At 53.7% G+C, this 115,059-nt stretch carries 108 protein-coding genes and 1 riboswitch (2 of these 109 cut by a window edge); of the genes, 58 read left to right on the forward strand and 50 right to left on the reverse strand.

Annotated elements, in window-relative coordinates:
* Together JQ822_RS02160 and chbG are read left to right on the forward strand one after the other, a co-directional pair.
* Nucleotides 1-1,127: the 3' portion of a 6-phospho-beta-glucosidase gene (locus tag JQ822_RS02160; RefSeq protein ID WP_213132081.1), read on the forward strand. It extends 232 nt beyond the left edge of the window; only the last 1,127 of its 1,359 coding nucleotides appear in the window; its start codon lies beyond the left edge, outside the window; the stop codon is at nt 1,125-1,127.
* A 9-nt stretch (nt 1,128-1,136) separates the two neighbouring features.
* Nucleotides 1,137-1,895 (forward strand): chitin disaccharide deacetylase, encoded by a 759-nt coding sequence (chbG, locus tag JQ822_RS02165; protein ID WP_213132082.1) that lies wholly within the window; start codon nt 1,137-1,139, stop codon nt 1,893-1,895.
* 43 nt (nt 1,896-1,938) lie between these two features.
* Here chbG and galM read toward each other — a convergent pair whose 3' ends face one another.
* From galM to modE, 6 genes are all read right to left on the reverse strand, one after another.
* On the reverse strand, nt 1,939-2,979 hold the full coding sequence (galM, locus tag JQ822_RS02170; RefSeq protein WP_213132083.1) for a galactose-1-epimerase: 1,041 nt from the start codon (nt 2,977-2,979) through the stop codon (nt 1,939-1,941).
* Nucleotides 2,973-4,121 carry a galactokinase gene (galK, locus tag JQ822_RS02175; RefSeq protein ID WP_213132084.1) on the reverse strand — a complete coding sequence of 383 codons (1,149 nt, stop codon included), beginning with the start codon at nt 4,119-4,121 and terminating at the stop codon, nt 2,973-2,975. The genes galM and galK overlap by 7 nt, the downstream gene beginning before the upstream one ends.
* 3 nt (nt 4,122-4,124) lie before the next feature.
* Nucleotides 4,125-5,171 (reverse strand): galactose-1-phosphate uridylyltransferase, encoded by a 1,047-nt coding sequence (gene galT / locus JQ822_RS02180; RefSeq protein ID WP_213132085.1) that lies wholly within the window; start codon nt 5,169-5,171, stop codon nt 4,125-4,127.
* A 9-nt stretch (nt 5,172-5,180) separates the two neighbouring features.
* Entirely contained in the window at nt 5,181-6,197 is a 1,017-nt protein-coding gene (gene galE, locus JQ822_RS02185; protein WP_213132086.1) for a UDP-glucose 4-epimerase GalE, read from the reverse strand.
* A 219-nt stretch (nt 6,198-6,416) separates the two neighbouring features.
* A complete protein-coding gene (gene modF, locus JQ822_RS02190) occupies nt 6,417-7,889 on the reverse strand; it encodes a molybdate ABC transporter ATP-binding protein ModF (protein ID WP_213132087.1) in 1,473 nt (490 codons plus the stop codon).
* 67 nt (nt 7,890-7,956) lie between these two features.
* Nucleotides 7,957-8,745 carry a molybdenum-dependent transcriptional regulator gene (gene modE / locus JQ822_RS02195; protein ID WP_213132088.1) on the reverse strand — a complete coding sequence of 263 codons (789 nt, stop codon included), beginning with the start codon at nt 8,743-8,745 and terminating at the stop codon, nt 7,957-7,959.
* Between the two features lie 128 nt (nt 8,746-8,873).
* On the opposite strand from modE, the gene JQ822_RS02200 reads away from it, so the two are divergent.
* From JQ822_RS02200 to modC, 4 genes are all read left to right on the forward strand, one after another.
* Nucleotides 8,874-9,023, forward strand: coding sequence for an AcrZ family multidrug efflux pump-associated protein (locus tag JQ822_RS02200; protein ID WP_085047482.1), 150 nt, complete (start codon nt 8,874-8,876; stop codon nt 9,021-9,023).
* Between the two features lie 214 nt (nt 9,024-9,237).
* The gene (modA, locus tag JQ822_RS02205) at nt 9,238-10,011 is read left to right on the forward strand and encodes a molybdate ABC transporter substrate-binding protein (RefSeq protein ID WP_213132089.1); all 774 of its coding nucleotides are present in this window, start codon (nt 9,238-9,240) and stop codon (nt 10,009-10,011) included.
* Complete coding sequence (modB, locus tag JQ822_RS02210) at nt 10,011-10,700, forward strand: molybdate ABC transporter permease subunit (protein ID WP_213132090.1); 690 nt, start codon at nt 10,011-10,013, stop codon at nt 10,698-10,700. Before modA ends, modB begins: the two co-directional genes overlap by 1 nt.
* Nucleotides 10,701-10,702: 2 nt before the next feature.
* A complete protein-coding gene (gene modC, locus JQ822_RS02215) occupies nt 10,703-11,761 on the forward strand; it encodes a molybdenum ABC transporter ATP-binding protein ModC (protein WP_213132091.1) in 1,059 nt (352 codons plus the stop codon).
* Here modC and JQ822_RS02220 read toward each other — a convergent pair whose 3' ends face one another.
* Nucleotides 11,762-12,580 (reverse strand): pyridoxal phosphatase, encoded by an 819-nt coding sequence (locus JQ822_RS02220; protein WP_213132092.1) that lies wholly within the window; start codon nt 12,578-12,580, stop codon nt 11,762-11,764. It lies immediately after the preceding gene.
* Nucleotides 12,581-12,745: 165 nt separating this feature from the next.
* Between JQ822_RS02220 and pgl the strand changes: the two genes are divergently transcribed.
* Nucleotides 12,746-13,741, forward strand: a complete 996-nt coding sequence (gene pgl, locus JQ822_RS02225; protein ID WP_213132093.1) for a 6-phosphogluconolactonase — start codon at nt 12,746-12,748, stop codon at nt 13,739-13,741.
* Nucleotides 13,742-13,797: 56 nt separating this feature from the next.
* On the opposite strand, the gene JQ822_RS02230 is transcribed toward pgl, so the two are convergent.
* A complete protein-coding gene (locus JQ822_RS02230) occupies nt 13,798-14,751 on the reverse strand; it encodes a LysR family transcriptional regulator (RefSeq protein WP_213132094.1) in 954 nt (317 codons plus the stop codon).
* 179 nt (nt 14,752-14,930) lie between these two features.
* Here JQ822_RS02230 and JQ822_RS02235 point away from each other — a divergent pair, with 179 nt between their 5' ends.
* The 3 genes from JQ822_RS02235 to JQ822_RS02245 all read left to right on the forward strand — a co-directional run bounded on the left by JQ822_RS02235 (nt 14,931) and on the right by JQ822_RS02245 (nt 19,832).
* Nucleotides 14,931-15,992, forward strand: coding sequence for a 4-oxalomesaconate tautomerase (locus JQ822_RS02235; protein WP_213132095.1), 1,062 nt, complete (start codon nt 14,931-14,933; stop codon nt 15,990-15,992).
* A gap of 73 nt (nt 15,993-16,065) precedes the next feature.
* Nucleotides 16,066-17,499: an anion permease gene (locus JQ822_RS02240; protein WP_213132096.1), complete on the forward strand. Its 1,434-nt coding sequence runs from the start codon at nt 16,066-16,068 to the stop codon at nt 17,497-17,499.
* Nucleotides 17,500-17,567: 68 nt separating this feature from the next.
* Nucleotides 17,568-19,832 carry a hydratase gene (locus JQ822_RS02245; RefSeq protein WP_213132097.1) on the forward strand — a complete coding sequence of 755 codons (2,265 nt, stop codon included), beginning with the start codon at nt 17,568-17,570 and terminating at the stop codon, nt 19,830-19,832.
* 53 nt (nt 19,833-19,885) lie between these two features.
* Here JQ822_RS02245 and JQ822_RS02250 read toward each other — a convergent pair whose 3' ends face one another.
* The gene (locus tag JQ822_RS02250) at nt 19,886-21,169 is read right to left on the reverse strand and encodes a putative acyl-CoA thioester hydrolase (protein WP_213132098.1); all 1,284 of its coding nucleotides are present in this window, start codon (nt 21,167-21,169) and stop codon (nt 19,886-19,888) included.
* Nucleotides 21,170-21,392: 223 nt separating this feature from the next.
* Between JQ822_RS02250 and hutI the strand changes: the two genes are divergently transcribed.
* The 5 genes from hutI to hutH all read left to right on the forward strand — a co-directional run bounded on the left by hutI (nt 21,393) and on the right by hutH (nt 27,689).
* Nucleotides 21,393-22,616 (forward strand): imidazolonepropionase, encoded by a 1,224-nt coding sequence (gene hutI, locus JQ822_RS02255; protein ID WP_213132099.1) that lies wholly within the window; start codon nt 21,393-21,395, stop codon nt 22,614-22,616.
* Entirely contained in the window at nt 22,613-23,554 is a 942-nt protein-coding gene (hutG, locus tag JQ822_RS02260) for a formimidoylglutamase (RefSeq protein ID WP_213132100.1), read from the forward strand. Before hutI ends, hutG begins: the two co-directional genes overlap by 4 nt.
* Nucleotides 23,555-23,618: 64 nt before the next feature.
* On the forward strand, nt 23,619-24,344 hold the full coding sequence (locus JQ822_RS02265; protein WP_213132101.1) for a histidine utilization repressor: 726 nt from the start codon (nt 23,619-23,621) through the stop codon (nt 24,342-24,344).
* A 137-nt stretch (nt 24,345-24,481) separates the two neighbouring features.
* Nucleotides 24,482-26,167: a urocanate hydratase gene (gene hutU / locus JQ822_RS02270; RefSeq protein ID WP_213132102.1), complete on the forward strand. Its 1,686-nt coding sequence runs from the start codon at nt 24,482-24,484 to the stop codon at nt 26,165-26,167.
* 1 nt (nt 26,168) lies between these two features.
* Entirely contained in the window at nt 26,169-27,689 is a 1,521-nt protein-coding gene (gene hutH, locus JQ822_RS02275) for a histidine ammonia-lyase (protein ID WP_213132103.1), read from the forward strand.
* A gap of 41 nt (nt 27,690-27,730) precedes the next feature.
* On the opposite strand, the gene JQ822_RS02280 is transcribed toward hutH, so the two are convergent.
* Together JQ822_RS02280 and bioA are read right to left on the reverse strand one after the other, a co-directional pair.
* Nucleotides 27,731-28,207 carry a kinase inhibitor gene (locus JQ822_RS02280; RefSeq protein ID WP_213132104.1) on the reverse strand — a complete coding sequence of 159 codons (477 nt, stop codon included), beginning with the start codon at nt 28,205-28,207 and terminating at the stop codon, nt 27,731-27,733.
* 57 nt (nt 28,208-28,264) lie between these two features.
* Nucleotides 28,265-29,554 carry an adenosylmethionine--8-amino-7-oxononanoate transaminase gene (bioA, locus tag JQ822_RS02285; protein WP_213132105.1) on the reverse strand — a complete coding sequence of 430 codons (1,290 nt, stop codon included), beginning with the start codon at nt 29,552-29,554 and terminating at the stop codon, nt 28,265-28,267.
* A 76-nt stretch (nt 29,555-29,630) separates the two neighbouring features.
* On the opposite strand from bioA, the gene bioB reads away from it, so the two are divergent.
* From bioB to uvrB, 5 genes are all read left to right on the forward strand, one after another.
* Nucleotides 29,631-30,671 carry a biotin synthase BioB gene (gene bioB / locus JQ822_RS02290; RefSeq protein WP_096757785.1) on the forward strand — a complete coding sequence of 347 codons (1,041 nt, stop codon included), beginning with the start codon at nt 29,631-29,633 and terminating at the stop codon, nt 30,669-30,671.
* Nucleotides 30,668-31,822 (forward strand): 8-amino-7-oxononanoate synthase, encoded by a 1,155-nt coding sequence (gene bioF, locus JQ822_RS02295; protein WP_213132106.1) that lies wholly within the window; start codon nt 30,668-30,670, stop codon nt 31,820-31,822. The genes bioB and bioF overlap by 4 nt, the downstream gene beginning before the upstream one ends.
* Nucleotides 31,809-32,564, forward strand: coding sequence for a malonyl-ACP O-methyltransferase BioC (gene bioC, locus JQ822_RS02300; protein WP_213132107.1), 756 nt, complete (start codon nt 31,809-31,811; stop codon nt 32,562-32,564). The genes bioF and bioC overlap by 14 nt, the downstream gene beginning before the upstream one ends.
* Nucleotides 32,557-33,255: a dethiobiotin synthase gene (bioD, locus tag JQ822_RS02305; protein ID WP_213132108.1), complete on the forward strand. Its 699-nt coding sequence runs from the start codon at nt 32,557-32,559 to the stop codon at nt 33,253-33,255. Before bioC ends, bioD begins: the two co-directional genes overlap by 8 nt.
* Before the next feature lie 615 nt (nt 33,256-33,870).
* Nucleotides 33,871-35,892 (forward strand): excinuclease ABC subunit UvrB, encoded by a 2,022-nt coding sequence (uvrB, locus tag JQ822_RS02310; RefSeq protein ID WP_213132109.1) that lies wholly within the window; start codon nt 33,871-33,873, stop codon nt 35,890-35,892.
* A gap of 96 nt (nt 35,893-35,988) precedes the next feature.
* Here uvrB and yvcK read toward each other — a convergent pair whose 3' ends face one another.
* Nucleotides 35,989-36,897, reverse strand: coding sequence for a uridine diphosphate-N-acetylglucosamine-binding protein YvcK (gene yvcK / locus JQ822_RS02315; RefSeq protein ID WP_213132110.1), 909 nt, complete (start codon nt 36,895-36,897; stop codon nt 35,989-35,991).
* Nucleotides 36,898-37,185: 288 nt separating this feature from the next.
* A riboswitch (molybdenum cofactor riboswitch) is annotated at nt 37,186-37,330 on the forward strand.
* Between yvcK and moaA the strand changes: the two genes are divergently transcribed.
* The 6 genes from moaA (at nt 37,318) to JQ822_RS02345 (ending at nt 40,768) form a co-directional block, all read left to right on the forward strand.
* A complete protein-coding gene (gene moaA, locus JQ822_RS02320) occupies nt 37,318-38,307 on the forward strand; it encodes a GTP 3',8-cyclase MoaA (RefSeq protein WP_213132111.1) in 990 nt (329 codons plus the stop codon). Its footprint overlaps the riboswitch before it by 13 nt.
* A gap of 19 nt (nt 38,308-38,326) precedes the next feature.
* Nucleotides 38,327-38,839, forward strand: a complete 513-nt coding sequence (moaB, locus tag JQ822_RS02325; RefSeq protein WP_043015676.1) for a molybdenum cofactor biosynthesis protein B — start codon at nt 38,327-38,329, stop codon at nt 38,837-38,839.
* Between the two features lie 2 nt (nt 38,840-38,841).
* The gene (moaC, locus tag JQ822_RS02330) at nt 38,842-39,327 is read left to right on the forward strand and encodes a cyclic pyranopterin monophosphate synthase MoaC (protein WP_213132112.1); all 486 of its coding nucleotides are present in this window, start codon (nt 38,842-38,844) and stop codon (nt 39,325-39,327) included.
* Complete coding sequence (gene moaD / locus JQ822_RS02335) at nt 39,320-39,565, forward strand: molybdopterin synthase sulfur carrier subunit (protein WP_213132113.1); 246 nt, start codon at nt 39,320-39,322, stop codon at nt 39,563-39,565. Before moaC ends, moaD begins: the two co-directional genes overlap by 8 nt.
* Nucleotide 39,566: 1 nt before the next feature.
* Nucleotides 39,567-40,019, forward strand: coding sequence for a molybdopterin synthase catalytic subunit MoaE (moaE, locus tag JQ822_RS02340; protein ID WP_213132114.1), 453 nt, complete (start codon nt 39,567-39,569; stop codon nt 40,017-40,019).
* Nucleotides 40,020-40,063: 44 nt separating this feature from the next.
* Nucleotides 40,064-40,768, forward strand: a complete 705-nt coding sequence (locus JQ822_RS02345; protein WP_213132115.1) for a Bax inhibitor-1/YccA family protein — start codon at nt 40,064-40,066, stop codon at nt 40,766-40,768.
* Between the two features lie 39 nt (nt 40,769-40,807).
* Here the strand turns inward: JQ822_RS02345 and JQ822_RS02350 are convergent, their stop codons facing one another.
* Genes JQ822_RS02350 through JQ822_RS02360 form a run of 3 tightly spaced genes read right to left on the reverse strand, consistent with a single transcriptional unit; the run spans nt 40,808 to nt 43,769 of the window.
* Nucleotides 40,808-41,770: a lysylphosphatidylglycerol synthase domain-containing protein gene (locus tag JQ822_RS02350; protein ID WP_213132116.1), complete on the reverse strand. Its 963-nt coding sequence runs from the start codon at nt 41,768-41,770 to the stop codon at nt 40,808-40,810.
* Nucleotides 41,770-43,011: a cardiolipin synthase ClsB gene (gene clsB, locus JQ822_RS02355; protein WP_213132117.1), complete on the reverse strand. Its 1,242-nt coding sequence runs from the start codon at nt 43,009-43,011 to the stop codon at nt 41,770-41,772. The genes JQ822_RS02350 and clsB overlap by 1 nt, the downstream gene beginning before the upstream one ends.
* Nucleotides 43,008-43,769, reverse strand: a complete 762-nt coding sequence (locus JQ822_RS02360; protein ID WP_213132118.1) for an endonuclease/exonuclease/phosphatase family protein — start codon at nt 43,767-43,769, stop codon at nt 43,008-43,010. The genes clsB and JQ822_RS02360 overlap by 4 nt, the downstream gene beginning before the upstream one ends.
* Nucleotides 43,770-43,899: 130 nt before the next feature.
* Here JQ822_RS02360 and JQ822_RS02365 point away from each other — a divergent pair, with 130 nt between their 5' ends.
* The gene (locus JQ822_RS02365) at nt 43,900-44,310 is read left to right on the forward strand and encodes a YbhQ family protein (protein WP_213132119.1); all 411 of its coding nucleotides are present in this window, start codon (nt 43,900-43,902) and stop codon (nt 44,308-44,310) included.
* Here the strand turns inward: JQ822_RS02365 and JQ822_RS02370 are convergent.
* Genes JQ822_RS02370 through cecR form a run of 5 tightly spaced genes read right to left on the reverse strand, consistent with a single transcriptional unit; the run spans nt 44,272 to nt 49,913 of the window.
* Nucleotides 44,272-45,378 (reverse strand): ABC transporter permease, encoded by a 1,107-nt coding sequence (locus JQ822_RS02370; RefSeq protein WP_096757769.1) that lies wholly within the window; start codon nt 45,376-45,378, stop codon nt 44,272-44,274. The two genes, JQ822_RS02365 and JQ822_RS02370, sit on opposite strands and share 39 nt — an antisense overlap.
* Before the next feature lie 10 nt (nt 45,379-45,388).
* Complete coding sequence (locus JQ822_RS02375) at nt 45,389-46,522, reverse strand: ABC transporter permease (RefSeq protein ID WP_213132120.1); 1,134 nt, start codon at nt 46,520-46,522, stop codon at nt 45,389-45,391.
* On the reverse strand, nt 46,515-48,251 hold the full coding sequence (locus tag JQ822_RS02380) for an ATP-binding cassette domain-containing protein (protein WP_213132121.1): 1,737 nt from the start codon (nt 48,249-48,251) through the stop codon (nt 46,515-46,517). Before JQ822_RS02380 ends, JQ822_RS02375 begins: the two co-directional genes overlap by 8 nt.
* Nucleotides 48,244-49,239: a secretion protein HlyD gene (hlyD, locus tag JQ822_RS02385; protein ID WP_213132122.1), complete on the reverse strand. Its 996-nt coding sequence runs from the start codon at nt 49,237-49,239 to the stop codon at nt 48,244-48,246. The genes JQ822_RS02380 and hlyD overlap by 8 nt, the downstream gene beginning before the upstream one ends.
* On the reverse strand, nt 49,236-49,913 hold the full coding sequence (cecR, locus tag JQ822_RS02390) for a transcriptional regulator CecR (protein ID WP_213132123.1): 678 nt from the start codon (nt 49,911-49,913) through the stop codon (nt 49,236-49,238). Before cecR ends, hlyD begins: the two co-directional genes overlap by 4 nt.
* Nucleotides 49,914-50,141: 228 nt before the next feature.
* Between cecR and rhlE the strand changes: the two genes are divergently transcribed.
* From rhlE to JQ822_RS02410, 4 genes are all read left to right on the forward strand, one after another.
* Entirely contained in the window at nt 50,142-51,485 is a 1,344-nt protein-coding gene (rhlE, locus tag JQ822_RS02395) for an ATP-dependent RNA helicase RhlE (protein WP_213132124.1), read from the forward strand.
* Between the two features lie 96 nt (nt 51,486-51,581).
* On the forward strand, nt 51,582-53,732 hold the full coding sequence (gene dinG, locus JQ822_RS02400) for an ATP-dependent DNA helicase DinG (protein WP_213132125.1): 2,151 nt from the start codon (nt 51,582-51,584) through the stop codon (nt 53,730-53,732).
* 29 nt (nt 53,733-53,761) lie between these two features.
* The gene (gene ybiB, locus JQ822_RS02405; protein WP_213132126.1) at nt 53,762-54,730 is read left to right on the forward strand and encodes a DNA-binding protein YbiB; all 969 of its coding nucleotides are present in this window, start codon (nt 53,762-53,764) and stop codon (nt 54,728-54,730) included.
* A 162-nt stretch (nt 54,731-54,892) separates the two neighbouring features.
* The gene (locus JQ822_RS02410) at nt 54,893-55,978 is read left to right on the forward strand and encodes a malate/lactate/ureidoglycolate dehydrogenase (RefSeq protein ID WP_213132127.1); all 1,086 of its coding nucleotides are present in this window, start codon (nt 54,893-54,895) and stop codon (nt 55,976-55,978) included.
* Between the two features lie 95 nt (nt 55,979-56,073).
* Here the strand turns inward: JQ822_RS02410 and ybiJ are convergent, their stop codons facing one another.
* The 5 genes from ybiJ to mcbA all read right to left on the reverse strand — a co-directional run bounded on the left by ybiJ (nt 56,074) and on the right by mcbA (nt 60,537).
* The gene (gene ybiJ / locus JQ822_RS02415) at nt 56,074-56,334 is read right to left on the reverse strand and encodes a DUF1471 family protein YbiJ (protein WP_079936844.1); all 261 of its coding nucleotides are present in this window, start codon (nt 56,332-56,334) and stop codon (nt 56,074-56,076) included.
* A 301-nt stretch (nt 56,335-56,635) separates the two neighbouring features.
* The gene (locus JQ822_RS02420; protein ID WP_213132128.1) at nt 56,636-56,902 is read right to left on the reverse strand and encodes a DksA/TraR family C4-type zinc finger protein; all 267 of its coding nucleotides are present in this window, start codon (nt 56,900-56,902) and stop codon (nt 56,636-56,638) included.
* Between the two features lie 77 nt (nt 56,903-56,979).
* Nucleotides 56,980-57,657: a PKHD-type hydroxylase YbiX gene (gene ybiX / locus JQ822_RS02425; RefSeq protein WP_213132129.1), complete on the reverse strand. Its 678-nt coding sequence runs from the start codon at nt 57,655-57,657 to the stop codon at nt 56,980-56,982.
* A gap of 43 nt (nt 57,658-57,700) precedes the next feature.
* Nucleotides 57,701-59,986: a catecholate siderophore receptor Fiu gene (locus JQ822_RS02430; protein ID WP_213132130.1), complete on the reverse strand. Its 2,286-nt coding sequence runs from the start codon at nt 59,984-59,986 to the stop codon at nt 57,701-57,703.
* Nucleotides 59,987-60,276: 290 nt separating this feature from the next.
* Nucleotides 60,277-60,537, reverse strand: a complete 261-nt coding sequence (gene mcbA / locus JQ822_RS02435; RefSeq protein WP_213132131.1) for a DUF1471 family periplasmic protein McbA — start codon at nt 60,535-60,537, stop codon at nt 60,277-60,279.
* Nucleotides 60,538-60,747: 210 nt separating this feature from the next.
* Between mcbA and rlmF the strand changes: the two genes are divergently transcribed.
* On the forward strand, nt 60,748-61,674 hold the full coding sequence (gene rlmF, locus JQ822_RS02440; protein ID WP_213132132.1) for a 23S rRNA (adenine(1618)-N(6))-methyltransferase RlmF: 927 nt from the start codon (nt 60,748-60,750) through the stop codon (nt 61,672-61,674).
* Here the strand turns inward: rlmF and ybiO are convergent.
* The 6 genes from ybiO to rhtA form a co-directional block, all read right to left on the reverse strand.
* Entirely contained in the window at nt 61,671-63,905 is a 2,235-nt protein-coding gene (ybiO, locus tag JQ822_RS02445) for a mechanosensitive channel protein (protein ID WP_213132133.1), read from the reverse strand. The genes rlmF and ybiO overlap by 4 nt on opposite strands.
* 117 nt (nt 63,906-64,022) lie before the next feature.
* Nucleotides 64,023-64,745, reverse strand: coding sequence for a glutamine ABC transporter ATP-binding protein GlnQ (gene glnQ, locus JQ822_RS02450; protein WP_115258988.1), 723 nt, complete (start codon nt 64,743-64,745; stop codon nt 64,023-64,025).
* Nucleotides 64,742-65,401 (reverse strand): glutamine ABC transporter permease GlnP, encoded by a 660-nt coding sequence (gene glnP / locus JQ822_RS02455; protein ID WP_096757753.1) that lies wholly within the window; start codon nt 65,399-65,401, stop codon nt 64,742-64,744. The genes glnQ and glnP overlap by 4 nt, the downstream gene beginning before the upstream one ends.
* Nucleotides 65,402-65,509: 108 nt before the next feature.
* Nucleotides 65,510-66,256, reverse strand: a complete 747-nt coding sequence (gene glnH / locus JQ822_RS02460) for a glutamine ABC transporter substrate-binding protein GlnH (RefSeq protein ID WP_213132134.1) — start codon at nt 66,254-66,256, stop codon at nt 65,510-65,512.
* 365 nt (nt 66,257-66,621) lie between these two features.
* Nucleotides 66,622-67,125 carry a DNA starvation/stationary phase protection protein Dps gene (dps, locus tag JQ822_RS02465; protein WP_096757751.1) on the reverse strand — a complete coding sequence of 168 codons (504 nt, stop codon included), beginning with the start codon at nt 67,123-67,125 and terminating at the stop codon, nt 66,622-66,624.
* Nucleotides 67,126-67,429: 304 nt separating this feature from the next.
* Nucleotides 67,430-68,317, reverse strand: a complete 888-nt coding sequence (rhtA, locus tag JQ822_RS02470; protein ID WP_213132135.1) for a threonine/homoserine exporter RhtA — start codon at nt 68,315-68,317, stop codon at nt 67,430-67,432.
* A 353-nt stretch (nt 68,318-68,670) separates the two neighbouring features.
* Here rhtA and ompX point away from each other — a divergent pair, with 353 nt between their 5' ends.
* Nucleotides 68,671-69,186: an outer membrane protein OmpX gene (ompX, locus tag JQ822_RS02475; protein ID WP_135321138.1), complete on the forward strand. Its 516-nt coding sequence runs from the start codon at nt 68,671-68,673 to the stop codon at nt 69,184-69,186.
* Between the two features lie 64 nt (nt 69,187-69,250).
* Here the strand turns inward: ompX and JQ822_RS02480 are convergent, their stop codons facing one another.
* Nucleotides 69,251-70,837, reverse strand: coding sequence for a phosphoethanolamine transferase (locus JQ822_RS02480; RefSeq protein ID WP_213132953.1), 1,587 nt, complete (start codon nt 70,835-70,837; stop codon nt 69,251-69,253).
* Nucleotides 70,838-71,112: 275 nt separating this feature from the next.
* Entirely contained in the window at nt 71,113-71,241 is a 129-nt protein-coding gene (mntS, locus tag JQ822_RS02485; protein WP_213132136.1) for a manganase accumulation protein MntS, read from the reverse strand.
* 187 nt (nt 71,242-71,428) lie between these two features.
* On the opposite strand from mntS, the gene mntR reads away from it, so the two are divergent.
* Nucleotides 71,429-71,902, forward strand: a complete 474-nt coding sequence (gene mntR, locus JQ822_RS02490; protein ID WP_213132137.1) for a manganese-binding transcriptional regulator MntR — start codon at nt 71,429-71,431, stop codon at nt 71,900-71,902.
* Nucleotides 71,899-73,008, forward strand: coding sequence for an anion transporter (locus tag JQ822_RS02495; protein ID WP_213132138.1), 1,110 nt, complete (start codon nt 71,899-71,901; stop codon nt 73,006-73,008). The genes mntR and JQ822_RS02495 overlap by 4 nt, the downstream gene beginning before the upstream one ends.
* A gap of 62 nt (nt 73,009-73,070) precedes the next feature.
* Here the strand turns inward: JQ822_RS02495 and ldtB are convergent, their stop codons facing one another.
* Nucleotides 73,071-73,991, reverse strand: a complete 921-nt coding sequence (gene ldtB / locus JQ822_RS02500; RefSeq protein WP_213132139.1) for a L,D-transpeptidase — start codon at nt 73,989-73,991, stop codon at nt 73,071-73,073.
* 225 nt (nt 73,992-74,216) lie between these two features.
* On the opposite strand from ldtB, the gene JQ822_RS02505 reads away from it, so the two are divergent.
* Complete coding sequence (locus tag JQ822_RS02505; RefSeq protein WP_135321144.1) at nt 74,217-75,809, forward strand: ABC-F family ATPase; 1,593 nt, start codon at nt 74,217-74,219, stop codon at nt 75,807-75,809.
* Between the two features lie 144 nt (nt 75,810-75,953).
* Here the strand turns inward: JQ822_RS02505 and JQ822_RS02510 are convergent, their stop codons facing one another.
* From JQ822_RS02510 to JQ822_RS02525, 4 genes are all read right to left on the reverse strand, one after another.
* Nucleotides 75,954-77,216 (reverse strand): DUF1479 domain-containing protein, encoded by a 1,263-nt coding sequence (locus JQ822_RS02510; RefSeq protein ID WP_213132140.1) that lies wholly within the window; start codon nt 77,214-77,216, stop codon nt 75,954-75,956.
* 156 nt (nt 77,217-77,372) lie between these two features.
* A complete protein-coding gene (locus JQ822_RS02515) occupies nt 77,373-78,182 on the reverse strand; it encodes a Cof-type HAD-IIB family hydrolase (protein WP_213132141.1) in 810 nt (269 codons plus the stop codon).
* 121 nt (nt 78,183-78,303) lie between these two features.
* On the reverse strand, nt 78,304-80,736 hold the full coding sequence (locus JQ822_RS02520; protein WP_213132142.1) for a glycyl radical protein: 2,433 nt from the start codon (nt 80,734-80,736) through the stop codon (nt 78,304-78,306).
* 5 nt (nt 80,737-80,741) lie between these two features.
* Complete coding sequence (locus JQ822_RS02525; protein WP_213132143.1) at nt 80,742-81,641, reverse strand: glycyl-radical enzyme activating protein; 900 nt, start codon at nt 81,639-81,641, stop codon at nt 80,742-80,744.
* Between the two features lie 132 nt (nt 81,642-81,773).
* On the opposite strand from JQ822_RS02525, the gene fsa reads away from it, so the two are divergent.
* The gene (fsa, locus tag JQ822_RS02530; protein ID WP_213132144.1) at nt 81,774-82,436 is read left to right on the forward strand and encodes a fructose-6-phosphate aldolase; all 663 of its coding nucleotides are present in this window, start codon (nt 81,774-81,776) and stop codon (nt 82,434-82,436) included.
* Nucleotides 82,437-82,521: 85 nt separating this feature from the next.
* Here fsa and moeB read toward each other — a convergent pair whose 3' ends face one another.
* Nucleotides 82,522-83,271, reverse strand: coding sequence for a molybdopterin-synthase adenylyltransferase MoeB (moeB, locus tag JQ822_RS02535; RefSeq protein WP_213132145.1), 750 nt, complete (start codon nt 83,269-83,271; stop codon nt 82,522-82,524).
* A complete protein-coding gene (moeA, locus tag JQ822_RS02540; protein WP_213132146.1) occupies nt 83,271-84,506 on the reverse strand; it encodes a molybdopterin molybdotransferase MoeA in 1,236 nt (411 codons plus the stop codon). The genes moeB and moeA overlap by 1 nt, the downstream gene beginning before the upstream one ends.
* A gap of 199 nt (nt 84,507-84,705) precedes the next feature.
* Here moeA and iaaA point away from each other — a divergent pair, with 199 nt between their 5' ends.
* From iaaA to gsiD, 5 genes are read left to right on the forward strand one after another with little or no spacing between them, the layout of a single operon-like run.
* On the forward strand, nt 84,706-85,671 hold the full coding sequence (iaaA, locus tag JQ822_RS02545; protein WP_213132147.1) for a beta-aspartyl-peptidase: 966 nt from the start codon (nt 84,706-84,708) through the stop codon (nt 85,669-85,671).
* Complete coding sequence (gene gsiA / locus JQ822_RS02550; protein ID WP_213132148.1) at nt 85,658-87,529, forward strand: glutathione ABC transporter ATP-binding protein GsiA; 1,872 nt, start codon at nt 85,658-85,660, stop codon at nt 87,527-87,529. The genes iaaA and gsiA overlap by 14 nt, the downstream gene beginning before the upstream one ends.
* Before the next feature lie 23 nt (nt 87,530-87,552).
* Nucleotides 87,553-89,091 carry a glutathione ABC transporter substrate-binding protein GsiB gene (gsiB, locus tag JQ822_RS02555; protein ID WP_213132149.1) on the forward strand — a complete coding sequence of 513 codons (1,539 nt, stop codon included), beginning with the start codon at nt 87,553-87,555 and terminating at the stop codon, nt 89,089-89,091.
* 47 nt (nt 89,092-89,138) lie between these two features.
* A complete protein-coding gene (gsiC, locus tag JQ822_RS02560) occupies nt 89,139-90,059 on the forward strand; it encodes a glutathione ABC transporter permease GsiC (RefSeq protein WP_135321156.1) in 921 nt (306 codons plus the stop codon).
* A gap of 2 nt (nt 90,060-90,061) precedes the next feature.
* Nucleotides 90,062-90,973, forward strand: coding sequence for a glutathione ABC transporter permease GsiD (gene gsiD / locus JQ822_RS02565; RefSeq protein WP_213132150.1), 912 nt, complete (start codon nt 90,062-90,064; stop codon nt 90,971-90,973).
* Nucleotides 90,974-91,034: 61 nt separating this feature from the next.
* On the opposite strand, the gene rimO is transcribed toward gsiD, so the two are convergent.
* Nucleotides 91,035-92,360 carry a 30S ribosomal protein S12 methylthiotransferase RimO gene (gene rimO, locus JQ822_RS02570; protein ID WP_213132151.1) on the reverse strand — a complete coding sequence of 442 codons (1,326 nt, stop codon included), beginning with the start codon at nt 92,358-92,360 and terminating at the stop codon, nt 91,035-91,037.
* A 230-nt stretch (nt 92,361-92,590) separates the two neighbouring features.
* On the opposite strand from rimO, the gene bssR reads away from it, so the two are divergent.
* Together bssR and JQ822_RS02580 are read left to right on the forward strand one after the other, a co-directional pair.
* Nucleotides 92,591-92,974, forward strand: coding sequence for a biofilm formation regulator BssR (gene bssR, locus JQ822_RS02575; protein WP_213132152.1), 384 nt, complete (start codon nt 92,591-92,593; stop codon nt 92,972-92,974).
* Between the two features lie 102 nt (nt 92,975-93,076).
* Entirely contained in the window at nt 93,077-94,189 is a 1,113-nt protein-coding gene (locus JQ822_RS02580) for a PQQ-dependent sugar dehydrogenase (RefSeq protein WP_213132153.1), read from the forward strand.
* A 17-nt stretch (nt 94,190-94,206) separates the two neighbouring features.
* On the opposite strand, the gene JQ822_RS02585 is transcribed toward JQ822_RS02580, so the two are convergent.
* Nucleotides 94,207-94,833: a glutathione S-transferase family protein gene (locus JQ822_RS02585; protein WP_213132154.1), complete on the reverse strand. Its 627-nt coding sequence runs from the start codon at nt 94,831-94,833 to the stop codon at nt 94,207-94,209.
* A gap of 319 nt (nt 94,834-95,152) precedes the next feature.
* Here JQ822_RS02585 and dacC point away from each other — a divergent pair, with 319 nt between their 5' ends.
* Nucleotides 95,153-96,355 carry a serine-type D-Ala-D-Ala carboxypeptidase gene (gene dacC / locus JQ822_RS02590; protein WP_135321164.1) on the forward strand — a complete coding sequence of 401 codons (1,203 nt, stop codon included), beginning with the start codon at nt 95,153-95,155 and terminating at the stop codon, nt 96,353-96,355.
* Nucleotides 96,356-96,400: 45 nt separating this feature from the next.
* On the opposite strand, the gene deoR is transcribed toward dacC, so the two are convergent.
* Together deoR and ybjG are read right to left on the reverse strand one after the other, a co-directional pair.
* A complete protein-coding gene (deoR, locus tag JQ822_RS02595; protein WP_213132155.1) occupies nt 96,401-97,159 on the reverse strand; it encodes a DNA-binding transcriptional repressor DeoR in 759 nt (252 codons plus the stop codon).
* Between the two features lie 66 nt (nt 97,160-97,225).
* The gene (gene ybjG / locus JQ822_RS02600) at nt 97,226-97,834 is read right to left on the reverse strand and encodes an undecaprenyl-diphosphate phosphatase (RefSeq protein ID WP_213132156.1); all 609 of its coding nucleotides are present in this window, start codon (nt 97,832-97,834) and stop codon (nt 97,226-97,228) included.
* A 298-nt stretch (nt 97,835-98,132) separates the two neighbouring features.
* On the opposite strand from ybjG, the gene JQ822_RS02605 reads away from it, so the two are divergent.
* Nucleotides 98,133-99,365 (forward strand): MFS transporter, encoded by a 1,233-nt coding sequence (locus tag JQ822_RS02605; RefSeq protein ID WP_213132157.1) that lies wholly within the window; start codon nt 98,133-98,135, stop codon nt 99,363-99,365.
* Nucleotides 99,366-99,392: 27 nt separating this feature from the next.
* Here the strand turns inward: JQ822_RS02605 and JQ822_RS02610 are convergent, their stop codons facing one another.
* The 3 genes from JQ822_RS02610 to JQ822_RS02620 form a co-directional block, all read right to left on the reverse strand.
* On the reverse strand, nt 99,393-99,674 hold the full coding sequence (locus JQ822_RS02610) for a hypothetical protein (protein WP_446714996.1): 282 nt from the start codon (nt 99,672-99,674) through the stop codon (nt 99,393-99,395).
* A 108-nt stretch (nt 99,675-99,782) separates the two neighbouring features.
* The gene (locus tag JQ822_RS02615) at nt 99,783-100,598 is read right to left on the reverse strand and encodes a Cof-type HAD-IIB family hydrolase (protein ID WP_213132158.1); all 816 of its coding nucleotides are present in this window, start codon (nt 100,596-100,598) and stop codon (nt 99,783-99,785) included.
* On the reverse strand, nt 100,598-101,806 hold the full coding sequence (locus JQ822_RS02620; protein ID WP_213132159.1) for an MFS transporter: 1,209 nt from the start codon (nt 101,804-101,806) through the stop codon (nt 100,598-100,600). The genes JQ822_RS02615 and JQ822_RS02620 overlap by 1 nt, the downstream gene beginning before the upstream one ends.
* Before the next feature lie 85 nt (nt 101,807-101,891).
* Between JQ822_RS02620 and JQ822_RS02625 the strand changes: the two genes are divergently transcribed.
* The gene (locus tag JQ822_RS02625; RefSeq protein ID WP_213132160.1) at nt 101,892-102,434 is read left to right on the forward strand and encodes a TetR/AcrR family transcriptional regulator; all 543 of its coding nucleotides are present in this window, start codon (nt 101,892-101,894) and stop codon (nt 102,432-102,434) included.
* A 13-nt stretch (nt 102,435-102,447) separates the two neighbouring features.
* Here the strand turns inward: JQ822_RS02625 and JQ822_RS02630 are convergent, their stop codons facing one another.
* Entirely contained in the window at nt 102,448-103,245 is a 798-nt protein-coding gene (locus JQ822_RS02630) for an SDR family NAD(P)-dependent oxidoreductase (RefSeq protein ID WP_213132161.1), read from the reverse strand.
* Between the two features lie 250 nt (nt 103,246-103,495).
* The gene (locus JQ822_RS02635; RefSeq protein WP_135322544.1) at nt 103,496-105,181 is read right to left on the reverse strand and encodes an aspartate:alanine antiporter; all 1,686 of its coding nucleotides are present in this window, start codon (nt 105,179-105,181) and stop codon (nt 103,496-103,498) included.
* Nucleotides 105,182-105,449: 268 nt separating this feature from the next.
* Between JQ822_RS02635 and JQ822_RS02640 the strand changes: the two genes are divergently transcribed.
* Complete coding sequence (locus JQ822_RS02640; RefSeq protein WP_213132162.1) at nt 105,450-105,830, forward strand: inner membrane protein YbjM; 381 nt, start codon at nt 105,450-105,452, stop codon at nt 105,828-105,830.
* Between the two features lie 34 nt (nt 105,831-105,864).
* Here the strand turns inward: JQ822_RS02640 and JQ822_RS02645 are convergent, their stop codons facing one another.
* Nucleotides 105,865-106,128 (reverse strand): GrxA family glutaredoxin, encoded by a 264-nt coding sequence (locus tag JQ822_RS02645; RefSeq protein ID WP_135322543.1) that lies wholly within the window; start codon nt 106,126-106,128, stop codon nt 105,865-105,867.
* A gap of 172 nt (nt 106,129-106,300) precedes the next feature.
* Here JQ822_RS02645 and JQ822_RS02650 point away from each other — a divergent pair, with 172 nt between their 5' ends.
* The 10 genes from JQ822_RS02650 to rlmC all read left to right on the forward strand — a co-directional run.
* Nucleotides 106,301-106,591, forward strand: a complete 291-nt coding sequence (locus JQ822_RS02650) for a YbjC family protein (RefSeq protein WP_213132163.1) — start codon at nt 106,301-106,303, stop codon at nt 106,589-106,591.
* Nucleotides 106,575-107,297: a nitroreductase NfsA gene (gene nfsA, locus JQ822_RS02655; RefSeq protein WP_213132164.1), complete on the forward strand. Its 723-nt coding sequence runs from the start codon at nt 106,575-106,577 to the stop codon at nt 107,295-107,297. Before JQ822_RS02650 ends, nfsA begins: the two co-directional genes overlap by 17 nt.
* Nucleotides 107,298-107,356: 59 nt before the next feature.
* Entirely contained in the window at nt 107,357-108,259 is a 903-nt protein-coding gene (gene rimK / locus JQ822_RS02660; RefSeq protein ID WP_213132165.1) for a 30S ribosomal protein S6--L-glutamate ligase, read from the forward strand.
* A 90-nt stretch (nt 108,260-108,349) separates the two neighbouring features.
* On the forward strand, nt 108,350-108,826 hold the full coding sequence (locus JQ822_RS02665; RefSeq protein WP_213132166.1) for a YbjN domain-containing protein: 477 nt from the start codon (nt 108,350-108,352) through the stop codon (nt 108,824-108,826).
* Nucleotides 108,827-109,256: 430 nt separating this feature from the next.
* Nucleotides 109,257-110,369, forward strand: a complete 1,113-nt coding sequence (gene potF / locus JQ822_RS02670; RefSeq protein WP_213132167.1) for a spermidine/putrescine ABC transporter substrate-binding protein PotF — start codon at nt 109,257-109,259, stop codon at nt 110,367-110,369.
* A 137-nt stretch (nt 110,370-110,506) separates the two neighbouring features.
* Nucleotides 110,507-111,640 carry a putrescine ABC transporter ATP-binding subunit PotG gene (gene potG, locus JQ822_RS02675; protein ID WP_213132168.1) on the forward strand — a complete coding sequence of 378 codons (1,134 nt, stop codon included), beginning with the start codon at nt 110,507-110,509 and terminating at the stop codon, nt 111,638-111,640.
* Nucleotides 111,641-111,649: 9 nt separating this feature from the next.
* Nucleotides 111,650-112,603, forward strand: a complete 954-nt coding sequence (gene potH / locus JQ822_RS02680) for a putrescine ABC transporter permease PotH (RefSeq protein ID WP_213132169.1) — start codon at nt 111,650-111,652, stop codon at nt 112,601-112,603.
* Complete coding sequence (gene potI / locus JQ822_RS02685) at nt 112,600-113,445, forward strand: putrescine ABC transporter permease PotI (RefSeq protein WP_213132170.1); 846 nt, start codon at nt 112,600-112,602, stop codon at nt 113,443-113,445. Before potH ends, potI begins: the two co-directional genes overlap by 4 nt.
* 12 nt (nt 113,446-113,457) lie before the next feature.
* Nucleotides 113,458-113,991: a YbjO family protein gene (locus JQ822_RS02690; protein WP_213132955.1), complete on the forward strand. Its 534-nt coding sequence runs from the start codon at nt 113,458-113,460 to the stop codon at nt 113,989-113,991.
* A 40-nt stretch (nt 113,992-114,031) separates the two neighbouring features.
* On the forward strand, nt 114,032-115,059 hold the 5' portion of the coding sequence (gene rlmC, locus JQ822_RS02695) for a 23S rRNA (uracil(747)-C(5))-methyltransferase RlmC (RefSeq protein ID WP_213132171.1). Its footprint extends 100 nt past the window's final position; the window shows 1,028 of its 1,128 coding nt (coding positions 1-1,028); the start codon lies at nt 114,032-114,034; its stop codon lies off the right edge, out of view.

Consider the following 115,059-nt stretch of genomic DNA (forward strand, 5'->3'; position numbering starts at 1 on the left):
AGGACGCCGACTTTGTTACGACTCAATTTCGTGTCGGTCAGCTAAAGGCGCGCGAACAGGATGAGAGAATTCCGCTATCACAGGGGTATCTGGGGCAAGAAACTAACGGAGCGGGTGGATTATTTAAAGGTCTGCGCACCATTCCGGTCATTTTCGATATTGTGCAGGATGTTCAGAACATTTGCCCACAAGCATGGATCATTAATTTTACAAATCCAGCAGGGATGGTGACTGAAGCGGTATATCGGCATACCGATTTTAAACGTTTCATTGGCGTCTGTAATGTCCCGGTAGGTATGCGGATGCTGATAGAAGATCTGCTGTCGTTAACCAAAGAGGATCAGCTTTCTATTGATCTGTTTGGTCTGAATCATCTGGTTTTCATTCGGGACGTACAGGTTAATGGACAATCGCGCTTTGCTGAGGTGCTCGATCGCGTCGCATCAGGGACAATAAACGGTAGCACAGTAAAGAATATTTTCAGCCTGCCGTTTAGTCGTGGACTGCTACGTTCGCTGAATTTGCTGCCCTGTTCTTATCTTCTTTATTATTTCAAACATAAAGAGATGCTGGCAATAGAAATGGCTGAGTACTATAAAGGCAGCGTTCGCGCCCAGGTGGTACAGGAATTAGAACATAAACTATTCGATATTTATAAAAATCCGCAACTGGATACTAAACCTGCAGAACTGGATGCCCGTGGCGGTGCTTATTACTCCGATGCAGCCTGTGAAGTTATTAATGCAATTTACAATGATAAACAGACCGAACATTATCTTAATATTCCTCATTATGGGCACATAGATAATATTCCTGCTGAATGGGCAGTAGAAATGACCTGTCTGTTAGGGCGCAATGGTGTCACGCTGCATCCACGCGTCACTCATTTTGACGAGAAGGTTTTAGGGCTGATTTACACCATCAAAGGCTTCGAAATTGCCGCCTCTCACGCCGCATTGAGCGGGCGTATGGACGATGTTTTGTTGGCGCTGAATCTCAACCCTTTGGTTGATTCGGACCGGAGCGCTGAAATTTTAGCCTGCGAAATGCTGGTGGCTAATAAAAACTATCTGCCGCAGTTTGCCGATGCCATTGCCAGCCTTCAATCAGGCGCAAATCAACAATGAGGTCAGTTTATGACGAAAATATTGATTGTGAATGCTGATGATTTTGGCTTAAGCCCAGGTACTAACTACGGCATTATTGAAGCCCATCGCCATGGGATAGTGACGTCAACGACGGCTATGATGAACGCCACGGGTATTGAACATGCGGCAGCACTTAGCGCCGATTTTCCCGCACTTGGCGTAGGCCTACATTTTGTTCTTAGCTACGGTAAGCCATTGTCACACATGCCTTCACTGGTGAGAGAGGGAGTGCTAGGTAAGTGGCTGTGGGAAACCGCTGAAAGGGGGTTACTCCAAAATGATGAAATTGTGGCTGAATTACACCAGCAATATGACCGTTTCGTCTCTCTTTTTGATCGGGTACCAACGCATATTGATAGCCATCATCATGCCCACTTTATTCCTCAAGTTTGGGAGCATGTTGCGAGTTTTGCACGTGAGAAGGGGCTTCCATTGCGTATCGACTGGCAGGCAACACGCCAGCAGAATATTACGGTGCAGGATGTTCGCGGTGTCGATTATTTCATCAATGATTTTTATGCTGAAAACGTTTCATCCCGCTTCATTCTTGATGCGCTGGAGCGTGCAACCGACGAAAATGAACACATTATTGAACTGATGTGCCATCCAGGTTTCGTCGATAAGATTGTTATGCAAAGCCGCTATTGCTATCCGCGACTGGATGAACTGGAGGTGCTAACGTCACCTGCACTTAAGCAGTACATAATTGAGCAGGGGTTCCGACTGGGAAATTATACCGATCTGTGACGTTATGCCCGGTATGCTCATACTACCGGGCAAATGATGTTGATCAGGCTGCAATAAACCGGTATTCCGTCACGCTGGCGTATTCTTCGCCAGGGCGCAGGAAGCAGTCTGGCTGCGGCCATTCCGGATGGTTCGGGCTGTCCGGCAGGAACTCGCTTTCCAGTGCCAGGCCTTGCCAGTCGGCGTAAGCTTCTGGGCCACGGGATGGCGTACCGCCGAGGAAATTCCCGGAATAGAACTGCAATGCCGGGGCAGAGGTATAGACTTCCATCTGCAGTTTTTCATCCTGCGACCACAGATGCGCGATCGGTTTGCGGACATCGCCTTGTGCCTGTAGCAGGAAGGCATGATCGTAACCTTTTACTTTCCGCTGATCGTCATCGGCCAAAAATTCGCTGTCGATAACTTTCGCTACGCGGAAATCGAACGAGGTACCCGCCACCGGCTTCAGGCCGTTGTGTGGGATACCCATCTCATCAACCGGTAAGTACTCATCCGCCAGAATTTGCAGCTTATGCTGGCGTACATCCGTTTTGTCGCCGTCGAGATTAAAATAGACGTGATTGGTCAGATTCACCGGGCAGGGCTTATCCACCGTGGCGCGGTAGGTTATCGAAATACGATTATCGTCAGTCAGGCGATACTGCGCGGTGGCGCAAAGATGACCAGGAAAACCCTGGTCGCCATCGTCAGACGTTAAGGCAAACAGCACCTGGCGGTCATTCTGATTGACTATCTGCCAGCGGCGTTTGTCGAAACCGTCCGGCCCGCCGTGCAGCTGGTTTTCGCCCTGGCTTGGCAGTAGTTCAACGGTTTCACCGGCGAAGGTGTAGCGGCTGTTAGCGATACGGTTCGCGTAGCGGCCAATTGAAGCCCCCAGAAATGCAGCCTGTGCCGGGTATTGTTCCGGGCTGGCGCAGCCGAGCAATGCTTCGCGCACGCTACCATCGCTGAGCGGAATGCGGGCCGACAGCAGGGTCGCGCCCCAGTCCATCAGCGTGACCACCATTCCTGCGTCATTGCGCAGGGTGAGCAGGCGAAACGGCTGACCGTCCGGAGCCTGCACGGGGATTTCGTTTAACATTGTCCGGCTCCTTGTGAGGGTTTGCAGACGTAGAATGTTTCTTTGATACCGGTTTTTGCTTCGTACTGCTCGGCGACAGCCTGTTGAACGGCAGGCACCAAATCTTGCGGGATCAGCGCCACGATGCAGCCGCCGAAGCCGCCGCCGGTCATGCGCACGCCGCCTTTGTCGCCAATGGTCGCTTTAACGATTTCCACCAGGGTATCAATTTGCGGCACGGTAATTTCGAAATCATCGCGCATGGATGCGTGAGATTCCGCCATCAGCTGACCCATGCGCAGCAGATCGCCTTTTGCCAGGGCTTCTGCGGCATCCACGGTGCGGGCATTTTCTGTGATCACGTGGCGTACGCGTTTGGCAACGACCGGATCCAGCTCATGCGCGACGGCGTTGAATGCGTCAAGGCTGACATCACGTAGCGCAGGCTGTTGGAAGAAACGCGCACCGGTTTCACACTGCTCGCGGCGGGTGTTGTACTCACTACCGACCAGCGTACGTTTGAAGTTACTGTTGATGATCACCACCGCGACGCCTTCAGGCATAGAAACCGCTTTAGTGCCCAGCGTACGGCAGTCAATCAGCAGCGCATGATCCTTCTTGCCAAGCGCGGAGATCAGCTGATCCATAATGCCGCAGTTGCAGCCAACGAACTGGTTTTCGGCTTCCTGACCGTTCAGGGCAATCTGTGCGCCGTCGAGCGGAAGATGATAAAGCTGCTGGAACACGGTGCCCACGGCAACTTCCAGTGACGCAGAAGAGCTTAAGCCCGCGCCCTGCGGCACGTTGCCGCTGATCACCAGATCCGCACCGCCAAAGGTGTTATTACGCTTTTGCAGGTGTTTTACCACGCCGCGTACATAGTTTGACCACTGCTGGCTATCGTGCGCGATAATCGGCGCATCAAGTGAGAACTCATCAATCTGATTGTCGTAGTCAGCGGCGATCACACGGACTTTGCGATCGTCACGCGGTGCGCAACTAATGACGGTTTGATAGTCGATGGCGCAGGGCAGGACGAAGCCGTCGTTATAATCGGTATGCTCGCCAATCAGGTTGACGCGCCCCGGAGCCTGGATCGTATGGGTGGCAGGGTAGCCAAAAGTTTCAGCAAACAGAGATTGTGTTTTTTCTTTCAGACTCATTTTTTAAACTCCGGATTCGCGAAAATGGATGTCACTGACCGCGCGCAGACGTTCAGCTGCTTGTTCTGCCGTCAGGTCGCGCTGGGTTTCTGCCAGCATTTCGTAACCGACCATAAATTTACGCACGGTCGCAGAACGCAGCAGCGGCGGATAGAAATGTGCGTGCAACTGCCAGTGTTGATTCTCTTCGCCATTAAACGGCGCGCCGTGCCAGCCCATAGAGTAGGGGAATGAGCACTGGAACAGGTTGTCGTAACGGCTGGTCAGCTTTTTCAGCGCCAGCGCCAGGTCGGCACGCTGCTCGTCGGTCAAATCGGTAATACGCAACACATGTGCTTTCGGCAGCAGCAGCGTTTCGAACGGCCACGCCGCCCAGTAAGGCACAACCGCCAGCCAGTGCTCGGTTTCCACCACCGTGCGGCTGCCGTCTGCCAGCTCACGCTGGACGTAATCGACCAGCATCGGTTTGCCCTGTTCGGCGAAATAAGTTCTTTGCAGGCGGTCTTCACGTTCGGCTTCGTTGGGCAGGAAGCTGTTGGCCCAAATTTGTCCGTGCGGATGCGGGTTTGAACATCCCATCGCCGCGCCTTTATTCTCAAAGACCTGCACCCAGGGATAGGTTTTTCCTAAGTCTTCGGTCTGTTCCTGCCACGTTTTCACAATTTCTGTCAGTGCAGGTACGCTGAGTTCCGGCAGCGTTTTGCTGTGATCGGGCGAGAAGCAAATCACGCGGCTGGTACCGCGCGCGCTCTGACAGCGCATCAACGGATCGTGACTGTCCGGCGCGTCCGGGGTATCTGACATCAGCGCCGCAAAGTCATTGGTGAAGACATAGGTCCCGGTGTAATCCGGGTTTTTGTCGCCGGTAACGCGGGTATTGCCGGCACACAGGAAGCAGTCCGGGTCATGCGCAGGCAGTACCTGCTTAGACGGCGTTTCCTGTGCCCCTTGCCACGGGCGTTTTGCGCGATGCGGCGACACGAGGATCCACTGCCCGGTTAGCGGGTTAAAGCGGCGGTGTGGATGATCGACAGGATTGAATTGCGTCATGATGGGTCCTTAATCCGAATATCCCTGCGGATGGCGTGACTGCCAGTGCCAGGTGTCTTGCGCCATTTCGTCCAGTGTGCGGGTTACGCGCCAGTTCAGTTCACGGTCAGCTTTGCTGGCATCTGCCCAGTAGGCCGGGAGATCGCCGTCACGACGCGGGGCAAAATGGTAGTTAATAGGTTTACCGCAGGCTTTGCTGAAGGCGTTGACCACGTCCAGCACGCTGCTGCCGACACCCGCGCCGAGGTTATAAATATGCACACCTTGCTTACCCGCCAGTTTTTCCATGGCGACAACGTGTCCATCGGCGAGATCCATCACGTGGATGTAATCGCGAACGCCGGTGCCATCTTCGGTAGGGTAGTCGTTGCCAAATACGGCAAGCGACTCGCGGCGGCCAACGGCAACCTGAGCAATGTAAGGCATCAGATTGTTGGGAATGCCTTGCGGATCTTCACCCATATCACCTGACGGATGTGCGCCAACCGGGTTAAAGTAGCGCAGCAGGGCGATGCTCCACTCCGGCTGGGCTTTTTGCAGATCGGTCAGGATCTGCTCGACCATCAGTTTGCTTTTGCCGTACGGGCTTTGCGGTGTTCCGGTGGGGAAGCTTTCAACGTAAGGAATTTGCGGCTGATCGCCATAGACGGTTGCGGAGGAGCTGAAAATGAAGTTTTTCACGTTGGCGGCGCGCATTGCATTCACCAGACGCAGAGTGCCGTTGACGTTGTTGTCATAGTACTCCAGCGGTTTGGCAACCGATTCGCCCACGGCTTTTAACCCGGCAAAATGGATGACCGTATCAATGGCGTGATCGTGCAGAATTTCGGTGATCAGCGCTTCGTTGCGGATATCCCCTTCAACGAAGGTCGGGTGTTTTCCGCCCAAACGCTCAATAACGGGCAGCACGCTGCGCTTGCTGTTGCAGAGATTATCAAGGATCACCACCTCGTGACCGTTTTTCAGCAATTGCACACAAGTGTGGCTTCCTATGTAACCGCTACCACCTGTAACCAATACTCTCATAATTCGCTCCGTTAAGCCTATGGTATGCAATAACCATAGCATAACAAAGATGCGAAAAGTGTGACATGGAATAAATTAGTGGAATCGTTTACACTCCGGTATTTTCATTACGGCGAGATAATTATTCGATTATAAATCATAATGTTGTGCAATGAATGCCGCTTTTATCCGAAAAAAACAGTAGAAAAATGGGCGCGATTACACGCCCTGGAATGAAAATTAGCGCAGAGATGTTTGTCGATAGGCATAGATTTCGCCGTCAGGCACAAACTCCAGTCGATGAGTTATACAGGCTGGCGCATCTTCGGCGTGATGAGAAACGAACAACAACTGAGTGTCACCTTCGCCAATCAGCACATCCACAAAACGGCGGATCAGCTGGCGATTGAGCGGATCCAGCCCCTGCAAGGGCTCATCGAGGATCAACAACGTAGGGTGTTTAACCAGCGCGCGAACAATCAGCGCCAGCCGCTGCTGGCCCCAGGAAAGGCTGTGGAACGGCGCGTCGGCGGTGCGTTTATCGATGCCCAGAATGTCTAACCACTGTTGTACCAGCTTGCGCTGTCGGTCGGAAACGGCCTGATAAATACCGATTGAATCAAAGTAGCCAGAGAGGATCACGTTGCGTACCGTGGTGCTGACGCGGTAATCCAGATGCAGGCTGCTGCTGACATAGCCAATGTGTTTCTTAATATCCCAGATGGTTTCACCGCTGCCGCGACGACGACCGAACAGCGTCAGATCGTTACTGTATCCTTGTGGATGATCGCCAGTGATTAAACTGAGTAGGGTGGATTTCCCCGCGCCATTTGGACCGATAATTTGCCAGTGTTCGCCCGGGCTAACTTGCCAGCTCAGGCGATGCAGAATGGGGCGGTCGTTATACGAGACGACGCCATCGTTGAGCACAATACGCGGTTCATTTTCAGGCAGCGTGTGACGCACTGAAGGCTCATCCGGCTCGGGTAACTGAATACCTTCCAGTCGTTCGCTATGGGCAAGTTGAGCGATTAATGCCTGTTGCAGAAGGTCGGCTTTCGCGCCGGTTTCAGTCAGGGTGCAATCGGCAAGTACACCGGCAAACTGCACAAATTCAGGAATTTCATCAAAGCGGTTGAGAACCAGAACCAGCGTAAAACCCGAGCGATTCAACGTGGCGAGCAAATCCGCTAACTGACGACGTGATGCAACGTCCAGTCCATCAAACGGCTCATCAAGGATCAGCAATTCCGGTTCGGACATCAGCGCCTGACAGAGCAGGGTTTTACGCGTTTCACCGGTAGATAGATATTTGAAACGTCTGTTGAGCAGATGCGCAATGCCAAACTGTTGCGCCAGTGCAGCGCAGCGGGCGGGATCGTTGACCTCATCCTTAATAATTTCTGCTGTAGTGCGCCCGGTGTCGTCTTCACCGGGGCTAAGGAGATCGGTGTTGTTACGCTGCCATTCGTCGCTGACCAGCTGTTGCAGCTGCTCAAAAGAGAGCCGGGTGATACGCGTGAACTGACAGTGGCGCTCACCTTTTAACTGCGGCAACTCACCCGCCAGCGCACGGGCCAGCGCGGATTTCCCGCTACCGTTAGAGCCAACAAACGCCCAGCTATCACCCACGTTTAACGTCAACGCATCTAACTGGAGCGTTTTTGTGTCGCTAAGACGAAACGTGCCTTGCGAAATTTGCAATGATGACATTTTGTATCCCATTTTTTGCAGCGTTGAATAACAGGGATACGTGTTCTGCAAGCCGATGTCAATCGACTCAACACAACGTGGCGATAATCACTCTGTCAGCGTTGAAAAAAGCGGTGACGTTAGCGCCTTCCTGTAACGTCGCAGCGTCGTCAGACGGAACCGTGGCGCACAGCGTCTGGCCATCTGGCAGCGCCATTAACACTTCGCACTGTTCCGCACCGCGTTCGATGTGGCTGATTGTTCCTTGCAACTGGTTATCGGCGGCCTGAGCGATAGCATCGTCCTGGGTAATTCCCACCCACGGCGCTTTCAACAGAATCAATACTTCTTTGCCTTCATCAAGACCCAGACGCTCACCGCTCTGTGCGGTAATCGCCACTTTCAACCGCGTTTCGCCATCGGCCAGCAGGACGTCGACATGTTGTTGGACCTGATCGTGGTCGCGTGCGGTAATCGTGCCAAACCACTGGTTACGGGCGCTGGTTTGCAGTGAAAAACGGGAGATGGCCGCCAGCAAACTATTCAGCGGCAGCGCATCGTCGTCGCTCAGGACATCAAAGGCTTTTTGTTGAATTTGTGCGAGTAAATCATACAGTTGGATCAGGCGTTGACCGTAGCGGGTTAATACCGCACCGCCACCGCCTTTACCGCCGGTGGCACGTTCTACCAGCGTCTGCTCACTGAGCTGGTTCATCTCGTTAATGGCGTCCCAGGCGCTTTTATAACTGATACCTGCATCCTTCGCGCCCTGACTGATAGAGCCGGAAAGCGCAATGTGCTTAAGTAGCGAAATGCGGCGGGGATCGGCAAATAGCTTTTGCTGAAGTTTCAGGGTAAGAAGGATTTCGGCCTGCATATCAAGCTCCTGGTAAAAAGGATATTGTGACGGAAAACCGCGCGCGCGCAAAGCCGACCGCACAAAAGGGGAGTGCAATTCTGCGTTATGGGGTTAAAATACACCAAGGACTATATCTGGAGTTGATCATGTTAGAGTTATTGAAAAGTCTGGTATTCGCCGTAATCATGGTTCCTGTGGTCATGGCCATCATTCTGGGGCTGATTTACGGACTGGGTGAAGTGTTCAACATTTTTTCCGGTATCGGTCAGAAAGACCAGTCCAAGCAGAATCATTGATTCCCCAAAACGGATTCTCCAAACGCCCGCTCAAGCGGGCGTTTATATTTTTAGCCTTCCTGTCCGTGTATCTCTGGCGATAGTTTCTCAAGATCCTGCTTTCCCTGCCGATATTTTCTCTGTGTAACCTCTAATTGGTATCAATAACCACTGGGAAAATCCTGATTAACTCGTTATATTTGCGCCTACATAACGAAACTCAAAGGAGTTACAGATGGCACGTACATGGTTACGCTTGTTTGCAGGGGCAACACTCTCTCTTTCTGTTGCCGGACATGCATTGGCGGATGAAGGCAAAATCACGGTGTTTGCCGCGGCTTCGCTGACTAACGCGATGCAGGACATTGCCGCACAGTATAAAAAAGAGAAGAACGTGGATGTCGTCTCCTCTTTTGCCTCTTCTTCTACGCTGGCTCGCCAGATTGAAGCGGGCGCACCGGCCGATCTGTTTATTTCTGCCGATCAGAAATGGATGGATTATGCGGTAGACAAAAAATCTATCGATACTGCATCGCGTAAAACGTTGCTCGGTAACAGCCTGGTGGTTGTAGCGCCGAAAGCGAGCGAGCAGAAAGAGTTTGCCATCGACAGTAAAACCAACTGGACCAGTCTGTTGAACGGCGGGCGTCTGGCGGTCGGCGACCCGGAACATGTTCCGGCGGGCATTTATGCTAAGGAAGCACTGCAAAAATTGGGTGCATGGGATACCCTGGCGCCGAAACTGGCTCCTGCTGAAGACGTACGCGGTGCTCTGGCATTGGTAGAGCGTAATGAAGCGCCGCTGGGGATCGTCTATGGTTCCGATGCTGTAGCCAGCAAAGGTGTTAAAGTTGTCGCGACTTTCCCGGAAGATTCACACAAAAAAGTGGAATACCCCATCGCAATTGTTGATGGGCACTCTAACGCAACGGTCAGCGCGTTCTATGATTACCTGAAAGGACCGCAGGCTGCTGAAATCTTTAAACGTTATGGATTTACGACCAAGTAATGATACTCAGCGATCCTGAATGGCAGGCCGTTATACTGAGCCTGAAAGTTTCTTCCCTGGCCGTGTTGTTTAGCCTGCCGTTTGGGATCTTCTTTGCCTGGCTACTTGTGCGTTGCAAGTTTCCAGGTAAAGCACTGCTCGACAGCGTGCTGCATTTGCCGCTGGTTCTGCCTCCGGTGGTGGTCGGCTATCTGCTGTTAGTTGCCATGGGGCGGCGCGGATTCATCGGCGAATGGCTGTACGACTGGTTTGGAATTACGTTTGCTTTTAGCTGGCGCGGCGCGGTTCTGGCTGCGGCGGTGATGTCTTTCCCGCTCATGGTGCGGGCCATCCGTCTGGCGCTCGAAGGCGTAGACGTCAAGCTGGAGCAGGCCGCCCGCACGCTGGGGGCCGGTCGCTGGCGCGTATTCCTGACCATCACCTTACCGCTAATGCTGCCGGGCATTATCGTCGGCACGGTGCTGGCGTTCGCCCGCTCGCTTGGCGAGTTCGGCGCGACGATTACCTTCGTTTCCAATATTCCTGGCGAAACCCGCACCATCCCTTCGGCGATGTACACCCTGATCCAGACCCCGGGCGGCGAAAGCGCGGCGGCAAGGCTTTGTATTATCTCTATTGTGCTGGCGTTAATTTCTCTGCTGATTTCTGAGTGGCTGGCGCGCATCAGCCGCGAGCGGACGGGGCGATAATCATGCTGGAACTTAATTTCTCCCAGACGTTAGGCGCGCACTGTCTGACGCTCAACGAAACGCTGCCTGCCAGTGGGATCACCGCGATTTTTGGCGTTTCCGGCGCGGGTAAAACCTCGCTAATTAACGCCATCAGCGGCCTGACCAGGCCACAGTCCGGGCGCATTGTGCTCAATGGTCGGGTATTAAACGACGTTGAAAACGGTATTTGCTTAACGCCTGAAAAACGTCGTGTAGGTTATGTTTTTCAGGATGCGCGGCTGTTCCCGCATTATAAAGTACGCGGTAATCTGCGCTACGGTATGGCGAAAAGCATGGCCGGACAATTTGATAAGCTGGTGGCGTTGCTGGGTATTGAGCCGCTGCTTGACCGTCTGCCCGGTAGTCTTTCCGGAGGTGAAAAGCAGCGCGTAGCCATTGGTAGGGCGCTGCTTACCGCACCAGAGCTGATGCTACTCGATGAGCCGCTGGCGTCGCTGGATATACCGCGTAAGCGTGAACTGCTGCCTTATCTGCAACGCCTGGCGCGCGAGATCAACATCCCTATGCTGTACGTCAGCCACTCGCTCGATGAAATTTTGCACCTGGCAGACAAAGTGATGGTGCTGGAAAATGGACAGGTGAAAGCGTTTGGTTCGCTGGAGGATGTCTGGGGCAGCAGCGTGATGCATCCCTGGCTGCCGAAAGAGCAGCAAAGCAGCATTCTGAAAGTCAGCGTGCTGGAACATCACCCACACTATGCGATGACCGCGCTGGCGCTCGGCGATCAGCATTTGTGGGTCAATAAGCTGGAACAGCCGCTGCAAACCGCGCTGCGTATTCGTATTCAGGCATCCGATGTTTCGCTGGTATTGCAGCCGCCGCAGCAGACCAGTATTCGCAACGTGTTGCGGGCAAAGGTCGCGCAGTGCTATGACGACAATGGACAGGTGGAAGTGCAGCTTGAGGTTGGTGGGAAAACGCTGTGGGCGAGGATCAGCCCGTGGGCCAGGGATGAGTTGGGTATCAAACCTGGCCTGTGGCTGTACGCACAAATTAAGAGCGTGTCGATTACTGCCTGATTACAGCAGGTGAGAGTAGATAAATTTCGCGATGCTGTCGGTGGTGTTGTCACCAATCACGATGTTGGCGCGGGCTTTTACCGCGTCGTCCGCATTCCCCATCGCGACGCCGATACCTGCGGCTTCCAGCATGCTGATATCGTTAAAGTTGTCGCCAAAGGCGATAACATTCTCCATTGACCCGCCTTGCGTTTCAATCCACTGGGTCAGGCGACGCCCTTTGCTGTTGCCTTTGCGGGCCACGTCGACCTGATCGTGCCAGGACCACTCGCACTCCAGCCCCAGCTGTTGCTCAACATGTTTTCCAAACTGCTGCAGTTTCGGGATGTCTTCGTCGGTCAGGGCAAATTTCCACACGGCATCAACATCATGTGCGGCCTGCGCCAGCGACGGTACCTGAGTAAAGGTCGGGCGCTGTTCCGGCGGCAGGGTTTGCGCCCAGTTCGCGGTGCGTACCACATGCCCGGTTGGGCGCTCATACAGCATCGCGTCATCCACATACATCAGACCGTGGATCTGATGCGCCTCCAGCAGATCGATCAGCTGTAATGCTTGGTCCACAGGAAGGGGATCGGATTCCAGTACCTTTTTTGCCTGATAATCATACAAGTAGGTGCCATTGCAGCAAATTGCAGGTGTATCCAGCGCCAGTGCCTGATAAAAAGGATGAATAGCAACGTGATGGCGACCCGTGACAATGATAAGTTGATAACCGGCTTCTCTGGCGCGTGAGAGCGCTTCGAGAGAAGAGGGCAGCAAGGTTTTTTTCGGGGTTAACAGGGTACCGTCTAAATCCAGGGCAATCACGCGAGTGGTCATCAGTTATTCCAGATTAAGGTTGAGAATTTTGTCTGCTGGAATGGTACACCGAGTCGGCAGTCGGACAAAATTCTGAGTCTTAATTAAGCATTCACCGTTAAAAGCGTCTACCTTAGGCGTGTGTCAGGCAATTGCAGCCACCTGCCAAAAAGCAAAGGAGTATTCATGAAGCAAACCGTTTATACCGCCAGCCCTGAAAGTCAGCAAATCCACGTCTGGAGCCTGAATCACGACGGTTCACTGACGCTGACGCAGGTGGTTGATGTGCCGGGTCAGGTACAACCGATGGTCGTCAGCCCGGATAAGCGCTATCTCTATGTTGGCGTGCGCCCGGAGTTTCGCTTGCTGGCCTACCGTATCGCGCCAGATGACGGTGCGCTGACCTTTGCGGCGGAATCTGCGCTACCGGGTAGCCCGACGCATATATCGACCGATCATCAGGGGCGTTTTGTGTTTGTTGGATCGTACAACGCAGGCAGCGTGAGCGTGACGCGTCTGGAGGATGGCCTGCCGGTTGAGTTAGTGGACGTGGTAGAAGGTCTGGACGGGTGTCACTCGGCCAATATCTCGCCGGATAACCGCACGCTGTGGGTTCCCGCATTGAAGCAGGATCGTATCTGCCTGTTTGACTTAAGCGACGATGGCCATCTGGTTGCGCAGGATCCGGCGGAGGTGACTACCGTTGAAGGCGCGGGACCGCGTCATATGGCGTTCCATCCTAATCATCAGTATGCCTACTGCGTGAATGAGTTGAACAGTTCTGTTGATGTCTGGGAACTGAAAGATCCGTACGGCAAAATTGAGTGTGTGCAGACGCTGGATATGATGCCTGCTGATTTCTCCGATACCCGTTGGGCGGCGGATATTCACATCACGCCGAACGGTCGCCACCTGTACGCCTGCGACCGCACCGCCAGCCTGATTACGGTGTTCAGCGTGTCAGAAGACGGTAGCGTGCTAACTAAAGAGGGTTTCCAGCCTACCGAAACTCAGCCGCGTGGTTTTAATATTGACGGCAGCGGTAAATACCTGATTGCCGCCGGGCAAAAATCGCACCATATCGCGGTGTATGAGATTGCGGGCGAGCAGGGACTGCTAACGGAGAAAGGTCGTTACGCGGTCGGACAAGGCCCGATGTGGGTAGTGGTTAACGCGTACTAAAGATCGGTACTCATCAGGTCTACGATGGCAGCGGAGCTCGTAGACCTGATAAGACATCAGTTGGCATCAGGCAATACGCCTTTCTGGAGTCCAGAAATAGGTCTCCACAGATTGTCTGTATCGTCGGCCCATAAATTCAACAACAGAGCGAAAAAACGCTCAGCGGGTGGCGAGAGAACCGCATCCTTGCGCCGGATAATCCCCAATGTACGCCTGATAACTGGCTCAACCAGCGGGATCCCTGTGATTGTGGGGTGCGATGTTTGCGGCATCGCCAGGCCTGGTAGTGCCGAAACGCCCAGGCCGGCCTCAACCAGCCCCAGTGAGGTCGAGAGATGGCGTACTTCATAGAACCAGTCCAGTTTCCACGGTTTATCCGCCAGATTTTGTTCGATGAGCAGACGATTGCCGCTTGATGAGCGAACGCCGATCAGTTTGTAATTCACCAATTCCTGCCACTCAACCAGTTGCTTATTGGCGAGTGGGTGATCGCGCCGACATGCCAGAACAAACGGTTCATTCACCAATGGTGTGAAGTCGATAGCTGAATTTGTGATGCCGCTCATATTTATACCTAAGTCAGCCTCGTTGCAAAGTACGGACTCCATACAATTACTCGTCCCTTGTTCAAGAATTTTTACTTTAATGTTGGGATATAGATCATTAAATTTTCCGATCGCCAGCGGTAAAAAATAAAAAACGGCTGTAGGAATGCAGGACAGTGTCACTATCCCATGATGATAAGCATTCATTCCACGAACATTAAAAAGAGTTTCATCCAGTTTTCTAATTAACTCCATGGCCTCAGGTAATAACACTCTCCCCGCTTTTGTTAACGTAACTTTGCGGGTTGTTCTTTCAAAGAGTTGAGTGTGTAAATACTCTTCCATTTTTTTAATTCTGCGCGTTAAAGCAGGCTGTGTGATGTTAAGTAATTTAGCAGCATTGTTAAAGGAACTGGACTCTGCCAACGTGACAAATGCCTTCATTCCCGATAATTCATGTTTCATTCCGACTCCAGACGAAAGTAGCTGACATCCTCTGCTGATAGAGCGGCCAGTTTACCTGCTATCCTTAAAATTAAATTAATAAAAAAAAGTCACTAATCGCGGCAACAAAGTCATTAGCCACAATATTTTTCGCATGTAACCATGTCCCTAGTATGAATAATATAATTAAGGGCTTTGTCGTGAAAAAAATACCTTGCGTTATGATGCGTGGAGGAACCTCCAGAGGCGCATTTTTATTAGCAGAACATCTACCTGAAGAAAAACAACTGCGTGATGATGTATTGATGAAAATTATGGGATCCGGCAATGCGCTGGAAATTGATGGTATTGGAGGGGGTAATCCGCTAACCAGTAAAGTGGCGATTATTAGTCGTTCAAAGGATCCCCAGGCCGATATCGATTATTTATTTGCTCAGGTTTTGGTTCATGAACAACGTGTTGATACCACGCCAAACTGTGGAAATATGCTTTCCGCCGTCGGAGCATTTGCTATCGAACAAGGACTGATTGCCGCGACAATGCCAACGACACGCGTACGTATCCGCAATGTGAACACCAATACCTATATTGATGCCGATGTACTGACGCCGCAAGGCGTTGTTGAGTATGACGGCGCGGTAAAAATAGACGGCGTACCGGGAACATCAGCCCCTGTTGCATTAACGTTCCTGAATGCTGCGGGATCCAAAACAGGAAGTATTTTCCCAACGGGCAATCATCGTGATTGTTTTGATTCTATTCCGGTGACCTGCATGGATATGGCAACACCAGTCGTGATTATTCCTGCTGAATATCTGGGGAAAACCGGTTATGAATTACCGGAAGACCTGGATGCGGATACAAAATTATTAGCACGCATAGAATCCATTCGCCTCCAGGCGGGACTCGCCATGGGGCTGGGGGATGTCACCAATAAGGTCATTCCTAAACCTGTCCTTATTTCAACGCCTCAATATAGTGGTGCAGTTAATGTGCGCTATTTTATGCCTCATTCTTGCCATAAAGCGCTGGCAATCACCGGAGCCATTGCCATTGCCAGCAGTTGTGTGATTGCAGGGACGGTGACTCAACAGGTGGTATCATCAGCGGAGTATGGAAATATCACTATTGAACACCCCAGTGGTTCTCTCGATATTCATTTGAGTAATGAGGGTGATGATACCTCTACTATTCGCGCCTCGGTTATTCGTACCGCCCGGAAAATATTTTCTGGTGAGGTTTACCTTCCCGCACAACATTAATTAAAACGGTTGTGCATCGCGAATACTGGATTTATTTCGCGATATTGCCTGTATCATAAATCAGGAATACCACATGAATGTGAAATCATTATGGAAGCTAATCGTTATATTGGCGATCCCCTGCATTATTGGCCTTATTCCCGCGCCAGCAGGACTAACGGAACTGGCCTGGGTTCTTTTCGGTATTTATCTTGCCGCCATTGTCGGCCTGGTCATTAAACCTTTTCCTGAACCGGTGGTGCTGTTAATTGCCGTGGCGGCATCAATGGTGGTGGTGGGTAATTTAGGTCATGGCGTACTGAAAACCAGCAGCGTACTTAGCGGTTATGCTTCAGGGACGACGTGGCTGGTTTTCTCTGCATTTACGCTAAGCGCCGCGTTTGTGACTACGGGTCTGGGCAAGCGTATTGCCTATATTCTGATTGGTAAAATTGGGAATACCACGCTGGGACTGGGCTACGTCACGGTTTTTCTGGACCTGGTTTTGGCTCCTGCAACGCCTTCTAACACCGCGCGAGCGGGAGGCATTGTGCTGCCCATCATCAATAGCGTGGCGGTGGCCTTAGGCTCTGAGCCGGACAGGAGCCCACGTCGTGTTGGCCATTACCTGATGATGACGGTTTATATGGTCACCAAAACCACCAGCTATATGTTTTTTACCGCCATGGCAGGGAACATTCTGGCCTTGAAAATGATTAACGATATCTGCCACCTGCAGTTAAGTTGGGGCGGATGGGCGCTCGCGGCGGCGCTGCCTGGACTGGTCATGCTGTTGGTCACGCCGTTAGTTATCTACTTTATGTATCCACCTGAAATTAAAAAGGTGGATAACAAAACTATCGCTAAAGCCGGGCTGCAGGATTTGGGGCCGATGAAAGGGCGCGAAAAAATGCTGCTGGGCATTTTTGTTCTTGCGCTATTAGGGTGGATTTTCAGTAAAAGCCTCGGCGTTGATGAATCAACGGTGGCTATTGTGGTCATGGGGGCGATGCTCCTGCTGGGCGTGGTGACCTGGGATGATGTGGTAAAAAATAAAGGTGGCTGGAATACCTTAATTTGGTACGGCGGCATTATCGGCCTGAGTTCTTTATTATCGAAAGTGAAGTTTTTTGACTGGCTGGCAGAACTTTTCAAAAATAATCTCTCTTTTGACAATCATGGCAATGTGGCCTTCTTTGTTATTTTATTCCTGAGTATTATTGTCCGCTATTTCTTCGCTTCCGGTAGCGCTTATATTGTGGCTATGATGCCAGTCTTTGCCATGTTAGCGAATGTCTCCGGTGCACCACTGATGTTAACCGCTCTGGCATTACTCTTCTCCAACTCGTATGGCGGAATGGTGACGCATTATGGTGGTGCAGCGGGCCCGGTTATTTTTGGTGTGGGCTATAACGATATTAAATCATGGTGGCTGGTTGGCGGCATGCTCACATTCCTGACATTTATCGTGCATATCACGTTGGGTGTCTGGTGGTGGAGTATGTTGATTGACTGGAATATGTTGTAAACCATAAGCCAATTTAAAATTATTTATTTACTGTGCAAATATGTGTGCGCAGGACTACGGAGTATAAAATGATTAAGCTGTATGAAAAGGGAATTTATCTCTCCGGTAATAATGAAATTATCGCTGAGGAGTCTTTGCCTGAAAATATCTACAAAGAGGATGCGAAAAAAGGCACGATCGCCTGGTCGATTCTCTCTGCACACAATACGTCAGGAGATATGAATAAGCTTAAAATTAAGTTTGATTCATTAGCTTCACACGATATTACCTTTGTTGGCATTATTCAGACAGCTAAAGCCTCGGGCATGGAGCGTTTCCCGTTACCTTATGTTTTAACTAACTGTCATAATTCATTATGCGCGGTAGGCGGAACCATTAACGGTGACGATCATATGTTTGGCCTGTCAGCGGCGCAGCGTTATGGCGGGATTTTTGTGCCACCACATATTGCTGTCATCCATCAATATATGCGTGAAATGATGGCGGGTGGCGGCAAAATGATCCTCGGTTCAGACAGCCATACGCGTTACGGTGCATTAGGCACGATGGCTGTGGGAGAAGGGGGCGGTGAGCTGGTCAAACAGCTGTTAAACGATACCTGGGATATCGATTATCCTGGCGTTGTTGCCGTATATCTGGCCGGTAAACCGGCCCCTGGCGTGGGGCCACATGATGTCGCGTTAGCCATTATTGGCGCAGTCTTTAAAAATGGTTACGTCAAAAATAAAGTGATGGAGTTTGTCGGTCCTGGGATTGAGCATCTTTCCACGGATTTTCGCAACAGCGTTGATGTAATGACGACGGAAACTACCTGCCTGAGCTCCGTCTGGCAAACGGATGATGAGACGCGCAGTTGGCTGGCATTACACGGCCGTGAGCAAGACTATCGCCCGCTGAACCCGCAGCCGATGGCCTGGTACGATGGGTGTATTTATGTCGAACTGAGCACGATCAAGCCGATGATCGCGCTGCCTTTTCATCCCGGCAATGTCTATGAGATTGACACGCTCAATGAGAATCTTACGGATATTCTTCGGGATGTAGAAATTGAATCTGCGCGTATTGCGCAAGGGAAAGCCAGTCTCTCACTGCTCGACAAAGTTGAAAATGGTCGTTTAAAAGTGCAGCAGGGAATCATTGCCGGATGCTCGGGTGGTAACTATGAGAACGTGATTGCTGCCGCCAATGCGCTGCGCGGCCAGTCCTGCGGTAGCGATGCTTTCTCACTTGCTGTATACCCTTCTTCACAGCCGGTGTTTATGGATCTCGCGAAGAAAGGTGTTGTCACCGATTTACTGGGCGCTGGCGCTATTATCAGAACCGCCTTCTGTGGTCCCTGCTTCGGCGCGGGTGATACGCCAATCAATAACGGGTTGAGCATTCGCCATACCACACGTAATTTCCCTAACCGCGAAGGTTCGAAACCGGGCAACGGGCAAATGTCAGCCGTGGCGCTGATGGATGCGCGTTCAATAGCCGCCACGGCGGCAAACGGCGGATTCCTGACCCCGGCTACCGATTTGGATTGTTGGGATGAGATACCTGCCTATACTTTTGACCCTGCACCTTATAAAAGTCGCGTGTACCAGGGCTATGTGAAAGGCGCCACGCAGCAGCCGCTCATTTATGGACCCAATATTAAAGACTGGCCGGAGCTTGGCGCACTGACGGACAATATTCTGCTGAAAGTTGCCTCAAAAATACTCGATGAGGTAACAACAACGGACGAGCTGATCCCATCCGGGGAAACCTCGTCGTATCGCTCCAATCCCTTAGGACTGGCGGAGTTTACGCTTTCGCGCCGGGATCCAGAGTATGTGGGAAGAAGTAAAGCCACTGCTGAGCTGGAAAAACAGCGGCGGGCTGGTGAGGTGAACCACGCACTGGCCCCGATCTTTGAACGTATTCGCCAGATTGCCGGTCAGGAAAATGTTGAGCCGCTGGAAACAGGGATTGGCAGCCTGGTTTATGCCATCAAACCTGGCGATGGTTCAGCGCGTGAGCAGGCGGCAAGCTGTCAGCGTGTGATTGGCGGGTTGGCAAATATCGCCGAGGAATATGCCACCAAACGTTACCGTTCCAATGTCATTAACTGGGGGATGTTACCGCTGCAAATGGTCGATAAGCCGTCTTTCGAGGTGGGGGACTATCTCTATATTCCCGGTATTCGCCGCGCGCTGGATGAATGCAGTCGCGAGATAACCGCGTACGTCCTTCATGATAATGGCAGCGCCAGTCAGATTAGCCTGTATATGGAAAGTCTGACCACGGAAGAGCGTGAAATTATTAAAGCGGGGAGTTTGATTAACTTTAATAAATCGCGTTTGGTGTAACAGCATAAAAAAGGTCGCCAGCTTAAATATGGCGACCTTTTATTACTCAGGGATTACTGCTTCGGCTCGGCAACCACTTTGCTACCGATACCGCGGTTGTTGTATTCCCACATACGGTTAAAGTTGGTGTCGTTCAGGTTACGCTGGATTTCACCTTTGTCATCCTTCGCACCGGTGTTGCCGGTAAACGGATGTTTGGCGATCACGCTGTCACCCCATGGTTTGGCCATGTTGAAGCCTTCGTTAATCACGCTATCGCGAATAACCACCTGACCGTTGGTGTTAGCATCGACATCCAGCGAGCGGCCTAACTGCGCTACTCCATCACCTGCAGCCGTAAAGCGGCTGTTAACGGCAAGGAAACCGTAGTAGATATTTGACAGGGTAGCCGGTGCGAACACGTAGGCTTCCTGCTGTGTGCGTGAATTAACGACGCGGAAATCGGTGTTCTCGAATACCACTGCGCCGCGACCGGAAACGATATCCACATCGCCTTCAATGTAGCTGTTCGTCACCAGCGTACGCGGTTGACGATCGTTCTCCAGGCGGTTTTGTACACCACTGTTGGTCACGAAGAAGGTGTTCTGACGACCCAGGATATTGACGTTGTTGATCTGCACTTTATCGCCATCGGTACGCAGGGCTACGGCTGGATGGTTACCCGCATCCACGCTGTCACCGAGGTTGTTTTCGATGGTCAGATTCTGCAGTTGCAGCCCGTTGTTTTGCGACCAGACGACCGCAGAACACAGCACGCCAATGTTGGTGCCGCGTTTGTTCTGGCAATTATCAAACATGTACCACGCTGGTTTGCCCGGCATGTATTTACCGCCAGGGTTTACCGTACGACGCCAGTCAGCGGTGTTCATGTCACCGTCAATGGCCTGGCCAATTTTCACATCAAGCGGTTTTTCGCCCATTCCGTACAGCGTCAGGCTTCCCGTTGCTGCCGGGATATAGACCGTGCCCTGATATTCACCCGGCATGATCGCAATATATTGACGTTTGTTGGTGCGCTTAATGATTGCCGCATCCACTGCCGCCTGGATGGTGGTATGAGTGACGCCCTGAGTTCCTGCCGGGCCGACAACAAAGTCAGGCTGCGCGGGCAGAGAAATAGAAGAAGGACTCCACGGCGCGGTGTTTGGCGTCAGTGCTGAAAAATAGTGTGCAGCAACGAAATTTTTCGCTTCATTGGCCGACAAAATCGGGCGCGAGGAAGTACCTGGCGCGGTCTGATCGGAAGGAATTTGATCGGGCGGCGTAGAGCTACAGGCGGTCAGCGTCACGCCAAAAGCCATTGCCAGCGCCAGACGGGAAACTGATGAAATGTTCACAGGTTGCTCCGGGCTTTGAAAGTTATCCATTGAAGCCTGCTTTTTTATACTAAGTTGAGCGAAACGGAAAGGTGAAAAGGTAAAAAGTTGTTTTTTATAGCAGCAATGACGGATGTAGAGCGTTCTGATATCACAATTAAATAACATTTATCGCCCTTCAGGTTGACAACATCCGCAGGATCTCAATAAATGTCTATACAACCTATGACAAGTGGTGAGTGGAATGCAGCAATTTTTCCCTGATGATGCCATCTGGCGTAATGTCCGCCTGGCGACCATGGATCCTGAACGTAATACCCCGTATGGGCTGGTGGACGATCATGCGCTGATTATTCGTCAGGGCAAGATTCGCGCTATCGTGCCGGAATCCTCATTGTATCGTACACATGACAATACTTTTGATATGCAGGGTCGGCTGGTTACGCCAGGTTTGATTGACTGCCATACGCATCTGGTCTTTGGCGGCAATCGCGCAGGCGAGTGGGAGCAGCGGCTCAACGGGGCATCTTACCAGCAGATCAGCGCCCAGGGCGGCGGAATTAATGCCACCGTATCGGCGACCCGAAACGCATCTGATGAACAACTCTTTGCTGTGGCGCATGCGCGGATGGCGCGGCTGATCACAGAAGGTGTCACGCTGCTGGAAGTGAAATCGGGTTATGGCCTGGATTTGGCAACAGAAGAGAAGATCTTACGTGTCGTCTCTGCGCTGGCGGCGGAGAATATTGTGGAAATAAGTCCGACGCTGTTGGCCGCGCATGCCACGCCAGCGGAATACCGTGACGATCCCGACGGCTACATTACGCTGGTGTGCGAGACCATTTTGCCACAACTGTGGGAGCAGGGCCTGTTTGAGACCGTCGATCTGTTTTGTGAAAGCGTCGGATTTAACCTCGCGCAGAGCGAACGGGTATTTAAGGTCGCCCAGGCGTTGGGCATTCCGGTTAAGGGCCACGTTGAGCAGCTGTCGTTGCTCGGTGGCGCGCAGCTGGTCAGCCGCTACCACGGATTATCCGCCGATCATATTGAATACCTCGATGAAGCGGGCGTGGCGGCGATGAGCCACAGCGGTACGGTAGGTGTTCTGCTGCCTGGCGCATTCTATTTCCTCAGAGAGCAACAGCGCCCGCCGGTGGAGCTTCTACGCCAGTATAACGTACCGATGGCGGTGGCGACGGATTTCAACCCCGGCACCAGCCCATTTATCAGCCTGCACTGGGCGATGAACATGGCCTGCGTGCAGTTTGGCCTGACGCCGGAAGAAGCGTGGGCGGGCGTTACGCGGCATGCGGCGCGCGCGCTTGGACGTCAGGCAACTCATGGACAGCTAAAGGCGGGGTTCGTGGCGGACTTTGTGGTGTGGGATGCGCATCTTCCGGTTGAAATTCTGTATGAACCTGGCCGCAACCCGCTGTATCAACGCGTATTCCGAGGACAACCATCATGATGAACTGGCATCCTGCTTCTCCCGCGCTCTGGCAAGGGCGTGATGACCGCGCTGAGTCGCCAACTGCGCTGCGCCTGTTTCAGACTATCACGCTCAGTTCAGCGTTTAACCCTGAAAACTATCGCGAGCAGATAGCGCTACTGGGATTCGCCTGCGATGAAGGCGTGAAGCGAAATCAGGGGCGCACGGGGGCGGCTGGTGCGCCCGATGCGCTGCGCAAAGCGCTGGCGAATTTAGCCAGCCACCACGGGCATGACCGGCTGGTGGACCTGGGCAATATCGTGGCGCAGCCTCCCGATCTCGAAGGGGCGCAGGAGGCGTTACGTCATGCGGTACAACGCTGCCAGCAGGCTGAGATGCGCACCTTCGTACTGGGCGGTGGGCATGAAACCGCCTTCGCCCACGGCGCGGGCGTGTTGGATGCGTTTCCGCGCTCAACCGTGGGTATCGTCAACCTCGATGCCCACCTGGATTTACGTCATGCTGACCAGGCTACCTCCGGCACGCCTTTTCGCCAGTTGGCGCAGCTCTGTGATGCGCAGCAGCGTGAATTTCATTACGCCTGCTTTGGCGTTAACCGGGCGGCCAACACCCAGGCATTGTGGGATGAAGCACAGCAACGCGGTGTTACCGTGGTGGAGGATCTGCACTGTCAAAATGCGCAGGCGCAGATGGCTCAGTTCATCTCAAGCGTCGACGTTATCTACCTGACTATCGACCTCGACGTTCTGCCGGTCTGGGAAATGCCTGCGGTGTCCGCACCTGCCGCGTTGGGCGTACCGTTGTCTATGCTGCTGAGGCTGATTGAGCCGCTTTGTCGCAGCGGTAAATTACAGGCGGTGGACATGGTTGAATTTAATCCCCGTTTTGACGATGATGGCAACGCGGCGCGCGTTGCGGCGCGGCTTGGCTGGCAAATCGCGCACTGGTGGCACTGACATGCCTGGCGGCGTTACGCCGCCATTCGGCAACTCTCATTTTCAGCTTAAGGAAGGCTAACGCATGCTCCGATCCCATTCTCGTTCTGCCCCGGCTCCTTTTTACGAAAAGGTAAAACAGGAGATCAGTGAAAAGATTGCCAGCGGCGTCTGGCAGCCTCACGATCGTATCCCGTCGGAGGCGGAGCTGGTGGCGCAGTATGGTTTCAGCCGCATGACCATTAACCGGGCGCTGCGTGAGTTAACGGATGAGGGGTTAGTCGTACGTTTACAAGGGGTTGGGACATTTGTCGCTGAGCCAAAAGGTCAGTCCGCGCTGTTCGAAATTCGCAGCATCGCGGATGAAATTAACGCCCGTCAGCATCAGCATCGGTGCGAGGTTCTGAAGCTGGAAAGAACGCGCGCGAACGCGCAGCAGGCTTTGGTGTTAAACGTCAAAGAAGGCACCTCAATTTTTCACTCTATCATGGTGCACTACGAGAACGAGCTACCGGTGCAGATTGAAGACCGCTGCGTCAATGCCGAAATTGTGCCGGATTATCTGGCACAGGATTACAGCCAGACCACGCCGCACGCATACCTGTCACTGATCGCCCCCTTAACGGAAGGGGAGCATATCGTTGAAGCGGTACGTGCCAGTGCGGAAGAGTGCGCGCTACTGAACATTAAAGAACACGATCCCTGCCTGCTGATCCGCCGTAAAACCTGGTCCGCGTCATCTATTGTCTCCCATGCCCGATTGCTCTTCCCGGGTTCCCGCTATCGTCTGCAAGGGCGGTTTATGTCCTGATGCAGGACATGAAAACCGTGATTGCTGACGCAATATAATAAAAATGTATCTTAATTGTTAAACTCAACCTTGCGATGACTTGTATAGACAAGTATATGTTACTTATCTGTCCGAACGTTCGCGAGGAGTGCTCTACCATGTCTCACAGCAAGTATCGTCAGCAGGATATTCGTGCCCCACGAGGCACCACCTTAACGGCCAAAAGCTGGCTGACCGAAGCGCCGCTGCGCATGTTAATGAACAATCTTGATCCTGAGGTGGCGGAAAATCCCCATGAGCTGGTGGTGTACGGCGGGATTGGTCGCGCCGCGCGTGACTGGGAATGCTATGACGCCATCGTTAAGGCGCTGACCAAACTTGAGGCCGATGAAACGCTGCTGGTCCAGTCGGGTAAACCGGTCGGCGTGTTTAAAACTCATGACAATGCGCCGCGTGTACTGATTGCCAACTCCAACCTGGTCCCGCACTGGGCGACCTGGGAACACTTCAACGAACTGGATGCCAAAGGGCTGGCGATGTACGGCCAGATGACCGCCGGCAGCTGGATTTATATCGGCAGCCAGGGCATCGTGCAGGGGACTTACGAAACCTTCGTTGAGGCCGGGCGTCAGCATTATCAGGGCAGCCTGAGCGGACGTTGGGTACTGACCGCCGGTCTTGGCGGCATGGGTGGGGCGCAACCGCTAGCTGCTACGCTTGCGGGTGCCTGTTCGCTCAACATTGAATGTCAGCAAAGCCGCATCGATTTCCGTCTGCGTACCCGCTACGTGGATGAGCAGGCAACATCGCTTGATGACGCGCTGGCGCGTATCGACAAGTACACCCGTGAGGGTAAAGCCGTTTCTATTGCGCTGTGTGCGAACGCCGCTGACATTGTGCCGGAACTGGTGAAGCGCGGCGTGCGCCCGGATATGGTCACCGACCAGACCAGCGCCCACGATCCGCTGCACGGTTATCTGCCGTCCGGCTGGAGCTGGGAGGAGTACCAGGCAAAAGCGGTTTCTGACCCACAGGGCACGGTGCAGGCGGCGAAACGCTCCATGGCCACGCACGTGCAGGCGATGCTGGACTTCAGCAAAATGGGCGTGCCGACGTTTGATTACGGCAATAATATCCGCCAGATGGCAAAAGAGATGGGCGTGGAAAACGCTTTTGATTTCCCGGGCTTCGTACCTGCTTATATTCGACCGCTGTTCTGTCGCGGCATTGGCCCGTTCCGTTGGGTGGCGCTTTCCGGCGATCCGCAGGATATTTATAAAACCGATGCCAAAGTGAAAGAGATTGTGGCTGACGATAAACATCTGCACCACTGGCTGGATATGGCGCGTGAGCGGATTAACTTCCAGGGCTTACCGGCGCGTATCTGCTGGGTCGGTCTGGAATGGCGGCAAAAGCTGGGGCTGGCGTTCAACGAAATGGTCCGTAGCGGTGAAGTCTCCGCGCCGATTGTCATTGGCCGTGACCATCTGGACTCCGGCTCCGTTGCCAGCCCGAACCGCGAAACCGAAGCCATGCGTGACGGTTCTGACGCGGTATCCGACTGGCCGTTGTTGAACGCGCTGCTCAATACCGCCAGCGGTGCGACCTGGGTGTCACTGCACCACGGTGGTGGGGTAGGAATGGGCTTCTCCCAGCATGCGGGGATGGTGATTGTGTGTGATGGCACCGATGAAGCCGCTGCGCGTATCGCCCGGGTATTACATAACGATCCCGCCACCGGGGTGATGCGCCACGCCGACGCCGGGTATGACATTGCGGTGGAGTGCGCCGTCGAACAAGGGCTTAATTTGCCGATGGTTGCGCCGACGCAGGGGAAACGCTGATATGAACACCATGACATTAACACCGGGCCATCTGAGCTTCGCCCAATTACGCGACATCTGGCAGCAGCCGGTCAAACTGAGCCTGGATGCCAGCGCGATTGACGCTATCAACGCAAGCGTCGCCTGCGTTGATAACATCGTAGCTGAAGGTCGCACGGCATATGGCATTAATACCGGATTTGGCCTGCTGGCCCAGACCCGTATCGCCACGGAAGATCTGCAAAATTTACAGCGTTCACTGGTGCTTTCCCATGCGGCAGGCATCGGCGAAGCGCTGGATGATGCGATGGTGCGCCTGATTATGGTGCTGAAAATCAACAGCCTGGCGCGCGGTTTTTCCGGTATTCGCCTGAGCGTCATCGACGCGCTGATTGCGCTGGTGAATGCCGAAGTGTATCCGCTGATCCCGGCTAAAGGGTCGGTGGGCGCGTCGGGCGATCTGGCCCCGCTGGCGCATATGTCCCTGACATTGCTCGGGGAAGGAAAGGCACGCTGGCAGGGGGAATGGCTCCCGGCGACCGAAGCGCTGAAAAAAGCCGGGCTGGAGCCGATAACGCTGGAAGCGAAAGAGGGGCTGGCGCTGCTCAACGGCACCCAGGCGTCCACCGCTTTTGCGCTGCGCGGATTAATTGAAGCTCAGGAACTGTTTGGGTCTGCGACGGTATGCGGGGCGCTCACCACCGAAGCGGTGCTGGGTTCTCGTCGTCCGTTTGACCCCCGCATTCACGCCGCGCGAGGACAGCGCGGGCAAATTGACGCCGCCACGTTGTACCGCCATGTGTTGACCGACTCCAGCGCGCTTTCGCAGTCTCACCACAACTGTGAAAAAGTGCAGGATCCGTATTCTCTGCGCTGTCAGCCGCAGGTAATGGGGGCGTGTCTGACGCAAATGCGCCAGGTGATGGACGTGTTGCTGGTCGAAGCCAACGCCGTGTCGGATAACCCGCTGGTGTTTGCCGAAGAGGGCGATGTGATTTCCGGCGGCAACTTCCATGCGGAACCGGTGGCGATGGCGGCGGATAACCTGGCGCTGGCGATTGCGGAAATCGGCGCGTTATCAGAGCGGCGTATCGCGCTGATGATGGACAAACACATGTCGCAGCTGCCGCCGTTCCTGGTCAAAAATGGTGGGGTTAACTCCGGCTTTATGATTGCCCAGGTAACCGCCGCCGCGCTGGCGAGCGAAAACAAAGCGCTGGCGCACCCGCATAGCGTAGACAGCCTGCCAACGTCGGCCAACCAGGAAGATCATGTGTCTATGGCACCGGCGGCGGGGCGCAGGCTGTGGGAGATGGCGGCGAATACGCGCGGCGTGATTGCCGTGGAGTGGCTGGCGGCCTGTCAGGGGATCGATTTGCGCGAAGGACTGACCTCAAGCCCGCTGCTGGAGCAGGCGCGTCACACCTTGCGTGAACAGGTTTCGCACTATACTCAGGACCGCTTTTTCGCCCCGGATATTGAGTGCGCGACCGAACTGTTAGCCCAGGGGGCGCTGTTAAAATTGTTGCCTGAATTTCTGTAATACCCTGCCGGATGAGGCGAAGCCGACATCCGGCACCGCGCTTAACTGAACATCGCGGTAATCGACGCGCTGGCGAGCGAGTGGAAATGGACATTAAATCCAACCATCGCGCCGCTGGCGCTTTCATCGACATCAAGACGCTCCACATCCAGCGCGTGAACCGTAAAGATATAGCGATGCGTTTCTCCCTTTGGCGGAGCCGCGCCACCATAACCGGCTTTACCAAAATCCGTACGGGTCTGAATCACGCCTTCCGGCAGTGCTACCAGCCCGGAGCCGTACCCTTGGGGTAAAACCCGCGTATCCGCAGGCAGGTTAACTACCACCCAGTGCCACCAGCCGGAGCCAGTTGGCGCATCAGGATCGTAGCAGGTCACGACTAAGCTTTTGGTCCCGGTGGGCACATCATCCCACGCCAGATGCGGGGAAATATTATCCCCGTCATACCCCATGCCGTTAAAAACGTGGCGATGCGGGAGTTTATCCCCGTCGCGCAGATCGTTACTGATTAGTTTCATGCCGACTCCTCTCGTTAGCCAAAAAGTGTAGCCAGAAAACTCGCAGTTTACCGCCGATTAATCGCTAAAAAATGTTGCATTGCGCACGGCGTCGTTCACGGCCTGGGTCAGGCGACGCAGTTGTTCGGGCTGGATAATATACGGCGGCATCAGGTAGATGAGCTTGCCAAACGGTCTTACCCACACACCTTGCTCGACAAAGAACTTCTGTAACGCGGCCATGTTCACCGGATGCGTGGTTTCTATCACACCGATGGCGCCAAGCACGCGCACGTCGGCGACATACGCGGAATCCGCCGCCGGTGCCAGTTCTGCCCGTAACTGTGCTTCAATAGCCGCCACCTGCGAGCGCCACTCGCCCGATTCCAGCAGGGACAAACTGGCAGAAGCGACGGCGCAGGCCAGCGGATTACCCATAAACGTCGGGCCGTGCATAAAGCAGCCTGCTTCACCGTTGCTGATGGTTTCCGCCACCTGGCGGGTGGTCAGGGTGGCGGAAAGGGTCATTGTTCCGCCGGTTAGCGCTTTGCCAAGGCACAAAATATCCGGCGTGATGTCGGCGTGTTCACAGGCAAACAGCTTGCCCGTGCGGCCAAAGCCGGTGGCGATTTCATCGGCAATCAGCAAAATTCCTTCGCGGTCGCACATCTTACGGATGCGCTTTAACCACTCAGGATGGTATATGCGCATGCCGCCAGCGCCCTGCACAATCGGCTCGAGGATCACCGCCGCAATTTCGTGGCGATGCGCGGCCATCAGGCGGGCAAATGGCACTATATCCAGTTCGTCCCACTCACCGTCCATCCGGCTTTGCGGGGCGGGTGCAAACAGGTTTTCCGGCAGGTATCCCTTCCACAGACTATGCATCGAGTTGTCGGGATCGCAGACCGACATCGCGCCGAAGGTATCGCCGTGATAGCCGTTACGAAACGTCAGGAAACGCTGGCGAGATTCACCTTTTGCCTGCCAGTACTGCAGCGCCATTTTCATCGCGACTTCCACGGCAACAGAGCCTGAGTCCGCGAGGAAAACGCATTCCAGTGCGTCTGGCGTCATGGTGACCAGCTGGCGGCACAGCGCAATGGCTGGGGCATGGGTAATGCCGCCAAACATCACGTGCGACATGGCGTCGATTTGCGTTTTCATTGCGGCGTTCAAGTGTGGGTGATTGTAGCCGTGGATTGCCGCCCACCAGGACGACATCCCGTCAATCAGTCTCTCACCGCTGGTTAAAATCAGCTCGCAACCTTCCGCGCGCGCTACCGGATACACCGGCAGCGGAGAGGTCATGGAGGTGTAAGGGTGCCAGATATGGCGTTGGTCAAAGGCAAGATCGTCCGTTGTCATAATCGACTTGTAAACCAAATTAAAAAGATTTAGGTTTACGAGTCTACACCAAACTAACAACGAAACGTATACCAATATGGCTCATTCTTCTCGCTGGACAATGTCGCAAGTTACCGAATTATTTGAAAAACCACTGCTGGATCTGCTGTTTGAAGCACAGCAGATCCACCGTCAGCACTTCGACCCACAGCAGGTACAAGTCAGTACGTTGCTGTCTATTAAAACCGGTGCCTGTCCGGAAGACTGCAAATACTGCCCACAAAGTTCCCGCTACAAAACCGGTCTGGAAACCGAGCGCTTAATGGAAGTTGAGCAAGTGCTGGACTCTGCGCGTAAGGCTAAACAAGCCGGTTCAACGCGGTTCTGTATGGGCGCGGCATGGAAAAATCCGCACGAGCGCGATATGCCTTACCTGGAACAAATGGTGCAAGGTGTGAAAGAGCTGGGACTGGAAGCCTGTATGACGCTGGGTACGCTGGATGAAACGCAGGCGCAGCGCCTGGCCAGTGCGGGCCTGGATTACTACAACCACAATCTCGATACCTCGCCGGAGTTCTACGGCAATATCATCACTACCCGTTCGTACCAGGAGCGCCTGGATACGCTGGATAAAGTGCGTGAAGCGGGGATTAAAGTCTGCTCTGGCGGCATTGTAGGCCTGGGCGAAACGGTCACCGACCGTGCGGGTCTGCTGCTGCAATTAGCCAATCTGCCGACGCCGCCGGAAAGTGTGCCGATCAACATGCTGGTGAAGGTGAAGGGCACGCCGCTGGCGGATAACGACGATGTGGATGCGTTTGATTTTATCCGCACCATCGCCGTGGCACGCATTATGATGCCGACCTCGTACGTGCGCCTGTCCGCAGGTCGAGAACAGATGAACGAACAGACCCAGGCAATGTGCTTTATGGCCGGGGCCAACTCAATTTTCTACGGCTGCAAACTGCTGACTACGCCGAACCCGAATGAAGACAAAGACCTGCTGCTGTTCCGCAAGCTGGGACTGAATCCGCAGCAAACGGCGGTGCTGGCAGGCGATAACGAACAGCAACAGCGCCTGGAACAGGCCCTGCGTACACCGGACACAGACGACTACTACAACGCGGCAACCGTATGACCTGGCAGCAAAAAATTGACGATGCGCTGGCGACGCGTCGTTCTGCCGATGCCCTGCGCCGCCGTCATGCTGTGACGCAGGGGGCCGGGCGTTGGCTGCAGGCCGATGGTCGTCAGTATCTGAATTTTTCCAGCAATGATTACCTCGGTTTAAGCCACCATCCGCAGATTATCTGCGCGTGGCAGCAGGGGGCGGAACGGTTTGGCGTTGGCAGCGGCGGCTCAGGTCATGTTAGCGGCTATTCCATTACCCACCAGGCGCTGGAAGACGAGCTGGCGCAATGGCTGGGCTATTCACGGGCGCTGCTGTTTATCTCCGGGTTCGCCGCCAATCAGGCGGTGATTGCTGCACTAATGGGCAAAGAGGATCGGATCGTTGCCGACCGACTCAGCCACGCCTCGCTGCTGGAGGCTGCCAGCCTCAGCCCTGCAGCATTACGTCGCTTTACCCATAATGATCCTCAGCATCTGGCCCGTCTGCTGGCGGCCCCCTGTCCGGGGCAACAACTGGTAGTGACCGAAGGCGTGTTCAGCATGGACGGCGACAGCGCGCCGCTGGCGGAAATTCACGCAGGGGCGCAACGCCAGGATGCGTGGTTGCTGGTGGATGATGCCCACGGCATTGGCGTCACTGGTGAGGAAGGACGTGGTTCGTGCTGGCAACAGCAGGTCAAACCCGAACTGCTGGTGGTGACCTTTGGGAAAGGATTTGGCGTCAGCGGCGCGGCAGTTCTTTGTTCTGACAGCGTGGCTGAATATCTGCTGCAGTTTGCCCGCCATCTGATTTACAGCACCAGTATGCCTCCGGCGCAGGCCCAGGCCTTGCGCGCCGCGCTGGCGGTGATCCGTAGCCGCGACGGCGACGAGCGCAGAGCAAAGCTGGCCATGCTTATCCAGCGTTTTCGTGCCGGTATAACAACCCCGGATTTAGTGCTGGCGAATTCAGATAGCGCCATTCAGCCGCTGATCGTTGGTGATAACGCTAAAGCGCTACAACTGGCGCAGACGTTACGCGAGCAGGGCTGCTGGGTGACGGCAATCCGTCCACCTACCGTGCCGGTCGGCACTGCCAGACTGCGCCTCACGCTAACCCAGGCGCATGAACCCCAGGATATCGACCGCTTGCTGGAGGTGCTGCATGGCGCAGGTTGATAAGCAAGCCATTGCCGCTGCGTTCGGGCGTGCCGCGTCCCACTATGAGCAACACGCCGAATTACAGCGTCAGAGCGCCGATGCATTACTGGCGCGACTCGGTGGTCGCCAGTACGCCCGCGTGCTGGATGCCGGCTGTGGACCAGGGCGTATGAGCAGTTACTGGCGGGAGCAGGGGAGCGAGATCAGCGCCCTGGATCTGTCAGCGCAAATGCTGGCGCAAGCACAGCGTCACAACGTGGCCCACCATTACCTGCTGGCCGATATCGAAGCCATTCCGCAGGCTACCGCCACCTTTGACCTGGCCTGGAGCAATCTTGCCGTGCAATGGTGCGGCGATTTACGCGGCGCGTTAAGCGAGCTTTACCGGGTAGTGCGCCCTGGCGGGACGGTGGCGTTTAGTACCCTGGCACACGGCTCGATGCCGGAACTGCGTCAGGCGTGGCGAGCGGTGGATGACCGGGCGCATGCCAACCGTTTTTTACCTGTGGAACAGCTGGAAAATGCTCTATTCGGCTGGGACGTTGAGTATCAGATACAAGCCGTCACGCTGTGGTTTGACGACGCGCTGAGCGCTATGCGTTCGCTAAAAGGCATTGGCGCGACGCATTTGCATGAAGGACGCGAGCAGCGCGTGCTGACCCGCTCACAGCTGCACCAGTTACAGTTAGCCTGGCCCCAGCAGCAGGGGAAATACCCGCTGACGTATCATCTTTTTTTGGGAGTGATTCAACGTGACTAAAACGTATTTTGTCACCGGGACGGACACCGAAGTCGGTAAAACCATCGCCAGCTGTGCGCTGCTGCAGGCTGCGGAGCAACTGGGATTGCGAACCGTTGGCTATAAGCCGGTGGCGTCAGGAAGTGAAATGACGGTTGACGGTTTGCGTAACAGCGATGCCCTGGCTTTACAGCGCAACAGCGTTGTGGCAGCGGGTTATGCGGCCATCAATCCCTATACCTTCGCCGAACCCACGTCACCACATATTATCAGCGCCGATGAAGGGCGGCCGATTCTGGCCCCGGTGATGTCTGCCGGTTTGCGTGCCCTTGAGGAACAGGCCGACTGGGTGCTGGTGGAAGGGGCTGGGGGATGGTTTACCCCGCTTTCGCCGACGCTAAGTTTTGCTGACTGGGTGCAAACAGAACAGCTACCGGTGATTCTGGTCGTTGGCGTTAAGCTCGGTTGCATCAATCACGCTATTCTCACCGCGCAGGCGATACGCCAGGCGGGGTTGCAGCTGGTCGGCTGGGTTGCCAATGATGTAACCCCACCGAGCAAACGCCATGCTGAATACATGGCGACGCTGACGCGCGCGATTCCTGCACCGCTACTGGGAGAGATCCCGTGGCTGTCAGAGGCGCCGGAGCAGGCATTGACCGGGCAATATATCGATCTGAGCGTGTTGTCTCCGGCTCCCTCTTGTTGTTGACATATGGCGTTAGCCTGTTCTTTTCAACACGTTGGGACAGGCAAAAAAATGATGAAAATGCGAGCAGGATCTCGACTGTTACAGACCGCTTCGTTAGCTGATAAATATCAAAATTTAGCGATAATTTTTTTTTATTCGACCAAAAAACGACAGCGAGACGTTTCCGCCAGGCGGCAGTCAGCACGGGCTGGAGACAGTTATCCACTATTCCTGTGGATAACCTTGTGCATTAGAGTTAGAAAACACTATGTAAGCGAGAGAAGACGCGGCCTGCGACTAAATTGCTGCGAAAGACATCTTGGAGAAATAGTTATTGAAATACAGATTGTTAGATAAAAGCAATGGCTGTCGCGGAAGTGTCATCCGTTGCCATAAAACTTTCATCTGCTGGCTTGACAAATGTTAAAAAAGTCATAGGTCTGGGGATAACACATTTTTGCTGGTGTTTTATCTTGCCTGTGGCGAAATTTCAGCCCACCGCGACGGGGTTTCAGGGGGCGTAACAGAAATATTGTGGTCCGTTACTGTTTTTTCATCCAGTATATTTTACTGGCAAAATCTACTGCTGCGAGTAAAATTAGACACCTGCCCGCCCATTGCTTCAGGTAGCTGCTCATGAGTAAACCGTTCAAACTGAATTCCGCTTTTAAACCCTCTGGCGATCAGCCTGAGGCGATCCGTCGCCTGGAAGAAGGGCTGGAGGATGGTCTGGCGCATCAGACGCTGCTGGGCGTAACGGGATCGGGGAAAACGTTCACCATCGCCAACGTCATTGCGGACCTACAGCGTCCCACCATGGTGCTGGCACCCAACAAGACGCTGGCAGCCCAGTTGTATGGCGAGATGAAAGAATTCTTCCCGGATAACGCGGTAGAGTATTTTGTCTCTTACTACGATTATTACCAGCCGGAAGCCTACGTCCCGAGCTCTGACACGTTCATTGAGAAAGATGCATCGGTCAACGAACACATTGAGCAGATGCGACTGTCGGCGACCAAGGCGCTGCTGGAGCGTCGGGATGTCATTGTGGTGGCCTCAGTTTCCGCGATCTACGGTCTGGGCGACCCGGACCTGTATCTGAAAATGATGCTGCACCTGACGGTCGGCATGATTATCGATCAACGCGCTATTCTGCGTCGTCTGGCGGAGCTCCAATATACCCGCAACGATCAGGCGTTTCAGCGCGGTACATTCCGCGTACGCGGCGAGGTGATCGACATCTTCCCGGCAGAGTCTGACGACATTGCGCTGCGCGTGGAGCTGTTTGATGAAGAAGTAGAACGTTTGTCGCTGTTTGACCCGCTGACCGGGCAGGTTGAATCCAGCATTCCGCGCTTTACCATTTACCCTAAAACGCACTATGTCACGCCGCGCGAACGTATTGTGCAGGCGATGGAAGAAATTAAGGTCGAACTGGCGCAGCGGCGTAAAAACCTGCTGGAGAACAATAAGCTGCTGGAAGAACAGCGCTTAAGCCAGCGTACGCAGTTCGATCTGGAGATGATGAACGAGCTGGGCTACTGCTCGGGCATTGAAAACTACTCCCGCTATCTCTCCGGGCGCGGGCCGGGCGAACCGCCACCGACGCTGTTCGACTACCTGCCCGCTGATGGCCTGCTGGTGGTCGATGAATCCCACGTCACCATCCCGCAAATCGGCGGTATGTATCGCGGCGACCGGGCGCGAAAAGAGACGCTGGTTGAGTACGGTTTCCGTCTGCCGTCGGCGCTGGATAACCGCCCGCTGAAGTTTGAAGAGTTCGAAGCGCTGGCACCGCAAACCATCTACGTTTCCGCCACGCCGGGCAACTATGAGCTGGAGAAATCCGGCGATGACGTGGTCGATCAGGTGGTACGACCGACCGGCCTGCTGGATCCGGTGATTGAAGTGCGTCCAGTGGCGACGCAGGTAGATGATTTACTTTCTGAAATTCGTATCCGCTCGGCGATCAACGAACGTGTGCTGGTGACGACGCTGACCAAGCGGATGGCGGAAGACCTCACGGAATACCTTGAAGAGCACGGCGAGCGGGTGCGCTATCTGCACTCGGACATCGACACCGTTGAGCGCATGGAAATCATTCGTGACCTGCGCCTGGGCGAGTTTGACGTGCTGGTCGGCATCAACCTGTTACGAGAAGGCCTGGACATGCCTGAGGTCTCGCTGGTGGCGATTCTGGACGCCGACAAAGAAGGGTTCCTGCGTTCTGAACGCTCGCTAATCCAGACCATTGGCCGTGCGGCACGTAACATTAACGGCAAAGCGATTCTCTACGGCGATAAAATTACCGCATCAATGGCGAAGGCAATCAGCGAAACAGAACGTCGTCGCGAGAAGCAGCATCAGTACAACCATGAGCATGGAATTACGCCGCAGGGGCTGAACAAGAAGGTGGTCGACATTCTGGCGCTGGGCCAGAATATTGCCAAGACCAAAGCCAAGGGCCGAGGCAAGTCGCGCTCTGGTGCGAAGTCCGAGGTGGTTGAGCTGGATATGACGCCGAAGGCGCTGCAGCAGAAAATCCATGAGCTGGAAGGGCAGATGATGAAACATGCGCAGAACCTGGAGTTTGAAGAGGCCGCGCAAATTCGCGACCAGCTACATCAGCTGCGCGAGCTGTTTATCGCGGCGTCTTAATGCGTTGCCGGATGGCGGGGTAAACCCCTTATCCGGCCTACAAACGTCAAGGTCTGTGTTGGCCTGATAAGCGTCAGCGCCATCAGGCAAATGCGCTCAGCCTAAAGCCTGCACCGCTTTTTCCAGCGCGTTGTTCAACAACTGGCGGTCGTGGCGATACGGAATATCGCTGGCTTCCAGCACGTCCTGAATCACAATGCGGTCGCTAACGCTGGAAGCATCCACTTTTGGTCCGACAACCACCGCATCAATGACTTTTTTTCCGACGTACTGTTCAATGATGGTTAGCTTGTCGTTAAGCGTCAGGCTGGCGGCTGGCAGGCTTAATTCACGCCCCAGATTGCCGATATACACCATTGGAGCCGGAGTGCGTCGCAAAGCCTGCGCCATTTCGTCGAGCAGCAGGATTGGCATCAGGCTGGTATAAAAACTGCCCGGCCCGATCAGAATTAAATCTGCTTCAGCGATAGCCTCTACCGCTTCGCGCGTAGCCGGCACTTTTGGCGACAGCATCAGCTCCTGAGGAGGGATGGTGAGCTGATCGATATTCACCTCGCCATAAACCTCATGTCCCTGATCGTCGATAGCCATTAGATCGACCGGCAGCTCAGACATCGGAATTAAATGCGCGTCCACTTTCAGTAGACTACGAATTAAATTAATCGCCTCCAGAGGCCGCACGCTCAGGTGATCTAACGCCTTTAACATCAGATTTCCGAGGTTATGTCCGGAAAGCTCGCCATTACCGCCAAAACGGTACTCAAACATCGCGGATGCGGCGCTGGGTTGGGTAATTAACTGGTTCAGACAGTTACGCATGTCTCCCCAGGCGATGCCGCCTTCAGAGCGACGAATACGCCCCGTGGAACCGCCGTTGTCGGTGGTTGTGACAATGCCTGTCAGGCGTGAACCTAAAGGAGATAGTGAAGAGAGAACGCGTCCTAATCCATGCCCTCCGCCGAGAGCGACAACGCGATCCAGATCCGCCAGCGTACGAGTGCGCATAGTTATTCCTGATATCAATTGATCGACGTTACAGTAGCGTAAATTGTGGGTTTTCAGCAATTAGCCAGCGGGCTTGCGTGAAAATAAATTTTTGCGATCTACCCCTTTCTGACGACATTCACCTGATAGCAAGATGATGTATATCAATGCAAAACTGTGGTTTTTGCTTATTCTGTAGCGAAATTGCACGATCATGTCGCTATGTACAAGATTATATAGCGAAAGTGAAAATGGCAAAACTACCATTTACACGCTAGTATCGGCATAACCACAATGTACTCGACGTATGACGAGTATAAACACTCTAGCCTCTGCACCTGGGTCAAATGATACGGTGCTTTGGCCGTGACAAGGCTTCAACAGATTGTCACCAGGGCGCAGGAAGAAATGACTCCGCCTCCCGTATTTGGAAAGGTGTACATGGGCTCTCAACTTACCGATGCTTTCGCACGTAAGTTTTATTACTTACGTTTGTCGATTACCGATGTGTGTAACTTTCGTTGCACCTACTGTCTGCCGGATGGCTACAAGCCCGGTGGGGTCACTAATAACGGCTTTCTGACCGTTGATGAAATTCGTCGCGTCACGCGTGCGTTTGCCAGTCTGGGAACGGAAAAAGTGCGTCTGACCGGGGGCGAACCGTCATTGCGTCGCGACTTTACCGACATCATCGCTGCCGTGCGAGAAAATGACGCCATCCGCCAGATTGCGGTGACCACCAACGGCTATCGTCTGGCGCGGGATGCTGCCACCTGGCGCGAGGCGGGACTTACGGCGCTGAACGTCAGCGTTGATAGCCTCGATGCCCGTCAGTTCCATGCCATTACCGGGCAGGATAAATTTCAACAGGTGATGGCGGGCATTGATGCCGCCTTTGATGCCGGTTTTGAGAAAGTCAAAGTAAACACCGTGCTGATGCGCGATGTAAACCACCACCAGTTGGACACCTTTCTCGCCTGGATCCAGCCGCGTCCGATTCAGTTACGCTTTATAGAACTGATGGAAACCGGCGAGGGCAGCTCTCTCTTCCGTAAACACCATATCTCCGGGCAGGTACTGCGCGATGAACTGCTGCGTCGCGGCTGGATCCACCAGCTACGCCAGCGTAGCGACGGTCCGGCGCAGGTCTTCTGCCACCCTGACTATGCAGGTGAAATCGGTCTGATCATGCCTTATGAGAAAGACTTCTGCGCCACCTGCAACCGTCTGCGCGTCTCTTCTGTTGGCAAACTGCATCTGTGCTTATTCGGTGAAGGCGGGGTCAGCCTGCGCGATTTGCTGGAAGATGATACGCAGCAGCCTGCGCTGGAAGAGCGTATCTCAGCCGCGCTGCTGGAGAAAAAGCAGACTCATTTCCTGCATCAGAACAATACCGGTATTACGCAAAACTTATCTTACATTGGCGGCTGATCGCTAAAAGGAGTTTTTCATGAGTCAGGTAAGCGCTGAATTTATCCCGACACGCATTGCTATTCTTACCGTTTCCAGTCGTCGTGGCGAAGAGGACGATACCTCCGGCCATTATCTGCGCGACTCGGCGCAAGAAGCGGGTCATCAGATTGTCGACAAGGCGATTGTCAAAGAGAACCGTTACGCCATCCGCGCCCAGGTTTCCGCCTGGATTGCCAGCGACGATGTGCAGGTGGTGCTGATTACCGGCGGCACAGGGTTGACCGAAGGGGACCAGGCGCCGGAAGCGCTGCAACCGCTGTTCGATAGAGAAGTCGAAGGGTTTGGCGAAGTATTCCGTATGCTCTCGTTTGAAGAGATTGGCACCGCGACGCTGCAATCCCGGGCGATTGCCGGGGTAGCGAATAAAACGTTGATTTTCGCCATGCCGGGGTCGACCAAAGCGTGTCGTACCGCCTGGGAAAATATCATTGCGCCACAGCTTGATGCCCGTACGCGTCCGTGTAACTTCCACCCACATTTGAAGAAATAAGTATGTCGCAACTGACTCATATTAACGCCGCTGGCGAAGCGCACATGGTTGATGTCTCCGCCAAAGCAGAAACCGTACGCGAGGCGCGTGCTGAAGCCTTCGTCACCATGCACGCACAAACGCTGACGATGATTATCGATGGCAGTCACCATAAGGGTGATGTATTCGCCACAGCGCGTATTGCGGGTATTCAGGCCGCTAAACGGACCTGGGATCTTATCCCGCTGTGTCACCCGCTGATGCTGAGCAAGGTTGAAGTCAATCTGCGCGCCGAGCCGGAACACAACCGCGTACGCATTGAATCGCTGTGTCGCCTCACCGGCAAAACCGGCGTTGAAATGGAAGCGTTAACGGCGGCCTCCGTGGCAGCGTTGACCATCTACGACATGTGCAAAGCGGTACAAAAAGATATGGTGATTGGTCCGGTGCGTCTGCTGGCGAAAAGCGGCGGCAAGTCGGGCGATTTTAAGGTAGATGCGAATGATTAAGGTGCTTTTTTTTGCCCAGGTGCGAGAGCTGGTGAACACGGATGCGTTAGAAGTAGCCGCCGAGTTTCCAACGGTAGAAGCGCTGCGCCAGCATCTGGCAGCACAGAGCGATCGTTGGGCGCTGGCGCTGGAAGATGGCAAGCTGCTGGCTGCCGTAAACCAGACGCTGGTAAGCTTTGACCATCCTCTTAACGCCGGTGACGAAGTGGCTTTCTTCCCACCGGTAACCGGAGGCTAAGATGGCTGAAACGCGAATTGTTGTTGGCCATGCGCCGTTTCGCGTCGGGGAGGAATATCCCTGGCTTGCCGAGCGGGATGAAGACGGCGCGGTGGTTACTTTTACCGGTAAAGTCCGTAATCATAATCTCGGTGACAGCGTGCAGGCGCTGACGCTGGAGCATTACCCTGGCATGACCGAAAAAGCGCTGGCGGAAATCGTCGATGAGGCGCGTGAGCGCTGGCCGTTGGGCCGTGTGACGGTGATCCATCGCATTGGTGAGCTGTGGCCGGGAGATGAAATCGTCTTCGTTGGTGTGACCAGCGCACATCGCAGCAGTGCTTTTGAAGCCGGGCAGTTCATTATGGATTACCTGAAAACCCGCGCGCCGTTCTGGAAGCGCGAAGCTACGCCGGAAGGCGAACGTTGGGTTGACGCTCGCGACAGCGATAAGCAGGCGGCAAAACGCTGGTAGAGTAGTACACTTGTGTTAGGCTCATACTGATTCAGGAGATTGTCATGGACCGATTCCCACGATCCGATTCTATTGTGCAGGCCCGTACCGGCTTGCAAACCTATATGGCGCAGGTCTACGGCTGGATGACCTGCGGGTTGTTACTGACGGCGTTTATTGCCTGGTATGCGGCGAATACGCCTGCGGTGATGATGTTTGTCTTTTCCAGCAAAATCACCTTCTTTGGGCTGATCATCGCCCAACTGGCGCTGGTGTTCGTCCTTTCCGGCATGGTGCAAAAACTTAGCGCGGGCATGGCCACCACGCTGTTTATGCTCTATTCGGCATTAACCGGGCTGACGTTGTCGAGCATCTTTATCGTTTATACCTACTCGTCTATTGCCAGCACCTTTGTGGTTACAGGCGGGATGTTCGGTATCATGAGCCTGTACGGTTACACCACCAAACGCGATCTCAGCGGCTTCGGCAATATGCTGTTTATGGCGCTGATCGGTATTGTGCTGGCCTCGCTGGTTAACTTTTGGCTGAAGAGTGAAGCGCTGATGTGGGCAGTTACCTACATTGGGGTGATTGTGTTTGTCGGCCTGACGGCTTATGACACGCAGAAGCTGAAAAATATCGGCGAGCAAATTGACCTGCGCGACAGCTCCAACCTGCGTAAATACGCAATCCTTGGGGCGTTAACGCTGTATCTGGACTTCATCAACCTGTTCCTGATGCTGCTGCGTATCTTCGGTAATCGTCGTTAATTCTCTGTTGCCGGATGGCGTAAGCCGCCATCCGGCAAATTATTTCGCCATCGCTTTTTCGTTTTTTGCCCGCAGATTTTTCGCCCGACTCTCCAGCAACAGATAACACATTAACGCCAGCAGCAGCGGGGTAAAATAATACAGCACGCGATATGCAATCAGGGCGGCGATGATCGTGCCCTGCGAGATATTCTCTCCGGCCAGCAGCGCCATAAAGACCGCTTCCAGTACGCCGATCCCCGCCGGAATATGCACGATAACCCCGGCAATACTACTCACCAGTAGTACGCCCAGTACGAAGAAATAGTTGATGCCCTGACCCAGCAACAACCAGATAATCGCCCCCATGACCATCCAGTTGGTAGCGGAGATCGCCATTTGCGCCAGGGCAAATTTCCAGGAGGGTAGCACCAGCTTTTGGCCTTTAATGGTGATATGGCGATGTTTAGCGAAGGCGCAAAACCACAGATAAACGCCAATAATCAGCAGCAGAGACACGCCCAAAATGCGCAGCGTACCCTCATCGATATACCAGTGCGCAGGCAGTTGAACGACGCCGAAGGTAAAAATAAATCCGCCCAGCAGAATATAACCCAGCCAGTTAGTGGTAATGCTGAGTGAGAAAATACGCGTGATCGTACTCCCCGGTAATCCGAGGCGGGAATAGAGCCGATAACGCATGCCAATACCGCCCACCCAGGTGCTTAACGTCAGGTTAAAGGCGTAACAGATAAACGACACCAGCATCACCTGGCGTTTTGCCAGCTTGTGCCCGCAGTAATAGCGTCCGAGCAGATCATAACAGCCGTAGAGTAAATAACTGACGATCACCAGCCCCACGGCGCTGAGCAGAGCAAGCCGGTTGTAATCGCGGATTACTGTCCAGACCTCCTGCCAGTTGACCTTGCTGGCATAAACCACCAGCAGCACAATTACCGCGATAAAAAACAGCCAGGTGAAGATTTTTTTTGCCAGTCGCCAGCGGGGGGATGCTTTTGCCATCAGGGTTTCCCTCCTGCATCCTCAGTCTGAATACGGTTCTGCGTTTCCAGGGTCGGCTGCGCGGGCGGATCGACCTCGGTGAGGAGCGGTGTGTGCGCCGGTAGCCAGCCGACCAGCGCCGGAAAGTGGCGTAAAAAGTGGAACGCCAGCACGCTCTTGGTCAGGTTCCACCAGGTACGCCTCGGCAGCATCGATTCATCCACCTGCTGACAATCCTTAGCAATAATAAGGTTCAGATTGTCCCGCAGGACCTGGTTAAACGCGCGGTCATGAATAATGATGTTTGCCTCCAGATTGAGCGACAGGCTGAGCGGGTCGAGGTTGCTGGAGCCTACCGTTGCCCAGTGATCGTCCATTAGCGCGACTTTGCCGTGCAGGGGCCTACGGCGGTATTCATAAACATGGACGCCGCCTTTCACCAGATAGTTGTACAGCAGGCGAGCGCCCACTTTTACAATCGGCATATCCGGTTCTCCCTGCACAATCAGTTTTACCCGTACGCCGCGCCTGGCCGCCTTGCGCAGCGCATGCAGCAGGCGATAACCGGGGAAGAAATAAGCATTGGCTATGATCACTTCGCGTCTGGCCTGGGTCAGCATTTTCAAATAATGACGTTCAATATCATCGCGATGCTCTTCGTTATCGCGCCAGACAAACAGCGCCTGCGCTTCGCCAGGCTGGCGATTTTCGATTGCCCGATGATGTCGTCGCCACCAGCGGCGCACGGCGCTTTGTCCCGGCAGGTTTTCCAGCACAAAGGTCAGGATGTCTGCCACGATGGGACCTTCAATACGCACGGCGTAATCCTGCTTGGCCTCCGGGCCGTAATCGGACATATGTTCAGCGGAATAATTGATGCCGCCGACGAAAGCGACGCGGTCATCAATCACCACAATTTTGCGATGCATGCGGCGAAAAAGGTTGGTGCGCATGCCAAACAGACGCGGACGCGGATCGTAATAGCGGAAAACTACACCAGCTGTGGTGAGTTCACCGACAAAGTCATCGCTGAGATCCGGTGACCCGTAGCCATCGAGCAACACTTCGGCTTTGACGCCACGCTGTGCTGCACTGAGCAGCGTGGCATGCAGTTGTTTCCCTACCTCGTCTTCAAACCAGATGAAGGTTTCGAGGATGATTTTTTGCTGCGCCTGTTCAATGGCTTTAAAGACGGCGGGGTAGTACTGGTCGCCGTTTTCCAGCAGTTGAATTTGATTGCCTTCACGCCAGCCATATTTCATAAATGAATCTCCGCGCTCAGGGGGGCATGGTCAGACAAATGTCGCCAGTGGCGTAGTGCCAGCGCCGTTGGAGTACTGGCATTGGTGTTTTTCACATAGATCCTGTCAAGACGCAGCAGCGGAAATTGCACCGGAAAGGTCCGCGCCGGGTGACCGTGGGCGCGGGTAAAAATTTCGTCAAGACCGGCATGAACCTTCAACGGGTAATTGGCTGTTTGTCGCCAGTCGTTGAAATCCCCGGCCACCACCACCGGCTCTGCGTTGGGCAGGGCGTTGACCCAATCCGCCAGCATGGTCAGCTGCGCCTGGCGGTGGGCTTCACGTAAACCAAGATGCACGCACATCACATGAATCGGATGAGGGAGCATCGGTGGCACGATGCGGCAGTAAAGCACGCCGCGCTTTTCCGTGCCCCCGACTGACACATCCCGATTTTCATAATGTTCAATGGGATAGCGTGACAGCACCGCATTGCCGTGATGTCCCTGCGGATAAACGGCATTGCGTCCGTAGGCAAAATCGCGCCACACGGTATCCGCGAGAAACTCGTAGTGTGTAGTGTCGGGCCAGTTTTCCACGCGCAGGGAATGAACTGCGTGCGCGCCCATCACTTCCTGCAGACATACAATGTCCGCGCCGACCGTCCTGATGGCGTCCCGTAGCTCAGGCAAAATAAATCGCTTATTAAAGGCGGTAAAACCTTTGTGTGTATTAATGGTGAGCACATTGAATGAAAATCGATCTGCTGATTCGGTCATGGGGCTCCTGTTGACGTCTTTTTTCTTTTAAATAGTGTAGTCGGCGTCACAAAAGGATGCGGTGTTACGGAATTTTCCGTAAAGTCCGGTACTCTGAATAATTAGTTAAAGATCCTTCAGGAGAAAAGCCATGAGGTGGCAACAACGTGTTCGTGTCGCAACAGGTCTTAGTTGCTGGCAGATTGTGTTGCATTTACTGGTAGTGGCATTGCTGGTAATGGGCTGGATGAGCGGCACACTGGTGCGCGTCGGCCTGGGATTATGCGTCGTTTACGGCGTCACGGTTTTATTAATGCTGGCGTTGCAGCGTCATCATGAACAGCGCTGGCGTGATGTCGCTGACGTACTGGAAGAACTGACCACCACGTGGTATTTCGGTGCGGCGATGATCGTACTGTGGCTGCTGTCCCGCGTACTGCAAAACAACGTCTTACTGGCGTTGGCGGGGCTGGCTGTCCTTGCCGGACCCGCGGTGATTTCGCTGTTGGCGAAAGACAAAAAACTACATCACTTTGCGTCTAAACATCGCATACGCCGCTGACCCGGTAGTGGCCGCTATCACCAACAGCGGCCACAAACTTCCCCAGACAATCTTCAGGCTCGCATCCTTCAGGTAAATCTGTTTCGTGATGTCCGTAAAGTGGCGGATTGGGTTTATCCATGTCAGATTCTGCAGCCATACCGGCATATTTTCGACCGGAGAGACGTACCCTGAAAGCAAAATCGCGGGCATCATAAAGACAAACACGCCGATAAACGCCTGCTGCTGTGTTGAACACAGCGATGAAATCAGCAGACCAAAGCCCACCAGCGACAGCCCGTAAATCACCATCGTGAAGTAGAACAACCCCAGCGAACCGGCAAACGGAATGTGATAGGCCCAGATGCCAATCGCCAGCACGATGGTGGCCTGAAAGGTGGCCACGATCAGCGCAGGCACCGCTTTACCAATGAAAATTTGCCATGTCGTGAGCGGGGAAACCAGCAGCTGATCCAGCGTGCCTTGCTCACGTTCGCGGGCCACTGACAGCGAAGTGACGATCATCACGCCAATGGTGGTGATCATGGCGATCAGCGACGGAACGACGAACCATTTGTAATCCAGATTCGGGTTATACCAGTTACGCACCACCAGTTCGCTGTTGTTCGGCTTCGCTTTGCCGTCCATCAATTCCTGCTGGTATTCCTTGACGATCTGTTGCAGATAATTTGCCGCGATCTGCGCGCTGTTGGAGTTTCGTCCGTCAAGGATAAGCTGCATCGGTGCCTGCTGGAAGGTATCCAGATTACGTGAAAAGTCGGCCGGAAAGCGCACCAACAGCAGCGCCTTTTGCGTGTCGATGGTGGGCTGGATCTCCTGCGGGCTTTTCAGCAGCAGGATATGGGTAAAGGCGCTGGCGCGGGCAAAGCGCTGGGTTAATTCCACCGAATGCTTGCCGTTGTCTTCGTTATAGATGGCGATAGTGGCGTTGGTCACTTCTAATGTTGCCGCAAATGGAAACAGGATGACCTGAATCAGCACCGGCAAAATCAGGATCGCCCGCGTCTGCGGTTCGCGCAACAGCGATTGCAGCTCTTTGCGAATTAACGTCCATAAACGATGAAACATACCCGTCCCCTCAATCCAGCCGACGTTTGGTTTTAAGCCACGTCAGGCCAATAAACATCACCGCCGAAGCGATTAAAAACAGCACGTTGATAATCAACACCAGCGGAATATTTCCCGCCAGAAACAGGCTTTGCAAGGTGCTGACGAAATAGCGCGCGGGAATAATATAGGTCACTGCGCGAATAATGGCGGGCATGCTGTCTATCTGGAAGATAAAGCCCGACAACATAATCGACGGCAAAAACGCTGCGTTTAGCGCGACCTGCGCGGCGTTAAACTGGTTGCGGGTGATGGTGGAGATCAGCAATCCCATACCAAGCGTGCTGAGCAGAAACAGGCTGGTGATAAAAAACAGGATCAGCAGCGAGCCGCGATAGGGCACGCCAAGAATAAATACCGACACCAGCATGCACAGCAGCATCGCCAGCATGCCGAGAAAATAATAGGGGATCAGTTTGCACAGCAGTAATTCGACGCGGGTGACTTCCGTAGACAGCAGCGCTTCCATGGTGCCGCGCTCCCACTCCCGCGCGACCACTAATGAAGTCAGGATCGCGCCGATGACCGTCATAATAATGGTCACCGCCCCAGGGATAATAAAGTGCTGGCTGATAGCCGCCGGGTTAAACCAGTAGCGGGTCTGTACGTCGATCAGCGGCTCAAACGATTCCCCGCGATCTTCTGCCCGCTGTTTTTGCCAAATCTGCCAGATGCCTTCCACATAACCCTGCACAAAGTTGGCCGTGTTTGGTTCGCTGCCGTCGGTGATCACCTGAATGGGCGCAATGTCGTTTGGTCGCGCCATCTGCTGGGCAAAGTCCACCGGGATCACCACCAGCCCGCGAATGCGTCCGGCCTGCATTTTCTCAATCAATTCCTGGCGGTTATCGCTGATGGTAGCGTCAATATACGGCGAGCCGGTCATGGTATGGGTAAAGTCCAGCGCCTCTTCGCTTTGCTGTTCGAGTAAAATCCCCACCCGCAGCTTGCTGGAGTCAAGGTTAATCCCGTAGCCGAAGATAAACAGCAGCAGCAGTGGGATCACCACCGCAATCAGCCAGCTACTGGGATCGCGCACGATCTGCCGCGTTTCTTTAATGCACAGTGCGCGCACGCGTCGCCATGAAAGAGAGTGATTACTCATGCGCATGTTCCTTATCCCAGTCATTGATAAGCGTAATAAACGCCTGCTCCATGGTGGGGTCCGGCGTGTCATTATCGGCGGCCTGCGCTTTCAGGTCGTCCGGCGTGCCGCTGGCAATCAGCTTGCCGCGGTACACCAGTCCGATACGGTCACAATATTCCGCCTCATCCATAAAGTGGGTGGTGACCATCACCGTCACGCCTTTCTCCACCATGCTGTTGATATGCAGCCAGAACTCACGACGGGTGAGGGGATCGACCCCCGAGGTCGGTTCATCGAGGAACAGGATGTCGGGTTCATGCATCAGTGAACAGGCCAGTGCCAGCCGCTGCTTAAAACCCAGCGGCAGTTCGTCAGTGGCATGAGAGGCAATGCTCTTCAGGCCGAACGCCTCGCTCATACGATCGATTTTGTCTTTCTGCGCCCGACCGCGCAGGCCGTAGACGCCGGAGAAAAAGCGCAGATTTTGCTCCACCGTCAGGTTGCCGTAGAGAGAGAATTTCTGCGCCATATAACCCAGATGCTGGCGTGCTTTGCCGGAACTGACTTTCAGGTCCATATCCAGCACCAGCGCTTTACCGGAGGTAGGGACCAGCAGGCCGCACATCATTTTAAAGGTGGTCGACTTGCCCGCACCGTTGGGACCTAGCAGGCCAAAAATCTCACCGCGCTGCACGGCAAAATCCACATGGTCGGTGGCGGCAAAATCACCAAATTTTTTGGTCAGCGCTTTGGCTTCAATCACCGTTTCGCCCGCTGTACCTTCCACGGTATGCAGGATAGCGCCCAGCGGGGATTCAGACGTTCCTGCGCCGCCGAGTAAATCGATAAAAGCATCTTCAAAGCGCGGGGTAGTGCTGGTGATGGTGATTTCCGGCATGCCCTGAGCCTGGCGAATATCTTCCGCCGTAGCTTCTTTTTTCAGGATCAGGCGAACAGATTTCCCCTGAATCATGCCGTCGCTGACCTGCGGCAGTTTTAACGCCCGTTGCAGAAGTCGGCGGTTATTTTCCTGCGGGCTGCTCATTAAAAAACTGCGCCCCGCCATGGTCTGCGTAAGCTGCGTGGGATCGCCCTGGTACAGCAGTTCGCCTTCGTTCATCAGCAGCACATCACGGCACTGCTCGGCTTCATCCAGATACGAAGTACTCCAGAGGATCAACATGCCATCCCCGGCCAGTTCGTGGACCATTTGCCACAGTTCGCGGCGGGAGATTGGGTCCACGCCCACGCCCGGCTCATCCAGCAGCAGCACTTTGGGTTCACCGACCAGCGTACAGGCAAGGCCCAGCTTCTGCTTCATCCCACCGGAGAGTTTGCCCGCCAGACGCCCGGTAAACGGCCCCAGCGAGGTAAATTCCAGCAGACGAGCAAAGGTTTTTTCCCGTGCGTCACCGGTGACGCTGCGCAAATCGGCATAGAGATTGAGGTTCTCCATGACGGTCAGGTCTTCATACAGGCCGAATTTCTGCGGCATATAACCCAGCACCGCATGCAGGGCGCTGTCGTTAACGATCGGGTCAAAGCCAATCACCGTCGCGCTGCCGTCGTCGGGTTTCAACAGGCCCGCCAGCATGCGCATCAGTGTGGTTTTCCCCGCGCCGTCAGGACCTACCAGACCGGTGACATAGCCTGCGTGAATCGTGCAGTCGAGCGGGGCGACCGCCGGTTTTTCCATCCCGGCAAAGCGCTTAACCAGCCCGTTGAGGGTAATGACCGCGTCATTCATGCCGCGCCTCGTCACCGAACTTCACCGTCACCGGCATCCCCTGGCGTAGCGCGTCGTCGGCATCGGTTACCACAATGCGCAGGCGATAAACCAGATCGGTACGCAGGTCCGGGGTCTCTACTGTTTTCGGGGTAAACTCTGCTGTTGGCGACACAAAGCCGATTTTACCGTGGTACGGTTTGTCCGGGCGACCGTCCGTGTAAAGCAGAATCTCACGGCCTGGCTGCGCCTGGCTTAGATTGCGTTCGTCAACATAGGCGCGCACCCACACCGGGCGGGTAAGCGACAGCGTCAGCGCTGTACCGCCCGCGCTCAGCATACTGCCGGGTTCAACCGCACGGGTAAGCAGCGTACCGTCAGACGGGGAGGTCAGCGTGGTGTCATGCAGATCGAGTTCAGCCTGCGCCAGCTGCGCCTGGGCCTGTTCGAGGGTTGCTTTCGCCTGGGCGATATCCTGCGGACGATTACCGCTGCGGTACTGACTGAGCTTATCCTGCGCGGATTTCAGCGTCGCCAGCGCCTGGTCGCGCGATGAACGGGCGTTCTCCAGATCGTTGGCGGAAATAGTGCGGCTTTTCCACAATCCTGACTGGCGGTTATAAAAGTTCTGCGCGTAGTCATACGCCGCCTGCGCCTGTTTCACGGCCGCTGCGGTTTGCGCGATCTCTTCTTCACGATATCCTGCCAGCATCAGGTCGTACTGCGCCTGCGCAGCGGCAACGTTGGCTTTCGCCTGCATTAGCGCATTTTCGTACGGCGCGTGGTCCAGTTCGCCCAGTACCTGGCCGGCGGTAATCGCATCGCCTTCGTCAACCGCCAGCGAGGCCAGCCTGCCACCCACGCGAAAACTCAAATTGACGCTGCGGATATCGACGTTGCCGTACAGGGTCAGGCCGTTATCTTGTCGGCTTTGATACCACCACGTTCCACCGGCGATGACGGCAACGAGGGCCGCGATAACCAGCCCGAGAACGACAGGTTTTTTCATGACTCCAGACTCCTTTGCGTTAAACCTTGCAGAATAAGATCGATGTGACAGGTGATCGTTTGGTCAATCAGCGCGGTTTTATCCTCATCAAATTGTGACCAGCCCGTGCGCAACAGAATGGTTTCTTTCCCCAGACGGAAGGCCAGCACCTCACCCAGTATGGCGTGGGTGTGCAGGATCATTTGGGTATCACTGGCATCGCGGCCCGTATAGGCAGCAATCAGGCGGGTCAGGTGGCTGTGCAACGGGTTGATCACCTGGTCGTGCACCAGTTGATAGGCCGCGGTGGGCGAGAGCTGTTCGCGTGAGATAAATTTGCTCAAGTTAACCGTATCGTCCTGGGTTAACAGCATGATCATGTTTTTGCAGGCGCGGAGGATCAGTTTGCGCATGGCGGCCCGGTCCGGCTCTGGTTGGGCAAACAGGCGCTCGGCTTCTTCAGCGTGAGGGCGAAACTGTGAACCGATAAAATCCGCAATCCACTGGGCACAGGCGAGATATAAATCCTCTTTTGAGCCAAAATAGTAGGTAATGGCGGCGATGTTCTGTCCGGCCTGGGCGGCAATATCACGCGTGGTGGCGTGCAGGCCATATTCACCAAACTGTGCCAGCGCAGCGGCAATAAGCTGGTTCTTTGCCTGTTCACCTTTGGTTGTCATGGTGGGTGTATTCATGGCACGGCCAAATTATTAATCAATCGATTGATTAAGATTATGACTGATATCTGCACTTGTCTAGTCTGGTGGCTTATTTTGTTTTTTGCGACTGGCGGGATAATTATGCGGTACATCACAAAAACTGCTACACTCCGCCCCTTCATGACATTGTGGTTTTTGTCATCTCTTTTGCGAGTATCGTCCTGAAAACGACACCGGTAACGGTCAGGGCGGTTCGGAGTAGTTATGTCTTTTGATTCCCTTGGTTTAAACCCTGATATCTTGCGCGCTGTAGCCGAGCAGGGTTACCGTGAACCTACCCCTATTCAGCAGCAGGCTATCCCTGCGGTGCTGGAAGGCCGCGATCTGATGGCGAGCGCCCAGACCGGTACGGGTAAAACGGCAGGTTTTACCCTGCCGCTGTTACAACACCTCATTTCTCATGAACCGCATGGCAAAGGCCGTCGTCCGGTGCGTGCGCTGATCCTCACGCCAACCCGCGAACTGGCGGCTCAAATTGGCGAAAACGTCCGCGATTACAGCAAATATCTGAACATTCGCTCACTGGTGGTTTTCGGTGGGGTGAGTATTAACCCACAGATGATGAAACTGCGCAGTGGTGTGGATGTGCTGGTGGCAACGCCGGGCCGTTTACTCGATCTCGAACATCAAAACGCGGTGAAACTGGATCAGGTTGAGATCCTGGTGCTGGATGAAGCTGACCGTATGCTGGATATGGGCTTTATCCACGATATTCGTCGCGTACTGGCTAAGTTGCCGGCTAAACGTCAGAACCTGCTGTTCTCCGCAACGTTCTCTGATGACATTAAATCGCTGGCAGAAAAACTGCTGCATAACCCGCTGGAAATTGAAGTCGCGCGTCGTAATACCGCGTCTGAGCAGGTCAGCCAGTTCGTTCACTTCGTGGATAAAAAACGCAAACGTGAATTGCTGTCGCAGATGATTGGTCAGGGTAACTGGCAGCAGGTGCTGGTCTTTACCCGTACCAAGCATGGTGCAAACCACCTGGCAGAACAGCTGAATAAAGACGGCATTCGCAGCGCGGCAATACACGGCAATAAATCGCAGGGTGCGCGTACGCGTGCGCTGGCAGATTTTAAATCCGGCGACATTCGCGTGCTGGTGGCGACCGACATCGCTGCGCGTGGGCTCGACATTGAAGAACTGCCTCACGTGGTGAACTACGAGCTGCCAAACGTACCGGAAGATTACGTGCACCGTATTGGTCGTACCGGTCGTGCTGCAGCCACCGGTGAAGCGCTGTCTCTGGTGTGTGTTGATGAGCACAAACTGCTGCATGACATTGAGAAACTGCTGAAAAAAGAGATCCCACGTATTGCCGTTGATGGCTATGCGCCGGACCCGTCGATTAAAGCAGAGCCTATCCAGAACGGACGTCAGCAGCGTGGTGGCGGCGGTCGTGGACAAGGCGGAGCGGGTCGCGGACAGCAGCCGCGTCGTCAGGACGGCGGTGCGCCAAAAGCGAAACCGCGTACTAGCGAAGGCAAACCGGCAGGCGACAAGCCGCGCCCACCGCGTCGCCCGCGCAGACCGTCTTCAGCGCAGTAATTGCGAGCCCGGCCGAATAGCCGGGCTTTTCTTTTTGCGACGCGTGTCAGAAAGTGCCACAATAGTGGCTGTTTATACAGTACTTCAGGTTTTCTCATGGCATTAACAGCGGCGCTGAAAGCGCAAATTGCCGCCTGGTATAAGGCGCTTCAGGAACAGATCCCCGACTTTATCCCCCGAGCACCGCAGCGGCAGATGATTGCTGATGTCGCTAAAACGCTGGCCGGGGAAGACGGGCGGCATCTGGCTATCGAAGCGCCGACCGGCGTCGGGAAAACGCTCTCCTATTTAATTCCGGGAATCGCCATTGCCCGTGAAGAACAAAAGACGCTGGTGGTCAGCACCGCCAACGTCGCGCTGCAGGATCAGATCTACAGTAAAGACTTGCCGCTACTGCGCAAAATTATCCCCGACCTGCGTTTTACCGCCGCGTTTGGGCGCGGACGTTATGTCTGCCCGCGTAACCTGGCGGCGTTGGCCAGTAGCGAACCCAATCAGCAGGATCTGCTGGCATTTCTCGACGATGAACTGACGCCAAATAACCAGGAAGAACAAAAACGCTGTGCCAGGCTCAAAGGCGACCTTGATACCTACAAATGGGACGGGCTGCGCGATCACACCGATATTGCCATTGATGATGGACTCTGGCAGCGTCTGAGCACCGACAAAGCCAGCTGCCTGAACCGTAACTGTCACTACTACCGGGAATGCCCGTTTTTTGTTGCCCGCCGGGAAATTCAGGAAGCTGAAGTGGTGGTGGCAAACCATGCGCTGGTGATGGCGGCTATGGAGAGCGAGGCTGTCCTGCCGGAGCCAAAAAACCTGCTGCTGGTGCTCGATGAAGGCCACCATCTGCCGGACGTCGCGCGCGATGCACTGGAAATGAGCGCAGAAATCACCGCGCCCTGGTATCGGCTCCAGTTGGATCTATTCAGCAAGTTAGTGGCTACCTGCCTGGAGCAGTTCCGCCCGAAAACTACACCGCCGTTGGCCAATCCAGAGCGTCTGAACGCCCATTGTGAAGAGCTGTATGAACTGATCGCTTCATTAAACAGCATCCTTAATCTGTATCTGCCCGCCACCCAGGAAGCTGAACACCGGTTTGCAATGGGCGAGTTGCCTGCGGAAGTCATGGAGATTTGTCAGCGTCTGGCGAAGCTAACCGAGATGCTGCGCGGTCTGGCAGAGCTGTTCCTCAACGATCTCAGTGAAAAAACCGGCAGCCACGATATTGTGCGTCTGCATCGGGTGATTTTGCAGATGAACCGGGCGCTGGGTATGTTTGAGGCGCAAAGTAAGCTCTGGCGGCTGGCCTCTCTGGCGCAGTCATCAGGCGCACCGGTGACCAAATGGGTAACGCGCGACGTGCGTGACGGGCAACTCCACGTCTGGTTCCACTGCGTGGGGATCCGCGTCAGCGATCAGCTTGAACGTCTGCTGTGGCGCAGCGTGCCGCATATTATCGTTACCTCGGCAACGCTGCGCTCGCTCAACAGTTTCTCGCGACTGCAGGAGATGAGCGGCCTGAAAGAAAAGGCCGGGGACCGCTTTGTGGCGCTGGACTCACCGTTTAATCATGTCGAGCAAGGCAAAATTGTCATTCCGCAGATGCGTTACGAACCGTTAATGGAGAACGAAGAGCAGCATATTGCCGAAATGGCGGCCTATTTCCGCGAGCAGGTGGAAAGCAAAAAGCATCAGGGCATGCTGGTGCTCTTTGCCAGCGGCCGCGCGATGCAGCGTTTTCTTGAACACGTAACCGATTTGCGTCTACTGTTGCTGGTACAGGGTGATCAGCCGCGTTACCGTCTGGTAGAGTTGCACCGCAAGCGGGTGCAAAACGGTGAGCGTAGCGTGCTGGTCGGGCTGCAATCTTTTGCCGAAGGACTGGATTTAAAAGGTGACCTGTTAACCCAGGTGCATATTCACAAAATCGCGTTTCCGCCTATCGACAGCCCGGTAGTGGTGACTGAGGGGGAATGGCTGAAAAGCCTGAATCGTTACCCCTTCGAGGTGCAGAGTTTACCTGCGGCGTCGTTCAATTTGATCCAGCAGGTTGGGCGACTCATTCGTAGCCACGGTTGCTGGGGCGAAGTGGTGATTTACGACAAGCGGTTATTGACCAAAAACTATGGTCAGCGTTTACTGAATGCGTTACCCGTATTTCCGATAGAGCAACCTGGTGTGCCAGACGTTATAGTAAAACCAAAAGAAAAAGCGAAACCCACGCGCCGCCGTCGGCGTTAACGATGTGAGCAACAGGCAAGGAGTTATCGATGGATTACCGCAAAATCATCAAAGAGATCGGGCGAGGTAAAAATCACGCGCGTGACCTGGACCAGGATACCGCTCGCGGACTGTATACTCACATGTTGAACGGCGACGTGCCTGATCTGGAGATGGGGGGCGTATTGATTGCGCTGCGCATTAAAGGGGAAGGTGAGGCGGAAATGCTGGGCTTTTATGAGGCAATGCAAAACCATACCATTCGTCTGACGCCGCCCGTTGCAAAACCGATGCCTGTTGTTATTCCCAGCTACAACGGCGCACGCAAGCAGGCTAATCTGACGCCGCTGTTAGCTATTTTGCTGCATAAACTGGGTTTTCCGGTCGTGGTGCATGGGGTAAGTGAAGATCCAACCCGCGTACTGACGGAAACCATTTTTGACCTGATGGGTATTGCGCCAACTCTGCATGCCGGGCAGGCGCAGGCAAAACTCGAGGGGCATGAGCCGGTGTATATTCCGGTGAGCGCGCTGTGCCCTCCGCTGGAAAAACAGCTGGCGATGCGCTGGCGAATGGGGGTGCGTAATAGTGCACATACGCTGGCGAAATTAGCCACGCCGTTTGCCGAAGATGCGGCGCTGCGTCTTTCCAGCGTTTCACACCCGGAATACGTATCGCGGGTGGCGAAATTCTTTGGCGATATCGGTGGGCGCGGCTTGCTGATGCACGGTACAGAAGGGGAAGTGTACGCCAACCCCCAGCGTTGCCCGCAGATAAGCCTGATTGATTCATCCGGTGTGCGAGTGCTGCAGGAGCGTCAGAGTGAAATGCCTGAAGAGCCGGTGCCGCTGCCGGTGGCAAAAGATCCGGAAACCACGGCGCGCTGGATAGAGCGTTGTCTGGCCGGAAGCGAGCCAGTACCGGCCTCGTTGAAGATTCAGATGGCGTGCTGTCTGGTAGCAACCGGCGAAGTTGCCACACTGGCTGAAGGATTTACCCGCGTCGAACAAAACTTCTGATCCCTTCGCTCTCCCGACAGGTCGTGTGCCAGGCCTGTCGGTCTGTCCTTTCCTGCAATGTGAAATTTCTGCACGTTTATTGACCTCCTGACCGTCGTAGCGCAGCATAGTTTGTTGAAAAATAAGAAACACAACAAACACGCAACACAACAGGAGATAACCATGAACAGTGGACACCGCTTTCATGCGCCCGCGCTGCACGCCTTTATTCAGGCCGTTTTCCGTCACATGGGCAGTGAGGAGCAGGAAGCACGCTTAGTGGCCGATCATCTGATCGCCTCAAACCTCGCCGGGCACGATTCCCACGGCATTGGCATGATCCCAAGCTATGTTCGCTCATTCTCGCAGGGGCATCTGCAGATCAACCGTCATGCCAAAGTGGTCAAAGATGTAGGGGCGGTGGTAACGCTTGACGGCGATTGCGCGTTTGGCCAGGTGGCGGCGCATGAGGCCATCGCACTCGGGATCGAAAAAGCACGTCAGTATGGTATCGCCGCCGTGGCGCTACATAATTCGCACCATATCGGGCGCATTGGCTACTGGGCGGAGCAATGTGCAGCGGCAGGTTTTGTCTCGGTGCATTTTGTAAATGTGGTGGGGATCCCGATGGTTGCACCTTTTCATGGCCGTGATAGCCGTTTCGGCACCAACCCCTTCTGCGCCGTGTTTCCACGTAAGAATGACTTCCCGCTGCTGCTGGACTATGCGACCAGCGCCATTGCTTTTGGTAAAACGCGCGTCGCGTGGCATAAGGGGGAGCCGGTCGCGCCGGGCTGTCTGATTGACGCAGACGGTGCGCCCACCACCGATCCTGCCGTGATGCAGGAGTCCCCGTTGGGCTCGCTGCTTACCTTTGCCCAGCACAAAGGCTACGCGTTGGCGGCAATGTGTGAAATTCTTGGCGGCGCGCTTTCCGGCGGTAAAACAACGCACGAAGAGAGTTTGCAGGACAGTGCTGATGCGATCGTTAACTGCATGACGACAATTATTCTTAACCCGGCGCTATTTGGTGCGCCGGATTGCGACAATCAGGTTGCGGCATTTGCGAAATGGGTCAAAGCCTCGCCGCATGCCGAGGAGACCCCAATTCTGTTACCGGGTGAGTGGGAAGTGAATACCCGCCAGGCACGACTGGCGCAGGGTATCCCGCTGGACGCCGGAAGCTGGCAGGCGATTTGCGAAGCGGCGCAGCAAGTGGGTATGCCGGACGCGGTGTTGCAGGAATTCCGTCAACGACTGGAACAATAGGTAAAAAAAAGCCCGTCCTGGTGGACGGGAAAACAAAGGGTAACAAACAGGGTCAATGAGGGTTGGAGCCTTGGGTCGTGCAGGTAATTCGTCGGTTATTTGTAGATAACCGCAGTGCCGCTCATTTTGTCTTTACCGACAGCGGACGTAATGCTGTAGCCACTTGCACCCGCAGCGGCAGCTTTTTCAGCCAGTTTTGCTTCCAGGCCATCCAGCGTGGTGGCGCCATCAGCAGAAACCACACCAATTTTATTCATGCTTTGTGCCTGAGTGGAGGAAACCGGCTCGGCAGCGAAAACGCCAAATGACAGGGTAGACAGGGCGATGGCGGCAACAGCATATTTGATATTTTTCATGATTAATCTCTCGCAGGTTATTCTGTTAGTCAGTTGTTTTGTTCGGTAGACGTTGTTCTGTCGATGTGAGAAGTATCACGTTTTTTTATGTGAGAGAAAATCGAATAGAATTGACGGCATCAATCAAAAAAATTGAATGACAAATAACTTATTGAATATTAATAAATTCAGAAGAGGGATTTACAGTTCTTGTCATTGCGCTTTACAGAGCAAGTGACAACGGCACATTTTGCTACACCCATCGCGAAAAACCGTGCTCGTAAAGGAAATCGTATGCGCTGAAACTTTTGGTAAAGAAGGGTCAACGTAGCTGGCTGTCTTTCGATCCTCTGCGATTATATCCTGAATATACTGCGTTATGTGAATCTTTATCCTGCTGGCAGGTGATGCACAAACGTACCCCTGGAACCGCCTCTCGCCGGGCATGAGGGATAAGATCGCCACATTCTTCGCATTCATACAGACTTTCTCCCGTGGGTAACTCGCCACGGGCGCGGGCGACAGCATCTTCAATAGTATTGTTGATCTGTTCGTTCACTGCGTCGTCATTTGCCCATCCGGATGCCACAGTCGCCTCCTCACATTCGGGTTGTATGATAATTATAGCGAATAGTATGGGCGAAAAACGAACAGACAAGTGCGACGTCAGATTTCAGACCATTCGCGCAGCAGGTTATGGTAAAGATTGAGCAGCGACAGGATCTCGGTGCTTTCGCCATGGCGTGCTTTCAGGGACTGGATGTTCTTATCCAGCTCAAAGAGCATGGCGCGTTTTTTATCGTCACGGATCATCGACTGGATCCACATAAACGAGGCCACGCGGACGCCACGCGTCACTGGAGTCACACAGTGCAGGCTGCTGGAAGGGTAAAGCACCAGATCGCCAGCCGGGAGTTTGACCGCATGCTGGCCGTAGGTGTCGTTGACCCGCAGTTCCCCGCCTTCATAGCTGTCGGGATCGCTTAAGAATAAGGTGGCGGAAAGGTCGGTGCGCATCCAGCCGCTATCCGGATGGCTACGCACTGCGCCATCGACGTGAAAGCCGTAGGTCTCAGCGTTCTGATAACGGTTGAACAACGGGGTGGAAAGCGTTTTGGGTAACGCAGCGGCAAAGAACAGCGCGCTGTTGTTCACGGCGGCCAGCACCTCTTTCTGTAACGTGGCATAGCGTTCGCTACGGGTATCAATCTGCTGGTTATTTTTAACCTGTGCACCCTGAGCACCAGTGGTGGCGCGGCCATCTATCCACTCTGCTGTGTCCAATTGTTCACGAAACCAGGCAACGTCCTGCGGCGATAACACGCCAGGAATGTGGTACATCATCGGTGTCTCTCCTGAAAGTGGGGCTTACGCCCCACGCGATAAATCAGAAATGCATATTGGCAGTGAGCAGGAAGGTTCTTGGCTCACCCGGGTGGTAACGGTATCCGCTCTTGTTGATCGAGGAGACATAATCGGTGTCGAACAGGTTGTAGACGTTGAGCTGGAAATCAAGATTGCGGTTAACGCGATATCCCAGCTTGGCATCAGCGACCCAGTAGCTTTCGGTAAAGGACGGCGTACCCACTGCGCCGTCAGCGCCGCGATGCATGCTGCCCACGTAGCGTGCGCCTGCGCCAACGGAGATATCATCCGTGGCCTGATATTGACTCCACAGTGTGAACGCATGTTCCGGCGTATATGGCAGGGAGGATGAACCATCCTGAGCGACGTCTTTGCCGCTATGTACCGTGGCACGCTGCTGGGTATACCCGCCAATCACCTGCCATGCCGGGGTAATGTTCCCGGCGACAGAGAGTTCGTACCCTTCAACGCGTTTCTCGCCGTACTGAGAATATGTGCCGTCGTCGTTCTGTTCGACTTCGTTCTCAATGTCGGTACGGAAAATCGTGGCGGTTAACAGCAGGCGTTTATCCAGCACTTCCCATTTGGTGCCAATTTCGCTGGTCTTCGCTTTTTGCGGTTTAAAATCGGTACGGTTGGCGCTGTTGCCAGTACCGCTTTGGGCGAGGGCAAAGTTGCTGCCGCCCGGCGGTTGCTGCGAGACGGCATAGTTAATGTAAACATTGCCGTTATCTGTCAGATGATAAAGCGCTCCTGCTTTCCAGTTCACCAGGTTACCGGATTTAGCGGTATCAATGGTGGTGACCGGCGATCCTTTTGCTACGCCTGTCGGACAGGCGACGGCACCGCGTCCGGAAGCCCCACATGCGGTAGCACTGTCATATTCGGTGCGGTAGTTATCCAGGCGAATGCCGCCGTTTAATTCAAATTCACGGGTAATTTGCAACGTATCGAACGCATAAATGCCGAAGGTATCGGTCTGACCGTTGGCGTTGGCACCGTTACGGTTCAACCCACCCACGCTGACGTTGCTGTTGGGATGGTAAATATTCACCGGCGGCGGTGTGATCGGCGCTACGCCGTAGTTGGTCTGCGTTTCGCGCGTAAATTCCACGCCGGTGCTGATGTCATGGCCGATGGAGCCAGTATAAAATTTTGACGTCAGGTTGGTCTGGTTGGTGAGGATTTTGTTGCTGACATCTTTGGTGTTCGCGACCCGCGACCAGCTCCAGGTGTCTACGCTGCTGGTGGGTTGCGTGATATTTGACGCACCGCCCATCACTGCCGTCATCAGATAATCTTGTTTTACACGTGACCAGCGTGTGGTGTTGCGTACGGTGGTGGTGTCGTTCAGGTCATGCTCAAAACGCATCGTTGCGGTATCAGTCGTTGAGTCGTCGTAATCCGAATCGGTGCCGTAGAAGTTATTCGTATCGACTTTCCCGGAATGGTTCAGGGCAGACGTTCCCGCAGAAGGCGCGGAGTAACCCGGCAGGCCGATGGTGGGAATGCCCCCGTCCGGCGTGTTGTGCTGGGTGACGTGCAGATAGTTCAGATACAGTCGGTTTTCGGTACCTAAACCAAAGGCGATAGACGGAGCAACGCCGTAGCGTTCGTTTTTAACGTTATCGCGTCCGGCATCGTGCGTTTTTTCACCCATCAGGTTTAACCGGGCGGCGGTGGTGTCGCCGATGGCCTGATTGATGTCCAGTGTACCGCGGCGGAACCAGGCGCTGCCGACGCTGGCAGAGGCATCAATGCCGGAGTCGGTGCGCGGCTGTTTGCTGATCATATTGATCGAGCCAGTTGGCGCGCTGCGGCCATAATCGGTACCGGAAGGACCTTTGATGACTTCAACCTGTTCGGTATTGAAGGTATCGCGCGTGACGCTGCCGATATCGCGAACACCGTCGATGTAAATGCTGTTTGAGGTGTCAGCCCCACGCATATAAATCGCGTCACCAGTCGTGGAGTTGCCGTTTTCACCGGCAAAAAATGCGCCCACGCCCGGAACGTTCTTCAGTGCATCGGTCAGGTTGGTTGCCCCTTGATCCTTGATGACTTGCTCAGAGATTACCGTCATGGTGCGCGTCGTATCGGCAACCGGACGGGAGAATTTGGGATCGGCAGAGTGTGTGGGGGCGTACAGCGATGGTTTGGCTGCCTCTACGACCAGCGTATCTTCTTGTTTTTTATCCTGATCGCCTGCGGCGACGGCCTGAGCGACCGGTGAAAGACTGATACACAGACCGGCAAAAAAGGTCAGCGAATGGAAACTACTGGACGGCAGGTTGCGATTTTTATCCATGTTAATGAGTAGCTTATTATTTTTTGAGTAAAAGGTTTCACTCGTGCGAAGGGACATCTCTTTGGATGTTACGCCTGCAGGTCTCGCCGTAATGAAATGAGTAATTGATAATGATTTTGATAAGCATTATTAATCAGTGCGACTTTTTAGCATTCATTAATTCAAAAATAAATACATTTATTTACATTGGATTCAAAGTTTCAACATGATGCTTACAGTTTGCGCAGAGGTTGCGCTGAGGACAGAAAAGAAAACTGCATTCAGAATGAATGCAGTTAGGCTGAGGGAGGTTACTTGTAGATCGTTGCTGTACCGTACATCTGGTTTTTACCGCCAGCAGAATTAACCACAAAGCCTTTTGCGCCTTGCTCTTTCGCTTTTTCCGCCAGTTTGTCTTCAAGATCGCTCAGATTTGAAGCGCCGGTAGCCGATACGGTTCCGGAGGCTTGTAGCGGACCGGTGGCAGGCATGGTGTTGGACGGGGCAGCAAAAGACGCAAATGCCATACCAGCGAGTACGGTAGCAGCAAGGAATGTGAGGCATTTCTTCATAATGATATCCTCTGAGAAACAACGGGTAGTGCCTGATAAGTTTAGGACGTCATGACATGATAATTACCGCAAAAAATTGATGATCAACTGAGTGTTTTTTGAACAATTCAGATAGCATCAATCAGGCAAAAATTATCGATTTCCCCGCGGAGTGTGTTTACCGCGTGGCGTTATGCGGGTATCTTACGCCGCTGTTAAAAGGAGAATGTTATGCCCCCCCAGAAACCGGGATTACACCCACGCAACCGCCACAATGGCCGTTACGATCTTGCTACGTTATGCCAGGTTACACCCGAATTGACGCAATTTCTCACGATTACGCCAGGCGGCGAGCAGAGCGTTGATTTCGCTAACCCATTGGCCGTAAAGGCGCTGAATAAAGCACTGCTGGCGCATTACTATGCGGTGGCTAACTGGGATATTCCGCCGGGCTTCCTGTGCCCACCGGTACCGGGTAGGGCGGATTACATTCACCATCTGGCCGATCTGTTGGGTGAAACGACGGGAACAATTCCTGCTAATGCGAGCGTGCTGGACGTTGGCGTTGGGGCAAACTGTATTTATCCGCTGATTGGCGTGCACGAGTACGGCTGGCGGTTTACCGGTAGTGAGACCAGCCAGGAAGCGTTGAGCAGCGCACAGGCGATCATTAACGCCAACCCGGGGTTAACCCGCGCTATCCGCCTGCGCCGTCAGAAAGAGCCGTCGGCTATCTTCAACGGCATCATTCATAAGAATGAACAGTTCGAAGCCACTCTGTGTAACCCTCCGTTCCATGACTCTGCGGCTTCTGCCCGTGCAGGCGGTGAGCGCAAGCGCCGTAATCTGGGACAGGATAAAGACGATGCCCTGAACTTTGGCGGGCAGCAGCAGGAGCTGTGGTGTGAAGGCGGCGAAGTGGCATTTATCAAAAAAATGATCGCGGAAAGCCAGACCTTCGGTCGACAGGTGATGTGGTTCACCACGCTGGTTTCACGGGGTGAAAACCTGCCACCGCTGTACCATGCCTTGACCGATGTGGGCGCGGTGAAAGTAGTCAAAAAAGAGATGGCCCAGGGGCAAAAGCAGAGCCGCTTTATTGCCTGGACCTTTATGGATAACGATCAGCGCCGCCGTTTTATGGCACGTCAACGCTAAATCGTCGGCTCCGTCGGCGGCAGTGGTTCAACTGCTGCCGTGGGGCCATTCGCTGGTGCAGGCAGGACCTGGTAGGTCTGTACTGGCGTACGTACGCCGACCCGATCAAAATATTTTTTCACCTGACTGTCGAGCGCAAAGCGTACCGCCCACTGCTTAAGCGGTAAGGTGGTAAACGAAACCCGCAGCGTAAACGCCGTATTGGTTAAACCCACAATGCCCGCGAACGACGGCTCGCCAATAATAAATCCGCGAATATCTTCCATTTCCATCACTGCCGCGACGGCATCCTTCAACGCCTGATTGGCTTTATCCGCATCTTCGTGACGGTCCACGTCGTAATTGGCGACGACCGAACCAATACCGCGTACAAAGTTGGCGAAGGTGGTTATCGAAGACCACGGGATAATATGGTACGCCCCGGTATCCTGTCGCACACCCACTGAACGAATCGACATTCGCTCAACCGTGCCGGTTAGCGGACCGATAGTCACCAAATCACCGGTGTTCATGCCATTTTCAAACTGGATAAAGATCCCGGTAATAATATCCTTCACCAGCGTCTGCGAGCCGAACGATATCGCCAGCCCCAGTGCGCCCGCGCCTGCCAGCAATGGGGCAATATTGACCCCAATTTCTGACAGCACAATCATAATAGTGATGGTGCTGATAATCACCGCCAGCGCGTTGCGAAACAGCGTCAGTAACGTACGGGTACGCGCGCTGGGCAGGGGGCGCCCATGGATATCTGAGGTCAGACGATTTTCAATCAGGCTGGCGAGCAGGGTCCAGCCGATGGCGGAGAAGAATAAAATTAGCGCGATGCGGATCAGAATATCCACCGTTTTTTCGCCTGCGCCGTAATGTAGCCAGTTCCAGAAATCGAACAGCCCCCAGGCGTTGAGGAGCAGCATAACGGCAACACAAACCGTCAGGATCCGCGCGATGTTTAATGCCGTCGACAGCCAGCCATTCAGCCGTTTTTGCAATTCCGGATAGCTGCGCTGGGTATGGGGTGAAAGCGTAATGGTTTTAGCGATCCAGCGGGAAAACATGCCGGAAACAAAGGCGGCGATACCGATAATCACCAGGCTGCGCAGCGTTGCCCCCATCATAAATTTCAGGCTGTTGCCCGGATCAAACAGCGAGAAGAAAAACAGCACAATGAAATAGGCGCTGGCCAGCCAGTGCCATATCAGCGCAAAGGCGCGGATAAACAGGCTGAAAAAAGCCAGTGACCTTTCGGCCAGATTCTGCAAATGCTGGGTGATGTCTCTTTTGTTCCTGAAGATCAGATACAGCGCCCACAGCGTAATACACAGCATGATGATGACGTTAGCCATGGCGCCAACCTGCACATTGACCTGGTTAGAGATAATGGGCACCACTACGATCAGCCCGTAGCCAATCAGGCTGCTTAATGCGCTCAGGCGACGGTTCCAGTAGCGTGCGCCTGCATCCTGAATATTGAACGGACGCAGCTCTGCCACCATCGGGCAAAATATCAGGCGCAAAATGGCCTTGAAGAACTCGATCAGCGCGAAGGCATTGAGAAACAAACTTTGCTGGAAAGCGATGGTGCGGCTGCCGGCGTTCATTTTGTCGCTTAATATCTGCCCAACAAACAGCGTCAGCGCCAGCAGCATTAAATCGATGATGAACGCGCCGATAATCATGGCGGGAAGCTGTAGCCAGTTGCTGCGTTCGCGATTTTTTTGCCGCGCCCATTGTCCCATTTTGCGATACAGCGGCAGTGCGCATACGCGTATCAGCCAGTAAAACCCGAACACGGAAACTGCCAGCATGAAAAAGTGGGTCAGGGCATTGGTGAACGTTTGCGGGTTAAATGATTTGTGCGGCGCGTCGGTGATGTTGCGATAAAGCTGGGCAAATCGGCTGGAGAGAGCTTCCCCGTAGTGGCGACTGATATCGGTCACGTTCTCAAGTACTGTTTTTTCTTCTGTTAACGTGGGCGGAACAATGGTGGGTACCGGTTCGGGAGGCGGTGTTGTCGCCACTTTACGTAGCTGACCAATCAACTCCTGGCGTGAGGCGTCATTCTCCAGCACGTCCGCCAGCGCCCCGTAGGCGGCCTTCTTTTGCTCAACGTCAGGTTCTGCAGCAGGCTCGGTTGGCGAACTGGCGGAGGCTGTGGTGGTTACGCCGGGTATCGTGACGGCCTGAGCCGGGGTGCTCAGCAGAAAAAAGCAGATGAACAAGATCCACCGCATGACTCCTCCTATGAGAAACAAACACAAAAGGATAAGTATAGATGTCAGGACGGGAGGGGCATGAAATCAGAAGATTCTGGGGGAGAACCTCCCTTCGGGCGAAGGGAGGTGTCAGCATCAGGAAACGTGCTGCAAAAATTCCTGCAGACGCTGGCTGGGCGGATTTTCAATTAAGGTTTGCGGATTACCATCTTCGGCAATACGACCCTTATCAATGAAGATCAGGCGTGAGGCTACTTTTTCGGCAAAGCCGATTTCGTGGGTCACAATCACCATTGTCATGCCTTCTTCCGCCAGATCCTGCATAACTTTCAGCACTTCGTGACGAAGTTCCGGATCAAGGGCTGAGGTCGGCTCATCAAACAGCATCATTTTCGGCTTCACCGCCAGCGCACGGGCGATCGCCACACGCTGCTGCTGGCCGCCGGAAAGCTCAGAAGGGTAGTGATGAGCACGCTCGGCAAGGCCTACTTTAGCCAGTAACTCTTTGGCCTGTTTCTCCGCCTGATCTTTCTTCGCTCCACGCACGCGTAGCGGCCCAAACATGACGTTTTCCAGCGCCGTCAGGTGTGGGAACAGATAGAACTGCTGGAACACCATCCCGGCTTCCTGGCGGATTAATCGCTCGTCGACCTTCGGATCGTTGACCTTTAGCCCGTCAACAATCAACTCACCGGAGGTTATTTCTTCCAGCTTGTTAATGCAACGCAGCAGGGTGGATTTACCAGAGCCGGAAGGCCCGATAATCACCACCACTTCACCCTGGCCAATATTCAGATCAATGTTATGCAGCACCTGGGTGGGACCAAAATGCTTGGATACGTTTTTAAATTCAATCACAGGATTTTCATCCTTCTTTCCAGACGACGCAGAACGAAGCTCAGCACCAGGGTAATAATCAGATAGAACACCGCAACGGCGCTCCAGATTTCCAGTGCGCGGAAGTTACCGGCAATGATTTCCTGACCCTGACGGGTCAGTTCAGCGACGCCAATGACAATAAACAGTGAGGTATCTTTAATGCTGATGATCCACTGGTTGCCCAGCGGCGGCAGCATACGACGCAGCGCGAGAGGCAAAATAACGTGACGAATCGTCTCTGTGCGAGAGAGACCCAGCGCCAGCCCGGCCTCGCTGAATCCTTTATGGATTGAGAGCACCGCGCCACGGGTGATTTCTGCGATGTAGGCACCGGAGTTAATCATGATGGTGACGACGGCGGCGCTGAAGGGATCAATGCGCAAGTCGTTAAACGCCATCGGCAGGGCGAAGTAGATAAACATCACCTGCACAACGATAGGCGTGCCGCGGATGACTTCGATAAATACCAACGCAACGTGGTTGGCTATCCAACCGCCGAAGGTACGTGCAAAACCTGCTGCAAGTCCGATTACCAGACCGCCAGCCAGACCGAGGACCGAAATCCACAGGGTCATTTTGGCGCCTTCGATTAAGAGCGGAATGGCGGGCCAAATAGCACTCCAGTCAAACTGCATATGTCGTTCCTGTTACCGTGGTGAGAAAAACAATGAGCCATAACGTGATGACTCAAAATTGTAGGCCCGGCACGCGTTAGCGCCACCGGGCGTTACAGAAGGCTGTATTTATTTAGGTTCAGTACCGAACCATTTTTTGTAGATTTCGTTGTACGTGCCGTTCTCTTTCAGCGTTTTCAGCGCACCGTTCACTTTCTCACGCAGTTCGTCGCTGCCTTTCGGGAAGGCAATACCGTACTGCTGAGCTTCCAGAGAATCACCGACGGCTTTGAACTGGCCGTTGCCCGCGGTTTTAATGAAGTAAAGGATGTTAGGCGTGTCGTGCAGTACGGCGTCTGCGCGGCTGGTGCCGAGTTCCATATACGCGTTATCGATGTTCGGGAACTGACGCAGATCTTTGGTTTTGATGTTTGCTTTTGCGTAATCGACAGAACCTGTTCCGCCTTTCACAGCAACCACTTTACCATCCAGATCTTTTACGCTTTTGATGTCGTTATTGTTTGCTTTGACCATCACTAACAGGCCGCTTTTGTAGTAGCCGTCAGAGAAGTCGATCGCTTTTTTACGTTCTTCGGTGATGGTGATGCCTGCCAGCGCCAAATCGATATTTTTGGTTTGCAGCGCCGGGATGATGCCGCTGAAATCCATCGGTTTCAGTTCATAATCCAGCTTCAGTTCTTTGGCGACAGCAGCCCACAGATCCACATCAAAACCGACGTATTTGTCACCTTGTTTGAATTCAAACGGAACAAAAGCGGTGTCGGTTGCGACAACAAGTTTCTTATCCGCGGCATGAGAAGACATCGCAAAAGCCAGGGTAAGTGCAGCCAGTGAAACTTTTAATACAGACTTCATAGGATTTCCTTTTATATCCACGGGGCGATCCCCTGCGAGAACATATAGCGTAATGAAATAATCGTGCCAATTTTGCAACTTATTGTTTTAACAAGAAGGTGCTACGTTTTGCTGCACAATAAGTAGGGCAAAGCAGGCCGTCTGCACTGTTCTGGGGCGCTAATTTGGTGCATGAATAGTGCGGTGCAAACGATATGACTATTTAGCGTAAAAATTGTTGATAAAACAATCTTTCGTTAACGATTGTGTGAAGTGATTATTACAAATATTTTACTTTACAGCGACGGGTGATCAATGTTACGCACCAAAAAAGTGCAAAACCCCCGCCAGGGCGAGGGTGATATAGGTATTTCTTATCATGGACGTTATTCGATGTTGGCTTCGATAAACCACAGGAATTTGTCGAGATCGCGCGATGCCGCGGTGAAAATATCTGCGGTATCTTCATCTTTGGCTTCGCTAATGGCTTTACGCACGCTGTTAGCGACTACGGCATAACGTTCAGCCAGCTCTTTCAGATGATCCTGCACGCTGTGGATATCCAGCGGGTAGCTTTTCAGCGATGTTTTGCTGTTAATAACCTGCGTCGTTCCCAGTGCAACGCCACCCAACTGCACGGCGCGCTCGGCCATGGTGTCGAGGTGATCGGTTAATGCGGTGCGGAAGCCATCCAGCATTTCATGTACGGCAATAAAATTGGCGCCGCGCATGTTCCAGTGCGCTTGCTTAGTGATGAGTGACAGGTCGATGAACTGGATCACCTGCTGATTCAACAGCTCCACGGTCGCTTTCTTATCACTGTCGGATACATCGTTACGGGTATAAAGAAGGGGGGATGCTTTTGTTTTTACCAATTTTGCGGTACTCATAATCTCATATCCTCTTGATATTTATGTCCCAGGTCATTCAACGAGAGTAAGTATAGACCTAAATTCAGCTTTATTTTTCTGGCCTTACCTATCACTTTAATAGCGAGCAGTATGTGAAATATAAATATTCAATTAGATCAATTATATAGATCGAATTGTAATTTGTTGTCAGTTATTTTTTCTGAGTGTTGATATTTGAGGTAAATAGGCAGTGCGAAAGAGTAGCGAGACAGGAATAATAATCATTGAGATAAACAAAAAGATATTCTGCATGATTATGCAAACCATGCAGAATAGCGGTAGGTTAGTTCACGTCGAGCTGCTTAATTTGTGGCTCTTTACGGATGGTGAGCGTAGAACCCATTGAAGCGGCAATAATGGCACCCAGTGCCAGCATCTGTACCATCGTTAGCGTCTCTCCGAGGAAGATCATTCCGGAAACTGCAGCCAGCGCAGGCTCCATGCTCATCAACGTGCCAAACGTGCGCGTGGGCAGACGCGTTAATGCGATCATCTCCAGCGAGTAGGGCAGTGCCGTAGAGAGGACGGCGACCGCCAGACCCAACGGCAGAAGCGACCAGTGCCACAGCGCATCTCCGGCCTGCATGACGCCCAGCGGAACGAAAATGATCGCCGCAATCAGCGAACCTACCGCCACAGTTGCCGGGCCGTGCTCTGCGCCAGCACGCTGGCCGGTAAGAATATAGACAGCCCAGCAGGCACCAGCGGCCAGCGCCAGTGCGGCACCGGTTAAGTCTACCTGCGACACGTCCTGGCCCAACGGCAGCAGGAACCAGAGTCCGAGTACGGCCAGTGCCACCCAAACAAAATCAACAGGGCGTCGGGAAGAAAACAGCGCCACCGCCAGCGGTCCGGTGAACTCCAGCGCTACGGCAATTCCCAGCGGGACGGTCTGAATCGACAGGTAGAAGAGATAGTTCATCCCGCCCAACGACAGGCCGTAAAACAGCAGAGGAAGACGCTGCTCTTTGGCAAAGCGTAACCGCCAGGGTTTAAAGAATGCGATGAGGATTAACGTTCCCAGCGCCAGACGTAGTGCGGTCACGCCAGGCGCGCCGACGAGCGGGAACAGCGATTTCGCCAGCGATGCGCCGCTTTGTATAGAGGACATCGCAATCAGCAAAACCAAAATAGGCAACCAGACTGGCGCTTTACGTGACGATCCCGGCATCCTTTCTCCTGTCAAATTATGTCAATAGAAGTAAAACAGCGAGTGTAATGGAAATACACACAGGTGGTTGAGTATTCGTTGAAAAAATTTTTGCTGAGATACGTACAATGGCATGAAATTGATGGATTAATAATCTGCGTGATTAGGAATGTTCTGGATGAATGTGCCGTGTTGTGCGCGCAATAATGGCATTATTCGTTATAAAAGTGATGTTAATTGAAAGAGATAGCTGGATTTTGAAATGTTCTGTTACATGAAATTTTCCGTTAGACATCGCTAATCGCAAAGAGTTTCCCATCAATTTTTGGTATATTTAAAACTTAAGATTTACTTGAAGCACATTTGAGGTGGTTATGAAAAAAATTGCATGTCTTTCAGCACTGGCCGCTGTTCTGGCTTTCTCCGCAGGTTCCGCTGTCGCGTCTACTTCTACCGTTACCGGTGGTTATGCTCAGAGCGACGCTCAGGGCGCTGCGAACAAAATGAACGGTTTTAACCTGAAGTATCGTTACGAGCAGGACAACAACCCGCTGGGCGTAATCGGTTCCTTCACTTACACTGAAAAAGATCGTACCGATGCTTCTGGCGACTACAACAAAACCCAGTACTACGGCATCACTGCGGGTCCTGCTTACCGTCTGAACGACTGGGCAAGCATCTACGGTGTAGTGGGTGTTGGCTACGGTAAATTCCAGAACGCGGCATCCCCGGCTGATAACCACACCACCAGCGACTACGGTTTCTCTTACGGTGCTGGTCTGCAGTTCAACCCGATCGAAAACGTTGCCCTGGACTTCTCTTACGAGCAGAGCCGTATTCGTAGCGTTGACGTAGGTACCTGGATCGCGGGTGTTGGTTACCGCTTCTAATCACTTCGGTGATATAAAAAATCCGCCTCACGGGGCGGATTTTTTTTGCCTGCAATTTGCGAGGTTAACGTGATTTGGTTTCGAAGATGTCGGTGCCAAGATGGTTGTAGTCCACCTTCTGTAATTTGAAGTTGGTGATATACACCGGTCCGGCCTTTTTCTCTGAGATAAAACGGTAGCGGTTAGTGATTTCTTTTGCGCTGATCCCCGTCCACTGTGAGAAGAAGCTCAGGAAGTCGTTCGCAGAACGACGGGCTTTAATGACCCTATGTGCTTTATCGTCGCTGGATATCACCATAAACGGCACCTGGAAATTCTGCTGGAATTGATCGTCGTGCGCCAGGTACTGCACCTCTTTTCCGCGTTCTTTAAAGGCGAGGCCATGATCGGAGAAGTAGACCATCGAGAAGCTGTCGCCGCTATTACGCAGTTGATCGTAGAGTTGGCGCAGCAGGTCATCGGTCTGCTTCATGGTGTACAGATAACACGACGTCTCTCTTGACTGGACGAAGGTCTCATATTTCCCCTGGGTACGGTCGCAGGCTTGCGGATGTGAACCCATCAGGTGCAGCACGATGAGCTGGGGTTGAGTGCGCTCCGTTTCTAATACCTGGGCGGTCATTTTCAACAGCGCTTCATCGCGGGTGTTCTTATCGGCTTCGAAGTCGCCGTTTTTCAGGAAGTGAACCTCGTCAGCGCGCTTGGCGATACTGGCGATGGCCGTATCATATTCACCGATCTGCCCCTGATTAGAGAACCACCACGTCTGGAACCCGGCGCGGTTGGCGAGGGTGACAAAGTTATCCTGGAACTGCGGCTTATCATCGACCACCCGATTAAGCGTTAAGCCCAGTGATTTCTGCGTTGACCCGCTGGCCGCGATGTAATCTGCAAAAATATAGCCGTTAACGCTGCTGGCAAAGGGCGTGTTATCCCAGTGACCGCCGAACGCGCCTAACGCATCACGGCGGGCGCTTTCACCGATGACCACGACATAGGTGTGGTACCTGGGTTTCACCGCCGTCACCGTCCAGCTGTCTTTGACGCTCGAAAGCTTCGCCATGCGCTCCTGTTCGTCGAGGACTTCGTGGTTATTGACGATAACGTCCTTGGCAAAGCGGAACACCGGATAGCCGGTATCTTTCAATTTAAAGACGCCGCCCCAGGCCAGATTTTGCACGGGCGTGACAAAGAACGCCACAATGCTGACCAACAAGCACAGACTGTCGAGCTTATTCCAGCGGCGTTTGGTCGCGTCTTTTTTACGTCGTACGGCGAGTACGCCAAGGGCGAAGATAAATACCCCGACCAGGTAGTTGTACCAGGGGAAAATGGTCAGGATTTCGGTGGACTCTTCCATGTTGGTCGAGTGCAGCGCCAGCAGGGTATTGAAGTTTGGCGAGCCGTAAGCCTGACCAAACGGGAAGTACATCGCTGCAATCAGTGAACAAATGCCAATCAGCACTTTTTGCGTGCGCGGCGCATAGCGCCACAGCAGCAGCAATATACAGGTAAAGGCGACGCTATAAAGCAGGCTAAGCGGGTAGCCCAATGCGAGGTTTATCAGCAGAGACTGTAGGAAATAAAAGCCAGTCCACGGGCTAAGCGCCCGGCTACGAGCAATAAGTGAATCTTTGAGGGTTAAATTCATATGCCACTGTTGCAAAAACGCCATGTGCTTACCCTGGCGCAAAGGGTCATTGCCTGCCTGAGAGAGCGAGAAGAGGGATGAGGTCCGCATCTGCGAGCCGCTATATACGCAGGGCTGCGAAAAGATAGAGTTTGTGCGAGAGAAGGTCAACTACTACAAAGAAAATGTTTTGCGAGGGAGATGGCAAAACGGACAAAAAGAAGGGTTATTGTGGGAAACTGACCAGCGCATCGACGTTACGGCAGGAAAATGAAGCGGCGTACCGCGACGCCGCATTATTTTCCGGAGGGTTTATCCTGCTCTGGTTTGCCGTTGATCATGTCGCACAGCATAGAGATCAGCATCAACCGTACTTTAAAAGGAGAGTGACTAAACACGCGTATACACCTCTTGAATTCATTCATATGAACCTCCTGACTTCACGATCCCATCAGTCCTTGAGGGATGTCTTTATTATATACAGATATAGCACAGGCTATATTATATAGCTATTGCTAAAACGTTAAATTTTTGTGCCCACGCAACTCTGGTTTACAATGAGCGCTCATCTAATCAGATGCCGTTAACGCGTCACAAGAACGAGGAAGCAGAATGAGTCGTCGCGCAGGTACGCCAACAACAAAAAAAGTGACGCAATTGGTGAATGTTGAGGAACATGTTGAAGGGTTTCGTCAGGTCAGGGAGGCGCACCGTCGCGAACTGATTGATGATTACGTGGAGCTGATTTCCGATCTCATTATCGAAGTAGGGGAGGCGCGTCAGGTGGATATGGCCGCCCGGCTTGGCGTTTCCCAACCCACCGTCGCCAAGATGCTCAAGCGCCTTGCCTCCGTGGGGTTGATTGAAATGATTCCCTGGCGTGGCGTGTTCTTAACCGCAGAAGGTGAAAAACTGGCTCAGGAGAGTCGCGAACGTCATCAGATCGTAGAAAATTTTCTGCTGATGTTAGGCATCAGCCCGGAAATTGCCCGCCGCGATGCGGAAGGGATGGAACACCACGTGAGCAAGGAAACGCTGGAGGCTTTTAGCCGCTTTACCCAACAGCAAGGAACAGGCTCTGAATGAGTTTTCCTTTATTACGCGCATTGCAGCGCGATCGTTTTTTCCAACTGCTAATCATCACCGGTATTGTACTGAGTTTGTTCACACCGTTTGCCCCTCGGAGCTGGCCGGGGGCCATTGACTGGCATACGATCATTACGCTTGGCGGCCTGATGCTCCTCACCAAAGGCGTGGAGCTAAGCGGTTATTTTGATGTGCTAGGCCGCAAGATGACCCGCCGCTTCAAAACGGAACGTCAGTTGGCGATATTTATGGTGCTCGCGGCGGCGTTACTGTCGACGTTTCTGACCAACGATGTCGCTCTTTTTATTGTGGTGCCGCTGACCATCACCCTGAAAAAGCTGTGCGCGATCCCGGTAAACCGGCTCATTATTTTTGAGGCGCTGGCGGTGAATGCGGGATCGCTGCTGACACCGATCGGTAATCCGCAAAATATCCTGATGTGGGGGCGCTCCGGGTTGTCATTCGCCGCGTTTACCTGGCAAATGGCGCCGCTTGCCGGTGCGATGATGCTGACGCTGGTGGTGCTGTGCTGGTTCAGTTTTCCGCGTACAGCGTTGCACTATCATACCGGCACGCGTGCGCCGGACTGGCAGCCCCGGCTGGTGTGGAGTTGCCTGGCACTGTATATCGTCTTTCTGACGGCACTGGAGCTAAAGCAAGAGCTGTGGGGGCTGGCGATTGTAGCGGCAGGCTTTATGGTGCTGGCTCGCCGTGTGATCTTCAGCGTGGACTGGACGCTGCTGCTGGTGTTTATGGCGATGTTTATCGATGTACACCTGTTGACGCAGTTACCCGTACTCCAGGGTATTTCGGGTCACTTTGGCACGCTTTCACAACCCGGACTATGGCTGACGGCAATTGGCCTGTCGCAGTTTATCAGTAATGTACCCAGCACTATTTTGCTACTGAATTACGTTCCGCCAACGCTGTTGCTGGCCTGGGCTGTCAATATTGGCGGTTTTGGCCTGTTACCGGGATCGCTGGCGAATCTTATTGCTTTACGCATGGCAAACGACCGGCGTATCTGGTGGCGTTTTCATTGGTATTCGGTGCCGATGCTGTTTTGGGCGGCGCTGGTGGGGTATGGTTTGCTGCTGTTGCGATAGTTGCGGCACAGAGACAATAAAAAAGGCGGATGAATCATCCGCCTTTTTCGTTTCAGGTCTGCTTAGTTCAGACGAACCGGCATACCGGAACGGTTCTGGACGGCCTGCTCAACAACGGCCTGATCGACGTCCGGTTGACCGGTGATGCTGGTAATGCTCTTGTTCAGCGTAATCGGTACGATTTCGCCACCTTCGAACTGCTCTTCAGTGGTAGACAGTGGATTATGTACCTCGATGTAACGGCTACCGTCTGGTTCGGTCGTGGCTTTTACCGGTTCATCGATAAACTGGACGCGCGTGCCAACCGGAACGTTTTCAAACAGGAACTTGATGTCTTCATTACGCAGACGCACGCAACCGTGGCTGACGCGTAAGCCGACGCCGAAGTTCGCGTTGGTCCCGTGGATGGCATACAGGCGACCGATATACAGTGCGTACAGGCCCATCGGGTTATCCGGACCGGCTGGAACAACCGCTGGCAGCGGTTCGCCCGCAGCGCGGTATTCAGCGTGCATCTTGGCAGTTGGCGTCCAGGTCGGACCCGCTTTCTTACGCTCAACTTTGGTGGTCCAGTTGATCGGCGTGTCTTTGCCTAACTGGCCGATACCAATCGGTAAAACGATAACGGTGTTGGTGCCTTTCGGGTAGTAGTACAGACGCATTTCTGCGCTGTTGATAACAATACCTTCATGCACGGTATCCGGCAGGATCAGCTGCTGAGGAATGTTCAGCACGGTGCCGCCCTTCGGCAGGAAGGTATCCACGCCCGGGTTGGCTTCCAGCATGTTGGACAAACCCATCTGGTATTCAGCCGCATAGTACTCCAGCGGTTGGGTGTTGCCTTCAGGAATGGTGATGACCTGGTTCTGGCCAATCAAACGGCTACCATCGGTAGGCAGCGGGTACGTGACGGCTGAGGCAGTGTTACAAAAACCAACTACTGCGAGTGCCGCCGCGAAAAGCGTTGTCAATTTCATATTCATTTTTGCGAGATTCTGAAGCCTGGCAGGCTAGTGGGTTGAGATTTATGTAGTGTTGGGCACGCATTATATGTGCATTCTATGCAACAAGGAATTCGGATGTGTACTAAATCACATTTTTTTCCGTTTGGTTTCACTTTATCCCTCTTGCATCAGAGGCGCGATCTTATCGCAGAGTTATGGCATAATAAGCGGTTCGTCACATATTTCTTCTTTCAGGATACGCCAGTGTTAGTTTCCAGCAACGTCACCATGCAGTTCGGCAGTAAGCCGCTGTTTGAAAATATTTCCGTCAAATTTGGCGGCGGCAACCGTTACGGCCTGATTGGCGCCAACGGTAGCGGTAAATCCACTTTTATGAAAATTCTCGGCGGCGACCTCGAACCGACGCTGGGGAACGTTTCCCTCGATCCGAACGAACGCATCGGTAAGCTGCGTCAGGATCAGTTCGCTTTTGAAGAGTTCACCGTTCTGGACACCGTCATTATGGGTCATGCTGAACTGTGGGAAGTGAAGCAGGAACGTGACCGTATCTATGCGCTGCCGGAAATGAGCGAAGAAGACGGCTATAAAGTCGCGGATCTCGAAGTTAAATACGGCGAGATGGACGGCTATTCGGCAGAATCTCGTGCCGGTGAACTGCTGCTGGGCGTCGGTATTCCGGTAGAACAACATTACGGCCCGATGAGCGAAGTTGCACCCGGCTGGAAGCTGCGTGTGCTGCTGGCGCAGGCGCTGTTCTCTAACCCGGACATCCTGCTGCTCGATGAACCAACCAACAACCTGGACATCGATACCATTCGTTGGCTGGAGCAGACGCTGAACGAGCGTGACAGCACCATGATCATTATTTCGCACGACCGTCACTTCCTGAACATGGTTTGTACGCATATGGCGGATCTCGACTACGGCGAGCTGCGTGTTTATCCGGGTAACTATGATGAATACATGACGGCAGCAACCCAGGCGCGTGAGCGTTTGTTGGCTGATAACGCCAAGAAAAAAGCGCAAATTGCCGACCTGCAATCCTTCGTTAGTCGCTTTAGCGCCAACGCCTCGAAATCCCGCCAGGCGACATCTCGTGCGCGTCAGATTGATAAAATCAAGCTCGACGAAGTAAAAGCGTCCAGCCGTCAGAACCCATTCATCCGTTTCGAACAGGATAAGAAACTGTTCCGTAACGCGCTGGAAGTGGAAGCGCTGACCAAAGGTTTTGATAACGGCCCGCTGTTTAAAAACTTCAATCTGCTGCTGGAAGTGGGCGAAAAGGTTGCCATCCTGGGGGCTAACGGCGTGGGTAAATCGACCATGCTGAAAGTACTTGTAGGCGACATGGCGCCGGATAACGGCACCGTTAAATGGTCTGAGAATGCGCAAATTGGCTACTACGCGCAGGATCACGAATATGAGTTCGAAAACGATTTGACCGTTTTTGAATGGATGAGCCAGTGGAAACAGGAAGGTGACGATGAGCAGGTTGTTCGCAGCTTCCTGGGTCGTCTGCTGTTCAGCCAGGACGATATCAAAAAGCCTGCTAAGGTGCTGTCCGGTGGTGAAAAAGGGCGCATGCTGTTCGGTAAACTGATGATGCAGAAACCGAATATTCTGGTGATGGACGAACCGACCAACCACCTGGACATGGAATCGATTGAATCGCTGAACATGGCGCTGGAAATGTACCAGGGTACGCTGATCTTCGTTTCTCACGACCGCGAATTCGTCAGCTCGCTGGCCACCCGCGTGATTGAAATTACGCCGGAACGCGTGATCGACTTCACTGGTAACTACGAAGATTATCTGCGTAGCAAAGGCGTCGAATAATTTTTCCCGTCGTCTTTCGTGTTACAGGTGTGTTGGCTGCACCTGTTCACCCCGGTCACTTACTGATGTAAGCTCCCGGGGGTTTACAGGCTGGCCGCCTTCCTGTAACGCGAAATACTTAGGGAAAATGGTGTAAGTTACAAATTAAATAATCCCCAGCGCGCGCTTACCGTGGATATTCAAATCCTCCAGCGTAAAGCGTCCTTCCCAGTTACTTTCATAATCTTCACGCGGGAAATCTCCCGGCGATACACCTTTTTCCAGCGCTTCCTTCACCTTGTGCGCATAGGCGAGATTCTTTTCGCACATCGGTGCGGCGGGAATGTACATCACGTTACCCCAACCCTGTTGATTCTCAACCGGCGCAACGGAATGGATCACATCGCAATGCCACCACACGGAATCCCCGGCCTCCAGTTGCGGAATGCTGGTTAACGCTTCGATCAACAGCGGATGCCATTGCTGTGAAATCGGCAGCACTCGTCCGGGCGCGACGCCGCACAGCTCATCTTCCGGGACATCGTCAAGCAGCGGGCGTAGCAGTACATAAGCCATCGCCTCAGGAACAGGGACCACATGCAACAAGCCCTGACCCGGCAACATATCGGAAAGTGCCGTCCAGCCCTGGAAGGTGCGGAAGACGGAGCATTTGGTGGTGTTATCGACCGTATACTCCTCGACGTCGGTACGATGCGCCGCATGCCACGGATTGTAATCGGCCAGATTACCGTTAAAGACAGAGGCAAAAACGCGCTGATACGCAGGGAGCAGCCAGCGCTCCAGTGCGCCGGAGTCAGTATGCGCACCGAGTCCTTTGGAGGTGGTTCCCGGTGGACGGCGGCGGATGCGGTCAGGGTAGATTACGCTGACGTCCGGGTTAAACCACTGTTTTCCTTCACTTTCGAAAGTCCACAGGCGATTGAGAAACGACTGCGCGCTCGCCATCTCTTCACTCTGGCGGGCCTGCATTTGCGCCTGTGACCAGTAAATCGGGTAGATTTCAGGACGTGATGCGCTCAGAGTGCCGAAGAAGTTATCGCCAGGCCCTTTATAGACCTCGTCAAAATGGTTGCGATCCAGATAGTCGAGCATCGACTGATCCCATGCCAGCGCCTGCTCGCGGGGGAAATGGCCCTTAATGACCGCGCATCCGCGACGCTTAATCTCTTCCCGCTGCTCTGTACTCACGCGGCCCGCTTTGATATCGGCATAAGATAATATCGGCCAGACCGGAGCACCTTGCGCTTTGAGCGCGTTGATCTCCGCCACGCGGGTGGCAATAGCATCGCTAAGTTGATTGAAGATTTGCTGGACGTCGCCAAGCTGTGTCCGCAGTTCCTGCTTCATCTGACGGATCGCCGCTTTGTGATCGGCAGGAAGCGTGTCGCTGGTAAAAGTAAAAGCCATAACCACCTCGCATTAACTTTCATTCGAAACTTTTTGATTTACATTTGCAATATAAGTTAAAAATAAGTTAATGCAAGTTTAATAATTTGATGGCGTGCGCAGAATACAAAAAGAGTGAAAACCGGAGCAGATGGCTCCGGTTAGTAAGAGTAAATGCTAAAACGGGGAGGTGTTGTCGAGTACGGCCTGGATCACGTTCAGTGCGCCCTGATGATTGTTGTCATCGGTCTGGTAGCGGGCAATCGCTTTAATGCTGTCGGCGGCATTTGCCATGGCGAAAGAGTAGTGCGCCATTTTCAGCATTTCCGCATCGTTACCGCTGTCGCCAATGGCAACGACATTCTGTGGCGACAGGTTCCAGCGTTTTAGCAGGCGGCTGATGCCATTGGCTTTATGTAAACCAGGGATTATCAGATCGATAAAACCAAAACCGCTGGTGACGGGCTTCATAATACCGTCCAGCGAGCTATGCAAGTGGTCAATAACCAACGGGATTTGCGCATCAGGCAGATTAAGCGAGAACTTGAACAGCACATCATCAATGTCCTGATAATCCGTCACGGGTTTCAGGCGATGATAGTGTTTTGACATCAACGCGACAAAGGACTCTGGGGCATTTTTGCTAACGTAGGCGCTTTGCAGTCCACAGGCCACAAAGTTCAGTTGCTTATCTTTTAGCAGTTCACCAATGACAATACGGGATTCGTGGCGGGTAAGCTCACCGTGAAAAAGCTGTTTGCCGTGTTCATACACCAGCGCGCCGTTCTCTGCGACAAAAGAGATCTCGTCTTTAAGCTGCGGGAAAAAGGAGATGAGCTGGTAGTACTGGTTGCCGCTGGCCACGACAAATTCAATATCTCTTTTTTTCAGTTCCTGGTACTGCGCCATAAATCGTTGGCGATCGTACTGCTTGGCGTCGTCGAGAAAAGTTCCGTCCATATCAGTGACGATAACTTTGATGGTCATATCTGCTCCTGGTATTCACTGCAACCAGAAACATTCTAATAACAATGTGACCTGTAGCACAAATTTATTTCATTCGAAACTAAATTGCCCGGCAGGCGAAAATGCCCCCGGGCAATGATGATTACAGCATATGTTCGGTACGGGCTATGATATCGTCCTGCGCATCCGGAGACAGGGCGGTGAAGAAGGCTGAGTAGCCTGCCACACGCACCACCAGATCACGGTATTGATCCGGGTGTTTTTTCGCTTCCAGCAACGTTTCGCGCGAAACGATGTTGTACTGAATATGCCAGCCTTTATGCTCTTCAAAGAAGGTGCGCAGCAGGAACATCAGCTTCTGCTTATCAGATTCATTTTCCAGCGTGGCCGGGTTCAGCTTCTGATTTAACAGCACGCCACCCAGGATCGCGCCGGTCGGCAGTTTGCCCACTGAACCAATCACCGCCGTTGGGCCGAGGTGGTCGGTACCGGAGGCCGGGCTTGCGCCTTCCGCCAGCGGGGTATGCGCCTTACGACCATCCGGCGTTGCCATCGTTGCTGCGCCAAACGGCACGTTTGCTGAGATGGAAGAGGTACCGGCATAGTAATTGCCGCCAACCGGACCGCGACCGTAACGCGGGTTATGATACTGCTTCAGCTCATCGATATAGGTCTGATAAGCGCGGGCCAGCAGGGTATCGACGCTGTCATCATCGTTACCGTATTTTGGCGCGCCGTTGATCAGACGCTGGCGTAGCTGCTCATGAGTGAGGCCTTCAAAGTTATCCGCCAGGGCAGTCGCCAGCTGTTGCTGACCGATAACCCCCTGATCGAAGACCAGTTTTTTTACAGCCGCCAGACTGTTGCCAAGGTTAGCAATGCCGACCTGCAAACCGGATACCCAGTCATATTTTGCGCCGCCTTGCTTAATGCTCTTCGCCCGCTCAATGCAATCATCCACCAGCGCGGAGCACAGGATGTCGTGGACGTTTTCTTCCAGCATGGTATCGACCACATACTCAATCTCGATGGATTTGCGTGTGTAGTAGCGGATCTGCGTGTCCCAGGCCGCCATCACTTCATCGAAGTTATGGAAGTTTCCGGCAGAGAGCGCTTTTTCCTGTGGCAGGAAGACTTTACCACTGGTGGCATCACGACCTCCTTCCAGCGCGGCCAGCATCACGCGGGCAAAGTTAATAAAGCTCATGCCGGTGCAGCGGTAGCCCCACTTGCCGCCAACGGCAGTTTCGATGCAGCCAATTGCCGCATAGTCGTAAGCGTCCTGCGGTTCAATACCCAGCTTAATGAATTCCGGGATAACAATTTCGTCGTTGTTAAAGGCTGGCATGCCGAAACCGCAGCGGATGACCTGCACGCAGGCATCAAGGAAATCGTTACTCATTCCGGCGTGATAACGTACGCTGAGGTTCGGCTGGGTGGAACGCAGGCGACCGCAGGATTCCAGAATGGCGTAGGAGAGCGGGTTGACGGCATCTATTGGCTGGCCGTTGACCAGGTTCTGACCGCCGATAGTGACGTTTTGATACAGCGGGCTGCCTGCTGAGGCTTTAGAGTGAGAGCCGGAGCGGATTTTGTTCACTTCCAGCAGCTTCAGCCAGCAGCTGTGCAGCAACTCAATGGCGTGCTCGCGGTCAAGACTTTGGTTCAGCTCCACGTCGCGACGGTAGAACGGGTAGAGATACTGGTCCATGCGGCCAAACGACACCGAATGGCCGTTCGATTCGATTTGCAGGATCAACTGGATGAAATAGCACAGCTGCAGCGCCTGCCAGAACGTTTTTGGCGGTTCGTGGGCGATAACATCGCAGTTTTCGGCCATTGCCAGCAGCTCATCGCGACGGCTTTCACGGGTTTCAGTTGCCGCCATTTTACGCGCCAGGCTGGCGAAACGTTCGATATGCAGGCTGACGGCATCCAGCACAATATCAATTGCTTTCAGGAACTGATCGCCATGAAGATCTTCCAGGCAGGTCAGGTTAATGCGGGAACGACGTTCATCGACTTTGTGGCGCAGACCATCGATGCCTTTTTCCAGTAGCAGCGGGAAGTTCACCGCCAGGTGTGCATCACCGGAGGTCATGTTGCCTTCGGCTTTGATGATACCGGTTTCCAGCAGGCCTTTTTGCTCGTCGGTAAACATGCCGTAGCAGCGATCCTGCACGGTCTGACCACGCCACCACGGGCATATTTCATGCAGTACGCGTTTGTTCTCTTCGCTTACCGCAAAGCCTGCGCCAGGACGGTCGGCCAAATCGTCGATCTCTTTTTCAATCCACGACACGGTATATTCCGGGAAGATCGGTGCGGCGCGTACTTCACTTGCCTGGTTACCGATAATCAACTCATCGTGTTTAATCCAGATGGTACGTTCCGCCAGATGATGCGCCAGCGCCAGCGCGCGGCGTACCGGGATGGGTTTGTCCAGATGCTGCTGATACATCTCGGTGTAGTGTTGGGCGCGCTCGGTACAAACCGGCGGTTTCACAATGTGGATCAGGGCAGTTTTGTGCGCTTTGATGCGGTCGCTGAGTGTATCCAGTTTCAGTGTAGTCATGGCGGTTATCCTCGTAGGGTCGCGGTTAAACCTTTATGGCAGGCATACTGCTGGGCAAACTCGAGCAGTGCAGGCGCATCTAGCGGTTTATCCGGGGCGTTGTAGGGTTGGCTGAGTAAATGGTATTTATTGATGCCCAGGGTGTGGTAGGGCAAAAAATGAATCTCACCGACGTGAAGTTCATCGGCGGCAAAATCGGTAATGGCTTTAATCGCCTCTTCGTCGGCGTTGAAGCCCTGAATCAGCGGTACGCGAATAACCATTTTTTTACCGGCAGCGGCCAGTTTTTTCAGATTTTCCAGCACGCGAGCGGCGTTGCCATCAGTCCACTGCTTAAACGGCGCATCGGCGACGTGTTTTAAATCGGCCAGAAACAGATCGATGTTCGCTAATGAGGGCTCAATATACTTCCACGGCACGTGCAGGCAGGTTTCGACCGCAGTATGAATGCCCGCATCGTGGCTGGCTTTGAACAACGCCGCAGCCAGCTCCGGCTGCATAAACGGTTCACCGCCGGAAAGCGTTATCCCCCCCCCGCTGCGGTCGTAGAAAGGTTTATCGCGCAGCACGGTGGACATGATTTCCTCCACGCTTTTTACTTCACCGCAGACGGTGAGCGCCTGGGTCGGGCAGCAGTGGGTCAGCGCGGCGAGAGTCTCATCGGTCAGTTTTTCGCGATGAATAAGCAGGCCGTTCAGCGCTCGCTCAATAACGTCAGGTGCAGCCTGAGCACACAGGTCACAACCGTCCAGGCACAGGCGAGCGTCGTACAGCAGATCCTGTGTACGGGCGCGGCTCTCCGGGTTCTGGCACCAACGACATCCCAGGGAGCATCCCTTAAGGAACACCACGGTACGGATACCGGGACCATCGTGGGTGGAATAGCGCTGGATATTGAAAATCATAAGCGGCCTCTTTTCTTTCGTATAAAGATTAAATTACTTTCGAATGAAGGTTATATTGACGTGCGTCAACTAACCGCGCGGTTTCGTCGTGCTACCTTTAATTCATGCTAATTATTCGTTTGAGGGCAGGCTATGGAACTCTATTTAGATACATCTGATGTTGATGCGGTAAAAGCTCTGGCGCGTGTATTCCCGCTGGCAGGGGTGACCACTAACCCGAGTATTGTGGCTGTGGGGAAAACGCCGCTGGACGTATTGCTGCCGCAATTGCAGGAAGCAATGGGTGGGCAAGGCCGTCTGTTTGCGCAGGTGATGGCGACGACCGCCGAAGGGATGGTCGGCGACGCGCGTAAACTACGGGCAATCATTGGGGACATCGTGGTGAAAGTGCCGGTCACTGTAGAAGGGCTGGCAGCAATTAAATTGCTGAAAGAAGAAGGGATCCCTACATTGGGTACTGCGGTGTATGGTGCTGCTCAAGGATTATTAGCTGCGCTGGCGGGAGCGGAATACATCGCGCCATACGTTAACCGCGTGGACGCGCAGGGCGGCGACGGCATTCAGACGGTGACCGATCTGCAAAACTTACTGAAACTGCACGCGCCGCACGCCAAAGTGCTGGCTGCCAGTTTTAAAACCCCGCGTCAGGCGCTTGACTGCCTGCTGGCCGGCTGTGAAGCCATTACGCTGCCGCTGGACGTTGCTCAGCAGTTGATTAGCTCCCCGGCTGTTGATGCTGCCGTCGCGAAGTTCGAGCACGACTGGCAAAGCGCATTTGGACGTACATCGATCTGATGCTGTTGCCGGGTGGTGCTAACGCTTACCTGGCCTACATTCGAGCCGTTGTAGGTCGGGTAAGGCGAAGCCGCCACCCGACTTTTTACCGACTACAAACCTCACAGCCCGGATTGCGCATCAGCTTCATTTCCCGGAACTGACAGGTCATCGCATCGTACATTACGATTTTACCGCTTGCCGGTTTACCGAAGTTTGCCAGTAACTTAATGGCCTCCATCGCCTGTAGCGAACCGATCACGCCAATTAGCGGTGACATCACGCCCGCTTCCACACAGGTTAACGCATTCTCACCGAACAGGCGACTCAGGCAGCGATAACAGGGTTCTCCCTCCTGATACGTAAAGACGGTGATTTGTCCTTCCATACGAATTGCCGCGCCGGAAACCAGTGGGATCTTTGCGGCAAAGCAGGCGGCGTTGAGCTGGTTTCGTACCGTGACGTTATCGGTACAGTCCAGCACCAGGTTGTGTTCTACAATCAGCGTATGCATCGCGGCATCATCGAGCAGCGCATTCACTGGTGTAATGGTGATAAGCGGATTAATCCGCGCCAGCGCATCGCGTGCCGATTCTACTTTCGGCTGCCCGACGGTTGCGTCGCTGTGCAGCGTCTGGCGCTGGAGGTTGGAAACCGACACGGTATCAAAATCGAGTAGGGTTAAATGTCCGACGCCAGCGCCCGCCAGATACTGCGTTGCCGCACAGCCCAGCCCCCCCAGACCAACGACCAGCACCCGCGCCTCTTTTAGCGCTTCCTGACCGTCAAAGTCGAAGCCGCGCAGGATGATTTGCCGGTTATAGCGCAGCATCTCCTGGTCGCTGAGTTCCGCCATTACAGGCCTCCAAACAGCATATTAAACGGCTCAACGTCTACCCACTCTCCGGCTTCAACGTTACCGCGATCGCGCTCAAGGACGATAAAACAGTTGCCCTGGCTGAAGGAGCTAAAAATATGTGAACCCTGATGGCCGGTGGTCGTGACTTCCAGTTCGCCATTTTCTGCGCGTTGCAATACTCCGCGCTGGAAATCCAGACGGCCTGGCGTTTTCTTCAGGCGTGTTGCTGTCCGTACGCGTTGACGTGGGGGTAATCCGCTGGCGGTGTTGCCGCTCAGTTTTGCGAGCAGCGGTTGCACCAACTGATAGAAAGTGAGGGCGGCAGAGACGGGATTGCCCGGCAGGCCACAAAACCAGCTGTTGTTCAGTTTACCGAAAGCGAATGGTTTACCCGGTTTAATCGCCAGTTTCCAGAAGGCGATTTCCCCCAGTTCTTCCAGAATGGTCTTGGTGTAGTCCGCTTCGCCGACCGACACGCCGCCGGAGCTTATCACTACGTCGGCCTGGCTGTCGGCTTCGATAAACGCCGCGCGTAGGGCGTTGGGATCGTCGCGGATAATACCTAAGTTGATGACGTCGCAGCCAAGCTGTTGCAGCATCAGGTGTACGGCCAGGCGGTTAGTGTCGTAAATCTGTCCGTCGCCCAACGGTTGGCCTGGCAGTTGCAGCTCATCACCGGTGGAAAACAGCGCCACGCGCACTTTGCGCACGACCTGGATATCCGCAATACCGAGCGAGGCCAGAACGGGAAGTTCGGCGGTTGTCAGGCGAGTCCCGGCGGGAAACACCACCGCGCCATTAGCAATATCTTCACCGCGCAGACGAATATTTTGTCCGCTGCGGACCTCCGCGGTAAACCGAATTCCGTCGTCAGTCTGTTCCGTTTGTTCCTGCATCACCACGGCTTCACAACCGGCAGGTACCGGCGCGCCGGTCATAATGCGGATGCAGGTCCCCGCAGGCCATTCGCCATGAAAAGGTTGGCCGGCAAAGGCTTTACCGGTCACCGCAAGCGGCTGACCAGATTGCAGATCCGCTAAACGCACCGCGTAACCGTCCATTGCCGAGTTATCGAACCCTGGCACATCAATTGGCGAAGCGATATCGGTAGCCAGCACGCGACCAAAGCATTCCACCAGCGGCAGCGTTTCGACGGCGGTTAACGGGGTAATACGCGACAGCATTTGTGAGAGTGCCGTTTCGAGCGGCATCAGTCCGGCGGTAAATTCCATGAAAAGACTCCTGCGAGGCAAAATCGAATCCGCCCATTATGTCAGAAAATGGGCGTAGACAGTATGCCACCTCAGTCTTAGGTGCAGGCCTTTACCTTTACATGACGTCTGCATCTTTCTATATTCAAAAATCGAATCAATAAGTCACAAAAAATCTGATATTTATAACCCCGGTACCGGTCACCTAATGGACGAAAAAATGGGCAAAGCAGTCATTGCAATTCACGGCGGCGCTGGCGCGATAACCCGCGCGCAACTGAGCCAGGAGCAGGAATTGCGCTACATACAGGCGTTGTCAGATATCGTTGAAGTGGGGCAACGTATGCTGGAGGCAGGCCAAAGTGCGCTGGACGTGGTGACCGAAGCCGTGCGCTTGCTGGAAGAGTGCCCTTTGTTTAATGCCGGAATTGGTGCCGTATATACCCGCGATGAAACCCATGAACTGGATGCCTGCGTGATGGACGGAAATACGCTGCAGGCGGGAGCCGTCGCCGGAGTCAGCCACCTGCGCAACCCGATCCTCGCGGCCCGTCTGGTGATGGAAAAAAGTCCACATGTCATGATGATAGGCGAAGGGGCGGAGAACTTTGCCCTTGCGCAGGGTATGGAACGCGTTAGCGCAGATATTTTCTCGACGCCAGAGCGGTATGCTCAGCTACTGGCAGCACGTACGGCAGGAGAAACGGTGCTTGATCATGGCGGTACGCCGCTGGATGAGAGCAACAAAATGGGCACTGTCGGTGCGGTGGCACTGGATAAGTACGGTAATCTGGCGGCGGCGACGTCGACCGGTGGCATGACCAACAAACTGCCAGGGCGCGTCGGGGATAGTCCGTTAGTCGGCGCCGGGTGTTATGCCAATAACGCCAGCGTGGCGGTCTCGTGTACCGGAACCGGAGAAGTGTTTATTCGCGCGCTGGCGGCTTATGACATTGCCGCGCTGATGGATTATGGCGGCCTGAGCTTATCAGAGGCATGCGAACGCGTAGTGATGGAAAAATTACCGGCACTGGGCGGTAGCGGCGGGCTGATTGCCGTCGATCATGAAGGCAATGTGGCCTTACCGTTTAATAGCGAAGGCATGTACCGTGCCTGGGGATACGCTGGCGATACGCCAACCACCGGTATTTACCGGGAGAAAGGAGATACCGTTGCCACACAGTGATGAGCTTGACGTCAACGATGTTCTGGCGGTCAGCAATCTGAATATTGCGTTTGAGCAGGAGCAGAAGCGGGTCAGTGCGGTGCGCAATCTGTCATTTCGCCTCAAGCGCGGGGAAACGCTGGCGATTGTTGGTGAATCCGGTTCAGGAAAGTCGGTCACAGCCCTTTCGCTGATGCGCCTGATTGAACAGGCGGGTGGTGAGGTCAGCAGCGATGAGATGCTACTTCGGCGACGCAATCGGCAGGTGATTGAACTGGGTGAACAGAGTGCGTCGCAGATGCGTCATGTGCGCGGCGCGGATATTGCCATGATCTTTCAGGAGCCGATGACATCGCTCAATCCTGTGTTCACCGTGGGTGAGCAGATTGCCGAGTCCATTCGTTTGCATCAGGGAGCAGGCCGTGAAGAAGCGATGGAAGAGGCTAAACGGATGCTCGACCAGGTGCGAATACCGGAGTCGAGGGCCATTTTATCGCGTTTTCCGCATCAACTCTCTGGCGGTATGCGCCAGCGGGTAATGATTGCCATGGCGCTGTCGTGCCGTCCTGCGGTGTTGATTGCCGATGAGCCGACCACCGCGCTGGATGTCACCATTCAGGCGCAGATCCTGCAACTGATTAAAGTGCTACAGCAGGATATGTTGATGGGGGTGATTTTTATCACCCATGATATGGGGGTCGTTGCCGATATTGCCGATCGCGTACTGGTGATGTATCAGGGAGAAGCTGTCGAAACCGGCAGCGTTGAGCAGGTTTTTCACGCCCCGCAACACCCTTATACCAAAGCGCTACTGGCTGCCGTACCGCAGCTTGGGGCGATGAACGGACATGCGTTGCCGAGCCGTTTCCCGCTGATTTCATTGCAGGATCCCGACCACCGCGAGCCACAAACTGAACAGGACACGGTGGTGGAGGGCAAGCCGATTCTGCAGGTGCGCAATCTGGTGACGCGTTTTCCGCTGCGTAGCGGCATTCTCAATCGCGTGACCCGTGAGGTACATGCGGTGGAAAACGTCAGTTTTGATCTGTGGCCTGGCGAAACGCTCTCGCTGGTGGGGGAATCCGGCTGCGGTAAATCGACTACCGGCCGGGCATTGTTGCGATTAGTGGAGTCACAGCGCGGGGAGATCACCTTCAACGGGCAGCGCATTGACACGCTGGCCAGCAGCAAGCTTCAGCCGCTACGCCGGGATATCCAGTTTATTTTCCAGGACCCCTACGCGTCGCTCGATCCACGTCAGACGGTTGGCTATTCCATTCTTGAGCCGCTGCGGGTACACGGCTTATTGCAGGGGGATGCCGCGGCAAAACGGGTCGCGTGGTTGCTGGAGCGTGTAGGGTTACTTCCTGAACATGCCTGGCGCTATCCGCACGAGTTTTCAGGCGGTCAACGTCAGCGCATCTGTATTGCCCGGGCGCTGGCGCTCAATCCAAAAGTGATTATTGCCGATGAATCGGTTTCGGCACTGGATGTCTCGATTCGCGGGCAGATTATCAATTTGTTGCTCGATCTACAGCGGGAAATGGGTATCGCTTACCTGTTTATTTCTCACGATATGGCGGTGGTCGAGCGTATCAGCCACCGTGTGGCGGTGATGTATCTGGGGCAGATTGTTGAGATTGGCCCTCGTCGGGCGGTGTTTGAAAATCCACAGCACCCGTACACCCGAAAATTAATGGCGGCGGTTCCGGTTGCCGATCCGTCACATCAGCGACCGCAGCGCGTGCTGTTGTCGGATGATATCCCCAGCAATATCCGCAAACGCGGTGAAGAGATTTCCCCGGTGTCACTCCAGTTAGTGGGGCCGGGACATTATGTTGCGCGTCCGCAGGCGGAAAATGCGCTTTCGCGTCTATAACAGGCAGGGTTCAGGAGAATAACATGAGACAAATTGTTGCTCGAAAATGGCTGGTTGCGCTGGGGGTTGCTTCAGCACTGGCAGCATCCCCTGCCTGGTCGGCTAAAGATGTGGTGGTAGCGGTAGGGTCCAATTTCACCACGCTCGATCCGTATGACGCGAACGACACGTTGTCGCAGGCGGTGGCGAAGTCGTTTTATCAGGGGATGTTTGGCCTCGATAAAGAGATGAAACTAAAAAATGTGCTGGCAGAAAGCTATACCGTTTCCGATGACGGCCTGACGTACACCGTAAAACTGCGTCAGGGGGTGAAGTTTCAGGATGGCACCGATTTCAATGCTGAGGCGGTGAAAGCTAACCTTGAGCGGGCCAGTAATCCGGAAAACCATCTTAAGCGCTATAACCTGTATAAAAACATCGATAAAACCGAGGTCGTCGATCCGTCGACGGTGAAAATTACGCTAAAACAGCCGTTCTCGGCGTTTATCAATATTCTGGCGCATCCGGCAACGGCGATGATTTCTCCGGCGGCGCTGAAAAAATACGGTAAAGATATTGGTTTCCATCCTGTTGGTACCGGGCCGTACCAGCTTGAAACCTGGAATCAGACCGATTTTGTGAAGGTGAAAAAGTTCCCCGGCTACTGGCAGCAAGGGTTGCCGAAGCTTGATACGATTACCTGGCGTCCGGTGACGGACAATAACACCCGTGCGGCGATGCTACAGACCGGTGAGGCGCAGTTCGCTTTCCCGATCCCTTACGAGCAGGCCGCGTTACTGGCGAAGAACAAAAATCTGCAACTGGTTGCCAGCCCGTCAATTATGCAGCGCTACATCAGCATGAACGTGACGCAAAAACCGTTTGATAACCCGAAGGTGCGCGAAGCGCTGAACTATGCCATCAACCGTCAGGCGCTGGTCAAAGTGGCTTTTGCCGGTTATGCCATACCGGCTACCGGCGTGCTTCCGCCAGCAATAGCCTATGCGCAAAGCTATACGCCGTGGCCGTACGATCCGGCGAAAGCCCGTGAATTACTCAAAGAGGCGGGTTATCCCAACGGGTTTACCACCACACTGTGGTCATCGCATAATCACAGTACCGCGCAGAAAGTGCTGCAATTTACTCAGCAGCAGTTAGCGCAGGTGGGGATCAAGGCGCAGGTAACGGCGATGGATGCCGGGCAGCGGGCAGCGGAAGTTGAAGGTAAAGCGCAGAAAGAGAGTGGAGTACGGATGTTTTACACCGGCTGGTCTGCGTCAACGGGCGAAGCTGACTGGGCGCTGTCGCCGCTGTTTGCTTCACAAAACTGGCCGCCAACGTTGTTTAATACGGCGTTTTACAGTAACAAGCAGGTGGACAGCGATTTAGCCGCTGCGTTGCAAACTAACGATCCGGGCGAAAAAGCGCGATTGTACAAAGATGCACAGGATATCATCTGGAAAGAGTCGCCGTGGATCCCGCTGGTGGTGGAAAAACTGATCTCTGCGCACAGCACAAAGTTGACCGGATTCTGGATTATGCCGGACACCGGATTTAGTTTTGATGATGCGGATTTGCAATAAGCTATTCACTCGGCCCCTGAGCATCGGGGGCCGCCGAAGGGAGTCTGATGCTTAATTATGTTTTCAAGCGCCTGCTGGGGTTAATTCCAACTCTGCTGATTGTTGCGGTGCTGGTGTTTTTGTTTGTTCACCTGTTGCCTGGCGATCCGGCCCGGTTGATTGCCGGGCCGGAGGCCGACGCCGAGGTTATTGAACTGGTGCGCCAGCAGTTGGGTCTGGACCAGCCGCTGCATCTTCAGTTCTGGCATTACATGACAAATGTGTTGCAAGGTGACTTTGGCACCTCAATGGTATCGCGTCGTCCAGTTGCCGAAGAGATTGCCAGCCGCTTTATGCCCTCACTGTGGTTGACGATTGCCAGTATGACGTGGGCGGTATTATTTGGCATGACGGCGGGGATTATCGCCGCCGTATGGCGTAATCGCTGGCCGGACAGGTTGAGTATGACGCTGGCGGTCACCGGGATCTCCTTCCCGGCGTTTGCCCTCGGCATGTTGTTGATGCAGATTTTTTCCGTGGAGCTCGGCTGGTTACCCACCGTGGGTGCGGATTCCTGGCAGCATTATATTCTCCCTTCTATCACGCTGGGTGCGGCGGTGGCGGCGGTGTTGGCGCGTTTTACCCGCGCCTCGTTTGTCGATGTGCTTAGCGAAGATTACATGCGCACCGCGCGGGCAAAGGGAGTGAGTGAAACCTGGGTGGTGTTAAAACACGGTCTGCGTAACGCAATGATCCCGGTGGTGACAATGATGGGGCTGCAGTTTGGCTTTTTGCTTGGTGGCTCCATTGTGGTTGAGAAAGTCTTTAACTGGCCAGGGCTCGGGCGGCTGTTGGTGGACTCTGTCGAAATGCGAGACTACCCGGTGATTCAGGCCGAGGTGTTGTTGTTTTCTCTGGAGTTTATTCTTATTAACTTAGTGGTGGATGTGCTCTATGCCGCCATTAATCCGGCTATCAGGTACAAGTAAGGATGCGATTTTTTAACTGGCGCCGACAGGCGATTTTAAATGCAATGCCGCTCGTTAAGCCTGAACAGATCCGTACGCCGTGGTATGAGTTCTGGCGGCGTTTTCGTCGCCAGCGTGTGGCAATGATTGCCGGATTATTCGTGCTGGCTTTGATTCTGGTGGCGATATTTGCCCGCTGGCTGACGCCGTTTGATGCTGAGAATTACTTCGATTATGACCGCCTCAATGATGGGCCGTCGATGCTGCACTGGTTTGGTGTCGATTCACTGGGGCGGGATATTTTTAGCCGCGTGCTGGTTGGCGCGCAAATTTCACTGGCGGCGGGGGTCTTTGCCGTATTTATTGGCGCGGCGATTGGCACAGTGCTGGGTCTGCTGGCGGGATACTACGAAGGCTGGTGGGATCGGCTGATTATGCGTATCTGCGATGTGTTATTCGCTTTTCCAGGCATTCTGCTGGCGATTGCGGTGGTGGCGGTACTCGGAAGCGGTATTGCTAACGTTATTATTGCTGTGGCGGTGTTCTCTATCCCGGCCTTTGCGCGACTGGTGCGCGGTAATACGCTGGTCCTCAAACAGCAGACCTTTATTGAGTCGGCGCGCAGCATTGGCGCCAGCGATACGACCATTATTTTCAACCATATTTTGCCGGGAACGGTCTCGTCGATTGTGGTCTTTTTCACTATGCGAATCGGGACGTCGATAATCTCCGCCGCGAGTTTGTCATTTCTGGGATTGGGCGCACAGCCGCCGACCCCGGAGTGGGGGGCAATGCTCAATGAAGCACGGGCTGATATGGTGATCGCGCCGCACGTGGCGATTTTCCCGGCGGTGGCGATATTCCTGACGGTACTGGCTTTTAACTTACTGGGAGATGGTCTGCGCGATGCGCTGGATCCGAAGATAAAAGGGTAAAATTGTAGGCCAGATGATGACAACAGGCCCGGCGGCGCAAGCTCACCGGGCCTACAACAGGTTAAACGCGTGAACCCCACAGATCGTATTCGTCTGCGTTTTCGACCTTCACGCGGATGATATCGCCAGGCTTCACGTTCGTTTCGCCATTCATGTACACCGCGCCGTCGATTTCCGGGGCGTCTGCCATGCTGCGACCAATCGCGCCTTCTTCGTCAACTTCATCCACGATGACCAGAATTTCGCGGCCCACTTTTTCCTGCAAACGTTCAGCAGAGATCTGCTGCTGCAATTGCATAAAGCGATTCCAGCGTTCTTCTTTCACCTCTTCCGGTATTTGGTCCGGCAGCTCATTAGCCCCTGCACCTTCTACCGGGCTGTATTTAAAGCAGCCGACGCGATCCAGACGCGCTTCTTTCAGGAAGTCGAGCAGCATCTGGAAGTCTTCTTCGGTTTCACCCGGGAAACCGACAATAAACGTTGAGCGCAGGGTCAGTTCAGGGCAGATTTCACGCCACTGCTTAATCCGCGCCAACTGGCGGTCTACGGAGCCAGGACGCTTCATCAGCTTCAGAATACGCGGGCTGGCATGCTGCAGCGGAATGTCCAGATACGGCAGGATTTTACCTTCCGCCATCAGCGGAATGACATCGTCGACGTGCGGGTACGGGTAGACATAATGCAGACGGGTCCAGATCCCCAGCTTCGACAACTGTTCGCACAGATCAACCATGCTGGTTTTGACCGGCTCGCCATTATGGAAACCGGTGCGGTGCTTTACATCTACGCCGTAAGCGGAGGTGTCCTGGGAGATCACCAGAATCTCTTTGACGCCCGCATCAACCAGACGCTTAGCTTCGCTGAGCACCTCGCCGATTGGACGGCTGACCAGATCGCCGCGCATGGACGGAATAATGCAGAACGTGCAGCGATGGTTGCAGCCTTCAGATATTTTCAGATAGGCGTAATGACGCGGAGTTAACTTGACGCCCTGCTCAGGAACCAGGCTCAGGAACGGGTTGTGCTTTGGCTTTGGTACGTAATGGTGAACGTGCTCCAGAACCTGCTCGTAGCTATGCGGCCCGGTGATTTCCAGCACCTTCGGGTGGACTTCACGGATCTGATCGACTTTCGCGCCCAGGCAACCGGTAACAATCACCTTGCCATTTTCGTTCAGCGCTTCGCCAATCGCTTCCAGTGACTCCTGAACCGCGCTGTCGATAAAACCGCAGGTATTAACGATAACCATATCCGCATCGTCGTAGCTTGGCACAACATCATAACCTTCGGTACGAAGTTCAGTCAGGATACGTTCAGAATCGACAAGGTTTTTCGGACAACCGAGGGAAACAAAGCCGATTTTCGGCTGGTGGCTTACATTGCTCATAGCGTAAAAATTGTTCAGTTATTGGAATATTCAGGGCAGGGATTCTACAGAGTTCTGAGCAAAAATTGTATCGCAATATCATGGTGCCGATGGTCTGGGTTTGCGCAGGTTTAAATATTATTTGTAAATTATGTTAATTTTTGGTGATGAATTGATCCCAGACACTGATTTGTTCAAAAAACAACCATACTATTAAGTTGCATGATGGTTGGAAAGAGGAGGAACAAGGTATGGTTGTTGACAGACTGAGAACCGATCTTCTCAACAAGTTGATAAACGCCCGCATCGATCTCGCCGCTTATCTGTTGTTGAGGAAAGCGAAAGGGTATATGTCAGTGAGTGAGAGCGATCGTCTGCGTGATAATTTTTTTGCCCTGAATCGCGAACTACACGACCAATCACAGCTCCACGCTATGCATCTTGATCAGGAAGAGTGGAATGCCCTGCGCCGAGCTGAAGGAGCGTTAGCCTCCGCTGCTGTTTGTCTGATGAGTGGACATCACGATTGTCCGACCTATATCGCCGTTAACGCAGAGAAACTTGAAAACTGCCTGACAACGCTGACGCTGAGTATCCAGAGTTTGCAAATGTACTCAACGCTGGAACACGTCTGAACCAGGGGGAGGGCGCTCCCCCTTTTCGTTAAGATTATGTAAAAATCGCGGGATATCGCGCCTTGCTGGCTACGCTTTATGCAGAGCCATTAAGGAGGTGTTATGCGTCGACTCTTTCTCTGTGCGGCCCCACTTTTGCTGTTCGCTCCTTATACCCACGCAGAATCTTCTGCACTAAAGGTTGAGGTGCTGCAAACCAAACTTGATCATCCCTGGTCGCTGGCTTTTTTGCCGGACAATCGCGGCATATTAATCACGGTTCGAGGAGGACAGCTACGGCTCTGGCAACCGGGGGAAGGGCTTTCCGATCCGCTGACCGGGGTCCCAAAGGTCTGGGCGCACGGTCAGGGCGGGCTACTTGATGTGGTGCTGGCCCCGGATTTTGAACACTCCCGGCGCGTGTGGCTCAGCTTTGCCGAGGCCGACCATGAGGGTAAAGCGGGTACGGCGGTAGGTTTCGGGCGACTGAGTGACGATTTCAAACATCTGCAGGGATTCCAGACGGTTTTTCGCCAGATGCCGAAACTCTCCACCGGCAACCATTTTGGCGGGCGCATGGTGTTTGACGGTAAAGGCTATCTGTTCATTGGCCTGGGTGAGAATAACCAGCGTTCTACCGCTCAGGAGCTGGACAAGCTGCAGGGTAAGGTCGTACGACTGACCGACGAGGGCAAGATTCCGCCGGACAACCCTTTTGTGAATCAACGCGGTGCTCGCCCTGAAATTTGGTCATATGGCATTCGTAATCCACAAGGGATGGCGATGAATCCCTGGAGTGACACGCTGTGGTTAAATGAACATGGTCCGCGTGGAGGGGATGAAATTAATATTCCCGGGAAAGGCAAAAATTTCGGCTGGCCGATAGCGACCTGGGGGATTAACTACAGCGGTTTAAAAATACCTGAAGCCAGAGGTGGAGTTGTTGAGGGGACGGAACAGCCCATTTTCTATTGGGAAAAATCACCGGCGGTCAGCGGGATGGCTTTTTATGACCGCGACACCTTTGCACAGTGGCGAAATAAACTGTTTATTGGCGCGTTGAAAGACCAGGATGTGATCGTATTAAGTGTCAAAGGGAATCAGGTCACTGAGGATGGACGCATTTTACGGGAAAGAGGGCAGCGGATCCGCGATGTGCGTGTCGGACCTGACGGTTATTTGTATGTATTAACCGACGAGTCCGACGGGCAGCTACTAAAGGTGAGTCCTCGGTAGCCGCGTCGCTGTAGCGCTTAGCTGACCGGGATCATCACCGCTTTCTGGAACGCCGGACGTTCAGTAAGCTGCTGATACCAGCGTTCAAGGTGAGGGCGCTCGGTCCAGCTCAGGCCAACGTTAAACAGGTTATAGATAAACGGCGCGATGGCGATATCGCCGGGTCCAAACTCGGCCCCGGAGAACCACGGTTGGTCGGCCAGCGCGTTGTCGAGCATGGCAAACAAGTTGTCGCAAACCTTCACACCCGCGTCAATAGCCGCCTGGTCGCGTTGTTCCGCCGGTGTTCTGACCAGGCCAAATAAGATAACCCGATGGGCGGGACTTAGCGTCTGGTTGGCCCAGTCCATCCATTTTTCGCCTTCTGCACGTTTTGCCGGAGCATCGATCCACAGCCGTTTTTGCCCGTACTGGGCGGCCAGATAGCGAACAATGGTATTGGATTCCCACAGTAGAATGTCGGTTTCATCATCGCGTAGCAGGGGGACCAGACCGTTTGGATTCATTGCCAGGTAGTCGGCATCGTGGTTAATACCGTGCTTCCCACCCGCCAGTATTTGGCTATACGGCAGTTCCAGTTCTTCGAGCGTCCACAACACTTTTTTCACGTTGGTCGAGTTATTGCGACCCCACAGTGTAATCATAGTAACCCCGCGTAATCATTGAGCAGCTTGATGGCTGCATTCGGTATTAAACCCGTTACATGGTGGGGTAAACCTGATATTTACGCAATAACGTGTAAAAAAATCGTGATGAAGGCGGCGCAGCGCAGTGTTATTGCGTAAACTTTAAAAACTTTACCAACTTACGGTTTCCTTAAGCTCGTTAGTGCGTTATTACTCACCGCACTTATTTTACACGTCATCCATCAGGCCGCTTCTGCGCGGGTTTGGCCGATGCAGTTTGTGTAAACACGGTGTGGTATGACGTGGTTTTTTTGGAATGGATACTCGGGTGGCATTTATGACGCAATACTTCTCTTCACTTCGCAGCCTGGCTGCGGGTTCTGCACTCTTAATCCTTTTGGCGCCGACCGTACAGGCGGCGGAGCAACCAACGGCTCCACCGAGCGTTGATGCGCGGGCATGGATCCTGATGGATTACGCCAGCGGCAAGGTGCTGGCGGAAGGTAATGCTGATGAGAAACTGGACCCGGCCAGTCTGACCAAGATCATGACCAGCTATGTGGTGGGTCAGGCGCTGAAGGCCGGGAAAATTAACCTGAATGACATGGTTACCGTGGGCAAAGATGCCTGGGCGACGGGTAACCCGGCCCTGCGCGGCTCTTCGGTGATGTTCCTGAAGCCCGGCGATCAGGTGGCGGTGTCCGATCTGAACAAAGGCGTTATCATTCAGTCGGGTAATGATGCCTGTATCGCGCTGGCGGATTACGTCGCCGGAAGCCAGGAATCATTTATTGGTTTAATGAATGGCTATGCGCAAAAACTGGGACTGACCAATACCACCTTCCAGACGGTGCATGGTCTGGATGCAGCAGGGCAGTTCAGTACCGCACGTGACATGGCGCTGCTCGGGAAGGCGCTAATCCACGATGTGCCGGAAGAGTACGCCATCCATAAAGAGAAAGAGTTTACCTTTAACAAAATTCGCCAGCCGAACCGCAACCGTCTGCTGTGGAGCACCAACCTGAACGTGGACGGAATGAAAACGGGTACTACAGCAGGGGCGGGTTACAACCTGGTGGCTTCCGCGACTCAGGGCGATATGCGCCTGATCTCCGTGGTGTTGGGGGCGAAAACCGACCGTATTCGTTTTAATGAGTCAGAAAAATTGCTGACGTGGGGCTTTCGATTCTTTGAAACCGTCACGCCGATTAAACCAGATGCCACTTTCGTGACTCAGCGCGTGTGGTTTGGCGATAAGAGCGAAGTGAACCTGGGTGCCGGGGAAGCCGGTTCGGTGACCATTCCGCGCGGCCAGCTTAAAAATCTGAAAGCCAGCTTTACCCTGACTGAGCCACAGTTAACCGCGCCGCTGAAGAAAGGTCAGGTTGTCGGGACTATCGACTTCCAGTTGAATGGGAAATCCATCGAGCAGCGTCCGTTGATGGTGATGGAGGCCGTTGAAGAGGGTGGTTTCTTTAGCCGGATGTGGGATTTTGTGATGATGAAATTCCACCAGTGGTTTGGTGGCTGGTTCTCTTAATCTTACCGATTGCCGGATGGCGCTATCGCCGTCCGGCAGTATCTTTCAATATATCAGCTTAATGTGCTGCACTTTCGCGTAATCAACAAATTCATCGTCAGGACGAGTATCGCTGATGATGCTGTCAAAGCGTTTTAGCTCGCCCATCCGCGCGGGACGCACCTTGCCAAACTTGCTGTGATCCACCACCAATACGTGATATTGCGCCATCGACATTGCCCAGTGCTTCACCGCTAATTCTTCCAGGTTAAAACAGGTTGCGCCCTTGTCAATGTGTACGCCAGCCGCAGAGTAAAACGCGATATCCGGGCACAGGTTATTCAGCGTCTCCTGAAAATCGAGCGGTTTGAAAATAGCGTTGCTGGCATGGAATTCACCGCCACACAGGATAACGCGACACAGTGGTTTTTCCTGCAGTGCCAGAAAGGTATTCAGCGAGTAGCAAATGGCGGTGAAAGGCAGGTCATTATCGATGGCTTCAATGATCCACGGCGTGGTGGTGCCGCAGTCAAAAAAGATCGTCTGATGCGCCTGAACGAGGCTCGCAGCCTGCTGCGCAGCACGACGTTTCTCATCCACCAGTCGGGACTTCTGGTCGCTGATTAAATAGTGGCTGGCGCTACGGGGTTCCAGAACAATATAGCCTCCCAACAACACAACCGGGGCATTGTTATTATTCAGGTCGCGACGGATGGTCATCTCAGATACGCCCAGCAGCGTCGCGGCTTCTTTAAGGTGTAATTTATCGCTGCGTTTCAGCGCCTGCAGCAATTGACCAATACGCTCGTCGCGTCGTGTTTCCATAGTTCCCCTGGTGAGTAGAGTAAGCGCTTCATATCGAGCGTTTAATACTACTCTTTTTACCGTGGGTTAGTCACGTACCCAGCCTTTACGGATCGGCAGGGCGAAACAGGTGCGATAGCAGGTCTGCAAAGTACAATACAGCGTGGTTCCGAATCGTTGCCAGATCATCTGGGCGCTCAGGCAGCCGATAAGCCCTGCCAGTAACCCACCCAGCATATCCAGCGGCCAGTGTACGCCGAGGTACACCCGTGACCAGGCAATCGCCACGGCAACTATCATCAGTAGAGCGCCCGTCCAAAGGCGGTGCCAGAACAAAAAGGCCAGCGCAAAGGTAAAAATAACCGTACCGTGATCGCTCGGGAAAGAGTCATCCGCTGCATGGTGCAGGAAGTTATAGCCGATGTGGTTAACGAACGGACGATCGTGGGGGAACACATGCCCCATCAGCCATGAAATGGTCAGGCCGACAATCAGCGCCAGCGCTATTTTTATCACCAATATGCGCTGAGTGACGACGTGGTCGCGCGGGCCCCAAAGCCAGAGGATGACGGCCAACAGCGGTACGATGCTGATCAGGTCTTTAGCAATAAAGATGGCAAACGCGATCGCCCATTGCGCAGAGTCCGGCGTGGCGTTGATCAGGTAAAATAGCGAGTTGTTCAGATTTTCCAGCATAACATCCAGATTCAGCACAGTAGTTAAAAAGAGTCCTATCAGGCGGAGCATAAGTTAGCTTTAACGGGATAAAAAGCGGCGTTGTCTTATTTGTCCGTTAAATGACTCTTTTTAAGATAATTAATGTCGTCTATGGAGCATGATAACGGCTTCAACTTAAATTAACCTTAAAGCAAAAGAGCATTGTGAAACTGAGTGTAAAAATGTGCGCATTTTTCTGTCAAATCACATAATTCACTATCACCAGTCCGGCGCATTTATTACACTTTGCGCGTTTTTTCATTGGTTAAGAGATTGCATGCACAACCGTTTATCTTCAGGCGCCCGACTGGGGCGTCAGGCATTACTTTTCCCTCTCTGTCTGGTGCTTTACGAATTCTCCACGTATATCGGTAACGATATGATCCAGCCCGGTATGTTGGCGGTGGTGGAGCAATATCAAGCCGGATTAGACTGGGTTCCTACATCCATGACCGCGTATCTGGCAGGCGGCATGTTTTTGCAGTGGCTGTTAGGACCGCTGTCGGACCGTATTGGTCGTCGTCCGGTGATGCTAACCGGCGTGGTGTGGTTCATTATTACCTGCCTTGCGACGCTGTTTGCGCAGAACATTGAACAATTTACCTTCCTGCGTTTTTTGCAGGGGATCAGCCTGTGCTTTATTGGTGCGGTGGGTTATGCCGCGATCCAGGAGTCCTTTGAAGAGGCGGTATGCATCAAAATTACCGCGCTGATGGCGAACGTGGCGTTGATCGCCCCGTTGCTGGGACCGCTGGTCGGTGCTGCCTGGGTGCACGTGCTGCCGTGGGAAGGGATGTTTATCCTGTTTGCGGCGCTGGCTGCCATCGCCTTTTTTGGTCTGCAGCGCGCGATGCCAGAAACGGCAACCCGGCTTGGTGAAAAGCTGTCGATTAAAGAGTTGGGCAAAGACTACAAGCTGGTATTGAAGAATGTGCGTTTTGTCGCCGGAGCCCTGGCATTGGGTTTTGTCAGCCTGCCGCTGCTGGCGTGGATCGCCCAGTCGCCGATAATCATTATTAGCGGTGAACAGCTGAGCAGCTATGAATATGGTCTGTTACAGGTGCCGATTTTCGGTGCACTGATTGCCGGTAACCTGGTGCTGGCGCGCCTGACCGCACGACGCACGGTACGGTCGCTGATTATCATGGGCGGCTGGCCAATCGCCGTAGGGCTGGTTATTGCTGCGGCGGCCACGGTGGTCTCCTCCCATGCCTATTTGTGGATGACGGCAGGGCTGAGTATTTATGCGTTTGGGATTGGTGTGGCGAATGCCGGGCTGGTACGCTTGACGCTGTTTGCCAGCGATATGAGCAAAGGGACGGTTTCCGCCGCGATGGGCATGTTGCAGATGCTGATTTTTACCGTTGGTATTGAACTGAGCAAACATGCTTATTTACTCGGCGGCAACGGTCTGTTCAGCCTGTTTAATCTGGCCAGCGGTGTGCTGTGGCTGGCTCTGATGTTTATCTTCCTGAAAGATAAACAAGTAGGGGACTCACGGGAAGGCTAAAGCCCGGTTGCCCGGGCTTTGCAAGACTTAGTGATGATCGTCAATCTGATGTTCGATAACCATCCCTTCACCAACGCTTGCGACATGTCGTGCATAAGGATGCGCACGATAAACGGGCGCTGGGGCAGGGGCCGGAGCAACATACACCGTTTGTGGAGCAGTAGCGACGCTGACCGCCTGCGGCACGCTCACGGATGAGGGAACCACGACTACTTTATAACCGCTCGGCACATCAACAGTGACGCTTTGCGCCAGTGCGCTTCCCGCAAACCCCAGCAATATTGTCGCTATCAGTACACTTTTCTTCATAATCAGCTCACCTGAGAATATTCACTGGAGATAATTATCCAGCGGGTTAATGTGAAGCGGATTATGAATAGATCATGCCATCATTTTGTTGCCGTCTGTGCTGAGGCGTTATCGTGTAAATGGTGCTTCTTTTTTTAGCACCCGATCGATAATATCCAGCACGCCTTCCTGGTTATTCGACCCGGCGCGATATTTTGCCGCCTGGATAACCGGTTCGTGTGCGTTCGCCATTGCATAACTAAATCCCGCCTGACGCAGCATTTCAATATCATTGCCGCCATCACCAAATACCACTACTTCATCGTCGCGAATATTCCAGCGTTGTTGCAGCAGACGTAGACCGTTTGCTTTATGCACGCCCGGTATAATTAAATCGATGCTGCCGTAGCCGGTATGCACAGGCACCATAATGTCGCCAATTGCCTCGTGGAGGTCTGCCTGTACCTGGGGGATACGCGCGTCTGAAATATTCAGTCCGAACTTAAAAAACACGTCGTTGATGTTGTCGAAATTATCCACAAATTCAAGGCGATGATAATACATGGCAGAAATGGTTTTATGCTCATCGCTGTACTGTTTCAGCGTATATGCGCTGTTTTTGCCGCAGGCGATAATGTCAATGTCTGCTCGTGTCAGCAGGTGATCGACGATGGCCTGGAAATCGTCTTTTGCCAGTTCGCCGTTAAAGACATCTTCCCCTTCACTGACCACCCAGCCGCCGTTTTCCGCCACAAACGAGATCTCGTTAGCCAGTTCGGGGAAAAAGGAGATTAGCTGGTAGTACTGGTTGCCGCTGGCGACCACAAAGCGGATCCCTTGTTCTTTCATCTGATGATACTGCGCCATAAACCGCTCGCGGTTATAGGTCTTCTGGTCACTTAAAAACGTGCCGTCCATGTCGACTGCAATTAACTTAATAGCCATTAGCTGTTCTCCATCACAGTGGTGTTTTTGATGTTTGGTTTGGCGACAGCCTTCGCGACGATAGCCGCTATCAGCACCAGAGCCAGCACCACCAGCATGGCGCTGCGCAGGCCGTAGTGTTCACCCAGATAGCCCAGCAGCGGCGGTCCAACCAGGAAGGCCAGGTAGCCGGTAGTTGCCACAACGCTCACGCGAGTTGGGGCATCGGGTCCGGTATCGCTGGCAGCCGAAATGGTCAACGGGAAGCCCAGTGATGCACCGAGTCCCCACAGAATGACGGACACGCCTGCAACCCACGAGCTGTCGACAAAGATAATCAGGCTAATACCCAGCGCGCCCATCAGCGCACTGGCACGCACCACCGCAACACGGCTGTAACGGTCGATGAACCAGCCGCCGGTAAACCGTCCGACGGTCATACCCAGCGTAAACCCGGCATAAATCAGGGAACCAGAGGTCGGGCTAAACCCGTGTCCGTCTACCATCAGTAGCGGGAGCCAGTCATTGGCGGAACCCTCGGCAAACGCCATCGCCAGCACCACAACACCGATGAGCAGCAACTGGATATCACGGTAAAAAGGCAGTCCTTTTTCGGCGGAGTGAGAGCCATCGGCGGCGTTTTTACCAGTGCCGTCTGGGATGGCTTTGATGGCGATAAATATCGGCGTAATAGCCACCAGCGCCGCCAGCAGAATATGCGCATTCGCGGGGACGCTAAAGGCGGTGAGCACCATCCCGACACCTGCACCTGCCAGAGTGCCGAGGCTATAAAAACCATGCATCATCGGCAGAACGGTTTTATTCATTTCGCGCTCGACCGCCGCACCTTCGACGTTAATGGCGACCTCTGCGGCACCAAAGCTGGCGCCAAATACTCCCAGCCCAAATGCAAATAGCCAGGCGGAATGCAACCACAGCGCAACGCTGAGGATAGCCATCCCAATGACCGCGCATGACATGGTGGTGCGGATCACTTTCCGCGTGCCAAATCGTTTCACCAGCCAGGCCGAACAAAGAATGCCACTCATCGAACCAATAGAGAGTCCAAACAGTACCGCCCCCATTTCAGCGGTAGAAACGGAGAGGATATCTCTGATGGCTGGGGTACGCGTTGCCCAGGAAGCCATTAATAATCCTGGTAAAAAGAAAAACATAAAAAGCGCCCAGGTACGGCGTCTTAAGGCTTTGCGTGATGAGATGCCAGTCATGAATTCGAGCCAAAGAAAAGAGGAAAGGAGACAACATTAGCAAGGTTGTGTACATTTGTACACAAATGCAAGAAGAGGAAACGCAGTGCGACGCGCGAACGATCCACAACGGCGGGAAAAAATAGTTCAGGCTACTCTGGAAGCGGTAATAACCCACGGTATTCATGCAGTTACGCATCGTAAAATTGCGACAATCGCTCAGGTGCCGTTGGGGTCGATGACCTATTACTTTTCGGGAATCGATGAGCTTTTGATGGAGGCATTCGGCCGTTTTACCGGCACTATGTCGCTGCAGTATCAGGCATTTTTTATGGGCGTGACCAATGCGCAGCAGGCCTGTCACGCCATAACCGAGATGATTTATAGCTCGCAGGTTACCACGCCGGATAACATGGAGGTTATGTACCAACTGTACGCGTTTGCCGGCCGCAAACCCGCGTTGAAAACGGTGATGCAGAACTGGATGCAGCGCAGTCAACAAACCTTAGAGCAGTGGTTCGATCCCGCCACGGCTCGCGCGCTGGATGCCTTTATTGAAGGGATGACGCTGCATTTTGTGACCGATAAAAAACCGCTGCGACGAAACGATATTCTGGTGATGGTGGCGCGCATTGCGGGGCTGCCATAGCACTAACCTCTTATCAGCCGACGGTCGCGCCTCCGGTGACATTCACCACCGTCGCGGTCATCGCGCTGGCGTGATTAGATGCCAGAAACGTGATGACTTCGGCGATTTGTGCCAGCGTTGGCAGGCGTTTTAGCATCGTGCTTTGTGCGGCACCGCCAAGCCATTGTTCCACAGTTAACCCCATTGACTGTGCTTTTGCAGCGAATATCTCACCGGTATAAGCCCCTGCCTGTACCGCATCAACAATGGCATGCGATCGTACGCCGAGGACGCGGATATTCTGCGGACCAAGCTCACTGGCGAGCGCTTTAATAAAAGCCTCGATTCCCGCGCAGCCGACAATGTGACCCAGATGACCGGGCATTGCCATGGACGCCGCCGGAGCAACAATGGTGATAATGGTTCCCGTACGCTCGCCGCCCATATGCGGCGTGACGGCTTTTGAGATGTTGAATTGTGCGGTGAGGAAAGGGGTAACGCCGCGCATAAACTCAGCCAGGGATAGCGCGTCGATTCGTTTACCCTGATCGTGTAAAAATCCAGTGGCGTTAACTACCACGTCAATGCCGCCGGTTTTCTGGGCCAGGCGTGTAACCTGTTCAGCCGTAACCCGATCGTCGAGGACATCGGTGATAAAGGTTTCAGCCATGCCACCCGCCGTGCGAATGCCAGCAGCAGCCTGGTCGAGCTTATGCTGACTGCGTGCGCCAAGGTACACATTCGCCCCTTCGTGGGCCATAGCCTGCGCAACTGCACTCCCTATCGCGCCGCTTCCACCGAAGATCACTGCGATTTTGCCAGCAAGTAACATTGCGCACCCCATCACCAAAAGCACCGTTTAAAAGTATGTGCCATAACCCGGATGATGCAAACAGGACGAAGGAAAGAAGGGACGACGGATTTCAGGCAACAAAAAACCCATCAACCTTGAACCAAAACGGCGGGGTTGATGGGCTCCACAAATTGGGGACATCAAAGAAAAGCAGTGGCAATAGTTATGACTGACACCTTGAAGAAAAGTTCTGCTAACCTGCAAAAAATTTTCATTTAAGGAGCAATTTTTAACCGAGGCCAGGCCAGACGATGACGATAAGTGTCCCCGCCAGCGTCAGTAAGACGTTGGCAATGGCATATGTGCCTGCGTAACCTAAAGCAGGGATGTTGCTGCGCGCGGTGTCGCTGATGATTTCCATCGCCGGAGCGCAGGTACGTGCTCCCATCATGGCGCCAAACAGCAGGGCGCGGTTCATACGTAATACGTAAGCACCGAACAAGAAACATATGACAACCGGCACCAGGCTGACAACCAGACCCGCAATCAGCATTTGTCCACCGACGGCACCGAGGCCGTTGCCAATACCGCTACCCGCGCTTAAGCCGACGCCTGCCATAAAGACCATCAGGCCAAACTCTTTCACCATGTTCAGCGCACCCTGTGGGATGTAGCCAAATGTCGGGTGGTTGGCTCGCAGGAAGCCAAGCATAATTCCGGCGAACAGCAGGCCAGCAGCGTTTCCGATGCCAAAGCTGAAATTACTGAACTGGAAAGTGATCATTCCGATCATCAGGCCGATGATAAAGAAGGCGCAAAAGGCCAGCAAATCGGTCACCTGGCTGTGAATTGAAATGAAGCCGATACGGTCTGCGATGGTTTTCACACGGCGGGCATCGCCGCTCACCTGCAACACGTCGCCTTTATTGAGCACCACGTTGTCATCAATTGGCATCTCAATCTGGCTGCGGATCACGCGGTTCAGGAAGCAGCCGTGATCGGTCAGTTTTAGCTGTGCCAGACGACGGCCGACGGCATTGTGGTTTTTCACCACGATCTCTTCGGTGACGATGCGCATATCGAGCAGATCGCGATCGAACACTTCTTTGCCATTACGGAAACTTGGGTCGAGGCGGGCATGCGCATCCGGGTAGCCCACTAAGGCAATTTCATCGCCCATCTGCAGCACGGCGTCGCCGTCCGGGTTAGCCAAAATACCGTTGCGGCGAATACGTTCGATATAACACCCGGTCTGGCGATAGATGCCCAACTCGCGCAGATTTTTACCATCAGCCCAGGCAACCAGTTCCGGACCCACACGATAGGCGCGGATCACCGGCAGATAGACCTTACGGTTAGCGTCGGTGTCGAGGCCACGTTCTCGGGCGATTTGTTGGGCACTGGTTTGTAGATCCTGATGCTGCAGTTTTGGTAGGTAACGGGCGCCGACAATCAGGCTGACCAGCCCGATCAGATAGGTCAGTGCGTAACCGAGGCTCAGGTTATCAAGCGCGGTTGACAGCTGTGTTCCCGTCATCCCCGAGTGGCGCAATGTGTCACCCGCGCCGACCAGCACCGGCGTCGAAGTCATTGAGCCTGCCAGCATGCCGGCTGTCAGACCGATATCCCAGCCAAATAGCCTACCCAGCCCCAGGGCGATCAGCATTGCGCTACCGACCATGACCAGAGCAAGCATTAGGTAATTTTTCCCATCGCGAAAAAAAATCGAAAAAAAGTTGGGACCGGCTTCGACGCCGACACAAAAAATAAACAGCATAAAGCCGAGATTTAAAGCATCAGTGTTAATACTAAAGTGCTGCTGGCCTAATAATAGGGACACCACTAAAACGCCAATGGAATTACCAAGTTGGACTGTCCCCAGGCGTAATTTACCCAGACACAGGCCCAGAGCCAGGACCACAAATAATAACAGGATGTAATTCCCATTTAACAAATCTGCGACGTTTATATTCACGGAGGCTAACTTCTTGTTTACTAGTAAGCTATTGAAAGAAATGGCAATTTACGCTAATGTTTTTGCCAGAAATTAAGGGGGCGACAGCATCGTACACAGCCCCAAATAAAGCAGCATGACAATATATGCGGCTAGTTTAATCTCATTACGTTTCAACGGCTATAAGAATCGTGTGAGTGTGTTTTTGGCATGGAATGCCGAACGACTTTATCTGACTGGACGCCTTTGGGCGAAAAGTGTGTTCGATAGAGAGTGTCAGGAGGAACGATTGAAACATAAGCAAGGTTGGGCGGGTGCGATCTGCTGCTTCGTGCTTTTTATTGTGGTGTGTCTTTCATTGACGCTGAACGTGAAAGGGGCATTTAAGGCGGCTGGGCATCCTGAGGTCGGGTTGTTATTTTTTATATTGCCAGGTGCTGCGGCAAGCTTTTTTTCCCATCGTCGGGAGGTGCTTAGGCCCCTTCTTGGTGCAATGTTAGCAGCACCGTGTTGCCTGTTATTGATGCGGTTTGTGTTTATGCCCACGCGTTCGCTGTGGCAAGAATTGGCATGGTTGTTTAGTGCAGTGTTTTGGTGCGCGCTTGGCGCATTATGCTTTTTATTTATCAGTAGCTTATTTAATCAGCATCGGCAGCGGAAAAAACACTGACGACGCCCTCCACTGGAGGGCGTAGAGACGGCAATCAGGCGAACAGATTCGCATTCTCTTTTGCCCATGCTTCAAAATCCGTGCAGCCGCCGATGTGTTTCTGATCGACGAAAATCTGCGGAACGGTCTCGACCGGCTTACCCACAGTCTTTTCCAGATCGGCTTTTGAGATCCCTTCGGCATGGATATCAATGTAGCGGAAGTTAAAATCTTCATGCTCATTGCTTAATTTTTCTGCTAATTCTTTTGCGCGCACGCAATATGGGCATCCTGGGCGACCAAAAATAACAGCAAACATCTCTCTCTCCTCGAACTTATCAGGCCAGATGGCGTATACCTGTATGATGCCGCGATTTATGCCGGATGAAAAGCAGGTTCGGCCTGTTGCTTTGATACATCTACCCTATATCTGTTAAACATGAGAACCCGGAACGTTTTATACTACGTGCCACTTCGCCGGGAGGCCGCGTATGCGCACTGTGGGTGTGTTACCTAAAAGCGTATTGATTCTGGAAACGATCGGTATGGTGTCGTTAGCGCTGGCGCTGCTGTCGCTCAACGATTACCTCACTTTACCCGCGCCGCTTAACAGCCCGTTGGCCTGTGTGGTGATGATTTTTCTGGGCGTATTGCTGATGCTTCCCGCCGCGGTGTTATTAATGTGGCGCGTGGCGCAACTGTTGGCGCCGCAACTGATGTCACGAACATCCGACGTTTCTTCCCGTTCAGCCAGAGAAAAAAGAGATGACTCCAACCATTGATTTACTTCGTAGCCACCGTTCCATTCGCCATTTCACCGATGCGTTGATTTCGGATGCGCAGCGTGAGGCTATTATTGCTGCCGCGCAAGGCACGTCGAGTTCCAGTTTTTTACAGTGCAGCACGATAATTCGGGTGACAGATAAGGCCCTGCGTGAGTCGCTGGTTACGCTGTCGGGTGGACAAAAACATGTGGCGCAGGCCGCCGAATTCTGGGTGTTTTGCGCCGATTTTAACCGTCACTTACAGATTTGCCCTGATGCACAACTGGGTCTGGCAGAACAACTGCTGCTGGGCGTGGTTGACACGGCGATGATGGCGCAAAATGCGCTGACCGCCGCAGAATCGCTGGGGCTTGGCGGCGTGTTTATTGGCGGGCTGCGCAACAATATCGAGTCGGTGACTGAGTTACTGAAACTGCCGCAGCATGTTCTGCCGCTGTTTGGCCTGTGCCTCGGTTGGCCTGCAGATAACCCGGATATCAAACCGCGATTGCCTGCTGCTATTGTGGTGCATGAAAATCAATACCAGCCGCTCAATAATGACGCTCTGGCGCAATATGATGAGCAGCTTGCACAGTATTACCTGACCCGTGGTAGCAACACCCGTCGCGATACCTGGAGCGATCATATCCGCCGTACTATCATCAAAGAAAATCGACCCTTTATCCTGGAATATTTGCATAAACAGGGATGGGCTACGCGCTAAAGATTATAACCCGGTGTATGATACGCCGGCTTTTAGCTGGTCTTTCAGAGAGGTGCAGGGTGAAAATTGCCATTTTGTCCCGGGATGGAACGCTCTATTCTTGTAAGCGCCTGCGTGAGGCGGCGATGCAGCGCGGTCACCTGGTTGAAATTATCGATCCCCTTTCTTGCTATATGAACATCAGCCCGGCGGCGTCTTCGATTCATTACAAGGGCCGCCAGCTCCCCCATTTCGACGCGGTCATCCCAAGAATAGGTTCGGCGATTACCTTTTACGGTACGGCGGCATTGCGCCAGTTTGAGATGTTAGGTAGCTATCCGTTGAATGAGTCGGTGGCGATCACCCGCGCGCGCGATAAGCTGCGTTCGTTGCAGCTGCTGGCACGCCAGGGAATTGATTTGCCCATCACCGGAATCGCGCATTCACCTGACGACACCAGTGACATGATTGATATGGTCGGCGGCGCGCCGCTGGTGGTGAAGCTGGTGGAAGGCACGCAGGGCATCGGTGTCGTGCTGGCCGAAACGCGTCAGGCTGCGGAGAGCGTCGTGGATGCGTTTCGTGGGCTGAACGCGCACATTCTGGTTCAGGAATATATTGCAGAGGCGAAAGGGCGGGATATTCGCTGCTTTGTCGTGGGAGACGAAGTGGTGGCCGCCATTGAGCGTCGGGCAAAAGAAGGCGATTTTCGCTCCAATCTTCATCGTGGCGGCGTTGCCAGTATTGCAAATATTACACCGCGTGAAAGAGACATCGCGATCAAGGCCGCCCGGACCATGGGCCTGGATGTCGCGGGGGTTGATATCCTGCGTGCAGACCGTGGGCCGCTGGTCATGGAAGTTAACGCCTCTCCGGGGCTGGAAGGCGTGGAGAAAACCACGGGGATTGATATTGCTGCGCGGATGATCCAGTGGATCGAACGCCATGCTACACCTGAATTCTGTCTTAAAATCGGCGGCTAAACGCAATATCGATTGCGATCGTGGTATGACGCAGTCTTTTTGCGTAAGCTGTGCCGGTAATTTTTTCATCGAAAGAGGTCGCACATTATTATGACATCACTGGTCGTTCCTACTCTGGATACGTTGCGTCAATGGCTCGACGACCTGGGCATGAGTTTTTTTGAATGCGATACCTGTCAGGCGCTGCATTTACCTCACATGCAAAACTTCGACGGCATCTTTGATGCGAAAATTGATTTGGTGGATAACGTGATTCTGTTTTCTGCGATGGCGGAAGTCAGGCCATCTGCGTTGCTGCCGCTTGCCGCCGATCTGTCGTCCATAAATGCCAGTTCACTGACGGTGAAAGCGTTTCTGGATATGCAGGATGATAATCTGCCAAAGCTGGTGGTTTGCCAGTCTTTATACGTGGTGCCGGGCGTCACGTTTGAGCAGTTTGAATGGTTTGTTCGTCAGAGCGAAGAACAGATATCCATGGTGATCCTTGAAGCCGGGGCGCATCAGCTGTTATTTAACGCCGAAGAAGATGTGCAAAACGGTAGCACTGAGACTCACTTCCTCCATTAATACTTCCTGAACCATGATGCCAATAGCGCAGCCGCTGCCAGAGCGGTTGCGTATTACCCTATTTTTATTCTGCATTTAACCTTTCATTAAAGAATTATTCACTTCCAATCTGCACCTTCCGCTTTATGTCATAGACAAAACCTGCATAAAAAATTGATAAAAGACGTTTTTTTAACTGGGCTATATCCTCGAATCCTGGCTAAAGTTATTCTGGCGAGGCTTATAAACGTCATCCTTCAATTACTCCCTTGTGGGCTGCATGCAGCCGCAATGCATGTTGAATGATTTGCGGTTATCAGCGAGCCATAGTGGCGCAGGGGAAGCATCTCTTTTCATCTGCGTTGAATGAAAGAATATGCACGTTTCTTGCATATCGTAGAGTGTGACTTTTTTGTTCGTTTGTTAACGAACTTTCAGAAGGAAAGAGATTATGACCGCCTTAAATAAAAAATGGTTATCAGGCCTGGTTGCGGGTGCTCTGATGTCCATCTCTGCCGGCACGCTCGCTGCTGAACAAAAAACGCTGCATATATATAACTGGTCTGATTATATCGCCCCGGATACAGTGGCTAATTTTGAAAAAGAGACCGGGATTAAAGTCGTTTATGACGTATTCGATTCCAATGAAGTGTTGGAAGGTAAGCTCATGGCGGGCAGCACCGGTTTTGACCTTGTCGTTCCTTCCGCCAGTTTCCTTGAGCGTCAGCTTACTGCGGGTGTATTCCAGCCGCTGGATAAAAGCAAACTGCCGGACTGGAAAAACCTCGACCCCGAACTGCTGAAACTGGTCGCGAAACACGATCCTGACAACAAGTTTGCGATGCCGTATATGTGGGCAACCACCGGTATTGGTTACAACGTGGATAAAGTTAAAGCGGTGCTGGGGCCGGATGCGCCGGTCGACAGCTGGGATCTGATCCTGAAGCCGGAAAATCTGGAAAAACTCAAAAGCTGCGGCGTTTCTTTCCTCGATGCGCCCGAAGAGGTGTTTGCCACCGTGCTGAACTATTTGGGTAAAGACCCTAACAGCACCAAAGCGGACGATTACACCGGACCGGCAACCGACCTGCTGTTGAAACTGCGGCCGAATATTCGTTATTTCCACTCTTCTCAATACATTAACGATCTGGCAAACGGTGATACCTGCGTGGCCATCGGCTGGGCAGGGGACGTATGGCAGGCCGCTAATCGCGCTAAAGAAGCGAAAAATGGCGTCAATATTTCTTTCTCGATTCCAAAAGAAGGGGCGATGGCGTTCTTCGATGTTTTCGCCATGCCTGCGGATGCTAAAAACAAAGACGAAGCGTATCAGTTCCTCAACTACCTGCTGCGCCCGGATGTGATTGCCCATATTTCCGACCACGTGTTCTACGCCAATGCGAACAAAGAAGCGACGGCGCTGGTCAGCCCTGAAGTTCGTGACAATCCGGGTATTTATCCACCAGCCGATGTGCGAGCCAAACTGTTCACGCTGAAAGTACAGGATCCGAAGATTGATCGTGTCCGTACCCGCGCCTGGACCAAGGTGAAAAGCGGGAAATAACCCGCGCCAGGGACATGACCCGGCGGCACGTGTGTCCGCCGGGGCTACCGATCCCCGAGCACCAATAACCCGGCAATACGCACCATCATAGTGCGTTATTTGCACCGTTTCTTTGTTTTATGCCGGAGAGCACCCAAGTGAATGATGCGACCCCCCGCCCACAGGCGAAGACCCGTAAAGCGCTGACCCCGCTGCTTGAAATTCGCAATCTGACCAAGTCATTTGAGGGCCAGCACGCCGTCGATGACGTCAGCCTGACTATCTACAAAGGTGAAATATTTGCCCTGCTGGGGGCGTCCGGTTGCGGCAAATCGACCCTGCTGCGCATGCTGGCGGGTTTTGAACTGCCGACCACCGGGCAAATCATGCTTGATGGCGTCGATTTAGCGCATGTCCCACCGTATCTGCGTCCGATTAATATGATGTTTCAGTCTTACGCGCTGTTTCCGCATATGACGGTGGAGCAGAACATTGCCTTTGGTCTTAAGCAGGACAAGTTGCCGAAAGCTGAAATTACCAGCCGCGTCAACGAGATGCTGGGCCTGGTGCATATGCAGGAATTTGCCAAACGTAAACCGCATCAGCTTTCCGGCGGTCAGCGTCAGCGTGTGGCACTGGCGCGTAGCCTGGCAAAACGACCTAAGCTGCTGCTGCTGGATGAACCGATGGGAGCGCTGGACAAAAAGCTTCGTGACCGCATGCAACTGGAAGTGGTTGATATCCTCGAACGCGTCGGCGTGACCTGCGTGATGGTGACGCACGATCAGGAAGAGGCCATGACGATGGCGGGGCGGATTGCGATCATGAATCGGGGTAAGTTCGTGCAAATCGGCGAGCCTGAAGAGATCTATGAGCACCCGACCACCCGCTACAGTGCAGAATTTATCGGCTCGGTAAACGTATTTGAGGGGTTGCTAAAAGATCGTCAGGAAGATGGTCTGGTCATCGACTCGCCGGGGCTGGTTCATCCGCTGAAAGTCGATGCCGATGCCTCTATCGTTGATAACGTTCCGGTGTATGTCGCGCTGCGCCCGGAAAAAATTATGCTCTGTGAGGCACCACCGGCAGACGGCTATAACTTTGCGGTAGGGGAAGTGGTGCATATTGCCTACCTCGGCGATTTGTCTGTTTACCACGTACGTTTAAAAAGCGGCCAGATGTTGAGCGCCCAGCTACAAAACGAACATCGCTATCGCAAGGGATTACCGACCTGGGGCGATGAGGTGCGTTTGTGTTGGGATGCGGACAGTTGTGTAGTGTTGACGGTTTAAGGAGCGAAAATGAGTACACTTGAACCTCCGGCACGCGTAGGCAAAGCGAGCCGTTTCACGCTGTATATGTCGCGGATGCAGATGAAGCACGGGCGCAAGATCGTGATTGCGCTGCCGTATGTCTGGCTGATTCTGCTGTTTTTGCTACCGTTTTTAATCGTCTTTAAGATCTCTTTGTCTGAGATGGCGCGGGCTATCCCCCCATATTCCGATCTCGTCTCATGGGCAGACGATCAGCTCGCCATTACGCTCAATTTAGGCAACTTCTTGCAGCTGACGGCCGATCCGCTGTATGTCGATGCTTATCTTCAGTCATTGCAGGTGGCGGGGATTTCGACGATCTGCTGCCTGCTGCTGGGGTATCCGCTGGCATGGGCCGTGGCGCACAGCAAACCGTCAACGCGTAATATCCTGCTGTTGCTGGTGATCCTGCCGTCCTGGACGTCGTTTTTGATCCGCGTATATGCGTGGATGGGGATCCTGAAAAATAACGGCATCCTGAATAATTTTCTAATGTGGCTGGGGGTTATCGATCAGCCGCTGACGATCCTGCACACTAATCTGGCGGTCTATATCGGTATTGTGTACGCCTATCTGCCGTTTATGGTGCTGCCTATCTACACCGCGCTGACGCGTATTGACTATTCGCTGGTGGAAGCGGCGCTGGATCTCGGGGCCCGGCCTTTGAAAACCTTCTTTAGCGTGATTGTGCCGTTGACCAAAGGTGGGATTATCGCCGGGTCAATGCTGGTGTTTATCCCGGCGGTCGGGGAGTTTGTTATCCCTGAACTGCTGGGTGGCCCGGACAGCATCATGATTGGCCGCGTGCTGTGGCAGGAGTTTTTCAATAACCGCGACTGGCCGGTGGCGTCTGCCGTAGCGATTATTATGCTGCTGTTACTGATTGTGCCGATCATGTGGTTCCATAAATATCAGCAAAAAAGCGTGGGGGAACACGGATGAATAACTTACCGGTCGTTCGCTCGCCGTGGCGCATTTTTATCCTGGTGGTGGGGTTCACTTTCCTGTACGCGCCGATGCTGATGCTGGTTATCTATTCGTTTAACAGCTCTAAACTGGTGACGGTCTGGGCAGGGTGGTCAACGCGCTGGTACGGAGAACTGTTGCACGATACTGCGATGATAAGCGCCGTTGGCATGAGTTTAACCATTGCAGCCTGTGCGGCGACGATGGCGGCGATCCTGGGCACGATTGCTGCCGTGGTGCTGGTGCGTTTTGGCCGTTTCCGTGGATCGAATGGTTTTGCCTTTATGATCACCGCGCCGCTGGTTATGCCGGATGTCATCACCGGGTTATCGCTGTTGTTGTTGTTTGTCGCCATGGCACATGCCATTGGCTGGCCGGCAGATCGCGGGATGTTGACCATCTGGCTGGCGCACGTCACCTTCTGTACGGCGTATGTGGCGGTTGTTATCTCCTCGCGTTTACGCGAACTGGATCACTCCATCGAGGAAGCGGCAATGGATCTTGGCGCCACGCCGCTGAAGGTGTTTTTTGTTATCACGCTGCCGATGATTATGCCCGCGGTGATTTCCGGCTGGCTGTTGGCTTTCACGCTGTCGCTTGACGACCTGGTGATCGCCAGTTTTGTTTCCGGTCCTGGGTCGACGACGCTGCCGATGCTGGTGTTCTCCAGTGTACGCATGGGGGTTAATCCGGAGATCAACGCCCTGGCTACGCTTATACTTGGCGTGGTCGGAATTATCGGATTTATCGCGTGGTATCTGATGGCCCGGACAGAAAAGCAGCGGTTGCGCGATATCCAGCGTGCAAGACGCGGCTGAAAAAACTAAAATCTGCCAACCTCTACTCGGTGCAGCACGTGGCGCTGCGCCGTTTTCACGGAAGACGACGCGTTGGGATTTTTTAAGAAATCATCCACATCACATGCTCGCTTAAACGTCCCTGCTTTGGTGCAGGTGGCGGCGCTCGCTATTATTATGATCCGCGGTCTCGATCTGTTGATGATTTTTAACACGCTAGGCGTGCGTGGGACGATCGCGTTCATTCACCGTAGCGTGCAGACCTGGGATTTGACGCTGGTGTTTTTAAGCAGTCTGATGCTGGTCTTTATCGAAATTTACTGTGCCTTTTCGTTAGTAAAAGGGCGTAACTGGGCGCGCTGGATTTATCTGTTCACCCAGGTGGTGGCCTCCGGTTATTTGTGGGCGGCGTCGTTGGGTTATGGTTATCCTGAGTTGTTCAGTATTGCGGGCGAATCGAAGCGTGAAATTTTTCGCACGCTGGTGATGCAGAAATTACCGGATATGCTGGTGCTGCTACTGTTGTTTGTTCCGGCGTCCAGTCGACGGTTCTTCCGTCTGCAATAATGTGTATAATCTTCGCCCCGGATAATTTGAAGGTTTTCGTATGCAGTGCGCACTTTATGACGCCAATCGCTGTCGCTCCTGTCAGTGGATTTCACAGCCTGTTGGCGATCAACTCCGTGCAAAAATAACCGATCTCCAGGATCTGCTTGCCGATTATTTGGTCGGGGAATGGTGCGCGCCAGTCGGTGGCCCGGAGAGCGCATTTCGTAATAAAGCCAAGATGGTTGTGAGCGGCAGCGTGGAGAAACCGCTGTTAGGTATGCTGCATCGTGACGGTACGCCTGAAGATTTGTGCGACTGCCCGCTTTATCCTGCCTCATTTGCGCCGGTGTTTGCTGCGCTAAAGCCCTTTATCGCCCGCGCCGGGCTGACGCCTTACAACGTGGCACGTAAGCGGGGCGAACTTAAATATGTCCTGTTAACGCAAAGCCAGTTTGATGGCGGTATGATGCTGCGTTTTGTTCTGCGTTCTGAGGCGAAGCTGGAGCAACTGCGTGCGGCGCTGCCGTGGTTGCAGGCGCAGTTACCGCAGCTCAAGGTGATTACGGTCAATATTCAGCCGGTGCATATGGCGATTATGGAAGGTGAGACAGAAATCTTCCTGACCGAGCAGCAGGCGCTGGCAGAACGTTTTAACGATGTTCCGTTGTGGATCCGCCCACAGAGCTTCTTTCAGACCAACCCGGTGGTGGCGGGGCGCTTGTATGCCACGGCCCGAGATTGGGTGCGACAGCTTCCGGTCAACCACATGTGGGATCTGTTTTGTGGCGTCGGGGGCTTTGGTCTGCATTGTGCCACGCCGCAGATGAAACTGACGGGGATTGAAATCGCGCCAGAGGCGATCGCCTGTGCGAAACAGTCTGCGCAGGAGCTGGGGTTACAGAATCTGCATTTTCAGGCGCTGGACTCGACCCAGTTCGCGACGGCGCAGGGAGAAGTACCGGACCTGGTGCTGGTGAATCCGCCGCGCCGGGGGATTGGCAAACCGTTGTGTGATTATCTTTCCCGTATGGCGCCGCAGTTTATTGTCTACTCCAGCTGTAATGCGCAAAGCATGGCGAAAGATAT

Source organism: Citrobacter sp. FP75 (assembly GCF_018342065.1).
In the GTDB taxonomy this organism is placed as follows: Bacteria; Pseudomonadota; Gammaproteobacteria; order Enterobacterales; family Enterobacteriaceae; genus Citrobacter.

What these genes read in the sequence shown, in the direction of transcription:
- chbG (WP_213132082.1), top strand. Translation starts at nt 1,137, where the DNA reads ATGACGAAAATATTGATTGTGAATGCTGATGATTTTGGCTTAAGCCCA.
- galM (WP_213132083.1), bottom strand. Translation starts at nt 2,979, where the DNA reads ATGTTAAACGAAATCCCCGTGCAGGCTCCGGACGGTCAGCCGTTTCGC.
- galK (WP_213132084.1), bottom strand. Translation starts at nt 4,121, where the DNA reads ATGAGTCTGAAAGAAAAAACACAATCTCTGTTTGCTGAAACTTTTGGC.
- galT (WP_213132085.1), bottom strand. Translation starts at nt 5,171, where the DNA reads ATGACGCAATTCAATCCTGTCGATCATCCACACCGCCGCTTTAACCCG.
- galE (WP_213132086.1), bottom strand. Translation starts at nt 6,197, where the DNA reads ATGAGAGTATTGGTTACAGGTGGTAGCGGTTACATAGGAAGCCACACT.
- modF (WP_213132087.1), bottom strand. Translation starts at nt 7,889, where the DNA reads ATGTCATCATTGCAAATTTCGCAAGGCACGTTTCGTCTTAGCGACACA.
- modE (WP_213132088.1), bottom strand. Translation starts at nt 8,745, where the DNA reads ATGCAGGCCGAAATCCTTCTTACCCTGAAACTTCAGCAAAAGCTATTT.
- JQ822_RS02200 (WP_085047482.1), top strand. Translation starts at nt 8,874, where the DNA reads ATGTTAGAGTTATTGAAAAGTCTGGTATTCGCCGTAATCATGGTTCCT.
- modA (WP_213132089.1), top strand. Translation starts at nt 9,238, where the DNA reads ATGGCACGTACATGGTTACGCTTGTTTGCAGGGGCAACACTCTCTCTT.
- modB (WP_213132090.1), top strand. Translation starts at nt 10,011, where the DNA reads ATGATACTCAGCGATCCTGAATGGCAGGCCGTTATACTGAGCCTGAAA.
- modC (WP_213132091.1), top strand. Translation starts at nt 10,703, where the DNA reads ATGCTGGAACTTAATTTCTCCCAGACGTTAGGCGCGCACTGTCTGACG.
- JQ822_RS02220 (WP_213132092.1), bottom strand. Translation starts at nt 12,580, where the DNA reads ATGACCACTCGCGTGATTGCCCTGGATTTAGACGGTACCCTGTTAACC.
- pgl (WP_213132093.1), top strand. Translation starts at nt 12,746, where the DNA reads ATGAAGCAAACCGTTTATACCGCCAGCCCTGAAAGTCAGCAAATCCAC.
- JQ822_RS02230 (WP_213132094.1), bottom strand. Translation starts at nt 14,751, where the DNA reads ATGAAACATGAATTATCGGGAATGAAGGCATTTGTCACGTTGGCAGAG.
- JQ822_RS02240 (WP_213132096.1), top strand. Translation starts at nt 16,066, where the DNA reads ATGAATGTGAAATCATTATGGAAGCTAATCGTTATATTGGCGATCCCC.
- JQ822_RS02245 (WP_213132097.1), top strand. Translation starts at nt 17,568, where the DNA reads ATGATTAAGCTGTATGAAAAGGGAATTTATCTCTCCGGTAATAATGAA.
- hutI (WP_213132099.1), top strand. Translation starts at nt 21,393, where the DNA reads ATGCAGCAATTTTTCCCTGATGATGCCATCTGGCGTAATGTCCGCCTG.
- hutG (WP_213132100.1), top strand. Translation starts at nt 22,613, where the DNA reads ATGATGAACTGGCATCCTGCTTCTCCCGCGCTCTGGCAAGGGCGTGAT.
- JQ822_RS02265 (WP_213132101.1), top strand. Translation starts at nt 23,619, where the DNA reads ATGCTCCGATCCCATTCTCGTTCTGCCCCGGCTCCTTTTTACGAAAAG.
- hutU (WP_213132102.1), top strand. Translation starts at nt 24,482, where the DNA reads ATGTCTCACAGCAAGTATCGTCAGCAGGATATTCGTGCCCCACGAGGC.
- hutH (WP_213132103.1), top strand. Translation starts at nt 26,169, where the DNA reads ATGAACACCATGACATTAACACCGGGCCATCTGAGCTTCGCCCAATTA.
- JQ822_RS02280 (WP_213132104.1), bottom strand. Translation starts at nt 28,207, where the DNA reads ATGAAACTAATCAGTAACGATCTGCGCGACGGGGATAAACTCCCGCAT.
- bioA (WP_213132105.1), bottom strand. Translation starts at nt 29,554, where the DNA reads ATGACAACGGACGATCTTGCCTTTGACCAACGCCATATCTGGCACCCT.
- bioB (WP_096757785.1), top strand. Translation starts at nt 29,631, where the DNA reads ATGGCTCATTCTTCTCGCTGGACAATGTCGCAAGTTACCGAATTATTT.
- bioF (WP_213132106.1), top strand. Translation starts at nt 30,668, where the DNA reads ATGACCTGGCAGCAAAAAATTGACGATGCGCTGGCGACGCGTCGTTCT.
- bioC (WP_213132107.1), top strand. Translation starts at nt 31,809, where the DNA reads ATGGCGCAGGTTGATAAGCAAGCCATTGCCGCTGCGTTCGGGCGTGCC.
- uvrB (WP_213132109.1), top strand. Translation starts at nt 33,871, where the DNA reads ATGAGTAAACCGTTCAAACTGAATTCCGCTTTTAAACCCTCTGGCGAT.
- yvcK (WP_213132110.1), bottom strand. Translation starts at nt 36,897, where the DNA reads ATGCGCACTCGTACGCTGGCGGATCTGGATCGCGTTGTCGCTCTCGGC.
- moaA (WP_213132111.1), top strand. Translation starts at nt 37,318, where the DNA reads ATGGGCTCTCAACTTACCGATGCTTTCGCACGTAAGTTTTATTACTTA.
- moaB (WP_043015676.1), top strand. Translation starts at nt 38,327, where the DNA reads ATGAGTCAGGTAAGCGCTGAATTTATCCCGACACGCATTGCTATTCTT.
- moaC (WP_213132112.1), top strand. Translation starts at nt 38,842, where the DNA reads ATGTCGCAACTGACTCATATTAACGCCGCTGGCGAAGCGCACATGGTT.
- moaD (WP_213132113.1), top strand. Translation starts at nt 39,320, where the DNA reads ATGATTAAGGTGCTTTTTTTTGCCCAGGTGCGAGAGCTGGTGAACACG.
- moaE (WP_213132114.1), top strand. Translation starts at nt 39,567, where the DNA reads ATGGCTGAAACGCGAATTGTTGTTGGCCATGCGCCGTTTCGCGTCGGG.
- JQ822_RS02345 (WP_213132115.1), top strand. Translation starts at nt 40,064, where the DNA reads ATGGACCGATTCCCACGATCCGATTCTATTGTGCAGGCCCGTACCGGC.
- JQ822_RS02350 (WP_213132116.1), bottom strand. Translation starts at nt 41,770, where the DNA reads ATGGCAAAAGCATCCCCCCGCTGGCGACTGGCAAAAAAAATCTTCACC.
- clsB (WP_213132117.1), bottom strand. Translation starts at nt 43,011, where the DNA reads ATGAAATATGGCTGGCGTGAAGGCAATCAAATTCAACTGCTGGAAAAC.
- JQ822_RS02360 (WP_213132118.1), bottom strand. Translation starts at nt 43,769, where the DNA reads ATGACCGAATCAGCAGATCGATTTTCATTCAATGTGCTCACCATTAAT.
- JQ822_RS02365 (WP_213132119.1), top strand. Translation starts at nt 43,900, where the DNA reads ATGAGGTGGCAACAACGTGTTCGTGTCGCAACAGGTCTTAGTTGCTGG.
- JQ822_RS02370 (WP_096757769.1), bottom strand. Translation starts at nt 45,378, where the DNA reads ATGTTTCATCGTTTATGGACGTTAATTCGCAAAGAGCTGCAATCGCTG.
- JQ822_RS02375 (WP_213132120.1), bottom strand. Translation starts at nt 46,522, where the DNA reads ATGAGTAATCACTCTCTTTCATGGCGACGCGTGCGCGCACTGTGCATT.
- JQ822_RS02380 (WP_213132121.1), bottom strand. Translation starts at nt 48,251, where the DNA reads ATGAATGACGCGGTCATTACCCTCAACGGGCTGGTTAAGCGCTTTGCC.
- hlyD (WP_213132122.1), bottom strand. Translation starts at nt 49,239, where the DNA reads ATGAAAAAACCTGTCGTTCTCGGGCTGGTTATCGCGGCCCTCGTTGCC.
- cecR (WP_213132123.1), bottom strand. Translation starts at nt 49,913, where the DNA reads ATGAATACACCCACCATGACAACCAAAGGTGAACAGGCAAAGAACCAG.
- rhlE (WP_213132124.1), top strand. Translation starts at nt 50,142, where the DNA reads ATGTCTTTTGATTCCCTTGGTTTAAACCCTGATATCTTGCGCGCTGTA.
- dinG (WP_213132125.1), top strand. Translation starts at nt 51,582, where the DNA reads ATGGCATTAACAGCGGCGCTGAAAGCGCAAATTGCCGCCTGGTATAAG.
- ybiB (WP_213132126.1), top strand. Translation starts at nt 53,762, where the DNA reads ATGGATTACCGCAAAATCATCAAAGAGATCGGGCGAGGTAAAAATCAC.
- JQ822_RS02410 (WP_213132127.1), top strand. Translation starts at nt 54,893, where the DNA reads ATGAACAGTGGACACCGCTTTCATGCGCCCGCGCTGCACGCCTTTATT.
- ybiJ (WP_079936844.1), bottom strand. Translation starts at nt 56,334, where the DNA reads ATGAAAAATATCAAATATGCTGTTGCCGCCATCGCCCTGTCTACCCTG.
- ybiX (WP_213132129.1), bottom strand. Translation starts at nt 57,657, where the DNA reads ATGATGTACCACATTCCTGGCGTGTTATCGCCGCAGGACGTTGCCTGG.
- JQ822_RS02430 (WP_213132130.1), bottom strand. Translation starts at nt 59,986, where the DNA reads ATGGATAAAAATCGCAACCTGCCGTCCAGTAGTTTCCATTCGCTGACC.
- mcbA (WP_213132131.1), bottom strand. Translation starts at nt 60,537, where the DNA reads ATGAAGAAATGCCTCACATTCCTTGCTGCTACCGTACTCGCTGGTATG.
- rlmF (WP_213132132.1), top strand. Translation starts at nt 60,748, where the DNA reads ATGCCCCCCCAGAAACCGGGATTACACCCACGCAACCGCCACAATGGC.
- ybiO (WP_213132133.1), bottom strand. Translation starts at nt 63,905, where the DNA reads ATGCGGTGGATCTTGTTCATCTGCTTTTTTCTGCTGAGCACCCCGGCT.
- glnP (WP_096757753.1), bottom strand. Translation starts at nt 65,401, where the DNA reads ATGCAGTTTGACTGGAGTGCTATTTGGCCCGCCATTCCGCTCTTAATC.
- glnH (WP_213132134.1), bottom strand. Translation starts at nt 66,256, where the DNA reads ATGAAGTCTGTATTAAAAGTTTCACTGGCTGCACTTACCCTGGCTTTT.
- dps (WP_096757751.1), bottom strand. Translation starts at nt 67,125, where the DNA reads ATGAGTACCGCAAAATTGGTAAAAACAAAAGCATCCCCCCTTCTTTAT.
- rhtA (WP_213132135.1), bottom strand. Translation starts at nt 68,317, where the DNA reads ATGCCGGGATCGTCACGTAAAGCGCCAGTCTGGTTGCCTATTTTGGTT.
- ompX (WP_135321138.1), top strand. Translation starts at nt 68,671, where the DNA reads ATGAAAAAAATTGCATGTCTTTCAGCACTGGCCGCTGTTCTGGCTTTC.
- JQ822_RS02480 (WP_213132953.1), bottom strand. Translation starts at nt 70,837, where the DNA reads ATGAATTTAACCCTCAAAGATTCACTTATTGCTCGTAGCCGGGCGCTT.
- mntS (WP_213132136.1), bottom strand. Translation starts at nt 71,241, where the DNA reads ATGAATGAATTCAAGAGGTGTATACGCGTGTTTAGTCACTCTCCTTTT.
- mntR (WP_213132137.1), top strand. Translation starts at nt 71,429, where the DNA reads ATGAGTCGTCGCGCAGGTACGCCAACAACAAAAAAAGTGACGCAATTG.
- JQ822_RS02495 (WP_213132138.1), top strand. Translation starts at nt 71,899, where the DNA reads ATGAGTTTTCCTTTATTACGCGCATTGCAGCGCGATCGTTTTTTCCAA.
- ldtB (WP_213132139.1), bottom strand. Translation starts at nt 73,991, where the DNA reads ATGAATATGAAATTGACAACGCTTTTCGCGGCGGCACTCGCAGTAGTT.
- JQ822_RS02510 (WP_213132140.1), bottom strand. Translation starts at nt 77,216, where the DNA reads ATGGCTTTTACTTTTACCAGCGACACGCTTCCTGCCGATCACAAAGCG.
- JQ822_RS02515 (WP_213132141.1), bottom strand. Translation starts at nt 78,182, where the DNA reads ATGACCATCAAAGTTATCGTCACTGATATGGACGGAACTTTTCTCGAC.
- JQ822_RS02520 (WP_213132142.1), bottom strand. Translation starts at nt 80,736, where the DNA reads ATGACTACACTGAAACTGGATACACTCAGCGACCGCATCAAAGCGCAC.
- JQ822_RS02525 (WP_213132143.1), bottom strand. Translation starts at nt 81,641, where the DNA reads ATGATTTTCAATATCCAGCGCTATTCCACCCACGATGGTCCCGGTATC.
- fsa (WP_213132144.1), top strand. Translation starts at nt 81,774, where the DNA reads ATGGAACTCTATTTAGATACATCTGATGTTGATGCGGTAAAAGCTCTG.
- moeB (WP_213132145.1), bottom strand. Translation starts at nt 83,271, where the DNA reads ATGGCGGAACTCAGCGACCAGGAGATGCTGCGCTATAACCGGCAAATC.
- moeA (WP_213132146.1), bottom strand. Translation starts at nt 84,506, where the DNA reads ATGGAATTTACCGCCGGACTGATGCCGCTCGAAACGGCACTCTCACAA.
- iaaA (WP_213132147.1), top strand. Translation starts at nt 84,706, where the DNA reads ATGGGCAAAGCAGTCATTGCAATTCACGGCGGCGCTGGCGCGATAACC.
- gsiB (WP_213132149.1), top strand. Translation starts at nt 87,553, where the DNA reads ATGAGACAAATTGTTGCTCGAAAATGGCTGGTTGCGCTGGGGGTTGCT.
- gsiC (WP_135321156.1), top strand. Translation starts at nt 89,139, where the DNA reads ATGCTTAATTATGTTTTCAAGCGCCTGCTGGGGTTAATTCCAACTCTG.
- gsiD (WP_213132150.1), top strand. Translation starts at nt 90,062, where the DNA reads ATGCGATTTTTTAACTGGCGCCGACAGGCGATTTTAAATGCAATGCCG.
- rimO (WP_213132151.1), bottom strand. Translation starts at nt 92,360, where the DNA reads ATGAGCAATGTAAGCCACCAGCCGAAAATCGGCTTTGTTTCCCTCGGT.
- bssR (WP_213132152.1), top strand. Translation starts at nt 92,591, where the DNA reads ATGGTTGTTGACAGACTGAGAACCGATCTTCTCAACAAGTTGATAAAC.
- JQ822_RS02580 (WP_213132153.1), top strand. Translation starts at nt 93,077, where the DNA reads ATGCGTCGACTCTTTCTCTGTGCGGCCCCACTTTTGCTGTTCGCTCCT.
- JQ822_RS02585 (WP_213132154.1), bottom strand. Translation starts at nt 94,833, where the DNA reads ATGATTACACTGTGGGGTCGCAATAACTCGACCAACGTGAAAAAAGTG.
- dacC (WP_135321164.1), top strand. Translation starts at nt 95,153, where the DNA reads ATGACGCAATACTTCTCTTCACTTCGCAGCCTGGCTGCGGGTTCTGCA.
- deoR (WP_213132155.1), bottom strand. Translation starts at nt 97,159, where the DNA reads ATGGAAACACGACGCGACGAGCGTATTGGTCAATTGCTGCAGGCGCTG.
- ybjG (WP_213132156.1), bottom strand. Translation starts at nt 97,834, where the DNA reads ATGCTGGAAAATCTGAACAACTCGCTATTTTACCTGATCAACGCCACG.
- JQ822_RS02605 (WP_213132157.1), top strand. Translation starts at nt 98,133, where the DNA reads ATGCACAACCGTTTATCTTCAGGCGCCCGACTGGGGCGTCAGGCATTA.
- JQ822_RS02610 (WP_446714996.1), bottom strand. Translation starts at nt 99,674, where the DNA reads ATGAAGAAAAGTGTACTGATAGCGACAATATTGCTGGGGTTTGCGGGA.
- JQ822_RS02615 (WP_213132158.1), bottom strand. Translation starts at nt 100,598, where the DNA reads ATGGCTATTAAGTTAATTGCAGTCGACATGGACGGCACGTTTTTAAGT.
- JQ822_RS02620 (WP_213132159.1), bottom strand. Translation starts at nt 101,806, where the DNA reads ATGACTGGCATCTCATCACGCAAAGCCTTAAGACGCCGTACCTGGGCG.
- JQ822_RS02630 (WP_213132161.1), bottom strand. Translation starts at nt 103,245, where the DNA reads ATGTTACTTGCTGGCAAAATCGCAGTGATCTTCGGTGGAAGCGGCGCG.
- JQ822_RS02645 (WP_135322543.1), bottom strand. Translation starts at nt 106,128, where the DNA reads ATGTTTGCTGTTATTTTTGGTCGCCCAGGATGCCCATATTGCGTGCGC.
- JQ822_RS02650 (WP_213132163.1), top strand. Translation starts at nt 106,301, where the DNA reads ATGCGCACTGTGGGTGTGTTACCTAAAAGCGTATTGATTCTGGAAACG.
- nfsA (WP_213132164.1), top strand. Translation starts at nt 106,575, where the DNA reads ATGACTCCAACCATTGATTTACTTCGTAGCCACCGTTCCATTCGCCAT.
- JQ822_RS02665 (WP_213132166.1), top strand. Translation starts at nt 108,350, where the DNA reads ATGACATCACTGGTCGTTCCTACTCTGGATACGTTGCGTCAATGGCTC.
- potF (WP_213132167.1), top strand. Translation starts at nt 109,257, where the DNA reads ATGACCGCCTTAAATAAAAAATGGTTATCAGGCCTGGTTGCGGGTGCT.
- potH (WP_213132169.1), top strand. Translation starts at nt 111,650, where the DNA reads ATGAGTACACTTGAACCTCCGGCACGCGTAGGCAAAGCGAGCCGTTTC.
- potI (WP_213132170.1), top strand. Translation starts at nt 112,600, where the DNA reads ATGAATAACTTACCGGTCGTTCGCTCGCCGTGGCGCATTTTTATCCTG.